The 115,343-nt window shown below is 62.4% G+C and carries 101 protein-coding genes, 1 tRNA gene, 4 pseudogenes and 1 riboswitch (1 of these 107 running past the window's edge); of the genes and pseudogenes, 56 read left to right on the top strand and 50 right to left on the bottom strand.

What is annotated here, in order from left to right:
* A protein-coding gene (locus tag AB5Y93_RS06190; RefSeq protein ID WP_048207442.1) for a DUF4357 domain-containing protein crosses the window boundary here: on the bottom strand, positions 1-412 show its 5' portion. The gene continues 62 nt to the left of window position 1, outside the view; the window shows 412 of its 474 coding nt (coding positions 1-412); its start codon is at positions 410-412; its stop codon lies beyond the left edge, outside the window.
* 152 nt (positions 413-564) lie between these two features.
* Here AB5Y93_RS06190 and AB5Y93_RS06185 point away from each other — a divergent pair, with 152 nt between their 5' ends.
* The 3 genes from AB5Y93_RS06185 (at position 565) to AB5Y93_RS06175 (ending at position 4,907) form a co-directional block, all read left to right on the top strand.
* Positions 565-1,245, top strand: a complete 681-nt coding sequence (locus AB5Y93_RS06185) for an ABC transporter ATP-binding protein (protein ID WP_368228986.1) — start codon at positions 565-567, stop codon at positions 1,243-1,245.
* Positions 1,246-1,266: 21 nt separating this feature from the next.
* A complete protein-coding gene (locus AB5Y93_RS06180) occupies positions 1,267-3,693 on the top strand; it encodes an FtsX-like permease family protein (RefSeq protein ID WP_368228985.1) in 2,427 nt (808 codons plus the stop codon).
* 173 nt (positions 3,694-3,866) lie between these two features.
* Entirely contained in the window at positions 3,867-4,907 is a 1,041-nt protein-coding gene (locus AB5Y93_RS06175; RefSeq protein WP_368228984.1) for a lipocalin-like domain-containing protein, read from the top strand.
* 102 nt (positions 4,908-5,009) lie between these two features.
* Here the strand turns inward: AB5Y93_RS06175 and AB5Y93_RS06170 are convergent, their stop codons facing one another.
* Entirely contained in the window at positions 5,010-5,150 is a 141-nt protein-coding gene (locus tag AB5Y93_RS06170) for a hypothetical protein (RefSeq protein WP_368228982.1), read from the bottom strand.
* Between the two features lie 551 nt (positions 5,151-5,701).
* Between AB5Y93_RS06170 and bla the strand changes: the two genes are divergently transcribed.
* On the top strand, positions 5,702-6,565 hold the full coding sequence (gene bla, locus AB5Y93_RS06165; protein ID WP_368228980.1) for a class A beta-lactamase: 864 nt from the start codon (positions 5,702-5,704) through the stop codon (positions 6,563-6,565).
* Between the two features lie 129 nt (positions 6,566-6,694).
* Here the strand turns inward: bla and AB5Y93_RS06160 are convergent, their stop codons facing one another.
* Genes AB5Y93_RS06160 through AB5Y93_RS06140 form a run of 5 tightly spaced genes read right to left on the bottom strand, consistent with a single transcriptional unit; the run spans position 6,695 to position 14,093 of the window.
* Positions 6,695-9,487: an FAD-binding and (Fe-S)-binding domain-containing protein gene (locus AB5Y93_RS06160; protein WP_368228979.1), complete on the bottom strand. Its 2,793-nt coding sequence runs from the start codon at positions 9,485-9,487 to the stop codon at positions 6,695-6,697.
* Positions 9,487-10,131, bottom strand: coding sequence for an LUD domain-containing protein (locus AB5Y93_RS06155; protein ID WP_322131698.1), 645 nt, complete (start codon positions 10,129-10,131; stop codon positions 9,487-9,489). The genes AB5Y93_RS06160 and AB5Y93_RS06155 overlap by 1 nt, the downstream gene beginning before the upstream one ends.
* A 1-nt stretch (position 10,132) precedes the next feature.
* Positions 10,133-11,569, bottom strand: coding sequence for a LutB/LldF family L-lactate oxidation iron-sulfur protein (locus tag AB5Y93_RS06150; RefSeq protein ID WP_368228977.1), 1,437 nt, complete (start codon positions 11,567-11,569; stop codon positions 10,133-10,135).
* Positions 11,562-12,383: a (Fe-S)-binding protein gene (locus tag AB5Y93_RS06145; protein WP_080989992.1), complete on the bottom strand. Its 822-nt coding sequence runs from the start codon at positions 12,381-12,383 to the stop codon at positions 11,562-11,564. The genes AB5Y93_RS06150 and AB5Y93_RS06145 overlap by 8 nt, the downstream gene beginning before the upstream one ends.
* Positions 12,384-12,395: 12 nt before the next feature.
* Entirely contained in the window at positions 12,396-14,093 is a 1,698-nt protein-coding gene (locus tag AB5Y93_RS06140) for an L-lactate permease (protein ID WP_368228976.1), read from the bottom strand.
* A gap of 61 nt (positions 14,094-14,154) precedes the next feature.
* On the opposite strand from AB5Y93_RS06140, the gene AB5Y93_RS06135 reads away from it, so the two are divergent.
* Complete coding sequence (locus tag AB5Y93_RS06135) at positions 14,155-15,132, top strand: LysR family transcriptional regulator (protein ID WP_080988704.1); 978 nt, start codon at positions 14,155-14,157, stop codon at positions 15,130-15,132.
* Positions 15,133-15,147: 15 nt separating this feature from the next.
* On the opposite strand, the gene AB5Y93_RS06130 is transcribed toward AB5Y93_RS06135, so the two are convergent.
* Positions 15,148-15,942 carry an alpha/beta fold hydrolase gene (locus AB5Y93_RS06130; protein ID WP_104452773.1) on the bottom strand — a complete coding sequence of 265 codons (795 nt, stop codon included), beginning with the start codon at positions 15,940-15,942 and terminating at the stop codon, positions 15,148-15,150.
* A gap of 106 nt (positions 15,943-16,048) precedes the next feature.
* On the opposite strand from AB5Y93_RS06130, the gene AB5Y93_RS06125 reads away from it, so the two are divergent.
* Genes AB5Y93_RS06125 through AB5Y93_RS06115 form a run of 3 tightly spaced genes read left to right on the top strand, consistent with a single transcriptional unit; the run spans position 16,049 to position 17,299 of the window.
* A complete protein-coding gene (locus tag AB5Y93_RS06125; protein WP_039038958.1) occupies positions 16,049-16,420 on the top strand; it encodes an MmcQ/YjbR family DNA-binding protein in 372 nt (123 codons plus the stop codon).
* Positions 16,421-16,423: 3 nt separating this feature from the next.
* Complete coding sequence (locus AB5Y93_RS06120) at positions 16,424-16,903, top strand: GNAT family N-acetyltransferase (RefSeq protein ID WP_227263574.1); 480 nt, start codon at positions 16,424-16,426, stop codon at positions 16,901-16,903.
* Between the two features lie 60 nt (positions 16,904-16,963).
* A complete protein-coding gene (locus AB5Y93_RS06115) occupies positions 16,964-17,299 on the top strand; it encodes a DUF3802 family protein (RefSeq protein WP_041215402.1) in 336 nt (111 codons plus the stop codon).
* Positions 17,300-17,602: 303 nt separating this feature from the next.
* On the opposite strand, the gene msrA is transcribed toward AB5Y93_RS06115, so the two are convergent.
* A complete protein-coding gene (msrA, locus tag AB5Y93_RS06110) occupies positions 17,603-18,235 on the bottom strand; it encodes a peptide-methionine (S)-S-oxide reductase MsrA (RefSeq protein ID WP_202014483.1) in 633 nt (210 codons plus the stop codon).
* A gap of 252 nt (positions 18,236-18,487) precedes the next feature.
* Between msrA and argA the strand changes: the two genes are divergently transcribed.
* Together argA and lysC are read left to right on the top strand one after the other, a co-directional pair.
* Positions 18,488-19,816, top strand: coding sequence for an amino-acid N-acetyltransferase (gene argA / locus AB5Y93_RS06105; protein ID WP_202014481.1), 1,329 nt, complete (start codon positions 18,488-18,490; stop codon positions 19,814-19,816).
* A gap of 109 nt (positions 19,817-19,925) precedes the next feature.
* A riboswitch (Lysine riboswitch) is annotated at positions 19,926-20,150 on the top strand.
* Positions 20,151-20,237: 87 nt separating this feature from the next.
* Complete coding sequence (lysC, locus tag AB5Y93_RS06100; protein WP_041215403.1) at positions 20,238-21,590, top strand: lysine-sensitive aspartokinase 3; 1,353 nt, start codon at positions 20,238-20,240, stop codon at positions 21,588-21,590.
* Between the two features lie 116 nt (positions 21,591-21,706).
* Here the strand turns inward: lysC and AB5Y93_RS06095 are convergent, their stop codons facing one another.
* Positions 21,707-22,801, bottom strand: a complete 1,095-nt coding sequence (locus AB5Y93_RS06095; RefSeq protein ID WP_010674362.1) for a hypothetical protein — start codon at positions 22,799-22,801, stop codon at positions 21,707-21,709.
* 251 nt (positions 22,802-23,052) lie between these two features.
* Between AB5Y93_RS06095 and AB5Y93_RS06090 the strand changes: the two genes are divergently transcribed.
* A complete protein-coding gene (locus tag AB5Y93_RS06090; protein ID WP_069652649.1) occupies positions 23,053-25,323 on the top strand; it encodes an LTA synthase family protein in 2,271 nt (756 codons plus the stop codon).
* Between the two features lie 89 nt (positions 25,324-25,412).
* Here the strand turns inward: AB5Y93_RS06090 and AB5Y93_RS06085 are convergent, their stop codons facing one another.
* From AB5Y93_RS06085 to AB5Y93_RS06055, 7 genes are all read right to left on the bottom strand, one after another.
* Positions 25,413-26,426 carry a S66 peptidase family protein gene (locus AB5Y93_RS06085; RefSeq protein ID WP_202014476.1) on the bottom strand — a complete coding sequence of 338 codons (1,014 nt, stop codon included), beginning with the start codon at positions 26,424-26,426 and terminating at the stop codon, positions 25,413-25,415.
* A gap of 347 nt (positions 26,427-26,773) precedes the next feature.
* Positions 26,774-27,091 carry a heavy metal-binding domain-containing protein gene (locus tag AB5Y93_RS06080; protein WP_124244354.1) on the bottom strand — a complete coding sequence of 106 codons (318 nt, stop codon included), beginning with the start codon at positions 27,089-27,091 and terminating at the stop codon, positions 26,774-26,776.
* A gap of 378 nt (positions 27,092-27,469) precedes the next feature.
* Positions 27,470-28,762 (bottom strand): NAD(P)/FAD-dependent oxidoreductase, encoded by a 1,293-nt coding sequence (locus AB5Y93_RS06075; RefSeq protein ID WP_041212859.1) that lies wholly within the window; start codon positions 28,760-28,762, stop codon positions 27,470-27,472.
* Positions 28,763-28,836: 74 nt separating this feature from the next.
* Positions 28,837-29,376: an alpha/beta hydrolase YcfP gene (ycfP, locus tag AB5Y93_RS06070; protein ID WP_005331594.1), complete on the bottom strand. Its 540-nt coding sequence runs from the start codon at positions 29,374-29,376 to the stop codon at positions 28,837-28,839.
* Positions 29,377-29,560: 184 nt separating this feature from the next.
* Positions 29,561-31,369 (bottom strand): M3 family oligoendopeptidase, encoded by a 1,809-nt coding sequence (locus AB5Y93_RS06065; RefSeq protein WP_368228973.1) that lies wholly within the window; start codon positions 31,367-31,369, stop codon positions 29,561-29,563.
* Positions 31,370-31,447: 78 nt separating this feature from the next.
* Entirely contained in the window at positions 31,448-33,238 is a 1,791-nt protein-coding gene (locus tag AB5Y93_RS06060; protein WP_048207425.1) for a M3 family oligoendopeptidase, read from the bottom strand.
* A gap of 169 nt (positions 33,239-33,407) precedes the next feature.
* Entirely contained in the window at positions 33,408-34,319 is a 912-nt protein-coding gene (locus AB5Y93_RS06055; protein ID WP_039038966.1) for a DUF808 domain-containing protein, read from the bottom strand.
* 206 nt (positions 34,320-34,525) lie between these two features.
* On the opposite strand from AB5Y93_RS06055, the gene AB5Y93_RS06050 reads away from it, so the two are divergent.
* On the top strand, positions 34,526-35,128 hold the full coding sequence (locus AB5Y93_RS06050) for a DUF924 family protein (protein ID WP_161648249.1): 603 nt from the start codon (positions 34,526-34,528) through the stop codon (positions 35,126-35,128).
* Between the two features lie 54 nt (positions 35,129-35,182).
* On the opposite strand, the gene AB5Y93_RS06045 is transcribed toward AB5Y93_RS06050, so the two are convergent.
* The 10 genes from AB5Y93_RS06045 to hinT form a co-directional block, all read right to left on the bottom strand.
* On the bottom strand, positions 35,183-36,802 hold the full coding sequence (locus AB5Y93_RS06045) for a methyl-accepting chemotaxis protein (protein ID WP_368228972.1): 1,620 nt from the start codon (positions 36,800-36,802) through the stop codon (positions 35,183-35,185).
* A 250-nt stretch (positions 36,803-37,052) separates the two neighbouring features.
* Positions 37,053-37,967: a protein translocase subunit SecF gene (secF, locus tag AB5Y93_RS06040; RefSeq protein ID WP_029314368.1), complete on the bottom strand. Its 915-nt coding sequence runs from the start codon at positions 37,965-37,967 to the stop codon at positions 37,053-37,055.
* Positions 37,968-38,076: 109 nt separating this feature from the next.
* Positions 38,077-39,879, bottom strand: coding sequence for a protein translocase subunit SecD (gene secD / locus AB5Y93_RS06035; protein WP_368228971.1), 1,803 nt, complete (start codon positions 39,877-39,879; stop codon positions 38,077-38,079).
* A 148-nt stretch (positions 39,880-40,027) separates the two neighbouring features.
* Positions 40,028-40,495, bottom strand: coding sequence for a hypothetical protein (locus AB5Y93_RS06030; RefSeq protein WP_045525161.1), 468 nt, complete (start codon positions 40,493-40,495; stop codon positions 40,028-40,030).
* 106 nt (positions 40,496-40,601) lie between these two features.
* Positions 40,602-41,462, bottom strand: a complete 861-nt coding sequence (locus tag AB5Y93_RS06025) for a DUF6279 family lipoprotein (protein ID WP_042017226.1) — start codon at positions 41,460-41,462, stop codon at positions 40,602-40,604.
* Between the two features lie 51 nt (positions 41,463-41,513).
* Positions 41,514-42,377, bottom strand: coding sequence for a phosphotransferase (locus tag AB5Y93_RS06020; RefSeq protein WP_368228970.1), 864 nt, complete (start codon positions 42,375-42,377; stop codon positions 41,514-41,516).
* Positions 42,367-42,963 (bottom strand): penicillin-binding protein activator LpoB, encoded by a 597-nt coding sequence (gene lpoB, locus AB5Y93_RS06015; protein WP_010674346.1) that lies wholly within the window; start codon positions 42,961-42,963, stop codon positions 42,367-42,369. The genes AB5Y93_RS06020 and lpoB overlap by 11 nt, the downstream gene beginning before the upstream one ends.
* Positions 42,963-43,361: a YcfL family protein gene (locus tag AB5Y93_RS06010; RefSeq protein ID WP_010674345.1), complete on the bottom strand. Its 399-nt coding sequence runs from the start codon at positions 43,359-43,361 to the stop codon at positions 42,963-42,965. The genes lpoB and AB5Y93_RS06010 overlap by 1 nt, the downstream gene beginning before the upstream one ends.
* Positions 43,362-43,429: 68 nt before the next feature.
* The gene (locus AB5Y93_RS06005) at positions 43,430-44,851 is read right to left on the bottom strand and encodes a COG3014 family protein (protein WP_368228968.1); all 1,422 of its coding nucleotides are present in this window, start codon (positions 44,849-44,851) and stop codon (positions 43,430-43,432) included.
* Positions 44,851-45,201, bottom strand: a complete 351-nt coding sequence (gene hinT / locus AB5Y93_RS06000) for a purine nucleoside phosphoramidase (protein ID WP_010674343.1) — start codon at positions 45,199-45,201, stop codon at positions 44,851-44,853. Before hinT ends, AB5Y93_RS06005 begins: the two co-directional genes overlap by 1 nt.
* 256 nt (positions 45,202-45,457) lie before the next feature.
* Between hinT and AB5Y93_RS05995 the strand changes: the two genes are divergently transcribed.
* Positions 45,458-47,470 (top strand): methyl-accepting chemotaxis protein, encoded by a 2,013-nt coding sequence (locus AB5Y93_RS05995; protein WP_368228967.1) that lies wholly within the window; start codon positions 45,458-45,460, stop codon positions 47,468-47,470.
* 70 nt (positions 47,471-47,540) lie between these two features.
* Here the strand turns inward: AB5Y93_RS05995 and AB5Y93_RS05990 are convergent, their stop codons facing one another.
* Positions 47,541-48,425, bottom strand: coding sequence for a 6-carboxytetrahydropterin synthase (locus AB5Y93_RS05990; protein ID WP_368228966.1), 885 nt, complete (start codon positions 48,423-48,425; stop codon positions 47,541-47,543).
* 79 nt (positions 48,426-48,504) lie between these two features.
* On the opposite strand from AB5Y93_RS05990, the gene AB5Y93_RS05985 reads away from it, so the two are divergent.
* Positions 48,505-49,848 carry a dihydroorotase gene (locus tag AB5Y93_RS05985; protein ID WP_039038976.1) on the top strand — a complete coding sequence of 448 codons (1,344 nt, stop codon included), beginning with the start codon at positions 48,505-48,507 and terminating at the stop codon, positions 49,846-49,848.
* Here AB5Y93_RS05985 and AB5Y93_RS05980 read toward each other — a convergent pair.
* Complete coding sequence (locus tag AB5Y93_RS05980; protein WP_368228965.1) at positions 49,838-50,152, bottom strand: hypothetical protein; 315 nt, start codon at positions 50,150-50,152, stop codon at positions 49,838-49,840. The two genes, AB5Y93_RS05985 and AB5Y93_RS05980, sit on opposite strands and share 11 nt — an antisense overlap.
* A gap of 33 nt (positions 50,153-50,185) precedes the next feature.
* On the opposite strand from AB5Y93_RS05980, the gene AB5Y93_RS05975 reads away from it, so the two are divergent.
* The 3 genes from AB5Y93_RS05975 to AB5Y93_RS05965 all read left to right on the top strand — a co-directional run bounded on the left by AB5Y93_RS05975 (position 50,186) and on the right by AB5Y93_RS05965 (position 52,322).
* A tRNA-Pro gene (locus AB5Y93_RS05975) sits at positions 50,186-50,262 on the top strand.
* A 120-nt stretch (positions 50,263-50,382) separates the two neighbouring features.
* Positions 50,383-50,859: a hypothetical protein gene (locus AB5Y93_RS05970; RefSeq protein WP_233462593.1), complete on the top strand. Its 477-nt coding sequence runs from the start codon at positions 50,383-50,385 to the stop codon at positions 50,857-50,859.
* Between the two features lie 203 nt (positions 50,860-51,062).
* Entirely contained in the window at positions 51,063-52,322 is a 1,260-nt protein-coding gene (locus AB5Y93_RS05965; protein ID WP_368228964.1) for a dicarboxylate/amino acid:cation symporter, read from the top strand.
* A gap of 73 nt (positions 52,323-52,395) precedes the next feature.
* Here AB5Y93_RS05965 and AB5Y93_RS05960 read toward each other — a convergent pair whose 3' ends face one another.
* A complete protein-coding gene (locus AB5Y93_RS05960) occupies positions 52,396-52,842 on the bottom strand; it encodes an isoprenylcysteine carboxylmethyltransferase family protein (protein ID WP_368228963.1) in 447 nt (148 codons plus the stop codon).
* A gap of 179 nt (positions 52,843-53,021) precedes the next feature.
* On the opposite strand from AB5Y93_RS05960, the gene alr reads away from it, so the two are divergent.
* A complete protein-coding gene (alr, locus tag AB5Y93_RS05955; RefSeq protein WP_039038980.1) occupies positions 53,022-54,248 on the top strand; it encodes an alanine racemase in 1,227 nt (408 codons plus the stop codon).
* Positions 54,249-54,302: 54 nt separating this feature from the next.
* Here alr and AB5Y93_RS05950 read toward each other — a convergent pair whose 3' ends face one another.
* From AB5Y93_RS05950 to AB5Y93_RS05920, 7 genes are all read right to left on the bottom strand, one after another.
* Positions 54,303-55,247, bottom strand: coding sequence for a TerC family protein (locus AB5Y93_RS05950; RefSeq protein ID WP_368228962.1), 945 nt, complete (start codon positions 55,245-55,247; stop codon positions 54,303-54,305).
* A gap of 391 nt (positions 55,248-55,638) precedes the next feature.
* Positions 55,639-56,634 (bottom strand): murein tripeptide/oligopeptide ABC transporter ATP binding protein OppF, encoded by a 996-nt coding sequence (oppF, locus tag AB5Y93_RS05945; protein WP_045525464.1) that lies wholly within the window; start codon positions 56,632-56,634, stop codon positions 55,639-55,641.
* Positions 56,635-57,615, bottom strand: a complete 981-nt coding sequence (locus AB5Y93_RS05940; RefSeq protein ID WP_039038983.1) for an ABC transporter ATP-binding protein — start codon at positions 57,613-57,615, stop codon at positions 56,635-56,637.
* A gap of 108 nt (positions 57,616-57,723) precedes the next feature.
* The gene (oppC, locus tag AB5Y93_RS05935; RefSeq protein ID WP_010674331.1) at positions 57,724-58,635 is read right to left on the bottom strand and encodes an oligopeptide ABC transporter permease OppC; all 912 of its coding nucleotides are present in this window, start codon (positions 58,633-58,635) and stop codon (positions 57,724-57,726) included.
* A 14-nt stretch (positions 58,636-58,649) separates the two neighbouring features.
* A complete protein-coding gene (oppB, locus tag AB5Y93_RS05930) occupies positions 58,650-59,570 on the bottom strand; it encodes an oligopeptide ABC transporter permease OppB (RefSeq protein ID WP_010674330.1) in 921 nt (306 codons plus the stop codon).
* A gap of 97 nt (positions 59,571-59,667) precedes the next feature.
* Positions 59,668-61,287 (bottom strand): ABC transporter substrate-binding protein, encoded by a 1,620-nt coding sequence (locus AB5Y93_RS05925; protein ID WP_368228960.1) that lies wholly within the window; start codon positions 61,285-61,287, stop codon positions 59,668-59,670.
* Between the two features lie 280 nt (positions 61,288-61,567).
* Positions 61,568-62,203 (bottom strand): YchE family NAAT transporter, encoded by a 636-nt coding sequence (locus AB5Y93_RS05920; protein ID WP_010674328.1) that lies wholly within the window; start codon positions 62,201-62,203, stop codon positions 61,568-61,570.
* Between the two features lie 833 nt (positions 62,204-63,036).
* Here AB5Y93_RS05920 and adhE point away from each other — a divergent pair.
* From adhE to AB5Y93_RS05895, 5 genes are all read left to right on the top strand, one after another.
* Positions 63,037-65,712, top strand: a complete 2,676-nt coding sequence (adhE, locus tag AB5Y93_RS05915; RefSeq protein WP_069652659.1) for a bifunctional acetaldehyde-CoA/alcohol dehydrogenase — start codon at positions 63,037-63,039, stop codon at positions 65,710-65,712.
* 110 nt (positions 65,713-65,822) lie between these two features.
* Positions 65,823-67,058, top strand: coding sequence for an HD-GYP domain-containing protein (locus AB5Y93_RS05910; protein ID WP_368228959.1), 1,236 nt, complete (start codon positions 65,823-65,825; stop codon positions 67,056-67,058).
* Positions 67,059-67,410: 352 nt separating this feature from the next.
* The gene (locus AB5Y93_RS05905) at positions 67,411-69,102 is read left to right on the top strand and encodes a sensor histidine kinase (protein WP_045525458.1); all 1,692 of its coding nucleotides are present in this window, start codon (positions 67,411-67,413) and stop codon (positions 69,100-69,102) included.
* The gene (gene btsR, locus AB5Y93_RS05900; RefSeq protein ID WP_010674324.1) at positions 69,099-69,803 is read left to right on the top strand and encodes a two-component system response regulator BtsR; all 705 of its coding nucleotides are present in this window, start codon (positions 69,099-69,101) and stop codon (positions 69,801-69,803) included. The genes AB5Y93_RS05905 and btsR overlap by 4 nt, the downstream gene beginning before the upstream one ends.
* Positions 69,804-69,946: 143 nt before the next feature.
* Positions 69,947-71,368: a carbon starvation protein A gene (locus tag AB5Y93_RS05895; RefSeq protein WP_039038989.1), complete on the top strand. Its 1,422-nt coding sequence runs from the start codon at positions 69,947-69,949 to the stop codon at positions 71,366-71,368.
* Positions 71,369-71,430: 62 nt separating this feature from the next.
* On the opposite strand, the gene AB5Y93_RS05890 is transcribed toward AB5Y93_RS05895, so the two are convergent.
* Complete coding sequence (locus tag AB5Y93_RS05890; protein ID WP_368228958.1) at positions 71,431-73,077, bottom strand: mechanosensitive ion channel family protein; 1,647 nt, start codon at positions 73,075-73,077, stop codon at positions 71,431-71,433.
* A 216-nt stretch (positions 73,078-73,293) separates the two neighbouring features.
* On the opposite strand from AB5Y93_RS05890, the gene AB5Y93_RS05885 reads away from it, so the two are divergent.
* From AB5Y93_RS05885 to AB5Y93_RS05865, 5 genes are all read left to right on the top strand, one after another.
* Entirely contained in the window at positions 73,294-73,626 is a 333-nt protein-coding gene (locus AB5Y93_RS05885; RefSeq protein ID WP_039038991.1) for a DUF3302 domain-containing protein, read from the top strand.
* Between the two features lie 10 nt (positions 73,627-73,636).
* The gene (locus AB5Y93_RS05880; protein WP_039038992.1) at positions 73,637-74,674 is read left to right on the top strand and encodes an HlyD family secretion protein; all 1,038 of its coding nucleotides are present in this window, start codon (positions 73,637-73,639) and stop codon (positions 74,672-74,674) included.
* A gap of 119 nt (positions 74,675-74,793) precedes the next feature.
* A complete protein-coding gene (locus AB5Y93_RS05875; RefSeq protein ID WP_368228957.1) occupies positions 74,794-76,554 on the top strand; it encodes a DEAD/DEAH box helicase in 1,761 nt (586 codons plus the stop codon).
* An 87-nt stretch (positions 76,555-76,641) separates the two neighbouring features.
* A complete protein-coding gene (gene dacB / locus AB5Y93_RS05870; RefSeq protein WP_042017206.1) occupies positions 76,642-78,075 on the top strand; it encodes a D-alanyl-D-alanine carboxypeptidase/D-alanyl-D-alanine-endopeptidase in 1,434 nt (477 codons plus the stop codon).
* Positions 78,076-78,286: 211 nt separating this feature from the next.
* Entirely contained in the window at positions 78,287-78,544 is a 258-nt protein-coding gene (locus AB5Y93_RS05865; RefSeq protein ID WP_010674029.1) for a GrxA family glutaredoxin, read from the top strand.
* Positions 78,545-78,603: 59 nt separating this feature from the next.
* Here the strand turns inward: AB5Y93_RS05865 and AB5Y93_RS05860 are convergent, their stop codons facing one another.
* A complete protein-coding gene (locus tag AB5Y93_RS05860; protein WP_010674028.1) occupies positions 78,604-78,813 on the bottom strand; it encodes a DUF1653 domain-containing protein in 210 nt (69 codons plus the stop codon).
* 356 nt (positions 78,814-79,169) lie between these two features.
* Between AB5Y93_RS05860 and AB5Y93_RS05855 the strand changes: the two genes are divergently transcribed.
* Positions 79,170-80,384 carry a pyridoxal phosphate-dependent aminotransferase gene (locus tag AB5Y93_RS05855; RefSeq protein ID WP_005302243.1) on the top strand — a complete coding sequence of 405 codons (1,215 nt, stop codon included), beginning with the start codon at positions 79,170-79,172 and terminating at the stop codon, positions 80,382-80,384.
* A gap of 70 nt (positions 80,385-80,454) precedes the next feature.
* Here AB5Y93_RS05855 and AB5Y93_RS05850 read toward each other — a convergent pair whose 3' ends face one another.
* Both AB5Y93_RS05850 and fabV read right to left on the bottom strand, forming a co-directional pair.
* Entirely contained in the window at positions 80,455-81,930 is a 1,476-nt protein-coding gene (locus AB5Y93_RS05850) for a YfcC family protein (RefSeq protein WP_368228956.1), read from the bottom strand.
* Positions 81,931-82,092: 162 nt separating this feature from the next.
* The gene (gene fabV / locus AB5Y93_RS05845; protein WP_010674026.1) at positions 82,093-83,286 is read right to left on the bottom strand and encodes an enoyl-ACP reductase FabV; all 1,194 of its coding nucleotides are present in this window, start codon (positions 83,284-83,286) and stop codon (positions 82,093-82,095) included.
* 270 nt (positions 83,287-83,556) lie between these two features.
* On the opposite strand from fabV, the gene AB5Y93_RS05840 reads away from it, so the two are divergent.
* The 3 genes and pseudogenes from AB5Y93_RS05840 to AB5Y93_RS05830 all read left to right on the top strand — a co-directional run bounded on the left by AB5Y93_RS05840 (position 83,557) and on the right by AB5Y93_RS05830 (position 85,761).
* A complete protein-coding gene (locus tag AB5Y93_RS05840) occupies positions 83,557-83,982 on the top strand; it encodes a DUF4124 domain-containing protein (RefSeq protein ID WP_104455716.1) in 426 nt (141 codons plus the stop codon).
* Positions 83,983-84,462: 480 nt separating this feature from the next.
* Positions 84,463-85,221, top strand: a pseudogene (locus tag AB5Y93_RS05835) (PAS domain-containing protein); the annotation flags it as partial.
* Positions 85,222-85,227: 6 nt separating this feature from the next.
* Positions 85,228-85,761, top strand: coding sequence for a methyl-accepting chemotaxis protein (locus AB5Y93_RS05830; protein ID WP_257978395.1), 534 nt, complete (start codon positions 85,228-85,230; stop codon positions 85,759-85,761).
* Between the two features lie 72 nt (positions 85,762-85,833).
* Here AB5Y93_RS05830 and AB5Y93_RS05825 read toward each other — a convergent pair whose 3' ends face one another.
* Both AB5Y93_RS05825 and AB5Y93_RS05820 read right to left on the bottom strand, forming a co-directional pair.
* On the bottom strand, positions 85,834-86,031 hold the full coding sequence (locus AB5Y93_RS05825) for a hypothetical protein (RefSeq protein WP_039038678.1): 198 nt from the start codon (positions 86,029-86,031) through the stop codon (positions 85,834-85,836).
* Between the two features lie 61 nt (positions 86,032-86,092).
* Positions 86,093-86,989, bottom strand: a pseudogene (locus AB5Y93_RS05820) (DMT family transporter).
* Between the two features lie 111 nt (positions 86,990-87,100).
* Between AB5Y93_RS05820 and rsxA the strand changes: the two are divergent.
* From rsxA to gloA, 8 genes are all read left to right on the top strand, one after another.
* Positions 87,101-87,682: an electron transport complex subunit RsxA gene (rsxA, locus tag AB5Y93_RS05815; RefSeq protein ID WP_039038677.1), complete on the top strand. Its 582-nt coding sequence runs from the start codon at positions 87,101-87,103 to the stop codon at positions 87,680-87,682.
* A 4-nt stretch (positions 87,683-87,686) separates the two neighbouring features.
* On the top strand, positions 87,687-88,253 hold the full coding sequence (gene rsxB / locus AB5Y93_RS05810; RefSeq protein WP_042017194.1) for an electron transport complex subunit RsxB: 567 nt from the start codon (positions 87,687-87,689) through the stop codon (positions 88,251-88,253).
* Between the two features lie 14 nt (positions 88,254-88,267).
* Positions 88,268-91,063, top strand: coding sequence for an electron transport complex subunit RsxC (gene rsxC, locus AB5Y93_RS05805; protein ID WP_368228955.1), 2,796 nt, complete (start codon positions 88,268-88,270; stop codon positions 91,061-91,063).
* Positions 91,064-91,066: 3 nt separating this feature from the next.
* Positions 91,067-92,119 carry an electron transport complex subunit RsxD gene (gene rsxD / locus AB5Y93_RS05800; RefSeq protein WP_010674314.1) on the top strand — a complete coding sequence of 351 codons (1,053 nt, stop codon included), beginning with the start codon at positions 91,067-91,069 and terminating at the stop codon, positions 92,117-92,119.
* Positions 92,120-92,162: 43 nt separating this feature from the next.
* Positions 92,163-92,795 carry an electron transport complex subunit RsxG gene (rsxG, locus tag AB5Y93_RS05795; RefSeq protein ID WP_201887692.1) on the top strand — a complete coding sequence of 211 codons (633 nt, stop codon included), beginning with the start codon at positions 92,163-92,165 and terminating at the stop codon, positions 92,793-92,795.
* 16 nt (positions 92,796-92,811) lie between these two features.
* Positions 92,812-93,570 carry an electron transport complex subunit E gene (locus AB5Y93_RS05790; RefSeq protein WP_010674312.1) on the top strand — a complete coding sequence of 253 codons (759 nt, stop codon included), beginning with the start codon at positions 92,812-92,814 and terminating at the stop codon, positions 93,568-93,570.
* Between the two features lie 14 nt (positions 93,571-93,584).
* A complete protein-coding gene (nth, locus tag AB5Y93_RS05785; protein ID WP_005302279.1) occupies positions 93,585-94,226 on the top strand; it encodes an endonuclease III in 642 nt (213 codons plus the stop codon).
* 77 nt (positions 94,227-94,303) lie between these two features.
* Positions 94,304-94,711, top strand: coding sequence for a lactoylglutathione lyase (gene gloA, locus AB5Y93_RS05780; RefSeq protein ID WP_010674310.1), 408 nt, complete (start codon positions 94,304-94,306; stop codon positions 94,709-94,711).
* A 69-nt stretch (positions 94,712-94,780) separates the two neighbouring features.
* Here gloA and AB5Y93_RS05775 read toward each other — a convergent pair whose 3' ends face one another.
* A complete protein-coding gene (locus tag AB5Y93_RS05775) occupies positions 94,781-96,412 on the bottom strand; it encodes a methyl-accepting chemotaxis protein (protein ID WP_010674309.1) in 1,632 nt (543 codons plus the stop codon).
* 295 nt (positions 96,413-96,707) lie between these two features.
* Between AB5Y93_RS05775 and AB5Y93_RS05770 the strand changes: the two genes are divergently transcribed.
* The 16 genes and pseudogenes from AB5Y93_RS05770 to AB5Y93_RS05695 all read left to right on the top strand — a co-directional run bounded on the left by AB5Y93_RS05770 (position 96,708) and on the right by AB5Y93_RS05695 (position 109,731).
* Positions 96,708-97,637 carry a ZIP family metal transporter gene (locus AB5Y93_RS05770; RefSeq protein ID WP_319862799.1) on the top strand — a complete coding sequence of 310 codons (930 nt, stop codon included), beginning with the start codon at positions 96,708-96,710 and terminating at the stop codon, positions 97,635-97,637.
* Between the two features lie 23 nt (positions 97,638-97,660).
* Positions 97,661-97,777 (top strand): annotated as a pseudogene (locus AB5Y93_RS05765) (ZIP family metal transporter); the annotation flags it as partial.
* 23 nt (positions 97,778-97,800) lie between these two features.
* Positions 97,801-97,917: pseudogene (locus AB5Y93_RS05760) on the top strand (ZIP family metal transporter); the annotation flags it as partial.
* Positions 97,918-98,060: 143 nt separating this feature from the next.
* Positions 98,061-98,819 (top strand): ABC transporter substrate-binding protein, encoded by a 759-nt coding sequence (locus AB5Y93_RS05755; RefSeq protein WP_010674307.1) that lies wholly within the window; start codon positions 98,061-98,063, stop codon positions 98,817-98,819.
* A 100-nt stretch (positions 98,820-98,919) separates the two neighbouring features.
* Positions 98,920-99,612, top strand: coding sequence for a 5'-methylthioadenosine/S-adenosylhomocysteine nucleosidase (mtnN, locus tag AB5Y93_RS05750; protein WP_010674306.1), 693 nt, complete (start codon positions 98,920-98,922; stop codon positions 99,610-99,612).
* Between the two features lie 26 nt (positions 99,613-99,638).
* Positions 99,639-100,571, top strand: a complete 933-nt coding sequence (locus AB5Y93_RS05745; RefSeq protein ID WP_368228954.1) for a cobalamin biosynthesis protein — start codon at positions 99,639-99,641, stop codon at positions 100,569-100,571.
* A gap of 61 nt (positions 100,572-100,632) precedes the next feature.
* A complete protein-coding gene (locus AB5Y93_RS05740) occupies positions 100,633-101,403 on the top strand; it encodes a cobalamin-binding protein (RefSeq protein ID WP_368228999.1) in 771 nt (256 codons plus the stop codon).
* Between the two features lie 101 nt (positions 101,404-101,504).
* Entirely contained in the window at positions 101,505-102,509 is a 1,005-nt protein-coding gene (pseB, locus tag AB5Y93_RS05735) for a UDP-N-acetylglucosamine 4,6-dehydratase (inverting) (RefSeq protein WP_010674303.1), read from the top strand.
* Positions 102,506-103,648 carry a UDP-4-amino-4,6-dideoxy-N-acetyl-beta-L-altrosamine transaminase gene (gene pseC / locus AB5Y93_RS05730; RefSeq protein ID WP_368228953.1) on the top strand — a complete coding sequence of 381 codons (1,143 nt, stop codon included), beginning with the start codon at positions 102,506-102,508 and terminating at the stop codon, positions 103,646-103,648. Before pseB ends, pseC begins: the two co-directional genes overlap by 4 nt.
* On the top strand, positions 103,639-104,484 hold the full coding sequence (locus tag AB5Y93_RS05725) for an aldo/keto reductase (protein WP_368228952.1): 846 nt from the start codon (positions 103,639-103,641) through the stop codon (positions 104,482-104,484). The genes pseC and AB5Y93_RS05725 overlap by 10 nt, the downstream gene beginning before the upstream one ends.
* Complete coding sequence (locus AB5Y93_RS05720; RefSeq protein WP_151027613.1) at positions 104,481-105,236, top strand: NTP transferase domain-containing protein; 756 nt, start codon at positions 104,481-104,483, stop codon at positions 105,234-105,236. Before AB5Y93_RS05725 ends, AB5Y93_RS05720 begins: the two co-directional genes overlap by 4 nt.
* On the top strand, positions 105,233-106,522 hold the full coding sequence (locus tag AB5Y93_RS05715) for an aminotransferase class III-fold pyridoxal phosphate-dependent enzyme (RefSeq protein WP_368228951.1): 1,290 nt from the start codon (positions 105,233-105,235) through the stop codon (positions 106,520-106,522). Before AB5Y93_RS05720 ends, AB5Y93_RS05715 begins: the two co-directional genes overlap by 4 nt.
* Positions 106,523-107,467: a hypothetical protein gene (locus AB5Y93_RS05710; RefSeq protein ID WP_368228950.1), complete on the top strand. Its 945-nt coding sequence runs from the start codon at positions 106,523-106,525 to the stop codon at positions 107,465-107,467.
* Complete coding sequence (gene pseH, locus AB5Y93_RS05705; protein WP_368228949.1) at positions 107,449-108,012, top strand: UDP-4-amino-4,6-dideoxy-N-acetyl-beta-L-altrosamine N-acetyltransferase; 564 nt, start codon at positions 107,449-107,451, stop codon at positions 108,010-108,012. Before AB5Y93_RS05710 ends, pseH begins: the two co-directional genes overlap by 19 nt.
* Positions 108,009-109,049 (top strand): pseudaminic acid synthase, encoded by a 1,041-nt coding sequence (pseI, locus tag AB5Y93_RS05700; RefSeq protein WP_227656141.1) that lies wholly within the window; start codon positions 108,009-108,011, stop codon positions 109,047-109,049. Before pseH ends, pseI begins: the two co-directional genes overlap by 4 nt.
* A 16-nt stretch (positions 109,050-109,065) precedes the next feature.
* Positions 109,066-109,731: a trans-aconitate 2-methyltransferase gene (locus AB5Y93_RS05695; protein WP_151027610.1), complete on the top strand. Its 666-nt coding sequence runs from the start codon at positions 109,066-109,068 to the stop codon at positions 109,729-109,731.
* Positions 109,732-109,805: 74 nt separating this feature from the next.
* Here AB5Y93_RS05695 and AB5Y93_RS05690 read toward each other — a convergent pair whose 3' ends face one another.
* The 6 genes from AB5Y93_RS05690 to AB5Y93_RS05665 form a co-directional block, all read right to left on the bottom strand.
* Positions 109,806-111,911: a 6-hydroxymethylpterin diphosphokinase MptE-like protein gene (locus AB5Y93_RS05690; protein WP_368228948.1), complete on the bottom strand. Its 2,106-nt coding sequence runs from the start codon at positions 111,909-111,911 to the stop codon at positions 109,806-109,808.
* Entirely contained in the window at positions 111,911-112,183 is a 273-nt protein-coding gene (locus AB5Y93_RS05685; protein WP_151027608.1) for a hypothetical protein, read from the bottom strand. The genes AB5Y93_RS05690 and AB5Y93_RS05685 overlap by 1 nt, the downstream gene beginning before the upstream one ends.
* 50 nt (positions 112,184-112,233) lie before the next feature.
* Positions 112,234-112,656 carry a flagellar export chaperone FliS gene (fliS, locus tag AB5Y93_RS05680; RefSeq protein WP_042015966.1) on the bottom strand — a complete coding sequence of 141 codons (423 nt, stop codon included), beginning with the start codon at positions 112,654-112,656 and terminating at the stop codon, positions 112,234-112,236.
* Between the two features lie 20 nt (positions 112,657-112,676).
* Entirely contained in the window at positions 112,677-114,074 is a 1,398-nt protein-coding gene (gene fliD, locus AB5Y93_RS05675; RefSeq protein ID WP_191967237.1) for a flagellar filament capping protein FliD, read from the bottom strand.
* Between the two features lie 31 nt (positions 114,075-114,105).
* The gene (locus tag AB5Y93_RS05670) at positions 114,106-114,564 is read right to left on the bottom strand and encodes a flagellar protein FlaG (RefSeq protein ID WP_225315744.1); all 459 of its coding nucleotides are present in this window, start codon (positions 114,562-114,564) and stop codon (positions 114,106-114,108) included.
* Positions 114,565-114,605: 41 nt separating this feature from the next.
* A partial coding sequence (locus AB5Y93_RS05665) for a flagellin (RefSeq protein ID WP_368228947.1) occupies positions 114,606-115,343 on the bottom strand: 738 nt, incomplete at its 5' end.

Raw genomic sequence — 115,343 nt, 5'->3', positions numbered from 1 at the left:
CATCCAGCCCGCTTCGGTTGTTGCCCGCCACCAGGCTCGCGGCCAGGCTCGGGCTGTTGAAGAGCTGATCGGCGGTAAAGATGAAGCCCCCTTCGGGGTGGGGAGTGAGCACCCCCTTGCCCAGCAGCTCCTGGCGCAGCTCGATCACCGCCTCGCGCAGGGAGGCCGCATCCTCGCCGTTGGCGGTGGAGCCCGCCTGGACCATGAAACCGGGGTTTTGCCGCTTGCCCACCGGATAACCATGGGCCTCTGCCCCCTTGCCGTTGAAGTGGTAGAGCTCGCGCTCCCCCGGCTTGTTGTCGGAGAGGGCCTTTTGCAGGGTCATCAGCTCGTTGTAGATATCGATGGGGACCACGGCAGCCTGCTTGACGCCCTTGCTGTCGACGATAAAACTGACTTGCTTGTGTAACATCCTTGCTCATCCTGTGACCCATGGAGGCCCCTATTCTAACCACCTCAGGCGAGCGGGATCCAGCGAGGATCCCCATCCCTTTTGCAGGCGCGATCACTAACTGGCATAGTGACGGACATTGTGAAAGCCATTGACCATCAAACGGTTATCCCATGCTTAGCCTGCGCAACCTCAGTAAACGCTTCGCCAACGGCGGCGAGACGCTCCCCCTGTTCGAGGGGCTAGATCTCGCCCTCACCCCGGGGGAAACCTGCCTGCTGCTGGGGCAAAGCGGCTGTGGCAAGTCCACCCTGCTCAACCTCATCGCCGGTCTCATCGCCCCGGACGAGGGGGAGATCTGGCTGGAAGAGACCCGCCTCGACACCCTGCCGACAGATGAGCGGGCCCGCCTGCGTGGCCGCCATTTCGGCATCGTCTATCAGGATTTCAACCTGCTGCCGACCCTGACCGTGGCCGAGAACCTCGCCCTGCCCCTTCAGATAAACCACCTGCCCCAGGACGATGGGCGCCTCGATGCCCTGCTCGCGCGCCTTGGCATGAGCCACAAGCGCCACGCCTGGCCGGAGCAGCTCTCCGGCGGCCAGCGCCAGCGGGTGGCGCTGGCCCGTGCCCTCATTCATCAGCCCCGTTGGCTGCTCGCCGACGAACCCACCGGGAGCCTTGATGAACACAACGCCGAGCAGGTGATGGCCCTGATGATGGCGGCGGTGCGCGATACCGGCGCAGGCCTCTTGCTGGTGAGCCACAACCCGGGCTATGGCGACCTGGCGGATCGGGTGCTGCGCCTTGAAGGGGGGCAACTGGTCGAGCTCAAGGGGCGCCGCCATGGCTGACGTCTGCCGGGGGGCCTGCTGATGTTGCCCCTCAAGGCACTGCTGCGCCTCTATCGCGCTCACCCCTGGTTGCTCTTGATGAGCCTGGCCGGGCTCACCCTCGGGGTCACCCTGGTGGTGGCCATCGAGCTCTTGAACCACAGCGCCCGCACCAACTTCGTCGCTGCCCGCAGCCAGCTCGCCGGGGAGGCCAACTACCGCCTGGCCCCCCAGGGTGGCCTGGATGAGCAAGTCTACGTGAGGCTGGTGCGAAGCCAGCCGAACCTTGACGCCATGCCAGAGCTTCACGCCTGGCTCAAGGACGAGCAGGGGCGCAGCTTCCAGTTGCTGGGGATGGATCTCTTCAACCCCGGCCCCCTGCGCCGCCTCTTTGGCGATGCGCCAGACAGCCAACCCGATGTCTCGTTGAATCGCGCCGACAGCGTCTGGCTGGCCGCCCCCGAGGCGAGGCGCCTTGACTGGCAACCGGGTCAGTCGCGAACCTTTGTGCTGGGGGATGAGGGGCAACGCCCCCTGACCCTGACCCTGGCGGGCACCTTCGAGCCCGGCGCCGTACCCATGGAGCGGCTGCTGGTGACCGACATCGGCCTCGCCCAGCCCCTGCTTGGCAAGGCTGGCAGACTGGATCGCATCGTCTTCAAGCTCAGCGATGCGCAGGCCAATACCTTGCAAAGAGCCTTGCAGGCGGCCCTGCAATCCTATGCCCCCCATCAGCCCCTCTGGCTTGAGCCCATCAGTCCGGCGCTCGATGCCAGCCAGCTCGGTGATGCGCTGGCTCTGAACCTCACGGCGCTCTCCCTGCTCGCCATGGCGGTGGGATTGTTTTTGGTGTTCAACGCCCAGCGCTTCGTGCAGAGCGTGCGCCGCCCCCAGCTGGCCCAGCTCATCATCCTCGGCATGCCGCCGCGCCGGCTGCTGCGCTGGCTGACCCTGGAGCTCCTGATCCTCGCCAGCATCGGCACCCTGCTCGGGCTGCTGCTGGGGAGCCTCCTGGCCCTCACCCTGATGGGGCAGCTCACCCAGGCGCTGGCCGATCTCTATGGCCCCAACCCCATCGATCTGCTGCGCCTCTCCCCCGCGAGCCTTGGCAAGGCGCTGGTCATTGGCCTGCTGGGCACGCTCGCCGCCAACCTGCCCGGCTGGTGGCAACTGCTGCGCCAATCCCCCCTTGCGCTGCGAGAGGGCAACAGCCGCCCGCCGGCTCATCCCTGGCAACGTCGGGGGCTCGCCATCGCCATCCTGCTGCTCTGCGCCCTGTGTCTGTGGCGGCCAGAAACCGGCCTTGGCGGCGCCCTCTTCGTGGCCGGAGGCTGGCTGCTCGCCATGGCGCTCGCCCTGCCCGATGTGCTGCGCGCCGTGCTGGGCCGGCTGCGTGCACGCGGCCCCCTCACCGCCCGGCTCGGGGTGGCAGAAACCCTCTATCACCTGGATCGCACCGCCATCGCGGTGATGGCGCTGCAACTGGCCATCGCCGCAGCCATCGGCATCGGGGTCATGGTGTCGAGCTTTCGCTCGAGCGTGGAGATCTGGCTCGGCCAGCGTCTGGCCGCCGATCTCTACGTCACCGCCCCCAAGGGGGTGGCCGGCAGCAGGGGCGCCCTCGGCGAGCAGACCCTCAACACCATTCTTGCCGCGCCGGACGTGCGCGCCGCCTCCCGCCGCGCCGTGCTCCCCGCCCGCTGGCAGGGGCAGCCCATCGAGTGGGCGCAGATGGACTTTATCCCCGAGCTCAAAGCCGCCTACCCGCTGCTGGCCGGGCGCTGGCCCGCCGCTCCCGACGAGGTGCTGGCGAGCGAACCGCTGACGGTACGCCTCGGGGTCAGGGTGGGCCAGCGCCTCGAGGTAACCAGCGAAGGGGGGCCGAGGGCTTTCACCGTCACCGGCGTCTATCAGGATTACGGCAGCGACAAGGGGCAGATACTGCACGCCTTCGAAGGGAGCAAGGTGCAATCCCTTGCCCTCTTCAGCCCGGATCCCGAGCACCTTGGCGACAGGCTCAGGAGCCAGTTTGGCGAGCAGGTGAACCTGTTGCCCGCCCCCGCCATCCACGCCGCCGCCCTCAGGGTGTTCGATCAGACCTTCGTGGTGACCGAACTATTGAAGTTGCTCATTCTGGGGATCGCCTTCGTCGGCATCGGCTCGGCCTTTATGGTGCTGGGACTGGCTCGGCGCGGCGAGTTGCAGACCCTGCAAAGCCTTGGCCTGAGCCCGCGCCACTGCCGCCGGCTGCTGGTGTGGCAAGGGGCGGGCCTCGGGCTGCTCACGGCGATCCTGGCATTGCCGGTGGGCTATGGCCTTGCCTGGGTGCTGATTGAGGTGGTCAACCCCCGCGCCTTTGGCTGGCGGCTGGCCTTCGAGGCCGCCCCCCTGCACGCCGTCACGGCGCTTCTGCTGGCGCCGGTGTGCGGGGCACTGGCCTCCTGGTACGCCGCAAGGAGAGTGGTATGACATATTGGTTGACGCACTGGCTCAGCCATGGCTTGACGTTCCCATTGACCAGATCTCTGTCACCGCCCCTGATTCAGCGCAGAGAAGCGCACAGAGCTGCCGCGAATCATCCCCTCTCCCTTCGGGAGAGGTCCAGGGTGAGGGGAATCTTGTCCTCTTGGCTTGCAGCCCTCTTGGTCCCGCTTGTTGCCATAAGCGGCCACGCGCAGGCCAGCAATCTGGGGAGCATCCTGGGTGGCGGCAACGATCACTTCAAAAAGGCCCTGCCGGGTCAGTCCATCAACCTGCCCGCGGATCACGCTGCCCACCCCGACTACCGCTCCGAGTGGTGGTATCTCACTGGCAACCTCAAAGACGAGCAAGGGCGCGGCTACGGCATGCAGTGGACCCTGTTTCGCCAAGGCATTGAACAGGAGCTCACCTCGGAGAACCCCTGGCTCACCCCCCAGCTCTGGCTTGCCCAGTTCGCCATCACGGATGTGAGCAAAGGCAGCCACCAGCAGGACGAGCGCACCAGCCGCCAGGGGCCAGGGCTCGCCGGTGCCAGCGGCGGTGAGTATTGGCTGAAAGAGTGGGTGCTTACCTCTCAAGGGGAATCGCTCTTTCCCGCCACCCTCAAGGTGCAGAGCAAGGCGGGGGATCTTGATGTGAAGGTGAGTGCCGCCAAGCCCGCGGTGCTGCAAGGCAAAGCGGGTTACAGCGAGAAGAGCCCGGGCAACGCCTCCTTCTACTACTCCTACCCCCGCCTGACCATCAGCGGCACCCTGACCCTGGATGGCGAGACCCGCACCGTCAGCGGTGAGGGGTGGTTTGATCACGAGTGGAGCAGCTCGGTATTGGCCGAGTGGCAATCGGGCTGGGACTGGTTCTCCCTGCAACTTGATGACGGGCGCGAGCTGATGCTGTTTCGCCTGCGCACCAAGGCAGGACGCTCTGAACCGGAGAACCGCTACGGCATCCTGATTGAGCGGGACGGCAGCAGCCGGGTGCTGAGCCCAGATCACATCCACCTCACCCCCGGCAAGACCTGGCGTGGCCCCAAGGGGCAGCCCTACCCCGTCGAGTGGCAACTGGAAGCCGCCGATATGAAGCTCGTTATCAAGGCGCGCCAACCCAATCAGGCCATGACGGGGCGCTTCGACTACTGGGAGGGAGCGGTATCCGTCTCGGGGGATGCCAAGGGCGTCGGTTATCTGGAGATGACGGGGTATTGAGCATTGCCCCTGCTTACCCCCTGGTGACAGCCCACGCGCTATCAAAAACCCCGGCCAGGCAGGGGTAACAACGCAGTGCTGGGGCGGGATATCAAGACGGGATCAGGGCTGCTTGTCGCCCACCATCATCAGGCCATGCTGTTCGGAGAAACCCACCACCAGGGTCGTCTTGCGGGTATCCGGCATCTCGAATGCGGTGACGTAGGCCAGCGCCTCTTCCTTGGCCGTTGCCCGGCCAGGCATTACCCTTGACCGCCGGCCCTTGGGTACTCAATATCCGGCAAGAATCTTGCGCACCCACCTTTCTGTTGCCCACCTTTCTGAGCAAGCTGTCGTCAGGGTGGGAATTGCCAAAAAAGTGGGCATCCCACAATTACACCAGCGACTTCACCTGGACTTCACATAACTTCATTTCCCTCTCACAAACCCACCGTATCTTATGTCTGGTGATGGAGGTGTATGGCCTGTTACAGGAGGACACGGATTTATCCTGACTTTATTAGAAGAGAAGGGGTACAGGCAATAAGCTGGAGGGTCGATAATTATCGGATGACCGGGATCACCCTCAACAAGTGGCCGACCTATCTATTTGGCAAAGAGGAAACATGGGTCAAGTGATATCAAAAAACGTTCTTACCATATGCCATGGGCAATCAGATTTTTCAAATAAAAACATGCCAACCTATAATAAATATATATGACCGAATACGACTCATCAGTAAACTTGAAAAACATACCAAGATTATATCTCCATTTTATAGCTTAAAATTTGCAGAAGGTTAAAAGAACTCCTAATGAAAATCACTATATCAAGCCTCATAACCACGTTGTTGGCATCGAGTATTATCCTTCTATCTCCGAGTGCATTCGCATCCGCGCTGGAAGAAAAAGTTAATTTTTTTGAAAAGCAAGGGTGGCGTGTTGGTGTCACTGTGTTAGATACAAAATCAGGTAAGCACGAATCCATAAACGGCGACCAACGCTTCCACTTTAATAGCACAATCAAAGCATTGGCTTGTGCCAATGTACTTGAAAAAGTGGATAAAGGACAACTTACTCTCAATGACTCTTTCATATTAAAAGAGTCTGACATTGTCACGCATTCTCCGGTAGCGGAAAAGCTCGTAGGTAAACGGTTTACGCTTGGAGATGCTTGTGAATCTACCTTGACATACAGTGACAACACTGGCGCAAACTATGCCATATCTTCCGTTGGTGGCCCTACGGCTTTAACTTCATTTATGCGTTCAATGGGAGATAACGTTTTACGTTCTGACCGTTATGAGCCGGAATTAACAAAGAACATTGAATATGATATCAGAGATACAACGACTACAGATGCAATGGCTCTCAGCCTAAACAAACTGCTTTTACAAGATGTATTGTCAACAGAATCCAGGGCCCAACTGAAGCAATGGATGATGGGAAACAGAGTCGCTGATGACTTGCTCAGGGCATCTTTACCAAAAGGTTGGTCAATAGCGGACCGTTCCGGGGCCAGTGACTATGGTGTGCGCGGGATCATATCCATGGTTTGGTCAGAAACCCAGCATCCCATTGTCATTACAATGTATGTAAGAAAAGAAGGCTCTTCAATTCACGAGCGTGATAAAGTCATTGCCGATATTGGCTCGGTGATTTTCGGTGCTTATCAATAAGTGTGGTCTTGGAAAGGTATCATCAAAACGCGCTGCACAAATAAGTGATGCTGTGCGTGTAAAAATCTAGAACACCCACCTATTAGCCAACCAACAAGACCCGGCAGAATTCATTCTGCCGGGTCTTGTTCATTTCGCCGCCTGATCCACCAGATAGAGGATGCTGTGATAGGGAATGCCGGCGTGCTGGCTGAGCCCCATTTCACAGGTGCGGCTGTTGCTGAATCCCTGACGGCAATCCCTGGGCACCTGGGCGGGCAGGCTGGCGAGTGCGGCAGCGTTGAGCTCCGGGGTCATCAGCCCCTTGTCGCCGGCAAAGCCGCAGCACTGGATATGCTCAGGGACTATCACCTCCCGGGCACAGGCGCGGGCCAGCGCCTGCATCTTCTCCCCCAGCCCCATGCGCCGGCTGCTGCAGGTGATATGGAGCATCACTGTCTCATCGATGGGGGTCAGCTCAAGGTGGGGCAGCAGGTGTTCCAGCACAAAGGCGGAGGGTTCGAACACCCGAAGGCCCTTGCCGAGCGCCCCCGAGAGCAGTCGCTGCACGCAGGGGCTGGTGTCGAGCAGCACGGGCCAGCGCCCCTGCTCGCTTGCCTGCCACAGGGCCTCGGCCAGCTCACTGCGCTTAGCCTGTGCCACCTCGCTCATCCCCTTGCTGTCATAGGGCATGCCGCAGCAGAGCCCCTCAATGCCTTGCGGCACGATGACCCGGCAACCCGCTTTATTGAGCAAGGATTGCACCACGTCCGGCAGTGACGGGGCCTCCTCCTGCTGGCCAAATACCCGGCTGGCACAGGAAGGTAGATAGACCACAGCGCGCTCGCTGGATCCATCATTGCTCCCCTCCCCTGATAGCCACCGGTAGCGGCTCGGCCCCGGCAGGGTGGGCAGCCAGGCGGGGGTGCGCTGGCCGCTCAGATGGCGAACCCCGTTCACCAGCCCTGCCAACGCTTTCTCTCCCAATAGCTTGCCGGCAATCCCTTTGAGCCCGAGGGCCCCACGGGCCGTGCGGGTAACGCCAGCGAAGTGATCGGCGCTCCAGCGGGCGATGGGCACGAAGCGCTGGTATTTGTCTGTGCGCAGCTTCTTGATCAGGCTGCCGGTGTTGATGCCCACCGGGCAGCGATCGGCGCACAGCCCCGTCGCGGCGCAGGTCTCAATCCCTTGATAGTCAAATAGCTGGGCCAGCTGGTTGGAGGGCTCATCGGCACGAGTGCGGCGGGCCAGTTCGCGGTAAAGCACGATGCGCTGGCGCGGCGAGAGCGACAGGGTGCGCGAGGGACAGACCGCCTCGCAAAAGCCGCATTCGATGCACGGATCCACGATGGCATCGCTCGCCGGCATGGGCTTGAGGTGGGCCAGGTGGGCCTTGGGGTCGTCGTTGATGATGACGCCGGGATTGAGCAGGCCATCGGGGTCCAGCAGCGCCTTGATGCGGCGCATCAGCGCCATCCCCTCCGGCCCCCATTCCAGCTCCACATAGGGGGCCATGTTGCGGCCGGTGCCGTGCTCGGCCTTGAGGGACCCGCCAAAGCGCACGGCGACGAGTTCGGCCACCGCATCCATAAAGGCGCCATAGCGGGCCACCTGGGCCGGATCGTCGAACCCCTGGGTAAAGACGAAGTGCAGGTTCCCCTCCAGCGCGTGGCCGAAGATGATGGCTTCACCGTATTCGAAGCGATCGAACAGGGCTTGCAGCCCCGCCACCCCTGCCGCCAGGCGCTCGATGGGAAAGGCGACATCCTCGATGATGACGGTGGTGCCGGTGGTGCGCACCGCCCCCACCGCCGGGAAGAGCCCCTTGCGAATGGCCCAGAGCCCGGCGCTGTCGCTGGTAAAAGGCACAGAGGCGACCTGGGCGAACTCGGCGGCCATGGCCGTCACCTGCTCGCAGCGATCCATCAGCTCTTCCTTCGATTCCCCATGCACCTCGACAAGCAGGGCGCAGGCAGCCAGGTCCAGGGTCTTGATAAAATCCGGCAGGCCGGGCTTGCCCGCCACCGAGCGAAGGGAGCGCCCATCCATCAGCTCCACCGCCGCCACCGCCGCACTTTTCAGGCGCGAGGTGGCCAGACAGGCCTGCTCGGCGTCCCGAAACACCAGCAGGGCTGAGGCCTTGTGGGGGTATTCGGGCACGGTGTCGAGCACCACCTCGGCGATAAAGCCGAGGGTCCCCTCCGAGCCAATCATCAGGTGGGTGAGGATATCGACGGGGTCCTCATGGTCGAGCAGGGCATTGATGGCGTAGCCGGTGGTGTTCTTGAGCCGGTACTTGTGGCGAATTTTGGCGGCAAGCTCGGCATTCGCCAGCAACTCGGCGCGCAGGGCGGCGAGCCCGGCCAGCAGCTCCGGGCGCCTGGCCGCAAAGGCGGCGCGGCTCTGGGGGTCGCCGCTCTCCAGCACGGTGCCATCGGCCAGCAGCAACGTCATGGCGTGCAGGGTGTGATAGCTGTTGTGGGCGGTGCCGCAGCACATGCCGCTCGCGTTGTTGGCGGCGATGCCGCCAAGCTTGCAGGCGTTGATGGAGGCGGGATCCGGCCCAATCTTGCGCCCCAGAGGCGCCAGATAGCGGTTGGCATCGGCGCCGATCACCCCGGGTTGCAGGGCGATGCGGGCCCCCTCGTCCAGAATGCGGTGGCCGCGCCAGCTATCGGTCAGGGTGATGAGCACCGAATCGCTCAGGGCCTGGCCCGAGAGGCTGGTGCCGGCGGCGCGAAAGGTACACGGCAGGCCCAATTCGCGGCACACCGACAGCACGAAGCGCACTTCATCCAAAGAGTCGAGGCGCACGATGCGCTCGGGCACCAGGCGGTAGAAGCTGGCGTCCGTGCCGTGGGCCAATCGCAAGTCCGGGTCGCTCACCAGCCGCTCCGGCGGGATGCGCGAGAGCACGGCGGCGTCAAATTCATTCCAGCGCATCAGCAATCCTCCACCAGCACGACCAAGAGACGGCTCGGGCCATGGGCGCCGTAGGCCAGGGTCTGCTGGATGTCGGCGGTCTTGGAGGGGCCGGAGACCAGCAGCAGATTGGTGGGCATGGCCTGCTGCCAGCGCCCGGCCGCCACCAGCCCCGCCAGGTTGTCGGCGATGGTGGAAGCCGCCAGCAGGGCGATATGGCAGGGGGGCACCAGGGACAAGGTGCGCGGCTCGCTGCCATCGGGCAGCAATACGAGCGTGCCGGTATCGGCGATGGCCCCCGCGCAGTGGGTGATGCCCGCCTGACAGACGTCGAACAGATCGTCCTTCCAGCTCGCGAACTCGCCAGAGGGGGTCAACACAGATCGCCCGGCGCAGGCGGCCGCAACCACCGCCTGCCAGCGGCCACCCTGGCCACAGGCCAGATGCGTCATGCCTTCTTCATCCAGCCAGGCGGTCAGCTCCTGGGCCAGGGTTGCCTGTTGGACTGTGAGGATCTCGGCGTGGCTGGCGCTGATCCCGGCAACAAAGCGCTCACGCCGCGCCTGTTCATCCTCCCCGCGCCAGGGCTGCCAGCCATGGGGGGCGTGGGCCATGGGGGTGGCGGCGCCGCGCAGGCGACTTAATATGGCCTCTTTGCTCGACATTTCAGGACTCCTTCTTTTTCTGGCGCAGCAGGGCGTGCAGGCTCTGGGGGGCGGGTTGGGGGGCCTCGCGGCACTGGGTCCAGGGGCCCAGATGTTTGGGCATCAAGCCCCGCAGGCGACCGGCCACCCCGGTTGCGGCGTGGTAGAGGCGCGGGTGGGTGGCGGCAAAGGCAAAGCCCTGCATGGCAAGGGTCTCGAGTCGGCTCCTGGCCGCCCCCTGCCCCGCCAGCGGTTCGTGACCGGGCTGTGCGTCGTGCTTGGCCTCCCGGCGCAGGCGCTGCAACATGTCGGGAATGGGGATGCGCACCGGGCACACCTCGCCGCAGGCACCGCACAGGCTGGAGGCCGTCACCAGATCCTGGGTACTTTCCAGCCCCAGCAGGTGGGGGGAGATGATTTTGCCGATGGGCCCCGGGTAGATGGTGCCGTAGGCGTGGCCGCCAATGCGGGTGTAGACCGGGCAGTGGTTCATGCAGGCGCCGCAGCGGATGCACTGCAATGTCTTGCGCAGCTCCTCATCCCGGTAAGCCTGGCTGCGGCCGTTGTCGAGCAGCACCAGGTGCACCTCGTCCGGGCCGTCCAGCTCCCCTGCCCGGCGCGGGCCGCTGATGACGTTGAAGTAAGTCGTGATGGCCTGACCGGTGGCCGAGCGGGTCAGGGCGCTGTAAAGGGGCGGCACGTCGGATAGGCACTCCACCACCTTCTCGATGCCGGTGATGGCCACGTGGACTTTCGGCACAGTGGTGCACATGCGCCCGTTGCCCTCGTTCTCGACGAGGCACAGACTGCCGGTCTCGGCCACCGCGAAGTTGACGCCGGAGAGCCCCATGCCGGCGCGGCGAAACTCTTCGCGCAGGGCCCGCCGCCCGGTCTGGATCAGAGCGTCCACGTCCGTGGTGGGGGTGAAGCCTTCCAGGTTGCCGGCGAAGGTGTCGCTCACCTCCTGCTTGTTCTTGTGGATGGCGGGCATGATGATGTGGGACGGGGTGTCGCCGTCGAGCTGGACGATAAACTCCCCCATGTCGCTCTCAAGGCAGCGGATGCCGTGGCGCGCCATCTCGTGGTTGAACCCCACCTCCTCGCTCACCATGGACTTGCCCTTGACGATGCTGCTCACCCCGTTTTTTTGGGCGATGCGAAGGATGATGGCGTTGGCCTCGGCCGGCGTCTGGGCCCAGTGCACCCGGATGCCGTTGCGCTCACAGTTGGCTTCGAGCTGCTCCAAAAGGTCCGGCAGGCGCGAGAGACAGCGCTGGCGAATTTGCTCCGCCGCATCGCGCACCGCCGCTTCTTCGGCGGGGTCGGCGAAGGCATCCCGGCGCTTGGCGCGCAGGTAATCCATGGCGCCGCGAAAATTCTGGCGCAGCACGGGGTCGGCCAGGGCCGCCTCGGCCTGAGGATGGAAGCGGCGCGGCGAATACTTGGCGTGATCAGACATGGGGCTGGGCCTCTTTGGTATGAGCCAAATCGCTAACAGCGGCGCCGTTATGAGCTATTTCGTCACTGTCGGGGCGGCTGTGGGCGAGCAGGAAGCTCGCCAGGTGGGTGGCAGGCAAGATCCTGCCCTGATAGGCCAGGGATCCCTTGATGTTCAAGAGGCACCCCCAGTCGGCGCTCACCAGGGTGTCGGCGCCGGTGGCCAGCAGGTGGCGGGTCTTGTCTTCGACCATGGCCTGGCTGATGTGGGGGTGGCGCACCGAGAAGGTGCCGCCAAAGCCGCAGCACTCGCTCTCGTAGGCCTGTTCATGCAAGGTGACGCCATCGAGCTGCCCCAGCAGGCTGCGGGCCGTGGTGTGTACCTGCATCTCGCGTCGGGCCGAGCAGGAGGTGTGCATGACGATGCTCGCCTCCCCCACCCCGTGCCAGCGCACCCGGCAGACCCGGGCCAGAAACTCGGTGAGCTCGAACACCCGATCGCAAAAATCGGCCACCTCGGGGCTCTCGGGGAAGAGGCGGCGGTAGTGGTGGTGCATCATGCCCCCGCAGGAGCCCGACAGCACCACCACCGGCCAGGGCTCGGGGAAGAGCGCCATCTGGCTTTGCGCCACCTTGCGCGCCTCCTCCTCGTGACCCGAGGTGTAGGCCGGCTGCCCGCAGCAGGTCTGTTTCTCGACAAAGTGCACCCTTATCCCTTCCCGCTCGATCAGGGCGATGGCATCGAGCCCCGCCACCGGGTCGAACAGGTCCACCAGACAGGTGGCGTAGAGATAGACATCGGCCGGCTTGGCCGGGTAGACCCGCATTACCTTCATCACTTGCTCTCCTTACTTGAGCTGCAGCAGTGCGTCCGAGATGTGGAAGCTGTACATGAGCGCCAGCCCGATAAGGCCGGTGACCAGCAGGTAGTAGAGGGTCGGCAGCGCCGTCTTGCGCAGCGTCGCCCCCTCACGGCCGAGCAGCCCCACGGTGGCCGACGCCGCCACCACGTTGTGAATGGCGATCATGTTGCCCGCGGCGGCGCCGACTGCCTGCAGGGCCAGCATGGCGGCGGTGGAGACCCCCAGGGTCTGGGCCACTTCAAACTGGAACTGGCTGAACATCATGTTCGATACCGTGTTGGAGCCGGCGATAAAGGCCCCCAGCGCGCCGATGGTGGCGCTGAGCGCCGGGAAGAACTCCCCCACCAGCCCGGCGGCAAAGTTGGCGGTGGTCACCGGCATGCTGGCGAGATCCGCCCCGTTGACGCCGGAGTTGATGAAGATGCGCACCATGGGCACGGTGAAAATCAGCACGAAGCCGGCGCCGATCAGGGTGCGGCTGGACTCCCCCAGCGCCCGACCGAAGGGGACGAGGGAGCGCGACTGCAGCCAGGTGGCGAGCAGGGCGCAAAGCACCAGCAGCCCCCCCGGCAGGTAGAGCGGCTCAATCGACGCGCTGACCCCCTTCTCCCCCAGCAGATCCGTGAAGGCGAGGCTCACCGACAGGAGGCTTGCCTTGAACTCCGGGCTCACCCGGCTCGCCACCAGCAGGAGCGCCAGCGCCACATAGGGGAGCCAGGCCAGCATGAGCGACATGGGGCGGCCGGCGGCCTCTTTGAGATCGAGCTTCAAGGAGCCCAGCCACTCGGCGGGCCACTCGTTCTCGGGGGCGAAATCCCAGGAGTTCTTGGGCACCAGAAAACCGGCTCGCGCCGCCGTCACCACCAGGGCCAGCCCCACCAGGCCGCCGATGAGGGACGGGAACTCGGGGCCGAGCAGCATGCCGGTGAGGGCATAGGGGACGGTGAAGGCGAGCCCGGCGAAAATCGCAAACGGCAGGATGGAGAGCCCTTCGGTCCAGCTGCGGTTGCGGCCGAAGAAGCGGGTCAGCATCATCACCATCAGCACCGGCATCAGGGTGCCGACGGTGGCGTGAATGAGGGCCACGTTGGTGGTCACCTGTTGCAGGTAGATGTCCCAGCTGCTGCCACCGGCGCTCAAGGTCTGGCCGATTGCCTGGTTATCCAGCCCCTTGTTGATGCCCACCAGGATGGGGGTGCCCACCGCACCGAACGACACCGGGGTGGACTGGATCATCATGCCGAGCAGCACGGCGGCGAGCGCCGGAAAACCGATGGCCACCAGCAGGGGGGCGGCGATGGCGGCCGGGGTGCCAAACCCCGAGGCCCCCTCGATAAAGGCACCGAAGCACCAGGCGATGATGATGGCCTGGATGCGCCGGTCCGGCGAGATATTGGTGAAACCGCCGCGGATCGCGGTGATGGCGCCGGTGTGCTTGAGGGTGTTGAGCATCAGGATGGCGCCGAACACGATCCAGAGCACGGTCACCGTGATGATGAGCCCCTGCAGGCTGGAGGCGAGCACCCGGGTCGGGCTCATCTGCCAGCCCCAGAGGGCGATGAATACGGTCAGGATAAAGGCGATGGGCATGGCGCGCTTGGCGGGCCAGTTGAGGCCGAGCAGCAGCACGGCGGCCACCACGATCGGCGAGAAGGCCACCAGGGCCAACAGGGTGTCTGTCATCATTGCGTCCTTGTCCAGAGGGGTGCAGAGGCGCACCTTGTTGTTGTTTTGTTAAGCGGACGTGACCTTACCCTGTTCCTTTTTCGCGATATATGGAAATAATGAACAACATTCGTTCCAAAAGTTGATCAATATGGCCAGTACCGACGACCTCATCCTCTTCGCCCAGGTGGTGGAGGCCGGCTCCTTCAGCAAGGTGGCCGAACAAAATTCCCTGACAAATTCAGTGGTTAGCAAGCGGATCGGGCGTCTTGAGGAGGAGCTCGGGGTCCAGCTCCTCTATCGCACCACCCGCCGGCTCACCCTGAGCGAGGCGGGCAAGGCGCTCTATCAAGGTGCCAAAAATGTGAAGGCCGCCGCACTGGACGCCTTCGACGCGGTGGCGGGATTTGGTGAAAAGGTGAGCGGTCATGTGCGGATGTCGGTGCCCACCATCTCCGGCGAGCTCTTGCTCGCCGATGCGGTAGCCGATTTTTGCCAGCAGCACCCGGGGCTCACGGTGGAGATGTCGCTGGACAACCGCTTCGTCAACCTGGTGGAAGAGGGGTTCGATCTGGTCATTCGCACCGGCTATCTGGATGACTCGAGCCTGATTGCCCGCCACATTCTCGACTCCCAGTGGGTCATCTGCGCCGCCCCCGCCTATGTGCGCCGCTTCGGGGCACCGCGGGAGCCGTCGGATTTGCTCACCCACAACTGCCTGCGCTACGCCTACCAGAGCACGGGGGCCTCGGAGTGGGCCTTCAAGGGGGAAGAGGGCAACTATCTGGTGTCGGTGTCGGGGAGCTTTTCAACCGACAACGCCGGCGCCCTGCGCAAGGCGGCGCTGGGGGGGCGCGGCATCGTCTATGTGCCGCGCTGTCTGGTCTATCACGACCTGATGCAGGGGGATCTGGTGGACTTGTTTCCCGACCGGGTGGGCAAGAAGCTCGGCATCTACGCCGTCTACCCCTTCACCCGCCAGCCGCCGCGCAAGATAAGGCTGCTCATCGAGCACATCCGCCAGCGCTATCTGGAAATTGGCCACTACTTCATCTGAGGCCCTTGCCGGGCCTCAAAGGGCGGATGACGCCGCCTGACGGGAGAGAAACGCCAGGGACTGGCGGTTGAAGTGATCCGGCTGCTCCACGTTGCAGACGTGGCCGCACTTTTCGATGATTTCGAGGCAACTGTAAGGGTCGCGGGCTACCTGCTCGCGCACCGGTGCGAGGAACATGTGATCCTCCTCCCCCATCACGTAGAGGGTGGGAATGGGCAGGGCCCGCTCGCGAAAGTAGCGCATCAGGGGGTTCACCTCGGTGGCGAGACGGAACCAGCGCTTGAACTCCTTCTGGCAGAGCTTGCGAGCCTCGCGCACGAAGAGGTTGCGGGACTCCTGATGGTGCTGGCGCGGCATGATGATGAAGGCGAACAGGCGGTAGAGCCACATGTAGGGCAGGAAGTGCTGGCCGAGGCGACCAAGCTGCACCAGCACCCGGGAGCGGATGTCGAGACGCAGGATGGCGCCGCCGAGCACCATGCTCTTGACCCGCTCGGGGCGAAGCTCCGCCAAATGGCGAATGAGGATGGTGCCAAGGGAGATGCCGACAAAATGGGCGTGGGGGATGCGCAGGTGATCCAGCAGGCGCAGGATGTCCTCGGTCACGGCCCGAAAGCTGTAGTGCCCCTTTACCACCTGCTGCAGCTGGTTGGACTGGCCGTGACCGCGAAGGTCCAGCAGCAGCACGTTGAAGTGCTCCCGGTAGGCCCGCAACTGCTTGAACCAGATGGAGGAGCTGCCGCCCGCACCGTGCACGAACACCACCCAATCCCGATCGGGACCCAGTTCAAAGGTCTTGTGGTACAACATCTCATGGGCTCCCGGGGTGATGGGGGGTATACTCGGCGCGCATATTAACAGAAGGCTCACCCCGGTGAACATGCTTCCACCATGATCGGACCAGCCTGGAGTCCCCATGACCCTCGTTCAATTGCGTGAATTTTTGCTCAGCCAGCCCGGCGCCACCGAGGACACCCCCTTCGGCCCGGAGATCCTGGTCTACCGCATCGCCGGCAAGATGTTTGCCCTGGTGGACTGGCAGGCGGAGCCCCTCTCCATCAACCTGAAGTGCGAACCCGAGCTCGCCCTGCTGCTGCGGGAGATCCACCCCGAGGTGAAACCGGGCTGGCACATGAACAAGCAGCACTGGAACACGGTGACACTGAGTGAAGGCCTGTCTGACGATCTCTGGCAGGGCTGGATAGTCCACTCCTATGAGCGGGTGGTGGCGGGTCTGCCCAGGGCGAAGCGGCCCCAGGCTCCCCGCGCGACCATCAGGGAGGGTTGACCCATGCCGTCTCTTTCTTCTCCTCGTATCGTCCCCCTCGAGGAGGCGCACATACCAAGGCTTTTGGATCTGTTCGAGCAGTCGGTACGCCGCCTGGGGCCTGCACACTACAGCCCGGAGCAGGTGGAGCAGTGGGCCAGGGGCGCCCATCACCCGGGGCTTGCCAGCCAGTTGCGCGAGCACCATGGCTGGGTCATCGAGCAAGACGATGTGCCCCTTGGCTTTGCCACCCTGAGCGATGACGGTCATCTCAGCCTGCTCTACGTGAGCCCGGATCATCCGCGCCAGGGGCTCGGCACCCTGCTGCTGGAGCGGGTGCTGGCAGCCGCCAGCCAGATGGGACTCGGCAGCCTCACCACGGAGGCGAGCGCCTTCAGCCTCGCCCTCTTCCTGCGTCACGGCTTCCTGCTGACCGGATTGGAGACGGTGGAGCGCGGCGGTGTCCAATTTATCCGCCATCGGCTCCACTGCCGCTTGCCATGACGGGTTCAGCCACTAAAATACGCACCATTTCCCCAAGGCAATGAAGAAAGGGCAGCCATCATGGTGGTAGAGAGCGACGGTTACATTGCGCTGATCGAGTATCTGGTAGAGAGTCTGGGTCTGTTCGAGAGCCAGCAACAAGGCGGCGGTGCCCAGACCATCGAGGATCTGGTGAGCAGCCGGGTGGCCGACAACCTGATGGCCATCTGCGAGCAGAACCCCCAGCTCGACCCCAAGGTGCGCTTCCTGATCATGCAGGAGGCCGATGCCGTGGTCGCCGACCTGGAAGAGGTGCTCTCCGCCGTCTGGTTGTCCGCCCCCAGCGAAGCCCAGCAAGCCTTCCTCATCGAGTTCATCGACCTCATCAAGAACCTGTTCGACAGCACCATCGGCTGATCCCATCCCTGCCGTGACGGCAAGGGGACGAGATGCAATGAGGCGAGGAGTGAGGCGGGACGCCCAATGAAAAGGGCCGCCTCATCGGGCAGCCCTGCTTGCTAGCATTGTCAATTCATCGCGCTTGTCAGAGTAATGAATTTCGGGGCAAAAAAATGTGTCTGGTCTTGGCAACCATCCGTGGTCGCTACCCTGTTGGTCAGCCAGGGTTCAGTTTAGTTCCCCACCTGACGCATTTTTTTCAATTATTTTTCATCACAATGACACGGGGGCCTGATGGCCCCCGTGGTATGCGATGACGCCTCAGCGACTCAGGCTGGGAGGCAGGCAGACGCCAATGCCCCCCAAGCCGCAATACCCCTCGGGATTCTTCTCCAGATATTGCTGGTGATAATCCTCGGCATAGTAGAAGGGGGCCAGCGGCAGGATGCGGGTGGTGATGGTGCGCCCATCACCGCTCGCCGTCATGGCCTGCTGGTAGGCGGCCAGGCTCTGCTGGGCAATCGCCTCCTGGGTGTCGTCCCCGACGAAGATGACGGAGCGATACTGGGTGCCGATGTCGCCACCCTGGCGCATCCCCTGGGCCGGATCATGGTGTTCCCAAAACAGCTTGACGAGATCCCCATAGCTGATGACCTTGGGATCGAACACCACCTGCACCGTCTCGGCGTGGCCGGTCAGGCCGCTGCACACCTCCTTGTAGGTGGGATTGGGGGTCAGTCCCCCCTGATACCCGGCGGCGGTGGAATAGACTCCGGGCTGCTGCCAGAACAGACGCTCCACCCCCCAGAAACAGCCCATGCCGAACCAGGCAAGCTCCATTCCCTCGGGCCAGGGCCCCTGGGTCGGGTGGCCGTTTACTGCATGCACCTGGCCAATCTCCAGCGCTTCCCGCCGTCCCGGCAGCGCCTCTGCCGGTGAAATAATCTGCTCCATATGCCCTGTCCTTGTATAAAACCCCGCGCAATGCGGCTGACGAAAAGGAACACCGAAGATATCAGGTTATTAGCCCGGATCAACCAGGGAGCGGCCCCCGGGGCGACCCTCCCGCCCTCGCCTGCGTCTTCCCCTCCCCACCCGCACTGGTCAAAATGGCGACAAAAAAACATCGAGTCGATATTTAGTCTTGATTTGTGAATTTATTTTCATATATTGGGCGAATTGCTGCTTTTTTATGGAATGAAACACGTGCGTGAACGCGAACCCAGCCTGGTCCATGCCTTTCGGCAATCCACCCCTTATGTCAATGTGCACCGGGGTGCCACCTTCGTCCTGATGATCGGCGGGGAAGCCATTTGTCACTCCAATTTCGCCAACATCGTCAGCGACATCGCCCTGCTGCAGACCTTGGGGATCCGCCTGGTGCTGGTGTTTGGTTCGCGCCCGCAAAATGACGAGGCCCTGGCCCGCGCCGGCATCCAGGCCCAGTATCACAAGCGGATCCGGGTCACCGACGATGCCAGTTTCGCCATCATCAAGCAGGTGTGCGGCGGTCTGCAATACGACATCACCGCCCAGCTCTCCATGGGCCTCGCCAACACCCCCATGCAGGGGGCCCGCATCAGCGTGGTGAGCGGCAACTTCGTCACCGCCCAGCCGCTGGGTGTGGATGACGGCATCGACTTCTGTCACAGCGGCCGGGTGCGTCGCATCGATGTGGAGGGGATCACCCGCCAGCTGGATCAGCACGGCCTGGTGCTCATCTCCCCCATCGGCTGCTCGGTCACCGGCGAGAGCTTCAACCTGAGCTCGGAAGAGGTAGCCCGCCGGGTGGCGGTGGATCTCAAAGCCGACAAGCTCATCTGCTTCAGCAGCACCCAGGGGGTAATGGACAGGCACGGGGAGGCCATCTCCGAGCTCTTCCCCGAGCAGGCCGAAGAGCTGCTAGTGGCGCTGGAGCAGGCGGGGGAAGAGATGTCAGGCACCGCCCGCTACCTGCGCGCGGCCATCGCCTCCTGCCGGGGTGGCGTGCCCCGCTCCCACCTGGTGAGCTATCAGGACGACGGCGCCATGCTGCAGGAGCTGTTCAGCCGCGAGGGGCTGGGTACCCAGATCGTGCGCGAAAGCGCCGAGCGGGCCCGGGCCGCCACCATTGAGGACATCGGCGGCATCCTGGATCTCATCCGTCCGCTGGAGGAGGAAGGGATCCTGGTGCGCCGCTCCCGGGAGCAGCTGGAGATGGAGATAGACAAGTTCACCATCATCGAGCGGGACGGCCTCATCATCGGCTGCGCAGCGCTCTATTGCTTCATGGAAGAAGCCATGGCCGAGATGGCCTGCGTCGCCATCCACCCGGAGTATCGCAACTCCAACCGGGGAGACACCCTGATCGCCAAGGTGGCCGAGCGGGCCAAGCGGCTCGGCATCCGTCGCCTGTTCGTGCTCACCACCCGCTCCATCCACTGGTTCCGGGAGCGGGGCTTCGATCCCCTGGAAGTCGAAGATCTGCCGGTGGAGCGCCAGCGCTTCTACAACTGGCAGCGTCGCTCCAAGGTTTTGTCCAAGACCATTTCGTAACTGATTGATCTTGTGCCTGGTTACCGTCAATTTTGTCCTTTTTTACGAACTCGATTGACAGTGCAATCCAGACCAAGGTATTTGTACATGCACGCCACCTGTCACAGGTGGCACCAGAAGAGGAGCGCTGCCCAGGCAGCCCAAGGGAGGACACCAGTGTCCAGTGAACTTGGGTCAGGGGGAGCAGCGCCGAGACGAGGCGAGTGACTGGACACCGCCACGTCGGCTGCGGGGGCTGAATCCCCCGGGTTGTCATCGGTAGTGGTCATCCCACACCGCGCCCCACTTGGGGCGGGTACGGGATGGGCTCTGCAGGTGGAGTGCTTCTGGCCGGGATCCTCGCGTTTTCCTGCCATTTTTTGCCTCCTCCTCTCTATTTGCCCGATGAAACCGGATTTTCACCTTGAGACAGGAGTATGCAATGAACCCGATCAATGTCGCCAAGTTTGGCGGAACCAGCGTCGCCAATGCCGCGGCCATGAACCACTGCGCCGACGTGGTGCTGGCCAATCCGGCGACCCGGGTGGTGGTGCTGAGCGCCAGCGCCGGCGTCACCAACCTGCTGGTGAGCCTGGCTCAGGGTGAACTGGACGAAGCCGGACAGGATGCCCAGCTTGCCAGGCTTGCCGACATCCAGCTGGCCATTCTGGCCGCCCTTGGCAACCCGAGCGACGTGAGCGCCCTCATCCATGCCCAGCTCGGCGACATTCGCACCATGGCCCGTCAGGCCAGTCAGCACACCGACGCCGAACTCGCCGATCGCCTCATCGCCTGCGGCGAGCTGATGTCCACCCGTCTCTTTACCGAACTCCTGCACCAGCGCGGGGTCAAGGCCCAGTGGCAGGATGCGCGCCAACTGCTGCGCACCGACAGCCGCTTTGGCAAGGCCACCGTGGATCTCGCGGCGACCCGCGCCCTCTGCCAGCAGGCGGTGGGCCCGTTGCTGGGTGACAGCCTGGTCATCACCCAGGGCTTCATCGGTGCCGACGGCGATGGTCGCACCACCACCCTCGGCCGTGGCGGCTCCGACTACAGCGCGGCCCTCCTGGCCGAGGCACTGGACGCAGGCAGCATCGAGATCTGGACCGACGTGCCCGGCATCTACACCACGGATCCCCGCCTGGTTACCCGCGCCCGCCCCATCCCCGAAATCAGCTTCGTGGAGGCGGCGGAGATGGCCACCTTCGGCGCCAAGGTGCTGCACCCGGCTACCCTGCAACCCGCGCTGCGCCAGGACATCCCGGTGTTCGTGGGCTCCGCCAGGGACCCCGCCGCCGGTGGTACCTGGATCCGCGCCACCACCCGCAGCAACCCGCTGTTCCGGGCCGTGGCCCTGCGCCGCCAGCAGGTGCTGGTGACCCTGCACAGCCTCAACATGTTCCACGCCTACGGCTTCCTGGCCGAGGTGTTCGGCATCCTGGCCCGTCACCGCATCTCGGTGGATCTCATCACCACCTCCGAGGTGAGCGTCTCCCTGACCCTGGATCACACCGGCAGCCAGAGCAACGGCGAACCCATCCTGAACGACAAGGTGCTGGCGGAGCTCGGCCAGCTGTGCAAGGTGGAAGTGGAGACCGGTTTCGCCCTGGTGGCGCTCATCGGCAACCGCATGAGCGAAGCGGCCGGGGTGGGCAGCCAGGTGTTCGACGCCATCCGCGAGCACAACATCCGGATGATCTGCTACGGCGCCAGCGCCCACAACCTCTGCTTCCTCGTCAAAGAGGACGAGGCAGGCCACATCGTCAACTGCCTGCACCGGGAACTGCTCGACTGAGTCGCCCCGGCGCTGGCACACAACGAGCCTCCTCCGCCCCATCACACCCGGGGCGGCCTTCCCCACTCAGCAAAGAGGGGCGCCGCGGCGCCCCTCTTGTCACTCTTCTTCCACCATCAGCTGGTGACCAGGGTGGCCCGGGTGGGCAGCAGATTGGCCCGGATCTGCTCGCGCAGCCCTCCCAGCCGTTGCAGCAACCCGGCCTGACCGAGCCCCGCTTCGTCAGGGGCCAGATTGTCCACCAGGGCCGGGAAGTGCTCCCGTACCGCCTGCTCCAGCCAGTCGAGGCGGCGCAGGGTGAGCGGGCCGCAGCTCTTGCCGCTGAGATCGTCCAGGATGTCGAGCCGATGGCTGCGGTACATGTCGCGCCACCAGTTGGCCGCCAGCGCCTCGTCGCTTGCCAGCGCCGCACTCCACTCCCCCACCAGTCCCTGCATCCGCGCCAGCACGGGGGCGCTCGCCCCCTCCCGCGACAGGTATTGCAGCTCTCCCCTGGCCCAGGCGAGGCAGAGCTCGCGCCAGCGGCGAAACAGCGGCAAGGGATCCGCCTCGTCCAGCCAGAGCCCGGAGAGGGTGCGGGTTTCCAGCCGCTCAGGCACATGGAAGTCGGGATCGGTGAGGCCGTTGGAATTGAACTCGTGCAGGGGATCGAAGGGCCACATGTAGCCAAAATCGAACACCGAGATATGCTGGCCGTCATCCAGCAGGTTGCCCGGGCTCGGATCCCAGTCAAACCAGCCCCAGCGGGCCAGCTCCGCCTCCACCGCCAGCATCTGCGCCAGGTTGCGCTCGCAGAGCGTGCGCACCGGCTCCCCCCGCAGCCAGGGGGAGACCAGCACCCCGGCCCGGGCGGAGCCGAAACTGGTGCAGACCACGTTGGAGAGGATGGTGGGGTGCAGCTCCCGCAGGCTCTCTATCTCCCGGCGCCGCTCCAGCTCGGTGAGAAAGGCGGTCTTGCCGTCCACATTGGCCACCAGAGAGTCCTGGCGGCAGCGTTTCAGGCACCAGTGGTGCCCCTCCACCTTGAGATGGAACACCTCGGCGGTGAGCCCGTGACCGTAGACCTTGACGACGTCCGGGTGATCCTCGGTCAGCCGGACGAGCTGGGGCAGCGGCAGGGGGCAGTCCCGCTCCCGCCCGATCCGGATCTCTTCTTTGCTCTCCAGCATCTGGAGCAATCTGGCCTGACGCGCCGCAACTTTGGGATTCATACATGTACCTCCAACCGTTACTGAGAGACTAAACAGCGCCCCCCTCCCAGACCAGCAGCAAAGGCTCATGATGACGCTTTCATCACAGAATGAGTGCCCCTGGCGGATCGGGATCACAAATTGCTTCACTGTGCTCATCACGGAATATTCATCTTGTTGTCATTAAATTGACATCAAGGAACAAGCCACGCACCATCGGGTCAAAATAGAGGCAGTCGTCGCTGCCATGACCGCTCCAAGGATGAGCCCTTATGAATGCCCCCGTCACCGGCCACCGCCCCGCCTCCCAGCCCCTGGCCGGGCTGTTGCTGGGTCTGCTGACCGCCCTGCTGCTGCTGACCCTCGCCCTGCCGCTGCTCAACCCCGTCAGCTGGCTCGGGCGTGCCGCCCCCCTCATTCTGGGCCCGGCGGATCAGCCCATCGCGACCCTCAATCGCTACAGCCTGCTCTACAAAAGTGACAACCGGGGCTTCTATCTGGTGGTGCGCAGCCAGTGGCAACTGCTCAAACCCCTGCAGGAGGGGGACAAGGTGCGGGTGGAGCTGCTCAACGACAAAGGGGTGCGCATCGATCAGCTGAGCCAGGCGGTGGACAAGCGCCAGAAGTGCCGCAAGGAGCGCTGCACCCTGAGCCTCAACAGCGCCCTGCGCGCCCCCGACGACGCCCTGGACAGCCGCTACCAGCTGCGCATCGGGCTGCTGCTGGCAGACAGGCCGGAGAGCGCCGAATACAGCCAGATCCTCCAGACCCTGCCGGAGCGCGGTTTCAACCTCCTCTACCTGATGACCAGCCTGCTGCTGGTGCTGCTGGTGAGCGCCGCCGTGCTCAAGGCCCTGCTGCCGCGGCTGCGCCGAAGCTACCGCGCCCGGGTGGCAGGCAGCCTGCTGCTCGGCAACCTCACCTTCGTGCTGCTTCACGGCTTCGTGGTGTTCAAGCTGGGGGAATTCCTGTTCTGGTCGGGCTTTCGGCCAGAGCACTACTACCTCGCCTGGGGCAGCATGGTGCTGGGCTGGAGCCTCTGTGCCCTCGCGGGCTTCAGCCTCTATATGGGGCTGCTCTTCACCGCCCTCTCGGGCATCGGGCTGCTCGCCAACTTCATGAAGATCGCCATCTACGGGGTGCCGCTGGGGGGGGACGATCTGGGCAACCTGCTGGCCCTGCTGCACATCCTGCTCGATCAGCATCCTGTGGTGCCGGTGCTCGTCGTGCTGGGGCTCCTCTTTCTGGTGTGGCGTTTCGCCCTCTCCCGCTGGATCCTGCGGGGCTTGCTGCGCACCGCCGCCGCCACCGCCGCCTTCTTCGCCCTCTGCGTGTTCGCCACCCAGACCGGCAACAAGCTGCTCGGGGCCAACATCCGCTACGTGGACAGGGCGGTGAACTACCACAGGGACATCATCCGCGCCGGCCCCGGCCTCTACCTGTTCAACCTGGTGGACGAGATGCTGCAAAGCGGCAACGTGTTTCGCTACCCCTTGCAGATCAACGAGCGCACCCCGGAGCTGAGCCTGCCCGCCCAGCCCAGGGCTCCCCGCTTCGATCTGGTGATCGTGCTGCAATACGAGTCACTCTGGCTTGGCTGGCAGGGCCGTCTCTGCGCCCCCGCCCCCACCTTGAACCTGCCCGCCAGCGTGGCCCAATGGCGCAAGACCATCCACTCCCCCACCACGGGGGGCATGACGGTACTGGCGGAGTTCGAGATGAACACCGGCCTGCCGGTGGGCCTGCTCAAACAGGGGGTGGTGCCCTACTACTACCTCTCGGACAAGGTGCCCGGCCTTGCGCGCAGCGCAGCCCAAAGCGGCTACCAGACCCTGTTCGCCCACCCCTATGTGGAGAAGTTCTGGGGCCGTGCCAAGGCGATCCCGGCCCTCGGCTACCAGGAGCGCTGGTTCGATACCCGCTTCACCGCCCTCGAGCACAAGGGGCTCTACATCTCCGACGATGCCCTCATCGATCACCTGCTCAAACGCAGCAACCAGGACGATCAGCCCCTGTTCGCCTACGCGGTCACCATGCAGGGGCACGGCCCCTTCGACGGGGATCGCTACCGGGCCCAGCAGCGCAGCGGCGCCTGCCCGGATCAGAGCCCGGCGGATACCCAGTTGCTCAACACCTACTACACCGGGGTGGTGGATGCCATGGCCTCCCTGGAGCGGCTGCTCAAGACCCTGGACAGCTCCGGCAAGCGCTACCTGGTGGTAGCCTTCGGGGACCACCAGCCCTTCCTGATGTCGGCGGGCAAGGGTATCCACGGCGCCAAACCGCCACGGGATGCCAGCTACCAGATCCCCATGATGGCCTTCACCCGGGCCGGGGACGGGCTGGATCTCGCCCGCCAGTTCGACCCGGTGCGCCAGCTCTACCAGATGGGCCAGGCCACAAGGCAACTGCTGGCGGGGGACCTCACCCCCATCCGGGACCAACCCCTGCTCCACCCGGTGCTCGGGGAGGAGAAAGGCTTCGACCCCTCCCCCCTGGTGCCGCAGATCCGCGCCAGCTTCCGGCCCGATGCCCTGCCCTGATCCGCAGCGAACTAGCAGACGACAAAGAGGTCGCCCGGGCGGCCTCTTTGTCTATGTGCCGATGCAACTATGGCAGGCAGTGCAGTGACTCACTCCCCAAGCCAGGACTCGCACAGGGTGAGGCTCTGGGCATCGAGATCCAGTTCGGCCTCGATGCCAAGGGGCAGGGTCAGCATGGGGTGGGTGTGGGCACAGTCATACTCCGCCAGAATGGGGAAGGTCGGCTCCCCCACGACCTCCAGCAGGATGTCGAGGGGCCGCCTGCCGCTGCCCTGGCTGTCGAACAGCTCGTGCTTGCCGAGCACCAGGGCACCGATGCGATCAAACACCCCGCACAGCTTGAGGTGGGTGAAGGCGCGCTCCACCGTTTCGGCGGTTTTGAGGCTGTCTTCCAGCAGCAGAATGTCTCCCCGCTCGATGGACGGCATATAGGGGGAACCCCAGATCCCCGCCAGGGTATTGAGGTTGCCGCCAATGAGCCGACCCCGCACCCGGCCAGTGCCCACCGAGATCAGCCGGTTTGGCCAGCACTGCTTGGCCCGGGTCTGATGCTCCCAGTCGAGCCGCTCCTCGGTCCATTGCGTCGGAGTCGGCAACCGGTGGGGCAGGCTGGCACCACCGGCCATGCAAACGGACAGGAAGCCGACCAGGGTCTCGTCCACCAGCGGCGAGAGCTCGCCAAAGGAAGCCACCAGCGCCGGGCCATAGAAGGTCACGAGGCCGGTCTGGGCATAAATGCCGAGCAGCAGGGCCGTTACGTCGGAGTAGCCGATGACTATCTTGGGATCCCGCTTCAGCGCATCAAAATCGAGGTAGGGCAGCAGGGAGTTGGAGTTGCTGCCGCCAATCACCGACATGATTGCTCGCACTTGCGGATCGCGAATGAGGGCATTGAGTTCGTCAGCCCGCGCCGCGATGGAGCCGGAGCGCCAGTGATCCTGTTCGCCGGTCAGGCTGCCCGCCTTGAGTTCGAAGCCCTGCGCCGCCAGATAAGCCTTGGCGCGAGCAAAGCGGTTCGGCGCCCAGGCGGTGGCCGCGCTGGAGGGAGAGAAGAAACCTATGGTGTCGCCGGGGTTGAGCCCCGGCGGTTTGAGTAAGGTCATGGATGCAGCCCTGCCATATGAGTTGAACGCCGCCGGGAGATGCGATCCCGGCGCCAGACTGCATCCTACTGCGGCCTTTGAACGCCCGACAAGGGCGAAGAATCGCACTCACAGTGCTCGTTTTTGTTTAGAAAAATTAAATGACTCTCGCTACATGCACATAAAGACTGAACAATGACAACACAGATCGCGCCCTTTTCCCGGCTTTAAGGTGCCTATCACGCGCTGATACATGGCCGCGAGGTCAGTTCCCGCCTCTCCCGACGACATCCCGCCGCCGTTCCCCAATAAAAAAGCCGATCTCGCGATCGGCTTGGGCATTGGCTTCTAACGGCGTGAGCGCAAGCTCACACCACCACGGCGGTACCGCTGATGCTGACCATCAGCATGCTGCCGTTCTGGCCCACCACCTCGTAGTCGATGTCGATGCCCACCACGGCGTTGGCCCCCAGCGCCTGGGCACGCTCCTTGAGCTCCTCGAAGGCGATCTCCCGGGCCCGGGCCAGCTCTTTTTCGTAGGCGCCGGAGCGACCGCCGATGATGTCGCGGATGCCGGCGAACAGATCCTTGAAGATGTTGGCGCCGAGGATGGCTTCGCCCACGACGATGCCGCGGTACTCGCGAATGGTCTTGCCTTCCAGGGTGGGGGTGGTTGAGAGGATCATGAGGTCTCCTGTGAGTTGGGCTGGGTGCGCGAAGCACCGTTGCCGTCATGGTAGCAAGGCGTTGACCAAAGCATAAGCCCGGCGTGGCCAGGGGCTTCAAGCACAGCGCCCGCCAGGTTCATCAAGGTGCCATCCATACGGCCTGTGTCGTGCCACTTTCCCCCGCAAAGCGACCTTGGGCACCGGTGCTGGGGAGAGGGCTTCCGGCCACGATGAAAGCGGGGCCTTGATGATGCAGACACGACGGCAGCTGCACCGGCCCTCTGCGTCTTCGCCCTGAACGGCGGCAGGCGCTGCCAGGAGCGCCCCGCGTCGGCCATAAAAAAAGGAGAGGCAAGCCTCTCCTTTCTGATGTTCGCAGCGGCAGCCGCCATGCACTCAGTGCAGCTTCATGCTCGGGCGCAGCACCCGGTTGATGCGGCCCACCAGCATGATGAGGCCGGTCTTGATGTAGCCGTGCAGGGCCACCTGGTGCATCCGGTAGAGGGAGATGTAGACGATGCGGGCGATGTAGCCCTCCACCATCATGGAGCCCCGCATCAGGTTGCCCATCAGGCTGCCCACGGTGGAGAAGCGGCTCAAGGAGACCAGGGAGCCGTGATCGTGATAGCGGTAGGGCTTCATCTCGCCGCCATTCATCTTGGCCAGGATGTTCTTGAACGCCTGGGTCGCCATCTGGTGGGCGGACTGGGCGCGGGGCGGCACGAACTTGCCGTCCGGCTGCGGGCAGGCGGCGCAGTCGCCGATGACGAAGATGTTCTCGTCCCGGGTGGTCTGCAGGGTCTCGTGGACCACCAGCTGGTTGATGCGGTTGGTTTCCAGGCCCGCGATCTCCTTCATGAAGTCCGGCGCCTTGATGCCCGCGGCCCACACCATGAGGTCTGCTTCAATCAGCTCCCCATCCTTGGTGTGCAGGCCCTCGGCGGTCGCTTCGGTGATCATGGTGGCGGTGCGCACGTCCACGCCCAGCTTCACCAGCTCCTGATGGGCGGAGCCGCTGATGCGCTCCGGCAGGGCCGGCAGGATGCGGGGGCCCGCTTCCACCAGGGTCACCTTGAGACTGTCGGTGGTGAGGTTCTTGAAGCCGTAGGCGTAGAGCTGCTCCACCGCGTTGTAGAGCTCGGCGGAGAGCTCGACGCCGGTGGCGCCGCCGCCGACGATGGCGATCTTCACCTTGTCACCGGGCTGGTATTCGGTGGCGAACTGCAGGAAGCGGTTCATCATGCTGTTGTAGAAGCGGTGCGCCTGAGAGGGGCTGTCCAGGAAGATGCAGTGATCCTTGATGCCCTTGGTGTTGAAGTCGTTGGAGACCGAGCCGATGGCCATCACCAGGATGTCGTAAGCCACTTCCCGCTCGTTGACCACCAGGGCGCCGCTCTCGTCGTGGATGGGGGCCAGCACGATGCGTTTCTCGTCGCGCTTGATGTCGGTCAGGCTGCCGAGCTGGAATTCGAAGCCGTGGTTCTTGGCGTGGGACTGGTAGCTCAGGGCATCGATGCCCGCATCCATGGAGCCGGTGGCCACTTCGTGCAGCAGGGGCTTCCACAGGTGGGTGCGATTGCGATCCACCAGGGTGATCCTGGCCTTGTTCTTCTTGCCCAGCTTGCGACCCAGGCTGGTCGCAAGCTCGAGACCACCGGCGCCACCGCCTACAACGACAATATTCATCATGATGATTTTCCTTGGTTCCTCAAAACGAAAGGGAGCCATTGGCTCCCTAAAACGAAATCGGTTGACGTGATGGCTCAGGCTTCTTTGAAGGCCTTCATCCGTTGCAGATGGTGCGAGATGTTCTTGAACTTATGGGTCTCGCGCTCATCCCATACGATGTCGTAATAGTTCTTCAATTCACGTTCAGTGTCCCGATTATCGCGGATTTCATCCTGAACGGAAAGGATGCACAGGCAGTTTCCTGAATTTTTATTACGAAATTCGGTTACACACTTGGTGCCGATGTCCTCGTACTCTTCCGGCCTGTCGATCTTGCCCTGCATGTTCTCTTCCGGGTGCAGGTTGGGGTTGAAGACCACCTGCTTGATGCCGCACAGAAACCCGATCCGCTCGCTCCAGTAGCCACCCAGGCCCACGCCGCAGATGAGAGGTTTGGGATCCGTGCTCATGTCGAGCTGCTTCTTCACTTCCTTGAGCAGGTGGCTCATGTCGTGGCGGGGGTGAACCGTGCTGTAGTGCACGAAACGCACATCATCATCGATAAACTGCAACTGCAGCACTTTTTCATGATTGCCGGGGCTGGTGGCATCAAAGCCATGCAGATAGATGATCATGGACAAGACCTCAAAAACTGTGTCGGTTCTATCGAAACTACCCCAGCGACAGGGCCTTGCGCCACCAAAACATCCCACTTTCTTGCTTTGGATCACGCCCCTTCGGGCCACCAAACCGCGCGTCGGGGCCGCTGTGGCAGCGCCATGCCCCGGCGGGACATGGCGCAAACCGGGTCTGGCGAGGTTAACCGCCGCACTGGGCGAAGCGCGCCACCGCCGCTTCCACCAGGGCCAGGCTCCCCTGCCAGAAGGCGGGTTTTCGAATGTCCTGCCCCAAATGCCGTTCGACCAGCTCTTCGGCGCTCATGCGACCTGTGTCTCGCAGCAGGGCGCGGTAGGCCTTCGCTACCCCCTCCTCCCCTGCGGCCTGGCGGCCCATCAGCTGCTGATAGACCCCGAGGCTGAACAGATAGCCAAAGAGGTAGGGGTAGTTGTAAAAACCGAAGCCCGCGATGGAGAAGTGCGCCTTCGCGGCCCAGAACAGGGGGTGATAGCGGTCGAGGCTCTGCTCGTACCAGCGCCCCCAGGCCTCGTCGGTGAGCCCCTTGAGCCGGGCCGACGACACATAGCCCTGCTCGCGCTCGGCCACCAGGGCCCGCTCGAAGTCGAAGCGGGCCGGGATGTTGACCAGGAAGGTGGCGGCGCCATCGGCATCCGCCCAGGCGATGGCCAGACGCTCCTCGGCGCTTCGGGCCTGCTCGTAGAGGGCGCTGCGCACCAGGGTCTCGGCGAAGATGGAGGCGGTCTCCGCGAGCGTCATGGGGTAGCTGCGCTGGCTCATGGGCAAGTCGCGGATGAGCCAGTTGTGCCAGGCGTGACCGAGCTCGTGGGCCAGCGTGATGACGTTGTCCATGGTGCCCGCATAGGTGATGAAGACCCGCGGCTCCACCGGCTCGGCAAACTTGGTGCAATAGGCCCCGGTGCGCCGATTGGGGGTGGGGGCGGCATCAATCCAGCCGCGCTCGGCCATCATGCGGGCAAAATCCCCCATCTCGGGGTCAAAGCGCGCGAAGGCCAGGGCGATGATGTCGACCGCCTCCTCGAAGGGGATCTCCCGGCGGCTGGCGGCAGGGGGCGGCGCAAAGAGATCCTCCGGCCCCAGCACCTCGAGGCCGAGGTGACCGGCCATCAGCCCCAGGGCCCGCTGGCCCAGATGACGGGCCTGCCAGGTCTCCGTCATCAGGGTATCCAGAGTCGCCCGCTCGATGTGGCTCTGGTGGCAGGAGAGATCCAGGGCATCGAGGCGCCGGTGTTTGCCGCGCTGGCGCGAGAGCTCCAGGCGCCAGCCGTTGAGGGCGTTGAGGATGGCAGCCACCGTCTCCTGTTCCCCTTCCCAGCCGGCACTGATGGCATCGAAGGCCTCTTTGCGCAGGGCACGATCCGGGCTGGAGAGCAGGTTGCTCGCCTCTGCCAGCCCCATCTCGCGACCCGCGATCACCAGCCTTATCTTGCCCACCAGATCGTTGTAGAGGTTGCCCCAGGCGTGCAGGCCGTCGGTGCCAAGGCCTATGACCAGCTGCTCCGCCTCCACCGGCAGCCGCTGATCCTGCAAGCGACGCTCGTGGCGCAGCCGGTACCCCTCCTCCCCGAGCAGGGGGTCGGCCATCAGTTGCTCAAACTCGGGCGCAGGCAGCCCCAGCATCAGATCTTCGATGGGGGCAAGCGTCTTGAACAGATCCGCATTGAGGGCACGGGCCCGGGAGGCAACCTGCTTGGCGAGGGGATCCCGGGCGTCCTGGCTCCCCTTGCAGGCCGCCAGCACGGCGATGTTCCAGCCGATGTCGCGAATGCGCCGGGCCCGCAGGCGTACCTCCCTGAGGAAGTCCTGCAAGGCGCCTGGGGTGCGCGGAACCTGGGCCAGTCCCTCGATAAAACCGCTCAGCTCGGCCAGGCTGGCGCGGGCCAGGCTCATGTCCGCCTCGAGGACACAGCTGTCGAGGGAGGGGTAGATGTGATCATTTTGCCACTGCTGTGGATAGACTCGTTGTTGCATCGAACGCTCATCGTCAGGGACGGGCCTGGCCCGTCGTGAAATCCAGGTGGCCAGAGCCACCACCTTCGCGGGCAGGCATCACACCAGCCGCTCGAGGCGCACCACCGCCTCTTCCACATAGCGCAGGCTCTCCTGCCAGAACCCGGGTTCGCGGATGTCGACCCCCAGGTGCTTCTCCACCAGCGCCTCGGCGCTCATGCGGCCGGTATCTCGCAGCAGGGCGCGATAGGCGGGCACAAACTCGCCCCCGGCCCGCGCATGCTGGGCATAGAGCCCCAGGCTGAAGAGATAGCCAAACAGATAGGGGTAGTTGTAAAACCCGGACTCGGCGATGGAGAAGTGACCCTTGCTGGCCCAGAACAGCTCGTCATACTGGCTGAGGGCGTCACCATAGCACTGCTGCTGCGCCGATTTCATCATCTCCCGCATCTGGCTCGCCCCCACGTAACCCGCCTCTCGCGCCGTCACCAGAGCGCGCTCGAAGGCAAAGCGGGCGGGGATGTCGAGAAGCAGGCTCGCGGCCCGCTCCCCGTCCAACCAGGCGATGGCCCGGCGCTGCTCCACCTTGTCGGTGGCGGCCAGCAGGGCATCGCGCACCAGGATCTCGGCAAAGAGGGAGGCAGTCTCCGCCAGCGTCTTGGGGTAGCCCCGCTGCTCGAAGGGAAGATCCCGCAGCAACCAGCTGTGCCAGGCGTGGCCGAGCTCATGGGCCAGGGTGATGACGTTGTCCATGGTCCCCTCGAAGGTGAGGAAGACCCTTGGCTCGGGCGGATCGGCATACTCGGTGCAATAGGCGCCGCTTCGCCTGTGCTCGCTCGGGGCGGCATCAATCCACCCCTTGTCGGCCATCATGCGGACAAACGCCCCCATCTCGGGGTCGAAGGCGGCAAAGGCCTCCATCACCAGATTCAGCGCCTGCTCGAAGCCGAACTTGCCGTGCACGGCCTGGGGCGCCGGTGCAAAGAGATCCCAGGGGGCGAAGTCGGTGATCTGCTGGGCACAGGCCATGGCCCGCAAGGCGCGGCGCCCGAGCTCCCTGTGCTCCCCGGCCGCCGCCATCAGGGTCTCCAGGGTCGCGCCCGTGATGTGCTCCTGATGGCAGGTGACCTCGAGGGCATCCAGCCTGCGCCCCTTGCCACGCTGGCGGCCGAGCTCGTTGCGCCAGCCGTTGATGGCGTTGAGAATGGCGGCCACCGTCTCCTGCTCCGCCTCCCAGGCGCCCTGGATGGCGTGCCAGGCACTGGCGCGCCGTGCCCTGTCCGGGTGGGCGAGCAGGTTGTCCGCCTGGGCAAGCCCCATGGGCACCCCCTCCACCACCGGCAGCAGCCGCCCCACCAGGTTGTCGTAGAGATCCCCCCACCCCTGCAGGCCGTCCACCGCCAACCCCTCGATGAGCTGCTCGCTCTCGAGCGAAAGCCACTGATCCTGCAGCGCTCTGTCGTGATGGATGTGGTAGGCCAGCTCGAAGAGTTCGGGGTCTTGCAGCAGGGTGCGCACCAGTGACTCGGGGGCGCGAACCCAGAACAGGTCCACCGGCTTGCTGCGCTGGGCCAGGGTCGCCTCCAGCTGCTGGCCCCGGGAGAGCAGTACCCGGGCCTCCTCGTCGCGCCCGTTCTGGCTCAGCCGGTTGTAACCATAGACCTGGCTGTTCCAGGCCAGGGTCTTCACCCCGTTGGCCTCGCGGCGGATGGCCCGCAGCAGGTGGCGCAGGGCATTGGCATCCGCAACGGGATGGGCGGGATCCGGCAGGTCCGCCAGGAGGGCGTCAAGCCGGGTGAGAGCGCGGGCAGCCTCCTGGAAGGCGGCCTCGATGGCAGGATCGTCGGGGGCGGCATAGATGTGATCATCTCGCCAAACGGGTGGTTTCATGGTTGTCCTTGTCTGTTTGCGTCCATATCGGGTCACCCCGCCTCTGCGGGCGGGTGAAACCGGATAGTACGAAGGGGGCCAGGCACTTGCCTAGCCCCCATTCGAGGCAACCAGCAGAAGAGCGCCCCCGGGTGCGACGGCCCCTGTCGGCCGTCCCCCGACAAGCGACCTATTTGGCGGGCTGAAGCTTGCTCACCAGGGTCATGGCCACCACCAGCACCAGCCCTGCCACCACGCCTGCCAGGGCGCTCAGCAGGGTGGGCGTCACCACGGCCAGTACCCCGCCGACCCCGGGCAGGGCAGCCACCGTACCTGCCGTCCCTTCGATGAGGTGATGGAGGAAGGGCCAGCCATGGACCAGAATACCGCCGCCGACCATGAACATCGCGATGGTGCCCACCAGGGCAAGCAGGTGCATCAGGCGGGGCGCCGTCACCAGCAGCCCCTGCCCCACCGCCCGGCGCACGGCGCCGCCATCGGGCTTTTGCAGCAGGTGCAGACCGATGTCGTCGAGCTTGACGATGAGCCCCACCAGGCCATAGACCCCGACGGTCATCAGCAGGGCGATGCCCGCTACCACGGCGATCTGCAGGCCCAGGCTCGACCCCTGCACGGTACCGAGGGCGATGACGATGATCTCCGCCGAGAGGATGAAATCGGTGCGAATGGCCCCCTTCACCTTCTGGCGCTCATAGGCCGCCAGATCCTCGGGCACCGGCGCCGCCTGATGCGCCTCCTCCTCGTGGGGCAGGAACTTGTGGACCAGCTTCTCCGCCCCCTCGAAACAGAGGTAGGCCCCCCCCAGCATCAGGAGCGGGGTGATGAGCCAGGGGATGAGGGCACTGATGGCGATGGCGGCAGGCACCAGAATGAGCTTGTTGCGAAACGACCCCTTGGCCACCGCCCACACCACCGGCAGCTCACGCTCGGCACGCACCCCCGACACCTGCTCTGCATTGAGGGCGAGATCGTCCCCCAGCACCCCGGCCGTCTTCTTCGCCGCCACCTTGGTCATCAGGGCGACATCATCGAGCACGCTGGCAATATCATCGAGCAGGGTCAACAAACTGGCTCCGGCCATATCTGGCATTCCTTCTATTGAGTGGGACACATCCGGGCTGCCCCGGTCAGGGTGATGAGGGGGTCAGGGGATCACGGGCCCATCCGGGGATCACCCTTTGGGGCAAAAGATGGCACAGTGTAACGGGAAGCCGCCACGGCGGCAGCCCCCCATGGCAGATCCCCTGCTCCGTTTTCACCTCACGGCCACTGGCCCAAGGAGTTCCCATGCAACCCTGGCAACCTCTGCTCGATTTCTGGTTTGGCGATGACGCAGACGACGCCCCCCGTGCCGCCCGTCAGGCCCCCCTCTGGTGGGGCAAGAGCAGCGAGACCGATGCCCTGCTGGCCTCACGCTTCGGCGAACTGGCGGCCCGTGCCGCAGCAGGCGAGCTCGCCCGTTGGGAGGACGATCCCGCAGGGCGCCTGGCCCTCATCCTGCTGCTGGACCAGCTGCCGCGAAACCTTCACCGCCACACCCCCGCCGCCTTCGCCCAGGACGACAAGGCCAGGGCGCTGTGCCTCAAGGGGCTCACCCTCGGGGTCGACAAGGGGCTCTCGCCGCTGGCCCGGGTCTTCTTCTATCTGCCCCTCGAGCACGCGGAGTCCAAAGAGCAGCAGGCCAGAAGCGTCGCCCTGTTCGAGGCCCTGGCCGACGAGCAGGCCACAGGCCCGGCCCGGGCCACCTTCGAAGGCTTTGCCGACTTTGCCCGGCGCCACCAGGTGATCGTCGAGCGCTTTGGCCGCTTCCCCCACCGCAACGCCATCCTGGGCAGGGCGAGCACGGAGGAAGAGGCCGCCTTCCTGCAACAGCCCGGGTCGGGGTTCTGACATAAAAAAATCCCCGCCATGGGCATGGCGGGGAGAGAACAACCGATCCGCGCATCACTGGATGCGATAGCGGGAGATCTGCTGGTGGATATTCTCCGTGGTCACGTTCAGCTCCTCTGCGGCGGCGGAGGTCTCCTCCGCCGTGCTGCTGGTCTGCTGCACCACCTGGGCTATCTGCTCGACCTGGAGGGCGATGGACTCCGCCGCCGAGGTCTGCTCGCGGATGGCCAGGGTGATCTCGCCGACCTGATCCATGACGCGATGGGAGGCCTGGCGGATCTGGGTGATGATGGCACCGCTTTCCGTCGCCATGGCCACCCCTTGCGCCACCTTCTCCTCCACCAGGACCATTCTGGCCACCGTGGCCTCGGACCCTTGCTGGATAGCCTCCACCGTCCTTGAGATCTCCTGGGTCGACTGGGCCGTCCGCTCCGCCAGCTTGCGCACCTCGTCGGCGACCACCGCAAAGCCGCGTCCCTGCTCACCGGCCCGCGCCGCCTCGATGGCGGCGTTGAGCGCCAGCAGGTTGGTCTGCCCCGCCACATCGTTGATGACGTTCACCACCCCACCGATGCGGGAGATCCCCTCCCCCAGCGCCGTCACATCGCGAGAGGCCTGACGAATGGCGTCGGCGATGTCGTTGATGGCGAGCACAGTGCGCTCTATGGTGGCCCCGCCGTCACTGGCGAGCTTGCCGGATTCATTGGTGATGCGGCTGGTCTCCTGGGTGCGCTGGGAGATGTCCGTGATGCTCACGCTCATCTCCTCTACCCCGGCGGCGATAAGGCTGGTGGCGTCATTGGCCTGACTCGCCGACTCCGCCATGTGCTGGGCCGCCTGGGAGAGGGACTCTGCCGTGCTCTTGATCTGCAGGCTGCCCACCGAGAACTCGGTGAAGGTCTGCTGCAAGGTGTCCAGCAGGCGGTTGACCGCCGTCAGCGTCTGGCCGATCTCGTCCTGCTGGCTCACATTGGCCCGCAGGGTGAAGTTCAGGTCGCGCTGGATCTCGGACAGGGTCGCCATGGCCAGACGGAGGGGATTGGCGACCTGCCTGAACAGCCAGAGAAAGAGCACCAGCGTGAGGGCTCCCGTGCCCACCGAGATGAACAACAGGGCCTGCATGCTGCTATCGGCATTCTGCTCGCCTCGCAGCTTGACGGCGTCACCTTGCTGGATGTTGAAGTAGACGTGCTTGTCGATGGCCTGGGAAAGCTGCTCAAACAAGGGGGCAAGCTCCTTGTCGATCGCCTCTCTGGCCTCCACATTCTTGTTCTCGCGGGACAGGCGCAGGACGTCTTCAGAGGCCTTGCCGTACTGGGCAACCAGGCGCCGATCATCGGCGACGAGCTGCCTGTCCTCCTCATTGGAGATCATCCCGCTTTCATACTGGCTCAGCAGGGCGTCCATCTTGGTGTGAAGGGATGCAATGCTCTGCTCTATCTGACTCATCTTGCCGTCGTCGGTATTGAGCACGTGCGCCTGGATAAATGAATGCAGGGCGTAGAAGTCTGTCTGTATCTCCTTGATCGTGGAAATGCTGGGGACTGTGTTGTCTGTTACATAGCTGAGATCCGCATTGGCGGAGGAGAGTCTGCTGATGCTGAACCAGCTGAGACACCCCAGGGCCAGCATGACCAGCAGGGCAATGAGTTGAAGCCGACGAGCGATATTCATGAGTGCTTACTCCATCCATAGACTCCCTGCCAGTGTAGCCGAAGCGGGCCCCGAAAATAGCGCCTAAAACATGCATTTCATTACACTTTTCAACTTCTGCTCAGCCGCGTCACACACGCCGCCCCAGCCCGGCCTTCGGGACCGCCGCGCCCCCTCTGGCAGAATGGAAAAAGGAAGGCATTCGCCTTCCTTTTTTGCCCGGGGCGGCCGCACTGGCCGCCCATGTGCCCCGTGACGGGGCGTTCGGCGGTCACGCCGCCTCGGCCAGCTCCTCCTCTTTTTTCTGGTAGGCCTGGGGGGAGAGCCCCAGCAGCTCCTGCACGGTGGAGGCCACCGTGATGGAGGAGAGCGTCCCCACCAGGATGCCGGCGAACAGGGTGAAGGAGAAGCCGTAGAGGGCGTCGCCGCCGAACAGGAGCAGGGCCCCCACGGTGAAGAGGGTGGTGCCCGAGGTGATCATGGTGCGGCTGAAGGTGGCCTTGATGGCCACGTCCGAGCACTCGTGGATCCCCATGCGGGTACGCGACCCCAGCAAGTCCCGCAGCCGGTCCGAGATGACGATGCTGTCGTTGAGGGAGTAGCCTATCACCGCCATCAGGCCCGCGATGACGTTGAGGTCGAACTCGATGTCAAAGAGCGCGAGCAGCCCGATGGCCACCAGACCGTCGTGCAGCACCGACACCAGGATGCCGATGGCCTGACGCCACTCGAAGCGCACCGCCAGGTAGGCGGAGATGGCGAGCGAGGCCACCAGCACCGCCAGCATCCCCTGCTGGAACAGCTCCGCGCCCACCTGGGGCCCGACGATGGTGGTGCGCAAGAGCTCCACCGGCAGGGCGAGTTGCTGCCCCAGCATGGTCGCCAGATCCTCCGCCGCCCAGGGCAGCGCGTGGGGGGGCAGCTTGATGAGCCACTCGCCGGGCACACCGGCGCCGTGCAGCTCCACCACCCCCGCCAGGGGCGCCGTCAGCAGAGCGTTGAGCTCATGGGCCTCCTTCAGGGTCTGGATGCGAAACTCCAGCAGGATCCCGCCGGTGAAATCGAGCCCGAGGGCGAGCCCTTTTGTCGCAAGGACGGCCACGCAGGCCAGGGTCAGCAGCACGGAGGCCCACAGCCCGATATAGCGCCAGCGGGTCAGCCCCATGGCCAGGATCATTCTCAGCATTGTTCTTCCCTCGACGTCAGGTGGTTCAGGCTTCCCGGCAGGAAGCGGTCGGTGCGCAGGTCATGCAGACTCACGGGCGCGGCGTCATGGTGATGAAGTCGGTTCATGGTCATACCCTCAGCAGCTTGGCGCGGCTGTTGCCCCACAGGGGATTGATGATGGCGCGGGTGCCCCAGATACCGGTCACCATGCTGGAGATGAGCCCCAGGATCAGGGTGATGGAGAAGCCCTGCAGCGGCCCGGAGCCGATGGCATAGAGCACCACGGCGCAGATGAGGGTGGTGATGTTGGCATCGAAGATGGTGCGAAACGCCGAGCGATAGCCAAAGTCGATGGCGTTGGCCAAAGACCCCCCTTCCCGCAGCCGGTCCTTGATCCGCTCAAAAATCAGCACATGGGTGTCCACCGCCATGCCTACGGTGAGCACCAGACCGGCGATCCCCGGCAGGGTCAGCACGGCCCCCGGCAATACCGCCAGCATGCCCACCTGCATCAGCAGGTTGGCGACCAGCGCCGTGATGGCGACCCAGCCGAACTTGCGATACCAGGCCATCATGAACAGCATCATGCCCGCCATGCCGAACGCCAGGGCGGTGAAGCCCGCCTCGATGTTCTGCAGACCCAGGGTCGGGCCAATGCTGCGCTCCTCCAGGATCTTCAGCGGCGCGGTGAGGGCCCCGGCCCGCAGCAGCATGGCAAGCTCCTGGGCCTCGGGCAGGCTGCCAATCCCGGTGATGCGGAACTGGTTGCCAAGGGCGGTCTGGATGGTGGCGACGTTGATCACCTCGCTTCGGGCGCGCAGCTTGCCTTCGGCGTTGGTCTTGTACTCGGTGAAGACGGTGGCCATGGGCTTGCCCACGTGCTGGCGGCTGAACTGGTTCATCTTGCTCCCCCCCAGGGTGTCGAGCACGATGTTGACCTGGGGCTGCCCCATCTCCCCCATGTTGGCGCGGGCATCGACGATGTGCTCGCCGCTCAGCACCGGCTGGCGGGCCAGCCCCACTGCCTGGCCGCTGCGATCCGCCATGAAGAAGCGGCTGTCGGCCTTGGCTTCATAGAAGGCCAGGGACGCGGTGGCGCCGATCACCTCTTTCGCCTGCTTGGGGTTGTGCACCCCCGGCAGCTCGATGCGGATGCCGTCCTGCCCCTGACGCACCACCGAGGCCTCGACGATGCCGAGCTCGTTGATCCGCTTTTTCAGGATCGACAGGTTCTGGGTCACGGCGTTGTTCACCAGCAGGGTGCGCTCGGCGTCGCTCAGCACCAGGGTCAGTGCATTGCCGGAGCGGCTCAGTGTCCACTGATCCTGGCGGGTACCGGCACTCTCCTTGATGATGGAGAGCCAGGCCTCCTGCCCCGCCACGTCGGGCAGGGTGACGGCCACGCTCCCCTGGGCGGTGCGCATCACGCTGGCACCGCGCAGGTTGGCCTCGCGAAAACGGGTGCGCAGCGTATCCACCAGGTTCTTGGTCTGGTTGTCGATGACGAAATCCACGTCCACCCCGATCAGCAGCTGGGAGCCGCCGCGCAGGTCCAGCCCGAGCTTGATGGGGTCGGCGCCGAGCCAGCTGATCCAGGCCGGGGCGTTGGAGTAGAACTCCAGGGTCAGGGCGGCGCTGTCCAGCCCCTGCTGCTCCAGCAACTGCTTGGCCAGTTGCTGCTCCCCCTGGCTGGCGAACACCAGCGCCATCCGGCCACCCTGGGCGATCTGCTTGAGGGGGTCGATGTGGTTCTCGGCCAGCAGGGTGCGCTGCGCGTCGCTCAGGCGCGACTGGCCGTGCAGACCGAGGGAGGGCTGCTCACCGAAGAAGGTGGGCAGGGAATAGAACGCGAACGTGACCAGCATCAGCAGCAACAGGGCGTACTGCCACAGGCTCATGCGGTTCAACACGGTATGACTCTTTTTTCTCATGAAATCGGCCTCTGTCAGGCGATGGCAAGGGGCGACACCGGGGTCGCGCCGTGCAAAAAAATGAAACAAGGCAGCCTAGCCGTTCACTAAAAGTGAACAGCAACAGAGAGAAGATGAGGCAACAGGTGGCAAGCTGACCCCATCGGGGTCAGGCGAGGAAGCTCTGGGCGAAGCGGTACTGCAGATGCCGGCGCTGCAGGCGGCGCCTGTGAATGCCGGCGAAGTGATCGCGAAAGCTCGTCCCCGGGTAGAAGAGGGCGGCATAGAACAGCAGGCCGCACAGCAGCAGCAGGATGGCCTGCTGGGACCAGCTCATCACCAGCTCGTAGACCACGCTGCCGGGCTGATGATCGCGGCTCAGGGAGTGCTCGAGGCGCAGCAGGTGATTCTGGTGGGAGCCGACGAACTTGACGATGCCATCGTCACTGCCGCTGACGCCGTGGGCCGCCGGGCTTGCGTCGGCAGGCGCCGCCCCCTCCGCCAGCGAGTGGGCCTGCTGGGCCGAGGGCTGGAACGCGGGTACCCTGACCCCCTCCACCGAGAGGGTAGAGAACAACAGTGCGAGGGTGATGAGCAGGGTCATCGCCGCCAGTTTCACGTTGTCGGTCAGGTTCAAAAGTTAATTCCCACACAATAGAAAGGGCAAGCTACCACAGCCTGCCCCACAAGAACAAGGGCGGCAGGCCCGGGGCCCGCCGCCCTTGTGTTGTCTCACCGCGTCCTCAGCGGCTGCGGGTCATGCCCTCGAAGTCCTCGGCATAGTCCTTGAGCAGGGTGTAGAGGTGGGCCCGCTGGGAGAGATCCATGGAGTGGCTGAGATCGCTCAGCCACTGGATGGTACGCTGGCGGGACTGGTCCGTGTAGCCGGTGAAGCGGCCATCCATCAGGCCGTCCCCCTGCTGGAGCAAGCGAGTCAGCTCCTGGCCGAAATCCGGACTCTGGCGCTGTTTCATCAGCCGATCCAGCTCCTTGGTCCAGGCTTCCTGAAAGTCGAGCCAGGGGGCCATCATCTCGTATTGCCACTCGGCCCACTGCGTGATGAGAGGCTCCTGAGCCGGCTTCACCTTGCCAATCCAGAACACCAGGCGCTCGTTCATCTTCTCCCGAAAGCCCTTGATCATCTCGGCCTTCGACTGGGTGGCAAAATCGTGCTGGCGCTCCTGCTGGCGCTTCACCCGATCGGCCATGAAGCGAGCCACCTGATCGTCGGTCAGGGTCTTGGCGAGGCGCACCGTGCGGGGAATGGCATTCTCTAAGGTACGGGTCAGGCTCGCCTGGGTTCTGTCCAGATGCAGGGTCACCTGGGCCGGACTCATGGGGCTGGCCACCGCCTTGGCCAGGGCGTCGAGATCCCGGGCATAGATGGGCAGCTCATGCTGCCGGTGCCAGGCCATCAGCCCCTTTACCTCCTGGTCCAGCAGCTTCTTCTGGCTGCGGTCCAGAGAGAAGTAGTCGTCCAGTTGCCAGACGATGGCCGAGTCGAGCCAGTAGTAGATCACCCGGGTGGCGCAACCCGTCAGCAGCAGGCAGAGCAGCAGCAGGCTCCAGCTACGCGGTTGACGCCATGAGAATGTGGTCACCATGCATGCCTCCCATTCATTGAATACACGCGTCGCGCGGGCCGTTGCCGGGCATCACTCCAGGCGCTGGCGGTTGATGTCGATCAGGGCCTGATACTCGGGCCCGGGTTGCTGTTCGGCCATCAGCAGCGCCCACAGCAGGCCGATGTAATCGACCCAGGGCAGGAAGGCGTCGGCCTGGAATCCCCGGTGCCCCAGCCCCGTCGGTGCCCCGCCCATGGCTTCAAGATAGCAGCTCTCCAACTGGCACCGCTGCTCTTCGCTCCAGCCGTGGGTGCGCTGGATGCTGGCGACCTCGAACCCAGGATGACCGGCGGCGCCGTATTCCCAGTCGATGACCCAGGGCCGCGACCCCAACAAGTTAGCCGGATTGAGATCGTGATGGCAAGGGAGCCAGCAGTCGTCCGGCTCCCGGCTCGCGAGCAGGGCCCGCTCCAGGGCGGGCAGCCAGGGAGGGATATGGGCCAGACGCTGCCGATAACCGCCGCTGTGGGCCCGCACCGCCATCACCACGGTCGGCACCGGCAGGCGGTGCAGCCGCACCAGCACATCCGCCATCAGGCGGGGCTGCACGGCGAGAGGCGGCGCCTGCTCGGCCCAGTTGGGTTCGTCGCACCACGCCAGCAGCATCAGACCGGTGGCGGGATCGCCGTGATGACAGGGCAACGCCAGCCCCTGCCCCACCGCCCCCTGGTAGAGCTGCCACTCGGTGGCCCGGTCGATGCCAAGGCGCACCGGATCAGGATGACCGCGGCGCAGGAAGGCCTGCTCGCCAGTGGGGAGGCAGAGCCGGTAGTTGCCGTTGGTCAGGCCCTGACCAAGCGGCTCAAGGCGCCCCTGATCCCAGGGCACCGGCAGGCTGGCGAGGAGCGCCAGCTCCGCCAGATCCCCCTGTCCCCGCGGGTCCTCACCAGCCAAAGGTGGACTTCTTGGCCTGTTTGCGGATCTCTTTCTGATCGGCCCACAGCAGTTCGCCGTTCTCCACATCCATCAGGTTCATGGTCATCTGGTAGTAGACGTCCTTCACCTTGCCGTTGTCCTTGACGATGCTGGCGAGGTTGCCATAGACCATGTAGCGGGCACCGGTCTGCTTGCCGAGCCGCACCATGGTGGCGGGATCCACCATGCCGCTGCCCTGCTGGTATTCGAGCTGCTGCTTGACCGCCGCCACCTTGCTCATGTCCACGAAGCGGAACTTGCCCGAGCGCAGCAGCTTGGTGCGGATAGTGTCGGTGATGGCCTCGGTGTCGATGTGCTCCGAGGTCTTGTTGCGGATGGAGTCCATGAACATCACCGGGCGGCCCCCGGCGGTGATCTCGCTGGTGGCCGGGGACGCCAGCATGGAATCCGCCATCTTGTCGGCGATGGCCTGCAAGTCGGAGGAGCCGTAATCGACGGTCACCGTCTCGGTCTCGGTGGGATCGCCATAGCTGACGGTGGTGCTGGAACAGCCGCCCAGCAGCAGAGCGCCGGTCAGGATCAGCAGGGCATGATTCATTTTCATCAGTAGGATTCCTCCATCACTTCGCGAACGTAAATCCGGTAACCCCGTGCAGCCGGGCTCGGCGCCAGGGCGGACAGGGTGCGGGTCTGGTAGCCATGCAGCTTGAGGGGGGTCCAGCCGCGGCCATCGCTGGCCACCTCCTGCCCCGCGTCGTCATACCAGTAGAAGAGATATTGCAGCGTGTTGTCACCACGCTGGGTGCTGGCCGCCGCCACGTTGACCTGCAACAGGCCGTTCTGCTGGCGCCGGCTGAGTTCGGTCAGGGTGACGTTGACGTTTTGATGCTGCTCGGCCACCGCCGCCGCACCGGCCGCGCCATAGAGCGCCACGCCGGAAGTATTGGTGGCACAGCCCGTCAGCAGCAGAACCAGGCCCAGGGCCAACCCTTGTGCTTTCATCTTGTTCTCCTTGCCGGTGGCCGTCGGCCTGACCGGTCATTCATCTGAGTTGCCATATCCGGTTCCCCCTAGAGGGGCATCACCCGGGTCGTGAGCCCGCTCCCCAGGCGCTGTACCCACACCAGGGTGGTGCGCCCGGCGTGGACGCTGAGTGGCAGGGTACGCATGGCGCTGCCCGCCCCCAGGGTCAGGGTGACGTTCCCGGCCGGGACCATCCCCTGCCAGCTCGAGGCCTTGGCGGGCAGCGTCAGCCAGCTGCGGGTATCCGCCCGCTCCGAGAGGGTGTTGAAGATCCCCACCAGGATGTTGCCCACATCCCCCCCCTCCTTGGCGGCGGTGCGCCGTACCTGCTCCTTGGCCACCAGCCGCAGGGCCTGCCGGGTCAGCATGCCGGGCAGCCGCTCCTGCAGATCCTTGGCCGCCAGCGCCTCCAGCCTCACCAGCTCGCTGGTCTGTGCCACCCCCTTGCCCACCGACAGGGTAAGCGGGGCGCCGTCGCTGGCCCGATTGTCGTAATAGGGCACCGCCACGGTAAAGGTACGAAAATCGCCGCTGGAGGTGGAGATGGGCAGCGGCAGGAAGAGCTCCCGGCGCGCCGGGATCAGGCCATCTTCAAACAGCACCACCAGCTGGCCCTGATCCTTGGCCAAGGGCGGCGCCTTGCGGCCCATCCGTTGCTCGGTCTCCTTGAGCTCCTCGGGAGAGCCGCGAAGCCGGGTCAGGCGCAGCAGGGCATCCTGCAGGCTCTGGTTGTCCGGCGCTATCTGGTAGCCGCGCTGGTAATCGACCCAGGCGTCGTTGAGATCCCCGGCCGCCTCATAGAGCACGCCGGAGAAATAGAAGGTGTAGGCGTTCTGGAAACCGTTTTTCACCTGGCCTATCAGGCGATCGAGCTCGGGGGCGCCGCGCGACATCAGCTGGCGCATCTCCCCGGCTTCGTCCTCCTGCTCCCCCTCCTGCGCGACCTTGCGCACCTCGTCAGCCCGCCGTTTAAGGGCCTGCTCCTGCACCTGGTTGGCACGGCGCACCTCTACCAGGGCGCCGTCGGCATCCCCGCGCTGCAAGTAGTTGAGCGCCAGATAGTGGTGCAGCATGGTGCGCTCGTAATCGGGCGCCTGGTAAGCCAGGGTCTGATCGTTGGTGAGCAGGCTGCCCGCTTGAGCCAGTCCCTGGCTCAGGCGGTACTCGGCCTGATTGTCTTCCCACGCAAGCCGGCTGTCGGCGGCGGCAAAGGCCTGCTTGCTGGGGCCGTCCTGACCCGCCAGCCAGGCGATGCGCCCCTTCTCCAGCTGGTCGAGCACGAAGGTGTCGTCCCCCGGGGTCGATTCGCGCACCTCGGGCAGGGCTTCGGCGGCATGGCCCAGCAGCAGCTGGTTGCGCAGGGGCACCATCTGATCCGAGTAGGAGACGAACATGTCTTTCCACTGGGAGGCACAGCCCCCCAGCAGCAGACCGGCCAACAGCAGGCCGGTCGACGTGACGAGGCGCATCACAGGCTCAGCAGGGGTCCCAGGGGCTCGCCACCGACCAGGTGCAGGTGGATGTGATAGACCTCCTGCCCGCCGTGGCGGTTGCAGTTCATGATGAGGCGGTAGCCGTCCTCGGCGATGCCCGCGTCGCTGGCGAGCTTGCGGGCCACGGTGAACATCCGGCCCAACGCCAGCTCGTGATCCGGCTCCACGTCATTGACGGTGGGGATGAGCACGTTGGGAATAATCAGGATATGGGTCTTGGCCTTGGGCTGGATGTCGCGAAACGCGGTCACCAGATCGTCTTGATAAAGGATGTCGGCGGGGATCTCCTTGCGGATGATTTTGCTGAAAATGGTTTCTTGCGCCATGGGTAACTCCTTTATAGGAAAAAGAAAATTCAATACAAAGCTCAAGCGGCTCCCAAACAGGCCGCCGCAACGCGCCAAGTGTGACACAAGCCGACATTTGGCACAGCCGTTGTCCCAATCGCTTCAGTTATTGTGAAGAATACCGATAGCGAGGAGACGTCCCGCGAACCACAACGGCATCCCCTTCGGGGCATGCAGGGTATCAAAGGGACGGGGTACTCAGGCAAGGGACTTTTGCACAGACAGCGGGACAATAATGAAACAAACAATGTCAGACCTCTCGATCCTACAGAGAGTCTATCTGGGCTTTGCCATCCTGGTCGCCGTCATGGTCGCCAGTGCGGTACTGACCTTTCGCGGCCAGAGCGAACTCAGCGGCGCCCTGGATCAGGTGACCCAGGAGTCCATGCCGCTGGTACTCGCCAGCAGCCAGACCCAGATAAGCCTGCTCAGCGCCAACAAATGGCTCACCGATGTGCTGACCGAGCAGGATCTCAAGCAACTGCCGGCGGAAGTGGCCGAGTTGCAACAGGCCAAGGGCCAGGTCGACAAGATGGTCGCCAGCCTCAAACAGCAGGTGGCGGTTCATCCCCAGTTGCAGGCGGACATGACTGCCCTCGTCAAGCTGGTGGATGACTACCTGCAACTGACCCAGACCCTGCCCGGCGAACACGAGGCCCTGCTCACCCGGCTGCACAAGGTCAATCAGGCCAAGGGCCAGTTCCAGGTCAGCCTGCCCCAGTTCAAGAAGAACCTGGGGGACATGATGGTCACCATCGACGACAGCTTCATCAAGATGCTCTCCGAGACCCTGACCACCAAGCTCTCCGCCATCGAGCTCTCCACCATGGATGCCCTCAACCAGAGCATCCCCGCCCCCATCGAGGCAGCGCTCAAGCGCAACAAGATGCAGATCGAGGGCTTCAACAGCACCATCAAGGATCTCCAGGGGGAGCTCAAGGACTTCGACAACAACATGGGCCACTACGTCCATGGCTTCGTGCGCGACACCACGGGCAATGACGGCGTGCTCTCCCAATACCTGGCCCTGATGAAGCAGCAGCAGGCCATGCGCGAGCAGAGCAAGCAGGCGAGCCAGCTCATCCTCAGCATCCAGAACAAGCTGGAGGGGATCACCGCCCAGAGCCAGCAGCTGATGAACGCCAGCATCCAGGCCTCCGATCGGGTGCAGACCCAGAGTACCCTGACACAGGGGATCAGCATCGCCATCGCCATCTTCGTCGCCATCCTGGTGGCCTTCACCCTGGGCAAAGCCATCCGCCGCCCCCTGAAAGAGCTGCTGCGGGTGCTGACCGAGGTGACCCAGGGCGACATGACCCAGCAGGTCGGCTTCAAGAGCCAGAACGAATTCGGCCAGCTCGCCAGCCAGATCAACCTGTTGATCCACCAGATGGGGGATGTGCTAAAGCAGCTCTCCCAGGCTTCGACCCAGCTCAACAGCGCCGCCCACGACAACCGCCACACCACCGAATCGGTGCGGGCGGATCTGGAGAAACAGCGTCAGGAGACCGCCTCGGTCGCCGCCGCCATGACCCAGATGGAGGCCTCGGTGCGGGAGGTGGCCCAGGCCGCCAACCAGACCCTGGAGCGGGTGCAGGATGTGGAGAAAGCCTCCGAGATGGGGCGCAAGGTGATGGCAGGCAACATCACCACCACCCATCAGCTCGCGGGCAAGCTGCAGCAGACCGGCAAGGTGATTGGCGACGTGAGCGCCATGAGCGGCCAGATTGGCAACATCCTCGACGTCATCCGCGGTATCGCCGAGCAGACCAACCTGCTGGCCCTCAACGCCGCCATCGAGGCGGCCCGTGCCGGCGAGCAGGGACGCGGGTTTGCGGTGGTGGCCGACGAGGTGCGCAACCTGGCTGGCCGCACCGCCCAGTCCACCAGCGAAATCCAGACCATGATCGAGAACCTGCAGCAAGGCGTCGCCCGGGCGGTCAACGTGATGCAGGAGTGCTCCCGCGAGATGGACAGCTGCGTGGATCAGAGCTCCCAGGCCAACAACGCCATGGAAGAGGTGCAGGGCATCGTGGTGCTCATCAGCGACATGTCGAGCCAGATAGCCTCCGCCGCCGAGCAGCAGCAGGCCACCAGCGCCGACATCGCCACCAACCTCAACCGCATCTCCGACATCTCGGATCTCAATTATCAGGGCATAGAGCGGGTCGCCGAGACCAGCCAGCAGCTCGACTCCCTTGCCGAGCAGCAGGAGGGGCTGGTCCAGCGCTTCCGCCTCAGTGCCTGATGGCCACGACCCGATACGACAAGGCCCCGCATTGGCGGGGCCTTGTTTTTTACTGGCATGCGGCGCGGGATCAGGCGTAGGCGATGGCGCCCTTGCCGACCCCTTCATAGGCGACAATCTTGACGAACTTGTCCCCTACCTGCTTCTTCACCTCGCGGGCGATGTAGTGGGCCAGCAGCTCGATGGTGGTGTCGGTGTCGATCATCTCCACCTCCGCCGCTGGCATGGCGAGCTGGAACAGCCCCTGGGGCGCCACGTACTTGAAGCCGATGTAGTGCGCGTCCCCTTCTTTCAGTGACGCCTCGGCCCGCTCGCTCAGGGCGAGTTCGCCAAGGGCCACCCTGTCCTCTTCGGTGCCCAGGTAGATGTCGGCCCAGCGCTCGGCCCAGTTGAACTCCAGCTCCTCGTCACGCTCCCCGTCCACCAGGATCTCGACGGGAGAGCGGTGGCCGTGGGCGATGCGTTGGCAGTTGCCGTCGTGCTTCTTGAGGCCGTGGCTGTAGTGGTAGAAGGCGCCCTCGATGCGCTCCTGGCGCAACGTCAGGGAGAGATCCTTGATGTTGCCGGGCAGGCGCTTGGCCAGTACCCCCAGCAGATAGCGGGTCACCGACTCTTTATCCACCTGGGGGGCCGGAATGAAGGCAAAGCCCTGGGCCGGGCAACGCAGGTGGATGGCGCGACCCGGACGCAGCAGATCCACGGTGCTCTCGTCGTTGTCCAGCGCGTTGACATGGACCAGGGGACATTCCGTCGGCACCAGCAGCTTGTGATCCACCTCTTCATCGATGATCGACTTGATGAGCTTCTTCACCCGACCGAAGTCCAGCAGCATGCTCATCTCGTTGAGCTCGCCGCTCATCTCGATGTCCACCAGCCAGCTCTCGCCCACCATGCCGCGGCGCTCGCATAAATAGCTGGAATCGATCACAGTCAAATCTCTAACAAATAACTTCATTACTCAGGCCTTGCTACAGAGAAAGTGCAGTTTGCGATATTATGACCCCGGATTATCGGCAAAGGAACTGGAACCCCCCATGAACAAATTGCTTATCAAGAATGCCACCCTGGTCAACGAAGGCCGCATCTATGCCTCCGACGTCCTGATCGAGGGTGAGCGGATCGCCCGCGTCGCCCCGGACATCAGTGCCCCCGATGCCGTGGTGATCGATGCAACGGGCCGTCATCTCATCCCCGGGATGATCGATGATCAGGTCCACTTCCGGGAGCCCGGCCTGACCCACAAGGGAACCATCGCCAGTGAATCCCGGGCCGCCGTGGCCGGTGGCACCACCAGCTTCATGGAAATGCCCAACGTCAATCCCCAGACCACCACCATCGACGCCCTCGAAGCCAAATACCAGATCGCCGCCAACTCCGCCGCCGCCAACTACAGCTTCTACCTGGGTGCCACCAACGACAACCTGGAAGAGATCAAGAAGCTCGATCCCAAGCAGTCCTGCGGCATCAAGATCTTCATGGGGGCCTCCACCGGCAACATGCTGGTGGACAACCAGGAGACCCTGGCAGCCATCTTCCGCGAAAGCCCGGTGATGATCGTCACCCACTGCGAGGACACCCCGTCCATCAAGGTGCTGGAAGACGAAGCTCGCGCCAAGTGGGGCGAAGACGTGCCCATGCGCGAGCACGGCCGCATCCGCAGCGCGGACGCCTGCTACAAATCCTCCAGCATGGCGGTCTCCCTGGCCAAGCAGTACGGCGCCAAGCTGCACGTGCTGCACCTGACCACGGCGAAAGAGCTCTCGCTCTTTACCGCCACCCCGGATCTGAAGGATCTCAAGGACAAGAACATCACCGCCGAAGTGTGCGTCCACCATCTGTTCTTCAACGAGGCGGACTACGACACCCTGGGCAGCCAGATCAAGTGCAACCCGGCGGTGAAGAGCGCTGCCGACCAGCACGCCCTGCTGGATGCGGTACGCAACGATGTGCTCGACATCATCGCCACCGACCACGCCCCCCACACCTGGGAAGAGAAGCAGAACAGCTACTTCAAGGCGCCGTCCGGCGTGCCCCTGGTGCAGCACTCCCTGCAGGCGCTGCTGGAGCTCTACCACAACGGGGTCTTCAGCCTGGAAACCATCGTCAAGAAGACCTCCCACGCGGTGGCCGAACGCTTCCAGGTGCAGGATCGCGGCTACATCCGGGAAGGCTACTTCGCCGACCTGGTGCTGCTGGATCTCGGCAAGCCCTACGTGGTCACCGACAGCAACCTGCTCTACCTGTGCGGCTGGTCCCCGTTCAACGGCTACCGCTTCCAGAGCACCATCGAGATGACCCTGGTGAACGGCCAGATTGCCTGGCAGAACGGCCAAGTCACCGACAAGGTATTGGGCAAGCGTCTCACCTTCAACCGCTGATCTGGATGATGACCGCTTCCAGCGCGCCCTGCTTGAGATGACCCTGGTCAACGGGCAAATAGCCTGGCAGAACGGTCAGGTCACCGACAAGGTATTGGGCAAGCGCTTGACCTTCAACCGCTGATCTCGGCTTGAGAGCATCACGCCAAACGGCCGCCTCCGGGCGGCCGTTTTTCATGCAAGACAGCGGTGAGGTGCTGATAAAATGCACCACTGGTCGCACTTTGATCCGAAGTTGCTCGCAAAGCAGGCAAACGATCTCGAACCTGAATTTCCCCTGTTGACAGGGTCGGGGCATCTCCATAAACTCCCTCCCCGTCAGCCGAGCTGACTCCGTCGGTGTGTAGCGCAGCCAGGTAGCGCATCTGCATGGGGTGTAGAGGGTCGGAGGTTCGAATCCTCTCACACCGACCAAATTCCCCGAGAAAGGCCTTGTCAGACGACAAGGCCTTTTCTTTTATGGTCTTCCGCCGCGATTGTCTCTCCGATCCCTTTGTGCTGTAGTAAAACCCCCTTTGCCAAGCGGCCCGCATCATGTTGCCTTCCCTTCGTACTTTCTGCACCCTTGCCCTCAGCGCCCTGCTGGTCGGCCAGCTCGCGGGCTGCGCCACCGCCTATGACAGTGAAAAATCGTTCTGGAATGGCCAGACCGGTTTTTCACAGACCCAGCTTGGCCCGGCCCGCTGGCAACTGGAGTTTGTGGGCAACGATCTGGTGGACAGGGAAACGGCGCGCAAATACGTGCTCAAGCGGGCCGGTGAGGTGGCACTGGCAAAGGGATACCCCTGGATTCAGGTCGAGACGCTGACCCTGTCGCGGGATGCCGTCAGGGTCACCCCGACCCGCCCCCAATTCGGGTTCGACGAGTACGAGCCAGACACCTTCATGGACGACATGCAGGTGGAACATCGCACCTCGGCCCTGCTCGTCTTCACCCTGGAGGCCAACCCCCGGGACGCGCAGAGCATGGAAGCCGTTTATCTCGCAAAAATTAAAATAAACAGCGATTAATACAAATAAATCACAAGATGCATATCAAATGCAGCTAATAACAGCACAAAACTCCGAAACAAGTCACTGGATTTCCCCTTCGCGATTAGGCATTCTCCAGCACACCGGCTGTCTGGATTCCACCGCCCGGATCACAAAAAAGGACTGAGGCGGCCCCTCGCCGCCTGCACAGGCATTGCACCTATCGAAACCGGAACTCCCCCATGAAAATGAACAAGTTGACCGTTGCCATCCTCATTGCGATGTTGCTTGGCATCGTGACCGGGCAGGGTTATCGCCTGCTCGCGCCCGCACAGGCCGCAGGCTTTGCCGATGACATCACCCTGCTGACCGACATCTTCCTGCGCCTCATCAAGATGATCATCGCCCCCCTGGTGTTCACCACGCTCGTGGTCGGTATCGCCAAGATGGGTGACACCCGCACCGTGGGCCGCATCGGCGTCAAGACCCTAGGCTGGTTCATGCTCGCCTCCCTGATGTCCCTGACCCTGGGGCTGGTCATGGTCCACCTGATGCAACCTGGGGTGGGGCTCTCCCTCTCCCTGCCCGATGACGGCACCAGCTCAGGCGTGGTTGCCACCGCCATCTCCCTCAAGGATTTCGTGACCCACGCCATCCCGAAAAGCGTGGTCGAGGCGATGGCCACCAACGAGATCCTGCAGATCGTGGTCTTCTCCCTCTTCTTCGGGCTGGCCGCCGCCGCCCTGGGGGACGACGCCAAGCCCGTGGTCAAGCTGATGGCCAGCGGCGCCGAGATCATGCTCAAGGTGACCGGCTACGTGATGAACTTCGCCCCGTTCGCGGTGTTTGGCGCCATCGCCGCCATGGTCGCCAAGGAGGGGCTCGGCATCCTCGCTACCTATGGCACCTTCATGGCCCAGTTCTATCTGGCGCTCGGCTGCCTATGGCTGCTGCTCATCGCCATGGGCAGCCTCTTCATCCGCCGCCGCATCCTGACCCTGCTCGCCCTCATCCGCGAGCCCATCCTGCTGGCCTTCTCCACCGCCAGCTCCGAGGCGGCCTACCCCAAGACCCTGGACAGGCTGGAGAAATTTGGCTGTGACAAGCGCATCGCCAGCTTCGTGCTACCCATGGGCTACTCCTTCAACCTGGACGGCTCCATGATGTACTGCACCTTCGCGGTGATGTTCATCGCCCAGGCCTATGGCATCGAGCTCTCCACGGCCCAGCAGATCACCATGCTGCTGCTGCTGATGGTTACTTCCAAGGGAATGGCCGGGGTGCCCCGCGCCTCCCTGGTGGTGATTGCCGCCACCCTCAACCAGTTCCACATCCCGGAAGCGGGCATCCTGCTGCTGCTCGGTATCGACCACTTCCTCGACATGGGGCGCTCCGCCACCAACGTGCTGGGCAACGCCATCGCCGCGAGCGTGGTGGCCAAGAGCGAAGACAGCCTGGGTGAGACCGCCCCCCTCGGCGAGGTGGGCACCGCCAAGGCGTGATCCCCCCTGACCCCCATGACAACGGCCCGCCTTTGCGGGCCGTTGTCATATGCCTGATGGGGCACGCCGCGCCTCAGCACCAGCGCCTGACCTGTCGGCAATAGTCGTCATAGGCATCGCCGAATTGTCGCCGCAGCGCCTGCTCCTCCGCCAGGATCTGGAAGCGGGTAAGCCAGCCCCAGAGCAGCAGCGGCCCGATCCACACTGCCATGCCTCCTAGATAGCACGCCAGCGCCAGGGTCCAGCAGAGCAGCCCCAGGTACATGGGATTGCGGCTGATGCGATAGACGCCCCGGGTCACCAGCACCCGGCTGCTCTCCAGCCGCTGGGGGTGCACGGTGGTGCGCTGCTGCCAGAAATGCAGAAGCGCACCGCCCCCCAGCAGGGCTCCCGCCAGCCACAGCGTGGCGACCAGCACCAGCCACAGGGGCGCCGCCCTCCCCTCGCCCCGCTCCAGCCACATGGCGAGCACGATGACGACGAACAGCAGCAGCGGTGGAATCCGCAACGTCAGCTTCATATTTTCTTCCTGCAACACGTGCCACGATTGACGCCGTTGAGATACACTCCCAGAGTCGGCATCTGGATAAAAAGTGAAATATATCATTAGCATAGCAACATGCTATGACCAGCCCTGCCGCAGCTCGCCTCAGCGATGAGCCCAGCCTCAACTCAAGACAATAAGAAAGGACTTGCCCCATGCACAAGAAAACACTGCTCGCGACCCTGATCTTTGGCCTGCTGGCCGGCCAAGCGGTCGCCGCCCCCTATCTGCCGCTCGCCGACGACCACCGCAACGGTCAGGAACAGACCGCCGCCAACGCCTGGCTGGAAGTGGATCTCGGCGCCTTCGAGCACAACATCCAGACCCTGAAGAATCGCCTGGGTGACAAGGGCCCGCAGATCTGCGCCATCATGAAGGCGGACGCCTACGGTCACGGCATCGACCTGCTGGTCCCTTCCGTGGTCAAGGCAGGCATCCCCTGCATCGGCATCGCCAGCAACGAAGAAGCACGTGTTGCCCGCGAGAAGGGCTTCGAAGGTCGCCTGATGCGGGTGCGTGCCGCCACCCCGGATGAAGTGGAGCAGGCCCTGCCCTACAAGCTGGAAGAGCTCATCGGCAGCCTGGAGAGCGCCAAGGGGATCGCCGACATCGCCCAGCGCCATCACACCAACATCCCGGTGCACATCGGCCTGAACTCCGCCGGCATGAGCCGCAACGGCATCGATCTGCGCCAGGACGATGCCAAGGCCGATGCCCTGGCCATGCTCAAGCTCAAGGGGATCACCCCGGTCGGCATCATGACCCACTTCCCGGTGGAGGAGAAAGAGGACGTCAAGCTGGGGCTGGCCCAGTTCAAGCTGGACTACCAGTGGCTCATCGACGCCGGCAAGCTGGATCGCAGCAAGCTCACCATCCACGCCGCCAACTCCTTCGCCACCCTGGAAGTGCCGGAAGCCTACTTTGACATGGTGCGCCCGGGCGGCATCATCTATGGCGACACCATTCCCTCCTACACCGAGTACAAGAAGGTGATGGCGTTCAAGACCCAGGTCGCCTCCGTCAACCACTACCCGGCGGGCAACACCGTCGGCTATGACCGCACCTTCACCCTCAAGCGCGACTCCCTGCTGGCCAACCTGCCGATGGGCTACTCCGACGGCTACCGCCGCGCCATGAGCAACAAGGCCTATGTGCTGATCCATGGCCAGAAGGCCCCCGTCGTGGGCAAGACCTCCATGAACACCACCATGGTGGACGTCACCGACATCAAGGGGATCAAACCCGGTGACGAGGTGGTCCTGTTCGGACGCCAGGGTGATGCCGAAGTGAAGCAGTCTGATCTGGAGGAGTACAACGGTGCCCTCTTGGCGGACATGTACACCGTCTGGGGCTACACCAACCCCAAGAAAATCAAGCGCTAAGCAAATTGCTGACATGAAAAAGGGCTCCCGAGGGAGCCCTTTTTACTGCACCGTTCACGCCGCCTTTTTGCGGGTCATCAGCAGACTCAGCCCCATGGAAGCCAGCAGGATCAGCGCCACCACGCCAAGGGCGATACCGGTCGGTATCTTGAAGATATCGAGCAGCAACATCTTGATCCCGATGAACATCAGGATCAGCGCCAGGCCGTATTTGAGCAGGGCGAAGCGATCGGCCACCCCGGCCAGCAGGAAGTACATGGCGCGCAGCCCCATGATGGCGAAGATGTTGGAGGTAAGCACGATGAAGGGATCCGTGGTCACCGCGAAGATGGCCGGGATACTGTCCACCGCGAAGATGAGGTCGCTCACCTCCACCAGCACCAGGATGAGCAGCAGCGGGGTCGCGTAGCGCACACCGTCACGCCAGACGAAGAACTTCTCTCCCTCCAGCGTCTCGGTCACCTTGAAGCGACGACGCATCCAGCCGAGCAGGGCATTGTTCTCGAGATCCGGCTCCTTGTCGGCCGCCCACAGCATCTTGGCACCGGTCAGCAGCAGGAAGGCCCCGAACAGGTAGAGGATCCAGTGGAACTGCTCGATGAGCCAGCTGCCCGCGAACACCATGCCGGCGCGCATCACGATGGCCCCCAGCACCCCGTAGAGCAGGACCCGGCGCTGCAGCTCCGCCGGGATGGCGAAGTAGCCGAACAGCATCAGCCAGACGAAGACGTTGTCCACCGCCAGTGCCTTTTCGATGAGGTAGCCGGTGAGAAACTCCAGCCCCTTCTGGTTCGCGATTTCGCGCCCGGCACTGTGATCCAGCCAGAGCCAGATGGCCAGGTTGAACAGGAGCGCCACGCTGACCCAGATGAGAGACCAGATGCCCGCCTCTTTCAGCGACACCTTGTGCGCCTTGCCGCCACCGACAAAGCGGATATCAATCCACAACAGGACCAGCACTATGCTGAAGAAACCGGTCCACATCCACCATTCACCCATTTTCACTTCTCCCAAAACGACAAAACCCACGGCCGGGAGGCAGTGGGTTTGCGTTTGGAGCAGATACACCTTGCCTCTCGGCAAGGTCTCACTTACAGCCGATTGACATCGACTGCCCGGCTGCCGGGTGCACTGCAGGATATGGGTGCACCGTAATGACGACAAACCGGCGAGAAGTTACTCCCCTTGTGCGGCGGATAGTAACAGTCCGGGAAGATGGCGCCAAGAGGCATCTTATCCCCCATGCAATAAAAAGGGCGCCAGCACGCGCCCTTCTCGATACGGTTCTCCTTAGAACCTGTTTACGAGCTGTCGCGAGAGGTCATCAACAAGGTAAAGAGCAGCGCATGAGCCTTGATCACGGCCTCGCAGCAAGATCGTTAACAGGTTCTCAGAGCGGGTCCACCTTGAGGCAGGAGACCGCGTGGTCGAAGTTGCCCTCGAGCTGGGGCCGGGTCTTGGCGCACTCCGGACCTGCCACCGGGCAGCGGGTACGGAACACGCAACCGGAGGGCGGATTCATGGGGGATGGCAAGTCCCCTTCCAGGATCTGGATGACCTTGCTGCGCTCCAGATCCGGATCCGGGATGGGGACCGCCGACATCAGCGCCTTGGTATAGGGGTGCAGGGGATTGGCGAAGATCTCCTTGCCGGTCCCCAGCTCCACCGCGTTGCCCAGGTACATCACCAGCACCCGATCGGAGATGTGTTTGACCACGGAGAGGTCGTGGGCGATGAAGATGAGGGAGAGCCCCATCTCCTTTTGCAGGGATTTGAGCAGGTTCACCACCTGAGCCTGGATGGAGACATCCAGCGCCGAGACCGGCTCGTCACAGATGATCATCTTGGGCTCGAGGATGAGCGCCCGGGCGATGCCAATGCGCTGGCACTGGCCGCCGGAGAACTCATGGGGGTAACGGTTCACCAGGTTGGGCAGCAGGCCCACCTTGGTCATCATGGCGCGCACCTTCTCCTTCACCTCTTCCCTTGGCAGGGTCGGGTAGAAGGTGATGAGGGGCTCGGCGATGATGTCGCCTATGGTCATGCGGGGGTTCAGGGAGGCCAGCGGGTCCTGGAAGATCATCTGGATCTCCTTGCGCTTCTCCCGCAGGGCGTTCTGCTCGAGCTTGGTCAAGTCCTGCCCAAGCCACACCACCTTGCCGTCGGTGGCCGGTACCAGGCCGATGAGGGCACGGGCGAAGGTGGATTTGCCGCAACCGGACTCCCCCACGACGCCCAGGGTCTCCCCTTCGTAGAGGCGCAGGGTCACCCCGTCCACCGCCTTCAGGGCGGAGGGCTTGGCCCAGGGCCAGGCCTTGTCACTCTTGATGCTGAAGTGAACCTTGAGGTCGGACACTTCCAGCAGCAGTTTCTTGTCAGTACCCATTTAGTTCACTCCCTTGATCATGGCATCCGATACCCAGTGGCACGCCCGCTCCCGGCCGTCGTTGAACGGTGTCAGGATCGGCGATTGCTGGCCACAAATCTCGCTCACCCGGTGGCAACGCTCCTGGAAGGGGCAGCCGGTGGGCAAACGCAGCAGGTTGGGCGGATTGCCCGGAATGGTGGGCAGCTCTTCCCCTTCGGTGTCGAGGCGGGGAATGGCGCGCAGCAAGCCTTCGGTATAGGGGTGGCTCGGGCGATAGAAGATATCGTTGACCCGGCCGTACTCCATGGTCCGGCCTGCATACATCACCAGCACCTTGTCGCAGATGCCGGCCACGACGCCAAGATCGTGGGTGATCATGATGATGGCGGTGTTGAACTCGCGCTTGAGCTCGTTCATCAGGGTCATGATCTGGGCCTGTACCGTCACGTCCAGCGCCGTGGTCGGCTCGTCAGCGATGAGCAGCTGCGGCCGGCACAGGAGCGCCATGGCGATCATCACCCGCTGGCGCATGCCGCCGGAGAACTCGTGGGGATACATGTTCATCCGCTTGCGCGACTCGGGGATCTTCACCGCATCCAGCATGCGCACCGACTCCTCGAAGGCGGCAGCCTTGGTCATCCCCTTGTGCAGCATCAGCACTTCCATCAGCTGATCCTTGACCTTCATGTAGGGGTTGAGCGACGTCATGGGGTCCTGGAAGATCATGGCGATCTTCTCGGAGCGGATCTTGTTGAGCTTGTGCTCCGGCAGATTGAGGATCTCGTCGCCCTGAAATTTGGCCGAGCCGGTGATGACACCGTTCTTGGCGAGCAGCCCCATGATGGCAAAGGCCGTCTGGGACTTGCCTGAGCCTGACTCCCCGACGATTCCCAGGGTTTCGCCAGCAGAAAGAGAAAAGTTGAGGTCGTTGACGGCCACCACATTGCCGTCCGGGGTCTTGAACTCGACCCGCAGATCTTTCACATCCAGTAATTTCATCTCAGTACTCCTTATCGCGCTGTCGTGATGGGGGCCTGCCCGTGGTGAACGCGGTGCGTTCCCTAAACGGGTCTGATGGCCCCTTGGCGTCTTGCCGGTCCCTGGGTATCAGCGATCCTTGGGATCCAGGGCATCACGCAGACCATCCCCGAGGAAGTTGAAGCAGAACAGGGTCACCACCATGAAACCGGCGGGGAACAGGAGTTGCCAGATGGCCACTTCCATCGACTTGGAGCCTTCATCCAGCAGGGCGCCCCAGCTGGTCATGGGCTCTTGCACGCCCAGACCCAGGAAGCTCAGGAAGGATTCGAACATGATCATCCCCGGCACCAGCAGGGTGGCGTAAACCGCCACTATGCCGAGCACGTTGGGCACGATATGACGGGTGATGATCTTCCACTTGGAGACGCCGCAGACGTGAGCCGCCTCGATGAACTCCTTGCTCTTGAGACTCAGGGTCTGGCCGCGCACGATCCGCGCCATGTCGAGCCAGCTCACCGCGCCGATGGCGAGGAAGATGAGGGCCAGATTGCGACCAAAGAAGGTCACCAGCATGATCACGAAGAACATGAAGGGGAAGGCGTTGAGGATCTCAAGCACGCGCATCATCAGGCTGTCGACGCGACCACCGATAAAGCCGGACGCGGCCCCGTAGAGGGTGCCGATGATGACGGCCACCAGGGCCCCCATGATGCCGACCATCAGGGAGATGCGTCCGCCGAGCAGGGTACGCACGAACAGGTCGCGCCCCAGGCTGTCGGTGCCGAACCAGTGGCCGGTCTCCATGTCCGGGGCACTCTGCATGGCCCCCCAGTCCGGGTCATCGAACGTGTACTGGGACAGGTGGGGCCCCACGATCACCGCCAGACCGATGATGGTCAGGATGATGAGGCTGGTCAGGGCCGCCTTGTTGCGCAGGAAACGGCGACGGGCATCCTTCCACAGGGAGCGTCCTTCCACCACTTCCACTTTCTGGGCGAACGCCTCGACGGCTTCGCGCTTTTCAGTTGTGACTACCATGATGTACTCCCGGCTTAGTAACGGATCTTGGGATCGATGACGGCATAGAGAATATCGACCACGGCGTTAAAGGTGATGGTGAGGGCGCCGACCAGAATGGTCAGACCGAGCACCATGGAGTAATCACGGTTGAGGGCACCGTTGACGAACAGCTGGCCGATCCCCGGCAGGCCGAAGATGGTCTCGATGACCACGGAGCCGGTGATGATGCCCACGAAGGCCGGTCCCAGGTAGGAGACCACCGGCAGCATGGCCGGGCGCAGCGCGTGCTTGAGGATGATGTGGCGCAGGGGCAGCCCCTTGGCGCGGGCGGTACGGATGAAGTTGGAGTTCATGGTCTCGATCATGCTGCCGCGCATGATGCGGGAGATGGCCGAGATGTAGTACATCATCATGCCGAACACCGGCAGTACCATGAACTGGGCGCCGCCCCCCTGCCAGCCCCCCGCCGGGAACCAGCCCAGATAGATACTGAAGAAGAGCACCAGCAGCGGTGCCAGCACGAAGCCGGGTATCACCACCCCGGCCATGGCCGACGACATCAACAGGTAGTCGATGAGGGTGTTCTGTTTCAGGGCCGCAATGGTGCCGAAGGTGACCCCCAGGGTCACTGCCAGCAGGAAGGCGACCGAGCCTATCTTGGCGGAGACAGGCAGGGCCTGGCTCACCAGATCATTGACGGTGAAGTCCTTGTATTTGAAGGAGGGCCCCAGATCCCCCTGGACCAGGTTGCCGAGGTAAGTGAGGTATTGCATGCCGATGGGCTTGTCCAGGCCATATTTGGCTTCGATGTTGGCCAGGACTTCCGGCGGCAGGGCGCGTTCGCTGGTGAAGGGGTTACCCGGGGCGAAGCGCATCATGAAGAAGGAGACGGTGATCAAGACCAGCAGAGTCGGGATCGCTTCCAGTAGACGTTTAAGGATGAATTTCAACATAGACATTTCCTGTCCTGTACTGCTTCCAAAGGGTCGCGGTTGTAATAAAGGCCCGCCGTCTGGCGGGCCCTGCTTGTTATGCGACTTGTGTCTTTACTCAGTGAGCAACGATGTACATGTCTTTGCTGTAGATGTTGTCCAGCGGGTTGGCCGGGTAGCCACCCACGTAGGGCTTGACCATGCGGGAGGTCACGTACTGATAGATGGGGGCGATCGGCATGTCCTTGGCCAGGATCTCTTCGGCCTGGACATAGAGCTTGTTGCGCGCCTCGGCATCCACCTGGTTGCGGGACTCGCTCATCAGCTTGTCGAACGTCGGGTTGGAGTATTTGCCGTCGTTGTTGCCGTGGGTGGTCTGCATCAGATCCAGCATGGAGGAGGCTTCGTTGTAGTCCGCAATCCAGCCGGCGCGGCCCACGTCGAAGTTACCCTGCTTCTTGGTCTCCAGGTAGGTCTTCCACTCCTGGTTCACCAGGCTCACCTGCACGCCGAGCTTCTTCCACATGGAGGCGACGGCCACGGCCACCTTTTTGTGGTTGTCGTCGGTGTTGTAGAGCAGCTCGAACTTGAGCGGCTTGCCCGGGCCGTAACCGGCTTCGGTCAGCAGCTCTTTCGCCTTGGTATCGCGCTCTGCCTGGGTCAGCTTGGACCAGGCCGGCGCCACCGGCTTGAAGCCATCTACAAAATCAGGCACGAGCGTGTAGCCCGGGGTTTCGCCCTTGCCCATCACCTTGTCGGCGATCACGTTGCGATCGATGGCATAGGAGAGGGCGGTACGCACCCGCACGTCGTCAAACGGCTTGTGCTTGAAGTTGTACTGGTAGTAGTAGGTGCCCACATAGCCGCTGACCTTTACTTCGTCCGGCAGCTCTTTCTTCATCTGCTTGAAGCGTTCGATGGGCATGTTGTAGGTCAGATCCACTTCGCCAGCCAGATAGCGGTTCAGCTCGGCGTTGGTGGACTGGATGGGCAGGTAGGTCACCTTGTTGATGACGGTCTTGCCGTTGTTCCAGTAGTTGGGGTTGCGCTCGACGTCGACGCGCTCGTTGACCACCCAGTCCTTCAGCACGTAGGCGCCGTTGGATACCATGTTGCCGGGCTGGGTCCACTTGTCACCGAACTTCTCGATCACCTTCCTCGGGACCGGATAGGTGGTGGTGTGGGAGAGCATGCTGACGAAGTAAGGCACCGCCTTCTCCAGCTGAACCTCGAAGGTGTGATCGTCCACCGCCTTCACGCCCAGGGTGTCGGCCGGCTTCTTGCCCGCGATGATGTCGGAGGCATTGATGATGGTCGGGATCTCCATGTACCAGGAGTAGGGAGAGGCCGTCTTGGGATCCACCGCGCGCTGGAAGGCAAAGACGAAGTCATGCGCGGTGACGGGATCCCCGTTGGACCACTTGGCATCCTTGCGCAGGTGGAACACGTAGTGTTTGTTGTCCTTGGTTTCCCAGGACTCGGCGACGCCGGGCAGGGTCTCACCCTTGGGGCCAGAGGTGACCAGCCCCTCGAACAGGTCGCGCAGGATATTGGATTCTACCGTTCCCTCGGTCTTGTGCGGATCCAGGGTGGCGGGTTCGGAACCATTGCCCTTCACCAGGGTTTGCTCGGGAGCAAGCTTGGTACCGGCGGGGACATCGGCGGCGTGAGCCAGGGTGGCGCCACCGAAAAGTGCAGTCAATAAAAGGGTATTAATAATTGTTTTTCTATGAGTCATTTCCATACTCCAACAAGAACATTCCATGCATTTGTTATCCACGAGACAAACACCTCGCTGCCCGCATAATTCCCTGACAATTCTGATAATGCAATAGATATCATCAGGAACAGGCCGCTTTCATGGTCAAAAAAACAACTTAAAACCATTTATTCAGCATTTAAATATCCCGGGGCGGTCGTTTTTCGTACAAGGCCGCTCGATTCTAGGAAATGACCAACAAAAAAGAAACAATAAAAAGCCGGTCACAAGGACCGGCTCCGACAAAAACGGACCTGGCTCACACCAGACCGGGGAAGACTCCCTTGATGCCCGCCACGATGATCTCGATGCCAAGGGACATCATGATGAGACCCATGATACGGGTCACCACGTTGATGCCGGTGTTGCCCATCAGCTTGAACAGCAGGGGAGCGGCGCGGAAGATGAGCCAGGAGCAGCAGGCAAACGCCACCACCACCACGAACATGCCGGCCATCTGGGGCAGGGTCTTCTGGCTGGCATAGACGATGGAAGAGGAGATGGCACCGGGTCCGGCCATCAGCGGCAGTGCCAGGGGCACCACGGCAATGGATTCACGCGCAGCCAGTTCACCCTTCTCCTGCTTGTTGTGCTTCACCTCCCCCAGCTTGCCCTGCAGCATGGACCAGGCGATCAAGGTGATCAGCGAGCCACCGGCAATGCGAAACGACGCCAGGGAGATGCCGAAACTGTCGAGGATGAGCTGTCCCATGCACATGGAGACCATCAGGATGATCATCACGGCAATGTGGGCGGTGGTGTTGGTCTTGCGTCGCTCCTCCGGCGACATGTGGCCCGTCAGGCTCACAAAGACCGGCAACAGACCCAGCGGGTTGATGATCGCGAACAGGCCGACGAAAAATTTCAGGTATAAAGAGAAGTCTATTGCTGCCATAGGCGCCATCCAGAACCAATACGAGCCACAAGGGGCCAGCCCCCAAACTGCGCGTAAATTTACACCATGGCTTTTCCCTTCTCCAATCAAATAATCTCACCCTTACCGGGGCTTTTTAGTTAGTTCCGCTAATGTATCGACAAAATTCAACATATCGGGTTGTTAAGGGAGAGAGGCCACCATTAACATCGCCTGGTGCCATCGCAGCGCGTTATATCAACCCTCAGCCAAGAAACGATATTTTCGGTAAATGGCACCCTTACTTCTTACCACGCCTGCTTGCCGCCCCCACCCGCTCCTGTGACCCCGATTTTTGGCCTTTCTCACCCTGGTGCGACGCCAGTGGGGCCGGCTGTGCAGAGGTGACAAGCTCCCTGCCACCGCCAGATGTGCTGTTTCGCCAGGGCGACTGGATGAAAACAACAACCCCTTTCTCAACATAAATGAAACGTCAGGGGAGTGGACGTTCTGCCACCATCACGGCGATACCGCCTCCCCCCATCCCGGCCAAGGCGAGAATTCATCGGATCCCCTTCCCTGAGCAGATATTCCAAGGGCGCATGACAGCAGCTCGTGGTGCCAAGAAAGGATGACACACTCCCGTAACATAGTGGTGCGACAAGGGGTGAAACAAAATTTCTTTTGTTCTTTTGTTACATATGATCCAGATCAATCTTTTCTGACACATCCCGACCCTATAATCGAGCCAGAAAACAGTTTACTAAGGCATGTAAATACCCCGTTATGGTGATTCTCGCCTTGACAAGGTGGCTATAATTGCCGGGCATTGCCAAGGTCTTACTAAACAGTTTTCAAATCATCAGGAGATAAACATGGCAGTAACCAATTTGGCTGAACTGGATGCACTGGTTGCCCGCGTCAAAGAAGCACAGCGTCAATTCGCCAGCTTCTCGCAAGAGCAGGTAGACAAGGTCTTCCGTGCCGCCGCCCTGGCCGCCAGCAACGCCCGTATCCCCCTGGCCCAGATGGCCGTGGCTGAATCCGGTATGGGTATCATCGAAGACAAGGTTATCAAGAACCACTTCGCCTCCGAATACATCTACAACGCCTATAAAGATGAAAAGACCTGCGGCATCCTGAGCCAGGACGACGAGATGGGCACCATCACCATCGCCGAGCCGGTAGGCATCATCTGCGGTATCGTACCGACCACCAACCCGACTTCCACTGCGATCTTCAAGGCCCTCATCTCCCTGAAGACCCGCAACGCCATCATCTTCTCCCCGCACCCCCGCGCCAAGAACTCCACCAATACCGCTGCCAAGCTGGTACTGGATGCTGCCGTGGCTGCCGGTGCGCCGAAAGACATCATCGGCTGGATTGATCAACCCTCCGTCGAACTCTCCAATGCCCTGATGCGTCACGACGACATCAACCTGATCCTGGCCACCGGTGGCCCGGGCATGGTGAAGGCCGCCTACTCCTCCGGCAAACCCGCCATCGGCGTGGGTGCGGGCAACGTGCCCATCGTCATCGACGAAACCGCCGACGTGAAGCGTGCCGTCGCCTCCATCCTGATGTCCAAGACCTTCGACAACGGCGTGGTCTGTGCCTCCGAGCAGGCTGTCATCGTGGTCGACTCCATCTACAACCAGGTCAAGGAGCGTTTCGCGACCCACGCCGGCTACATCCTCTCCAAGGACGAAGCGGACAAGGTGCGTAAAGTGCTGCTGATCAACGGCGCCCTGAACGCCGACATCGTGGGCCAGCCTGCCACCAAGATCGCCGCCATGGCCGGTGTGACCGTGCCTGCCACCACCAAGATCCTCATCGGTGAAGGTCTGGAACTCTGCGCGGAAGACGAGTTCGCTCACGAGAAACTCTCCCCGACCCTGGGTATGTTCCGTGCCAAGAACTTCGAAGAAGCCGTCGAAATGGCCTGCGACATGGTCAACATCGGTGGTATCGGCCACACCTCCGGTCTCTATACCGACCAGGATCGCAATGCCGACCGCATCAAGTACTTCGGCGACAAGATGAAGACCGCCCGTATCCTCATCAACACCCCCTCCACCCAGGGTGGTATCGGTGACCTGTACAACTTCGCGCTGGCCCCGTCCCTGACCCTGGGTTGCGGCTCCTGGAGTGGTAACTCCATCTCCGAGAACGTCGGTCCCAAGCACTTGATCAACAAGAAGACAGTCGCAAAACGGGCAGAAAATATGCTGTGGCACAAACTTCCGAAATCCATCTACTTCCGTCGTGGTTCCCTGCCGATCGCCCTGGGCGACCTGGAAGGCAAGAAGCGCGCCATGGTGGTGACCGACCGCTTCCTGTTCAACAACGGCTATGCCGATGAAGTGGTTCGCCTGCTCAAGAAGCTGAACATGGAAGTGGAGATCTTCTACGAAGTGGAAGCCGACCCCACCCTGTCCGTGGTCCGCAAGGGCGCCGAGATGGCCAACTCCTTCAAGCCGGACGTGATCGTCGCCCTGGGTGGTGGTTCACCCATGGATGCCGCCAAGATCATGTGGGTCATGTACGAGCACCCGGACACCGCGTTCGAAGACCTGGCCATGCGCTTCATGGACATTCGCAAGCGTATCTACAAGTTCCCGAAAATGGGCGTGAAGGCCGAACTGGTCTGTATCACCACCACGTCCGGTACCGGCTCTGAAGTGACCCCGTTTGCGGTCGTGACCGACGACGCCACCGGCATGAAGTACCCGCTGGCCGACTACGAGCTGACCCCGAACATGGCCATCGTGGATGCCAACCTGGTGATGGGCATGCCCAAATCCCTGTGTGCCTTCGGTGGTATCGACGCCGTGACCCACGCCATGGAAGCCTATGTCTCCGTGCTGGCCAACGAATACTCCGACGGTCAGGCGCTGCAAGCCCTGAAACTGCTGAAGGACTACCTGCCCTCCAGCTACATCAACGGCGCCAACGACCCGGTTGCCCGCGAGAAGGTGCACAACGCCGCCACCATCGCCGGTATCGCGTTTGCCAACGCCTTCCTGGGTGTGTGCCACTCCATGGCCCACAAACTGGGTGCGGAGTTCCACATCCCCCACGGTCTGGCCAACGCCCTGCTGATCAGCAACGTCATCCGCTACAACGCGAACGACAACCCGACCAAGCAGACCGCGTTCTCCCAGTACGACCGTCCGCAGGCTCGCCGTCGCTACGCCGAAGTGGCTGACCACCTGGGCCTGACCGCTGCCGGTGACCGTACCGCCGCCAAGATCGAGAAGCTGCTGACCTGGCTGGACGAGCTGAAGGCCACCCTGGGGATCCCGGCCTCCATCCGCGAAGCCGGCGTGAACGAAGCGGACTTCCTGGCCAAGGTAGACCAGCTGGCGCTGGAAGCCTTCGATGACCAGTGCACCGGCGCCAACCCGCGCTACCCGCTGATCACCGAGCTGAAAGCCATCCTGATGGACACCTACTACGGCCGTCCCTTCATCGAGGAAGCCCCTGCTGCCGCCCCGGTTGCAGCCAAGGTCGACGCCAAGGTGGACAACAAGAAAAAATCCAAGGCCTGATAAACGCCACGGATGACAAGAGCCCGCGCACATGCGCGGGCTTTTTTGTTTGTCTATCTGTTTAATTTTGCTAGCTTGTTGATAGGCAAATTCGACAGAAGAGCTAGTCCATGGCGCTGATACAGGCCTCCATCGAGCAGTTGAGAGTCGGCCACTACATCCATCTTCCCACGGGATGGACGAGCCACCCTTTCATGTTCAACGCCTTCAAAATCAAGGACCAGCAGCAGCTCGACATCATCCGCCACCTCGACCTGACCCTGCTGATGGTGGATCCCGACAAGAGCGATCTGCCGGTCGAGCCCCTGCTGCGGGCCGAACCCGTTCCCTCTCTTGAGATGAGCGACACCGGGGATACCACCTCCTCTTCTGAGGGCCCCACCTTCGACGAAAAGGCGTTCAGGCGCTCCCTTCGCATCGCGGACAAGGCGTTCGGTCAATCCCTGTCAGATCTTCGCGACGCCCTTGGCGCCCTCAACCTCAAACCGGACGAAGGCCTGGCCAATACCGCACAGATAGTGCGCAGCACCGCCGCCCGTCTGGCAGAACACCAGGGGCCGCTCGGTCTGCACCTCGTCCGCAGCCAGAACACGGATACCTTGCTGCAACACAGCCTGAGCGTGGCCTTCATCGCCATGCTGATGGCACGGGAGCTTGGCATGAATCCCGTCGAGATCGAGGAGACCGGTCTGGCGGGCCTGCTCCACGACATCGGCGAGCTCAGGATCCCGAGCCAGATCATCCAGAAGCGGGGGGAGCTCAGCAAGGCGGAGCAGAATTTCCTCAACATGCACCCCCAGTACGGACTGGAGATGCTCAACCAGTTGCAGGCTTTCGAACCCAGGATCCGCGAGGTGGCCTACCTGCATCACGAGCGCCTCGATGGCAGCGGTTTTCCCCTCGGGATCAAGGGCGACAAGATCCCCCCCCTCGCCCGCCTCATCGGGCTGGTGGATCACTATGACGAGCTGCTTCATCCGCGCAGCGGCCTCAACCCGCCGGGACCCAGCCAGGTGATCGGCCAGCTCTACAAGCTCTCCCAGAAGAAGTTCGAGCAAACCCAGGTCAGGTTGCTGATAAAGGTGCTGGGGGTCTATCCACCGGGTTCCCTGGTGCGCCTGGATGACGATGCCCTGGCCCTCGTGCTCTCCACCGAGCCCAGCATGCCCCTCAGACCTAAGGTGCTGCCCTACCTCAAGGGGCAGCGGTCGGAAGGGGTGGCCATGATCGATCTGCGGGAAGATGCGCGAAGCATCGTCGCTACCCTCAGACAGGAAGAGCTGGACGACGCGCAACGCGCCTTTTTCGGTCTGGGTCGGCGGGTCTGTTACTATTTCGCCTTCTGAGTTATCCCCAGAAGCTGGGGATAACTCATTGGACAAACCTGAATAATTGCTCAGGTCCCCTCGAAATCGTCCACCATTGGAGCTGGATAAAAAACGCCCAGCCGATGGCCGGGCGGAGCATGCCACCTCCGTGTGGCGTATCCGGTGGATACCTTCATGCTCGCATCAGCAATATCAAGCGGGCATCGATTACACAAATATCAATTTAACGTGCTGATTTTATATGGTTTTATTTTTCCATTCTGGCAAACTGCCGCAGCGTTCAGCCCGTAGCCCGCATCAAGACGGGCTCAGGCTCACCCTGCGTCATGACAACGCCCGGCTCCGGCGTGGTGTTTGAGGAAGCTTTTTTATGCAACTAGTCCTCTCTCTGCTCCAACAGATGAGCGTCAGCCTGGTCATCGCCTACCTTTTTTCCAAAAGCCCCCTGTTGCGTCCCCTGGCCAACTACTCCGTCAGGCTGCCCCACAAGGTGCTCATCTATGTCATCTTCTCCTGCTTTTGCATCCTGGGAACCTATGTGGGCCTCGACATCGATGACGCCATCGCCAACACCCGCGCCGTTGGTGCCGTACTGGGGGGACTGCTGGGCGGCCCCCTGGTGGGATGCCTGGTGGGGCTGACCGGCGGCCTGCACCGCTATACCCTGGGGGGGTTCACCGATCTCGCCTGCGCCATCTCCACCACCTGCGAGGGGCTGTTGGGGGGGCTGGTGCACTGGCGGCTGATGCGGGCAGGCAGGGTCAATGACCTCTTTGCACCCAGGGTCGCCTTCTTTACCACCTTCGTGGCCGAGATCATGCAGATGGTGATCATCCTGCTGGTCGCCACCCCCTTCGACAAGTCCCTGCTGCTGGTGCGCACCATCGCCACCCCCATGATCCTCGCCAACTCCTGCGGGGCGGCGCTCTTCATCAGCATGATCCGCGACCAGCAGCGGATGTACGAAAAGTTCTCCCGGGTCTTCTCCGCCAAGGCGCTCACCATCGCCAACCGCACCGTCGGCATCATGAGCCAGGGGTTCACTCCGGAGGCCAGCGGCAAGATAGCCCATATCGTTCAGGAAGAGACCGGCGTCGGCGCCGTCGCCATCACGGATACCGACAAAATCCTCGCCTTCATCGGCACCGGGGAAGATCACCACAAGCCGGGCACCCCCATCACCTCGGCGATCACCCTGCAAGCCATCGCCCAGAACAAGGTGCTGTTCGCCGATGGCAACAGCCAGCCCTATCGTTGCAGCATCTCCCCCCAGTGCCAGCTCGGCTCCGTGCTGGTGATCCCCCTGCAGGGTGACGAGGGGGTGATCGGCACCATCAAACTCTATGAGCCCAAGAAGCGGCTCTTCCTCAAGATCAATCACACCCTGGGAGAAGGGATCGCCAACCTGTTGTCCCAGCAGCTGCTGGCAGGCCGCCTGGAGCAGCAGCAGCGCCTGCTGGTGCAATCCGAGCTCAAGCTGGTGCAGGCACAGATAAACCCCCACTTCCTGTTCAACACCCTCAACACCATCAGCGCCATTACCCGCCGCGATCCGGGACGGGCACGGGAGCTGCTGCTGCACCTCTCCCGCTTCTTTCGCAACAACCTCAAGCGCCAGAGCGGCCTGACCACGCTGCGTGAGGAGCAGGAGCACTGCCTCTCCTACCTGGAGATAGAGCAGGCCCGCTTTGGCGAGCGGCTCACCGTCATCAACGAGATCCCGCCCCACCTTGCCGAGGTGCAACTGCCGAGCTTCACCCTGCAGCCCCTCATCGAGAATGCCATCAAGCACGGCATCTGCTCCCTGCTGGGAGAGGGGCGACTTCGCCTCTTCGCGAGGGAAACCCCCGAGGCGATCACCCTTTGCGTCGAAGACAACGCCGGGGCCTGGCAGCCATCCGGCCAGGGGGATGGTCTGGGGATGAGCCTGGTGGACAAGCGCCTCAAGAGCGCCTTTGGCGAGCGCTATGGCATTGACGTCCAGTGGGAGCCGGAGCAATGGACCCGGGTCTCCCTGACACTCCCACGACAACCCCGCACCACCGCCAAGGAGATGACATGATCCGCACCCTGATCGTCGATGACGAGCCCTATGCCCGCGAGGAGCTGGCAGAGCTGCTGGCCAGCGATCCCGACATCGAGATCCTGGGCATGGCGGGCAACGCCATCGAGGCGCTCGGCCTCATCCAGCAACTCAAGCCGGATGTGGTGTTTCTCGATATCCAGATGCCCAAGCTCAGCGGCATGGAGCTGGTGGCCATGCTCGATCCCCTGCCCCGCATCGTCTTTGTCACCGCGTTCGACGACTACGCCATCCAGGCCTTCGAGGAGAACGCCTTCGACTACCTGCTCAAGCCGGTGGAGCCGGCGCGCCTCGCCAAGACCCTGGCGCGGCTCAGGCAGGACATCACCCCGCAACCGGTCGGGACCCTGGCCCCGACCATCCACCATATCCCCGGATACCTGCACAACCGGGTGCGGCTGCTCCCAACCTCCCAGGTGGAGTACGCCTTCTCCGATCTCGGCGGCGTCCATGTCGCCTGCCAGGGCGAGCTGTTTCACACCCAGCTCACCCTCAAGTCCCTCGAGGAGAAGACCCCGCTGCTGCGCTGTCACCGCCAGTATCTGGTGGCCCCGGCCGCCATCTTCGAAATCCGTTTGCTGGAGAATCAACTGGCGGAGATCGTGACCCCGAGCGGGGCCCGGGTACCGGTCAGCCGCCGCTACCTCAAGGAGCTAAAAGACGAGCTGGGACTGGAATAAAGCGGGGCGCGATGTGCGCCGGATCACAGCGGGCAACCACTCGGGTCGCCATGTCGCCGCTCACCCCCTTTCACCTGCCGTTAACAGAAGTCCCCCCTACACTGGCTGCGCACACCAAAAAATAACAAAGCAGGAGCGTAGCAATGATCTGGTTCTTCCTCTGTGTCGGCTTGTTGATAGCCGGCTACTTCGTATACGGCAAATTCATCGAACGGATATTCGGGCCCAAACCCGAGTTGAAGACCCCCGCCATCACCATGGCGGACGGGGTGGACTATGTCCCCATGTCGGACAAGAAGGTCTACCTGGTTCAACTGCTCAACATCGCCGGCGTCGGCCCCATCTTCGGCCCCATCCTGGGTGCCCTCTATGGTCCGGTCGCCATGCTCTGGATCGTCTTTGGCTGCATCTTCGCCGGTGCGGTCCACGACTATTTCTCAGGCATGCTGTCGGTACGCGCCAGGGGCGCCTCGGTGCCGACCGTGGTCGGTGAGCACCTGGGCACCGCCGCCAAGCACTTCATGAACCTCTTTGCCGTGGTGCTCCTGATGCTGGTGGGCGTGGTCTTCGTCCTGAGCCCGGCGGGCCTGCTCGCCAACCTCACCTCCACCGATCTGGTCTACTGGATTGCGGCCATCTTCGCCTACTACATCCTCGCGACCATCGTCCCCATCGACAAGATCATCGGCCGCTTCTACCCCATCTTCGGTGCGCTGCTGGTCTTCATGTCGGTCGGCCTCATCATCGGCCTCATCGTCTCCGGCAAGGGCTTCTACAACACCGGGATGGACTTCTCCAACCTGCACCCGACGGATCTGCCGCTCTGGCCGCTGCTGTTCATCACCATCGCCTGTGGTGCCGTCTCCGGTTTCCACGCCACCCAGTCCCCGCTGATGGCGCGCTGCATGCAGAACGAGAGCTCCGGTCGCTTCATCTTCTACGGAGCCATGATAGGGGAAGGCATCATCGCCCTCATCTGGTGCACCCTGGGTCTCTCCTTCTACGACAGCACCGAGGCACTCAACGCCACCCTGGCCAGCGGCGGCCCCTCTGCCGTGGTGCACGAAGTCTCCACCAGCCTGCTCGGTACCGTGGGCGGCATCCTGGCCATCCTCGGCGTGGTGATCCTGCCCATCACCTCCGGTGACACCGCGTTTCGCAGCGCCCGCCTCATCGTGGCGGACTTCCTTAACCTGACCCAGAAGCCCATGGCCAAGCGTCTGCTCATCGCCATCCCCATGTTCATCCTTGGCTTCATCATCTCCAAGGCCGAGTTCGGGGTGATCTGGCGCTACTTCGGCTGGGCCAACCAGACCACCGCCGTCATCATGCTGTGGGCTGCGGCCGCCTACCTCATCAAGGAAGGCAAGCTGCACTGGGTATGCACCATTCCCGCCATCTTCATGACCGCAGTGGTCATCACCTACCTGGCCAACGCCCCCATCGGTTTCGGCCTCGAGATGAATGTTTCCACCATCATCGGTCTGGTGAGCACCGCCCTCATCACCCTCGCCTTCCTGGTGAAATTCAGACCCTCCCAACTGAGAGAGGCCAAGGAGAGCTGAAGCATCAGCTTCTCTTCATGACAAGAGGCCCGGCATTGCTGCCGGGCTTCTTCTTTTTATGGTCACTTATCCCTGGCGGGGGGCTCGTCGGGATCGGGCGCCCGGGCCGGCGCCTGATACCACTGCTCCCTGGCCACCAGCACAGCCTGTTCCGGCTGGGCAATGAAGTTGGGGGACATGATCTGCACCCCGAACTCGTTGAAGACATCCTGAATATGGCCATGGAGCTCCGTCTTGACCACTGCAGGGAGTTCGCTTGCCTTCATCCTCACCTGCAACTCGTACTCCACATACCAATCCTGCAGATTCAACTGCCGCACCAGGGGAGCTTCATCCTCATTGAGCCGGGTGCAGCGCCGCGCGGCCAACTCCAGCATGGCATGTACCTGACGCCAGGGGGTGTCATAACCGATGGTCACCTTGGTCAACAGGGCCACCCCCTTCTCGCCCGCCAGCCGTGTCAGGTTCACCACCTTGCCCCCCACCACCACTGCATTGGGCAGTGTGACCTCGTGATCCTGGCGCGTCACCAGCTTGGTCGAGAGGGCGTTGAGCTCGCTCACCATCCCCTCCACCTCGCCGATCTGCACCAGATCCCCTGGCCGCAGTGCGCGGGAGTAAATGAGCACCAGGCCGCTCATGGCATGGTTCATGATACCGGCCGATCCCAGTGTCACCATCAGACCGAAGAAGACGCTGATCCCCTTGAAGGCATCGGAATCCGCACCCGGCAGATAGGGGTAGGCCACGGTCAGGGCAAACAGCCAGATCACCACTGACAGCAGTCGCCGGGTGGCGCCTATGGTCTCGGCGTGCAAACCCTGCACCCGAAACTGGCCACGCTCGATGCGGTCGAAGAGGATGGCCAGCATCTTGATGAAGAAACGGGTGATGACCACGATAAGCAGCACGGTTACCAGACCGGGCATGGCGGCAATCATGCCTTCCAGCATATCGCCACACAGGGCAAACAGGGATTCCCCAAGCTGATAGCTCCAGGCCCGGGTCTGGGGGAACAGGCCGAGCACATAGGTCAGCCAGCCATAGGTGAGCATGAAGATGAGCAGCAGAGTAATGAGGCCGAGCAAGCGGACCTCGACATTCCCGGTGACCTGGCGCCAGGAGTGGGGGACCAGCCCCTTCTGCAGCAACAGGCGGTTGGCCAGCCACTTTCTGACTCGCCGATGCCCCCGCTGCAACAGCCAGATGAGACCGAAGAAGATCAGGCTGACCACCACCGCCAAGCCGACGGCTCTGAGCAAATAGGGGGTCGAGTGCAGCTCGAGATACTTGATGCGCACGCCGTCGAGCCGATGCAGGACACGTTCAGCCGCCTGATCCAGGGTCAGCTCGTCGAATTCATCAAGGTCCCCTTCCAGCAGCACCAAAATGCGCTTGCCATTGACCAGAAACTCCCGGCTCTCCTGGCCGTGCCGGCTGCCTTTCGTCACGGTAACAGGCGTCATGAGGTCGCTTGGCTCCATCCGCTGAACTCGCTCATGGGCCAGCCGTACCCTGGCCGCCCCATCCAGGTTGCCATATTTAGCCGTCAGCATGACGATGGGTTCATGAAGCAGGACCAGGGTCTGTGCCCGCTCCTGCTCATTGGGCTCCATTCTGGGTTCGGCGGTCCAGCCGAGGCGGGACCACAACAGGCAGATCAGCAACAGGCCAAGCCGCCATCCTTTGCCACTGCACCATTCGTTCATCAGGTTCACCTCTCACCTTGCCCGGGCATCCATTGCTGTTTGATTTTATCTAACCAAATCAATTTTGTGTGTTAAATGAGCAACCGATGAACCATGCCTGTACCGCCACACCAACTCTCCGATTGCAGACTTGCACCGACGGCATATGCTGTCATTATTGCCGAAGCCTCGACTCGACAATCGAAGCATTGTTAGCGACTCAGACGGGAGAAATCGATGGTACTTGACTACATTGCCCTGGGGATCCTGGTGTTTGTCGTCTTGGTCATGTTCTATGGCATTATCGTCATTCACGATATTCCATATGAAATTGCCAAGCACCGTAATCACCCCCACCAGGACGCCATTCACGTGGCAGGCTGGGTCAGCCTGTTCACCCTGCACGTGCTCTGGCCCTTCCTCTGGATCTGGGCCACGATTTATCGCCCCGATCGCGGCTGGGGCTTCTCGCAACGCCTACAACATGACGAAACAGAGATCAGCGCACTCAAAGAGGAGCTGGCAGCACTGCAGGCTCGCATGACCACGCTCGAACAGACCGACAAATAGGTAACGCCCCATGGACCTGCTACTTATTCTCACCTATACAGCCCTCTGCATAGGTATTTTCAAGATCTTCAAGATCCCGCTCAACAAGTGGACCGTGCCGACCGCCGTGCTGGGTGGCGTCATCATCATCGGCACACTCATCATGCTGATGAACTACAACCACCCCTATTCCGAGCTGGCTCGCAACTATTATGTCTCCACCCCGGTCGTGCCCCTGGTCAAGGGACGAGTCACCGACGTCCCGGTCAAGCCCAACCAGCCAGTCAAGAAAGGGGATGTGCTGTTTCGCATCGACGCTGAGCCCTTCCAGGAGAAGGTCGCCAGCCTGACGGCGCGCCTCGCCTCCAACACCGATTTTCTGAAGGCTCTGGACGCCCGCCTGCGATCCGCCAGCCTGGACAGGGATCGCGCCCAGGAGCTGATGCGACGGGGCATCGGCAAACAGCGCGACCTCGACGTCACCCAGGCCAACGTGGATGACATCGTCGCCCAGATAGATCAGCAGAAAGCGACCCTCAATGACCTGAGTGCCCAGCTCAACATCGCCAAGTACGATCTGGAGCAGACCGTGGTCTACGCCCCGAGTGACGGTCATGTCGTGCAACTGGCATTGCGCCCGGGCATGATTGCCGCCCCCTTCATGTTCCGCCCCGTGATGACCTTCATTCATGAAGATGCCAATGCCTATGTCGGCTGGTTCTGGCAGAACAGCATGCAGCGGCTCAAGGCGGGTGACGAGGCCGAAGTCGTGCTCGACGGCATTCCGGGTCGCATCTTCAAGGCCAAGGTGCAGTCCGTTATCCCGGCCATGGCACCGGGCAATATCCAGGCACAGGCGGGTCTTATCGATCAGACCTCGGCACAGGTACCGGGTCGCCTGCCCATCGTGCTCGAGATCACCGATCCCGAGTGGGCAAACTACCAGGTGATCGCGGGTTCCAGCGGTCAGGCCGCCATCTATACCGAGCACTTCCACCACGTGGCCATCATGCGCAAGATCCTGATGCGCATGGGTAGCTGGCTCAACTACCTGTTCCCCTTCCACTGAGGTCCCTGACCTGCACGGGCCGGCATCCTGCCGGCCCGTGCAGGTCAGCACGCCCCCCTCGCTGCATTTTCCCCGCAAGATCCCTATAATGGCGCCATCTTGCACCACAGCCGTTCCCCATGTTCGTTCTCAGACCCTATCAAACCGACGCGGTCAACGCCGTCATCAGCCACTTTCGCAAACACCCGGATCCCGCCGTGGTGGTGCTGCCCACCGGGGCCGGCAAAAGCCTGGTGATCGCCGAACTGGCCCGCAAGGCCCGTGGCCGGGTGCTGGTGCTGGCTCACGTCAAGGAGCTGGTGGAGCAGAACCACGCCAAGTACGAGACCTGGGGACTCCGGGCCGACATCTTTGCCGCGGGGCTCGCACGCAAGGAGGCGAGCGCCCAGGTGGTGTTTGGCTCGGTACAGTCGGTGGCGCGCAATCTGGATGCCTTCGACGGGGCTTTTTCGCTGCTCATCATCGACGAGTGCCACCGGGTCTCGCTCGATGACGACAGCCAATACCATCAGGTGATCGAGCATCTCAAGGCCGCCAATCCGGCCCTCAAGATCCTCGGGCTCACCGCCACCCCCTATCGGCTGGGGCTGGGCTGGATCTACCGGCGCCACTACCACGGCATGGTCAAGAGCCACGGCGAGCGGCTCTTTGGTGACTGCGTGTTCGAACTGCCCCTGCGCTTCATGGTGAAAAACGGCTACCTGACCCCGCCGCGCCTGGTGGACGCCCCCATCGTCCACTACGACTTCAGCAAGCTGGTGCCGCGGGAGAACGGCCTGTTCAGCGAGGCGCAGCTCAACGGCGAGATCAAGCGCCAGGAGCGGGTCACCCCCCATATCCTGAGCCAGGTGCTGGAGTATGCGGCCGACCGGCAGGGGGTGATGATCTTCGCCGCCACCGTCGAGCATGCCCGGGAAATTCATGGCCTGCTCGGTGCCAGAGGCCAGCAGGCAGCCCTCGTCACCGGCGAGACGCCGGGACCGGAGCGCGACGCTCTAATCAGTGCCTTCAAGGCGCGCGAGCTCAAGTTTCTGGTCAACGTGGCGGTGCTCACCACCGGTTTTGATGCCCCCCACGTCGACCTCATCGTGATGCTGCGTCCCACCGAATCGGTGTCGCTCTATCAGCAGATTGTGGGACGGGGCCTGCGCCTCTCACCCGGCAAGAGCGATTGCCTGGTGCTCGACTACGCAGGCAACAACTTCAACCTGTTTGCCCCCGAAGTGGGGGAGCCCAGGCCCCACGCCGGCACCGAGCCGGTTCAGGTGCCCTGCCCCGCCTGCGGCTTTGCCAACACCTTCTGGGGCAAGACCGACGAGGATGGCAAGGTGATCGAGCACTATGGCCGCCGCTGTCAGGGACTGTTTGAAGATGACGAGGGCAACCGCGAGGAGTGCGACTACCGCTTTCGCGCCAAGATCTGCCCCGGTTGCGGCGCTGAAAACGACATCGCCGCCCGTCGCTGCCAAAGCTGTGACCAGCTGCTGGTGGACCCTGACGACAAGCTCAAGGAGGCCCTCAATCTCAAGGACTGCATGGTGATCCGCTGCGCCGGTTTGACCCTGAGCCCTGGGCGCGGCAAGCAGGGGGAGCGGCTGGAGGTGACCTACCACGACGAGGATGGCCTGACCCTGACGGAGTACTTCCCCTTTCACTCCCGGGGCGCACAGCGCTTGTTTCAACAACGCTTTGTGCGTCATCATTGGCCCGCCCCGGGCCTGGAGCCCGAATTCACTACCCTGGCGAGCGTGATGCTCGCGGCAGACCAGTTCCGTCACCCGGATTTCGTCATCGCCCGCAAGTCGGGACGCTTCTGGCAGGTGAAGGAAAAAATATTCGATTACGAGGGGCGTTACCGGACTGCCAACGCCCCGGCCTGACCCCATGGCAGGCGATACCCGGCAGTCACCCGGTTTGATTATCGGGGCGGTTTCTGATGCCGCCCTTTCGTTCAGTTAGAGGATCCTATGCAGCGGCTGTTGATTGGTTTTTGTGCTCTCTTTTCTCTGGCGGTCCACGCCGCCCCGCTGACCCCGCCCAAGGGGGGCCAGTACGCCGTCATCGTACAGGGCAACAACGGGGTGGAATTTGCCCGTCACGCCGATGACATGATAGCCCCCGCCTCCACCATGAAGGTGCTCACCGCGCTCGCCGCACGCCTCGAACTCGGTGCCGACTTCCGCTTCGCCACCGACATCCAGGCCCAGCCCGGCGCCAAACAGGGCACTACCATCAACGGCGACATCTGGATCAACTTCGTCGGCGACCCGACCCTGTCGCGCATGGATCTGGTTGCCCTGTTCAAACAGTTGGGCGTCACCCGCATTCAGGGCAACGTCTATGTCAACACCGGTGCCTACAACGGCTATGAGCGTGGCAACGGCTGGTCCTGGGGGGATCAGACCCTCTGTTTCGCCGCTCCCGTCTCCTCGGTCATCATCGACAAGAACTGCGCCTACGGCACCATCACCGCCACCCAGATTGGCAAGCCTGCGGTGGGCAACGTGGCCACCGGCGTGCCCATCGGCATCGGCGCCGACAACGTGGAGGTGATGAGCTATGGCGACATGGCGCGTCAGTTCTGCGCTCTGGAAGTAGACATGGCCAAGGGCAACTTCTACGAGCTCAAGGGCTGCATCACCCCGAACAAGGAGCCACAAGGGCTGCGCTTTGCCATCCATGACGTGGAGGCCTGGGGCTGGGACAACATCCGCTGGGCCATGAACCGCGCCGGGATCAGCCACGACGGCCTGCTGCGGGTCACCCATCAGGCCCCTGTCGGTGCCCAGACCCTGGCGACCCACTACTCTGTCTCCCTGCCGGTGATGCTCGCCAAGATGTTGAAAAAGTCCGACAACCTCTACGCCGATACCTTCCTCAAAACCGTGGGGCGTCACTACTACAACAAGCCGGGCAGCTATCGCAGCGGCACCATGGCGGTGCGCGCCATCCTGACCAAGCACGGCATTGACCTTGGCAACGCCACCCTGGCCGACGGCTCCGGCCTCTCCGCCCACAATCTCATCAGCGCGCGCCAGATGTTGTCGGTGCTTAACTTCATCCAGAAGAACGATGCCGAGCTCGACTTCATCAAGCTGTTGCCAAGCTCCCAGGTGGACGGCACCCTGGCCTGGCGACGCAGCGTCACCGCTCCCATGATGAAGAACAAGGTACACGCCAAGACCGGTACCATCACAGGTACGTCGAACCTCGCCGGCTTCATCGACACCGCCGGTGGCCAGCGCAAGGCCTTCGTGATGTTCCAGCGTGGTCTCTCCCAGGATCCGGCAACCCACGAGCGCTACCGCGCCAGCAAGGCGCCCTGGCCCTGGACCGTCTTCGAAAAAGGCGTGCTGGAGAGCATCTACCAGCAACAACCCATCCAGATCGTCGAGCAGTGATAGACGGGCTGCCTTGCCGGCAAGGCGGCCCGATTCCCCGGCCTTGGGGCGAAACAGGGACGCTGGCGCCATCATCAGCAGTGGGCGCAATCGGAGATGGCGAACGTAAGCATCGCTATTTTCAGCTTTGACTGACAGGGCGCCAGGGCTATGCTGTGCCCAGCCTCATCTCAATGGCCTTCTTCAACGGCTTGTTTAATGGAGAGAAAAGATGTTTGTAGAGATTTTTGGTCGTCCCGGTTGCCCCTATTGCGTGCGTGCCAAGCAGATTGCCGAGCAACTGACCGAGGAGCGCGATGACTTCGAGTTCCGCTACGTGGATATCAACGTGGCCGGGCTGACCAAGGACGATCTCGCAGCCAAGGCGGGCAAGCCGGTCACCACTGTGCCGCAGATCTTCCTGGATGAGCAGCACATCGGCGGCTGCACCGATTTTGAGGCCTATGCCAGAGCCAATCTGGGTCTGTAAGCCCCCACACCATGAAAAAAGGCGCCTCTGGCGCCTTTTTTCATGTCGCCAAGTCTGCCTCAGGCCACCGGCGTGAAGCGGCTCACCACCTGTCCCTGATGTTCAATCCACTCCATGAACATGGCGACGGGGCGGGCATAGACCTGACCATCCTGTTCGGATTGATAGATCACCAGCTGCTCCTGGGTTTCGGTGTGCAAGGCCAGGGCCAGAACCTGGTAATAGCCCCCCTTGAAATGGCGGTAGCGACCGGTGGCGGGTGCCTGCATGAGTGAACCTCGAGAGCGGGAAGATGAGCCCCCGTGCCTGCGTGCTCCCCTGGCAGACCGATGGGTCGGGGCCTTTTTTACCCCAGCCAATCGTGCCAGATGGGGGAGATATTTCAATACACTCATGTTGCTTTATGAAGCTACCCCTCATCTTTCACTGATCTATCAAAGAGAGGCAAACGATCATGCTAAATTTAACATTTCAACAACCCTGTTTCAGGGGTAAATATCAGGGATTTATTCCATAAATTAGATTGTTCTAGCATTCAATTCTGTGAAGAATAGGGGCAGAGAAATTTGATACTAAAAACAGCTTTTCTGCCAACGCGCCCCACGGGGAAGGAATCACGCTCACCATGTTCACTATCGACAAGTCGCACAAGCTCGACGATGTCTGCTATGACATCCGCGGCCCGGTGCACAAAGAAGCTCGCCGTCTCGAAGACGAAGGTCACCGCATCATCAAGCTCAACATCGGCAATCCGGCCCCGTTTGGCTTCGAAGCACCGGAGGAGATCATCAAGGATGTGATCCTCAATATGCCCCAGAGCCAGGGCTACTGCGACTCCAAGGGGCTGTTCTCGGCCCGCAAGGCGGTGATGCAATACTACCAGCAAAAAGGGATGCGCAAGGTCGACATCGACGACATCTACATCGGCAACGGCGCCAGCGAGCTCATCGTGATGGCGATGCAGGCGCTGCTCAACAACGGCGACGAGATGCTGGTGCCCTCCCCCGACTACCCGCTCTGGACCGCGGCCGTCACCCTCTCCGGCGGCCATGCGGTGCACTACCGCTGTGACGAAGGGGCTGACTGGTATCCGGATCTCGACGACATCCGCGCCCGCATCACCCCGCGCACCCGCGGCCTGGTGCTGATCAACCCCAACAACCCGACCGGCGCCGTCTACGGCAGCGAATTTTTGCTTGAAGTGATCGAGATCGCCCGTCAGCACAACCTCATCATCTTCGCCGACGAAATTTACGACAAGATCCTCTACGACGACATCTCCCACACCAGCGTCTGCACCCTGTGCGACGACGTCATGGTGGTGACCTTCAACGGCCTCTCCAAGGCCTACCGCGCCTGTGGCTTCCGCCAGGGCTGGATGGTCATCACCGGTCCCAAGGGTCGTGCAAAGGGCTATATCGAGGGGCTGGAGATGCTGGCCTCCATGCGGCTGTGTGCCAACGTGCCCATGCAGCACGCCATCCAGACCGCCCTTGGGGGCTACCAGAGCATCAACGAGCTTATCCTGCCGGGGGGCCGCCTGCGTCGCCAGCGGGACAAGGCCTGGGAGCTTTTGAACGAGATCCCCGGGGTCTCCTGCGTCAAGCCCAAGGGAGCGCTCTACATGTTCCCGCGCCTCGACCCCAAGGTGTATGACATCCGCGATGACCAGAAGATGGTGTTCGACCTGCTGCAGCAGGAGAAGCTCTTGCTGGTGCAGGGCACCGGCTTCAACTGGCCGGCGCCGGATCACTTCCGGCTGGTGTTCCTGCCCCGGGAAGAGGAGCTGGAAGAGGCTATCGGTCGCCTCGCCCGCTTCCTCAAGGGCTACAAGCAGTAAGCAAGGCTCATGAAAAAGGCTCCCGCGGGAGCCTTTTTGTTGTCTGTCGTATGACGTCCTTGACGTCCTATCAGCCGTGCAGCAGGGCCCCGGCCACCAGCACCGCCATGGTGATGAGGGCCACCCCGATGATGAAGGGCAGCACCCAGCGCACGAAGCGATCGTAGGGGATCCTGGCGAGCGCCAGCCCCGCCACCAGGTGAGCGGCGGTGGGGGCGAACAGGTTGATCCAGCCGGAGGCGGACTGATAGGCGGTGATCACCAGATCCCGCGAGATGCCGGAGAAGTCCGCCAGCGGCCCCATCAACGGCATGGAGACGGTCGCGAGCCCCGAGGTGGAGGGAATGAAGAAGCTCAGGATGATGTGCACCAGATAGGCCATCAGGATGAAGACCGACGACGACAGCCCGCTCACCAGTCCCTCGGCCCAGTGCAGTATGGTGTCGATGATGACGCCGTGCTCCATCACCACATAGATGCCGCGCGCCACCGCTACCACCAGGGCCACCCCGATGAGATCCCGCGCCCCGTTCAGGAAGGTCGCCACGTAGTTGGACTCCGGCATCCAGTTGATGAGGGCAATCAGGATGGAGGCGCTGAAGAAGAGGGTGGAGAGCTCGTCGAACCACCAGCCCAGGGTGGGCAGCAGATCGATGCCCAGATCGGACCAGGGCACCACCGCATAGATCATCAGCAGGAAGGTGCCGAAGAAGACCAGCATGGTGAGCTTCTGCTTGCCGCTGAAGGCGAGGTTGCCGCTCTTCATCTGGGAGAACTCGTCGTCATAGACAATATCGGCCAGCACGGAGCGGGACTTGTCCTGCTGCACCTGCCTGGCATAGCGCATCACGAACCAGGAGGCGAAGATCACCAGCAGCAGCCACTGGATGACCCGCAGCCCTATCCCCTCACCGATGGGGATACCCGCAAAGCCGGAGGCGATGCCGGTGGCAAACGGATTGACGGTGGAGGCGAGCACCCCGACCCCGGAGCCGAGCAGGATGATCCCCGCTGCCACCATGCGATCGAAGCCCGCCGCCATCATCACCGGCACGATGAGTGCCCAGAAGGCCACCGTCTCCTCCGCCATGCCGAAGGTGGAGCCACCCAGGGCAAACAGGGCGATCAACACCGGGATGAGCAGCCGCTCACGCCCGGCGAAGGTGCGCACTATGGCCCCGACCCCGGCATCCAGCGCCCCGCTTTGCATGGTCACCGCCAGAAAGCCGCCGATGATGAGCACGAACAGTGCCACGTCCGCCGCCTTGTGAAAGCCCTGGATGGGCGCCTTGAGCACATCGAATACCCCCTGGGGTTGGGAGGGGAGCTCGGTGTAACTGCCGGGTACCGGCAGCAATCGCTCGTCACCGCTGTAGTCGGCCACGGCCGCCGCGGCCACCGGCTGCTGGGTCTTGGCCGTCACATAGTTGTATTTGCCCGCCGGCAACACCCAGGTGAGGGCCGCCATCAGGGCGATGATGATGAAAAGCAGGGTATAAACAGTGGGGAGCTGGCGCTTCTTGGGCGCCTCATGGGATGTGGTCATGACTTTCGTACCTCGGCGGTGCCGTCTGTGATCCGGACAGCGCAAGCCTAGCGGGTTTGTTCGGGGAAAAAGGTGATCGCGGATAATAAACCTGAGGCAACAGGTTGAGTCTGCTGCAAAAAAACAGGGCCCCGCAGGGCCCTGTCTGTGCTGACGACCGACTTACAGCTCGATCACGTCGAATTGCACGTCCGGATTCACGTCCGCATCGTAGTCCACCTCGTCCAGGCCGAAACCGAACAGGCGCAGGAACTCCTGCTTGTAGCCGGTGTAGTCGGTCAGTTCACTGAGGTTCTCGGTGGTGATGGAGGGCCAGAGATCACGGCAGGTCTGCTGCACGTCTTCACGCAGTTCCCAGTCATCCATGCGGATGCGGGCCTGCTCGTCCAGCGCCATGTCGGCGCCGTACAGGCGGGTGCGCATCATGCGGTCCACCTGCTCCATGCAACCCTCGTGGATGCCCTTCTCCTTCATGATCTTGAAGGCCATGGAGATGTAGAGCGGCATCACGGGAATGGCAGAGGAGGCCTGGGTCACCACGGATTTGAGCACGGCCACGTGGGCGGTCCCCCCCTTGGCGGCCAGATCGCCACGGATCGCGGTGGCGGCACGGTCCAGATCTTCCTTGGCGCGCCCCAGGGTGCCATGCCAGTAGATGGGCCAAGTCAGGTCGGTACCGATGTAGGAGTAGGCCACGGACTTGGCGCCGTCAGCCAGCACACCCGCATCGCGCAGAGCCGCCATCCACAGTTCCCAGTCCTGGCCGCCCATGACGGTGATGGTGCTCTGGATCTCTTCTTCATTCGCCGGCTCGACGGTGGCGGTGATGATCTGATCCTTGTTGGTGTCGATGGCGGTGGAGGTGTAGACCTCGCCGATGGGTTTGAGGGCGGAGCGCACCACTTCGCCGGTGTCCGGCAGCTTGCGCACCGGAGAGGCCAGGGAGTAGACCACCAGATCGATTTGACCCAGATCCTGCTTGATGAGCTCGATCACCTTGGCACGGCACTCGTGGGAGAAGGCATCGCCATTGATGCTCTTGGCGTAGAGGCCGGCCTCTTTGGCGGCCTTGTCGAAGGCGGCGGAGTTGTACCAGCCGGCGGAGCCCGTCTTGGTCTCGGAGCTCGGCTTTTCGAAGAAGACACCGATGGTGGCAGCTCCGCTGCCGAAGGCTGCGGCAATGCGAGAGGCCAGACCATAGCCGGTGGAAGCGCCGATCACCAGCACCTTCTTGGGGCCATTCTCGATGGCGCCCTTGGCTTGGGTGTAAGCGATCTGGCGACGAACATTGGCTTCACAACCGACCGGGTGGGTGGTGGTGCAGATAAAGCCGCGAACCTTGGGTTTGATGATCATGTGTTGTCTCTTATCCGTTTGATGGATGAAATCGGGGCATAAGATACCTCATTGCGGCCCGTTATGGTGCTCTGATGTGTTGAACTGCGGGGAAACAGGCAGGGATCCGACGCTTTATGCCGCCATGGCACACCCATTGCGCAGGAGATCTCCCCGCCATGGACCAGAGAGAGGCGACGTGAGGACCGGAATGTCACACCCTGAACGAGGCCGTTGTCTGACCTTGCGCCATGTACTAGTGTGCAAGGAAGAGTATTCAAGGAGGAGTCTATGTCACGCATGCTGGTCATCTCTCTCACCTGCCTGGGGCTTGCCACCGTCCCCGTTGTCCAGGCGGCAGTCTATCAATGCGCCCGCGATGGGCAGATCACCTTCAGTGACATCCCCTGCAGCAGCGACGCCAAACCTATGGCACTCAATGTCTATACCCCCTCCCCCGAGGCGGTGGAGCAGGCGGCCAACCAGACCCGGGAGATAGAGCAGAGCCTGGCGAACGGGCAGAAACAACGCCAGGCCGAGGCGCTGCGCACCGAGATCGAGGCCAAAAAGCAGAAGATGAACAACGAGATGACCCAGATCACGGAGAACAAGGCAAGATCCCGCAATGTCTCGGCAGAGATGCAATCGGTCACTACCCGATATCAGAAAGAGATTGAGTCCCTGAACCAGAAACTCTCCACCTTGCAGGCAAAATAAACACTCCCTGTTTCGGGACAGAAAATATACCGAAGTGGCAATGTCGTCACGGGTTCACACATGCCGCACATCCAGAACATCACACCCTTGGCCGTTTATTTCTCACACCAGAGGATCAGATAGCGGCTTTTTCCCGATCCCCGTAGCCACCTAATTTCACCGCGTTCCAGAAGACTCACGTTATCCCCACCGAGATCCCTGACGTGTCACAGGGTTCATATGAGGGCGATATATAGGGGCATCGTGACAATTGTCAGTGCCAAAAGAGGCGCCTTCATGCCAATATTCCCTGGGGCCCAAAGCGGTCCACGAGATAAATGACCTTGGCACGAGACCCTACAATTAAGAAGCTATTTATCAACATTGAAAAATAAAAAGTTAATTTGAGTACGATGACGACTCATCAGGACGCAATGCTATTGTTAATTTACTCATATTTGGTCGTTATCCCATTCAAGGGTCTCATGGAGGAGCGCTGTCATGTTCTGGAATCAAAAAGCAAGCAAGGAAGCCAGTGAGCAAGCGGCAAGGGTGGTGGAACTGGGGGCATTTGAACAGGCTATCCAGTTGCAGGTCCCCTTCGTCCAGTTCACCCCGGCGGGAGTGGTCACCTTCGCCAACGCGCTGTTTCTCAAGATCGTGGGATTTGAACGTGACGAGGTGATTGGCAAGCATCACAGCACCCTCTGCTTCCCCGACGACGTCAATACCCGGGATTACGAGACCTTGTGGCAGGATCTGCGCCACGGCGTCTCCCGCAGCGGTCGCTTCATTCGCCAGTCGAAATCCGGCAAGGCCGTGTGGCTGGAGGCGACCTATTTCCCCATCGTGATCGACGGCAAGGTGGTGCGGATCGCCAAGGTCGCCTCTGACGTGACCCAGCAGCAATCCACCCTGGAGCGCACCCAGGCCCTGCTGGCAGCCCTGGACAAGTCCCTGGCGGTCATCGATTTCCAACCCGATGGCACCGTCATCACCGCCAACCAGAATTTCCTCAACTGCTTTGGCTACCGGCTGGAAGAGGTGGTCGGCAAGCATCATCGCCTCTTCTGTGACACCGAGTTCTACCAGAACAACCCCCATTTCTGGCAGGATCTCGGCTCGGGTGACATCAAATCTGGGCTCTTCATGCGTCTGGGTCACCGGGGGGAGAAGATCTGGCTGGAGGCCACCTACAACCCCATCTTCAACCACGAGGGCAAGGTGGTCAAAATCATCAAGCTGGCGAGCGACATCACCGAGCGGGTGGAGAAATCCATCTCCACCCGAGAAGCGGCCCAGAAGGCGTGTGCCATCGCCAGCGAAACCGTCGCGAGCGCCGCCAGGGGGCGGGAGGTCATCGACAGGGTGCTCGACACCTCCTCTCACATCAACACCTCGGTCAATGCGGTCAGCAAGCAGATAGAGCAGCTCAACCAGCAATCCAGGAGCATCGAATCCATCATCTCCACCATCAGCGGCATCGCGGATCAGACCAACCTGCTGGCCCTCAACGCGGCCATCGAGGCGGCCCGCGCCGGGGAACAGGGACGGGGATTCGCGGTCGTGGCCGACGAGGTGAGGCAACTGGCGGCGCGCACTTCCAGCTCCACCAGCGAGATCGTCACCGTCATCAAGCACAACTCGGAGATCACCTCCCAGATCACCCAGACCGTCTCCGTCGTCTCCGACAAGGCGGTGGCAGGTCAGGAGCAGGCCACCATCATCGCCGACGTCATCAAGGAGATCATCGAGGACGCCAACTCGGTGTCGGACACCGTCAAGAGCCTCTCCATCTGAGCGACAGCTGCCAATGACAACGGGGGGCCCAGGCCCCCCGTTGTCATTGCTGTCCGCCCACCCGAAACCCGCTCAGCCATCCCCCAGGAGATAGTGTCTGGCTTCCTCGTCCGCCAGCGCGAGGGCGATGTCCCATAGCGCGGCGATGCAGAGCCCCTCCTCCCCCACAGCTTCCTCTTCCAGCGCCTCCAGGGCTCTGGCATCGGCCAGGGTAAAGGGGGGATGGCTCAACAGGCTTTTGGCCGCGGCCAGCAAGTGCATGTCGCTCATCGGTCGGCTCCTTCTTAGACAGCGTGTTTCCCTGCCCAGACTGTAGCCCAATGGCGGCGACTCATCCCCCGGTGGCGACTGCCTGCGCACGCTTCCTGCCGGACGGCAGCTGGCCCACCCCGATGCCGACCAGCACGGCGGCGCAGGCCACCCATTGCAGGGCCGTGAGCGTCTCTCCCAGCAGCAGATAGGCGAGCAGCAGAGTAAAGACCGGTATGAGGTTCACATAGGCCGCCGCCAGGGTCACCTTCACCTGGGTCACCGACCAGTTGTAGAGCAGGTAGGCACCCAGGGTCACGAAGGCACCGAGGAAGAGGATGACCCCCATGTCCTGCCAGGCCCAGCTCGCGGGCCAGGGCGCACTGAAGGCAAAGGGCGCGAAGAAGAGCGTGCCGACGAAGGCCTGCAACGCCGTCAGTGTCATCACGCCGTAGCGGCTGGAGAGCTTCTTGAATACCACGGAATAGGTGGCGGCGCAGAGCATGGCGCCCATCTCCAGGCTGTTGCCGAGCAGGGCGTTGGGGGCGAACTCGTCGGCGCCCTCCCCCAACCCCAGCAGGGCGATGCCAACGATGGCGATGGCAAAGCCCAGCAGTTGGCGGCGACTCACCCGCTCTCCAAGCAGTACGAAGGCCACCAGGGCCACCATCAGGGGAAGCAGGGCACAGACCATGCCGGCCTGGCCGGCACTGGTGTAACGCAGGGCGTTGACTTACAGAAGGAAGTAGAGGCAGGGCTCAAGCGCCCCCATCAGGGCCAACCAGCGCCAATCCCCCTTCTGGTAAGTGACGCGACCAAGCTGGCGGTAGCAGAGCAGCCAGCAACAGGACGCCACCCCCATCCGCATGAAGAGCACCTGACCGAAGGACCAGATTTCCAGCACATGTTTGAGGGCGATGAAGGAGCTGGACCAGAGCAGCATGGCCAGGGTCAGCGTCAGGACGGGTAAAGGGCGCACAATGCCTCCATGAATTGGGCATTCGAATAATAACCATACGGCCTTGCGGTTGTCTAAAGGCACCTAACATCAGATAATACGGCCGCCTTCATACCGGATAACCCATCTTCAATGACTGAGTACCTGCTTTTACTGGTCGGCACCGTGCTGATCAACAACTTCGTGCTGGTGAAGTTCCTCGGCCTTTGCCCCTTCATGGGTGTCTCCGGCAAGCTGGAAACCGCCATCGGCATGGGTCTGGCCACCACCTTCGTCATGACGCTGGCCAGCGCCTGCTCCTATCTGATGGAGCACTATATCCTGATCCCGCTGGAGATCGCCTACCTGCGCACCCTGGGCTTCATTCTGGTGATCGCCGTGGTGGTCCAGTTCACCGAGATGGTGATCCGCAAGAGCAGCCCGACCCTCTATCGCCTGCTCGGCATCTTCCTGCCGCTCATCACCACCAACTGTGCCGTGCTCGGCGTGGCGCTGCTCAGCATCAACGAGCGCCACAACTTCATCCAGAGCATCATCTACGGCTTCGGGGCCGCCGTCGGCTTCTCCCTGGTGCTGATCCTTTTTGCCGCCATGCGTGAGCGGCTGGTGGCCGCCGACGTGCCGGCACCGTTTCGTGGCGTCTCCATCGCCATGGTCACCGCTGGCCTGATGTCGCTGGCCTTCATGGGCTTTACCGGCCTCATCAAGATATAACGCTATGATTCACATACTCTTTGCCATTTTGGTGCTGGCCCTGCTTGCCCTGGCCTTCGGCATCATTCTCGGCTTTGCCGCCGTCAAGTTTCATGTGCAGGCCGATCCCATCGTCGATCAGCTCGATGCTCTGTTGCCCCAGACCCAGTGCGGCCAGTGCGGTTACCCGGGCTGCAAACCCTACGCCGAAGCCCTGGCCAATGGCGACAAGATCAACAAGTGCGTGCCCGGTGGCGACGCCACCATGCGCAAGATTGCCGACCTGATGGGGGTCGAGCCCCAGTCTCTGGACGGCGGTGAAGACGCGGCAATCCCCGTCAAGAAGGTGGCCTTCATTCACGAAGACATGTGCATCGGTTGCACCAAGTGCATCCAGGCCTGTCCGGTCGACGCCATCCTGGGTGCCACCAAGGCGATGCATACCGTCATCGCGGCCGAGTGCACCGGGTGCGACCTCTGCGTCGACCCCTGCCCGACCGACTGTATTGAAATGATCCCGGTGCCGACCACGGTCGACAACTGGAAATGGGATCTGGCCAAGGTCGCCATTCCGGTCAAGATAGTGGAATAAACAGCGGAGTAACCATGCAGCATCTGCTCGAACGCATCAAAGCCGGCACTCTGTGGGATTTTCACGGCGGCATCCATCCCCCCGAGAACAAGCACCAGTCCAGCCTGATCCCCGTCGTTGACGCGGGCCTTCCCCCACAGCTCATCATTCCGGTGCGCCAGCACGCGGGTCCGGCCGGCGAACTGCTGGTGCGGGTGGGGGACAAGGTCAAGAAAGGGCAACCCCTCACCCGTTTTGACAAGGGACGCATCGTGCCGGTGCACGCTTCCACCTCGGGCACCATCACCGCCATCGAGCAGCACACGGTGGCGCACCCCTCCGGTCTTGACGATCTCTGCATCCTCCTCACCCCGGACGGAGACGATGCCTGGGGCGAGCGCACACCCCAGCCTGACTACTGGAACCTGGAGCGGGGGGCGTTGCTCGAGCGCATCCAGCAGGCCGGCATCGCCGGGCTCGGCGGCGCCGTCTTCCCGACCCACAGCAAGCTCGACGGCCGTGGCCAGCTCACCGAGATCCTCATCGTCAACGGGCTGGAGTGCGAACCCTACATCACCACAGATGACCGTCTGATGCAGGAATACGCCGACGAGATCATGGGCGGCATCCGGGTACTCAAGCACCTGCTCAAGCCCAAGCTCACCCTGATCGGGGTGGAAGACAACAAACCGGCGGCCATCGAGGCCCTGACCCGCCATGCCAGCGACGCCGACGTGCTGGTCAAGTCGGTACCGACCAAGTACCCCTCCGGCGGCGCCAAACAGACCATAGAGCTGCTCACCGGACGCCAGGTGCCCAAGGGAGGCCGGGCGGTCGACATGGGCATCATGGTGCTCAACGTCGCCACCGTCTTTGCCATCAAGCGCGCCATCATCGATGGGGAGCCGCTCATCGAGCGCATCGTCACCCTCACCGGCGACGCCTTCAAGAAACCCGGCAATGCCTGGGTGCGTCTGGGCACGCCGGTACGCTGGCTGCTCCAGCGTTTCGAGCTGCAACCGGAGGCGGATCAGCGGGTCATCATGGGGGGCCCCATGATGGGCTTCACCCTGCCCCACGCCATGGTCCCCGTGGTCAAGGCCACCAACTGCCTGCTCTCCCCCACCCGCGCCGAGCTGCCGCCCCCCGGCCCGGAACAGGCCTGCATCCGTTGCAGTGCATGCGCCGATGCCTGCCCCGCCACCCTGCTGCCCCAGGAGCTTTACTGGTACAGCCGGGTCAAGGAGTACGACAAGGCCGAGAAGCTCAACCTCTTTGACTGTATCGAGTGCGGCGCCTGTGCCTGGGTCTGCCCGAGCGAAATCCCCCTGGTGCAGTACTACAAGATCGCCAAGGATGACATCCGCGAGGCCCGTGCCGAGGCCGAGAAGGCCGAACGTGCCAAGCAGCGCTTCGAGGCCAAGCAGGCTCGCTTCGAGCGTGAGAAGGCGGCCCGCGAAGCCCGCCACGCCGAGGCCGCAGCCCAGCGTCGCCAGGCCATGACGACGGCCGGGGGCGAAGATCCGGTCGCCGCCGCCCTGGCCCGCATCAAGGCCAAACAGGAGACGGCCCAGGTGGCCGTGAGTGAACCCGCACCGGACAACGAGGCCATGATTGCCGCCCGTGAGGCACGCAAGCAGGAGGCCATCGCCCGTCGTGCCGCCAAGGCCGCCAATGGCGAGGGCAATGGGCTGGCTGACACCCCGGCACCTGGGGAGCAACATCCCAAGGCAGAGCTGGATCCCAAGAAGGCCGCCATCGCCGCCGCCCTGGCACGTGCCAAGGCCAAGAAGGTCGCACAGGCGCAAGGTGACAGGCCGGTGGTCGCAGGTGAGACATCTGTGAACACAACCGAACACGCCGTTGAGGCCCCGGCCGCCGCATCCGAACCCGCCGCAGAGGTGGACCCCAAGAAGGCGGCCATTGCCGCCGCCATCGCCCGGGCCAAGGCCAAGAAGGCTGCTCAGGCGCAAGGTGACGGGCCGGTGGTCGCAGGTGAGACATCCGTGAACACAAGCGAACACGCCGTTGAGGCCCCGGCCGCCGTATCCGAGCCCGCCGCCGAGGTGGATCCCAAGAAGGCGGCCATTGCCGCCGCCATCGCCCGGGCCAAGGCCAAGAAAGCCGCACAGGCGCAAGGTGACGCACCGCTGGATGCGGATAAGACATCTGTGAACACAACCGAACACGCCGTTGAGGCCCCGGCCGCCGCATCCGAACCCGCCGCAGAGGTGGACCTCAAGAAGGCGGCCATTGCCGCCGCCATCGCCCGGGCCAAGGCCAAGAAGGCCGCCCAGGCGCAAGGTGACAGGCCGGTGGTCGCAGGTGAGACATCCGTGAACACAACCGATAACGCCATTGAGGCCCCGGCTGCCGCATCCGAGCCCGCCGCCGAGGTGGACCCCAAGAAGGCGGCCATTGCCGCCGCCATCGCCCGGGCCAAGGCCAAGAAGGCTGCTCAGGCGCAAGGTGATGGGCCGGTGGTCGCGGGTGAGACATCCGTGAACACAACCGATAACGCCGTTGAGGCCCCAGCCGCCGCATCCGAGCCCGCCGCCGAGGTGGATCCCAAGAAGGCGGCCATTGCCGCCGCCATCGCCCGGGCCAAGGCCAAGAAAGCCGCCCAGGCGCAAGGTGATGGGTCGGTGGTCGCGGGCGAGACATCCGTGAACACAAGCGAACACGCCGTTGAGGCCCCTGCCGCCGCATCCGAGCCCGCCGCAGAGGTGGATCCCAAGAAGGCGGCCATTGCCGCCGCCATCGCCCGGGCCAAAGCCAAGAAGCTGGCGGCCGAGGCTGCCTCCTCCCCTTCGACCGACAAGAGCCACTGATCCATGTTCAATATCGCGAGTGCGCCCTTTGCCCACAACCGCAAACAGACCCAGACCCTGATGGTGCTGGTGATCCTGGCCTGCCTGCCCGGCTTCCTGGCGCAGACCTGGTTCTTCGGCTGGGGGACCCTGATCCAGATCCTGCTGGCGCTGGTCACGGCCCTGGGTTCGGAGGCCCTGGTCCTTCGCCTGCGCGGCCGCCCCGTCAAACCGGCCCTGCTGGATGGCAGCGCGGCGCTCACCGCCGTGCTCATCGGTCTCTCCCTGCCCCCCCTGCTGCCCTGGTGGATGCTGGTGCTGGGCACGGCGTTCGCCATCATCATCGCCAAGCATCTCTATGGCGGGCTCGGTCAGAACCTGTTCAATCCTGCCATGGTGGCTTATGTGCTGCTGCTGGTCTCCTTCCCGGTCCAGATGACCAGCTGGCTGCCCCCTTCCAGCATCGCCGCCTACGACATCGGCTTCGCCGATGCGGCCTCGGTGATCTTCACCGGCTTCAGCCTCGACGGCTACAGCATGCTGCAACTCAAGCAGGGGGTGGATGGCCTGACCATGGCCACGCCGCTGGATACCTTAAAGACCGGGCTGACCCAGGGGCTGACCGCCACCGAAGTGATGACACACAAGGTCTTCGAGGGCTGGGGTGGCATCGGCTGGAGCTGGGTCAACCTCGGCTACCTGCTGGGAGGCCTCTTCCTGCTCCAGCAGAAAGTGATCAACTGGCGCATTCCGACTGCCGTGCTGGGCGCATTGCTGCTCGCTGCCACCCTGGGCTATCTGGCCACCCCGGATGCCACCGCCACCCCCATGCTGCACCTGTTCAGCGGTGCCACCATGCTCGGGGCCTTCTTCATCGCCACCGATCCGGTGAGTGCCAGCACCACCGCAAAGGGGCGCCTCGTCTACGGTGTGCTCATCGGCGTGCTGGTCTATGTCATCCGCCGTTTTGGCGGCTATCCGGATGCCTTCGCCTTCGCCGTGTTGCTGGCCAACCTGTGCGTTCCCCTGATTGACAGTCTGACCCGCCCCAAGGTCTATGGAGCCCGTCGCAAATGAACCCACATTTGAATTGCCGCAGACGCGAGACAGGGAGCCTCCCATGTTGAAAAGCATGCGCAAGAATGGCCTGACCCTGGCACTCTTTGCCCTCGGCTGCACCGCCATGGTGGTGCTGACCAACGAACTGACCCGGGATCGCATCGCCCACCAGCAAGAGCTGGAGAAGCTGCGCACCCTGCAGGCCCTGCTGCCCGAGGGGAGTTATGACAACGATCTGGTGGCCAGTTGCAAGCTGGTCAGCAGCCGGGAATACCTGGGCAGCGATGAGCCCATGCCCCTCTATACCGCCACCCTCAAGGGGGTGCATACCGGCTACGCGCTGGAAACCGTGGCCCCCGATGGTTACAGTGGAGCCATTCGCATGGTGGTCGGCACCGATGCCAAGGGGGCTGTCAGCGCGGTCAGGGTGCTGGCCCACAAGGAAACCCCGGGGCTTGGTGACAAGATAGAGCTGAAGAAATCCAGCTGGATCGAAAGCTTCACCGGCAAATCCCTCACGGCCGACAACGACACCACCTGGGCGGTGAAGAAGGATGGCGGCGAATTCGACGCCTTCACCGGGGCAACCATCACCCCGCGGGCCGTGGTCAAGGCGGTGAAAAATTTGCTGAGGCTGCAACAGGAGCACCCCGAACTGCTGCACGATGCCCCCTCCTGCCATACCAACCCCTAACGCCGGAGCACACGCAATGGAACAAGTCGACGTGATTGACACGGCCAGCCAACCCGCCGGGGAAAGTGGCCGCCGCGAAGAGCTCAAGGAGCTGATGCTGCAGGGACTGTGGAAGAACAACCCCTCCCTGGTGCAGGTGCTGGGGCTCTGCCCCACCCTGGCGGTCTCCTCCACCTTTACCAATGCGTTGGGGCTCGGCCTTGCCACCATGGTGGTACTGGTCTGCTCCAACCTCGCCGTCTCCCTGGTGCGCAACTGGGTGCCCAAGGATATCCGCATCCCGGTCTACGTGATGATCATCGCGGCCCTGGTGACCAGCGTGCAGTTGTTGATGAACGCCTACACCTACGGCCTCTATCAGGCGCTCGGCATCTTCATCGCCCTCATCGTCACCAACTGCGTCATCATCGGCCGCGCCGAAGCCTATGCCTCCAAGAACCCGCCCCTGCTTGCCGCCCTCGACGGCTTCATGATGGGGCTGGGCTTTACCCTGGTGCTGCTGGTACTGGGGGGCCTTCGCGAGATCATCGGCATGGGCACCCTGTTTGACGGTGCCGAGCTGCTGCTGGGTGACTGGGCCAAGTCATTGCGCGTCGAGCTGTTCCACGCCGACGCCAGCCTGCTGCTGGCGATCCTGCCCCCCGGCGGCTTCATCGGCCTCGGTTTGATGATCGCCGGCAAAAACGCCATCAACGACTGGATGGGCCGCAAGCAGAGTGCCGAGAAGGCCCACTGCACCGTGCCGGCGGCGGGCGCCCGCACGACCCAGCTCTGAGACAAGAGAGATCCATGAACAACCAGAAACGCAGGCTGATCCTGGAGCGGTTGCGGGACGACAACCCCCATCCCACCACAGAGCTCAACTTCACCACGCCCTTCGAGCTGCTCATCGCCGTGCTGCTCTCGGCCCAGGCCACCGATGTCAGCGTCAACAAGGCCACCGACAAGCTCTATCCGGTGGCCAACACCCCCCAGGCCATGCTGGATCTGGGGGTGGACGGGGTCAAGGAGTACATCAAGACCATTGGCCTCTTCAACACCAAGGCCGAGAACGTCATCAAGACCTGCGCCATTTTGCTGGAGCGCCACGGTGGCGAGGTGCCGGAGAATCGCGAGGCCCTCGAGGCCCTGCCCGGCGTCGGCCGCAAGACGGCCAACGTGGTGCTCAACACCGCCTTCGGCTGGCCCACCATCGCCGTCGACACCCATATCTTCCGGGTCTCCAACCGCACCGGCTTTGCCGTGGGCAAGAACGTCGATCAGGTGGAGGAGAAGCTGCTCAAGGTGGTCCCCGCCGAGTTCAAGCTGGACGTGCACCACTGGCTCATCCTGCACGGGCGTTACACCTGTCTCGCCCGCAAGCCCCGCTGCGGCTCCTGTATCATCGAAGATTTGTGCGAATACAAAGAGAAGGTCTATCCCGAGAGTTGATCTGCAGGCCTCTGCGGATCCGGTCTCGGGCCATGGATTCAAGGCAGTACCAATCCACCAACCCGGAGAATTGAGCAATGAGAATTCTGCATACCATGTTGCGCGTCGGCGATCTGCAACGTTCCATCGACTTCTACACCCGAGTGCTGGGCATGACACTGCTGCGCAAGAGCGAGAACAGCGAATACAAGTACACCCTGGCCTTCGTCGGCTACGGCGACGAGAAGGATGAAGCCGTCATCGAGCTCACCTACAACTGGGGCGTGAGCGAGTACGAGCTCGGTTCCGCCTATGGTCACATCGCCCTGGAAGCGGACGACATCTATGCCACCTGCGAGGCGCTGCGCGCCGCCGGCGCCAAGATCACCCGCGAACCGGGCCCGGTGAAGGGCGGCACCACAGTCATCGCCTTCGTGGAAGACCCGGACGGCTACAAGATTGAGCTGATTGCCAAGAAAGACGCCGGTACCGGCCTGGGCGCCTGAGCCCACGCCGCCTGGCGGTGAGAAAAACAACGGGGCCCAGGGCCCCGTTTTCATTGGCTGCAACCACCGTCAGGCCAGACGGAAGCGCCCCATGCTCTGGCGCAGACCCGCCGCCAGCTGGCTCAGCTCCAGACAGGCTTTGGCGGTGTGATCCGCGCCGGTCGCGACCTCGTTGGAGGAGTCGTTGATGCGCGCCACGTTGCGGCCCAGCTCATCGGAGACCGCATCCTGCTCGCCACAGGCACTGGCAATCTGGATCGCCATGTCGGCTATCTGGGCCACCGCCTCTTCAATCTGACGAATGCCCGCACTGGTGCGTTCGCTCTGGCTCACGCACTGGCGGATCATCTCGCAGCTCTGGCCGGTCACCGACTTCGCCCGATTGGCACGGGCCTGCAGGGTCTCGATGATGGCGACGATTTCGCCGGTGGAGGCCTGGGTACGCCCCGCCAGGGTGCGCACCTCGTCGGCCACCACCGCAAAGCCGCGCCCCTGCTCACCGGCACGGGCCGCCTCGATGGCGGCATTGAGTGCCAGCAGGTTGGTCTGGTCGGCAATGCCGCGAATGACATCCACCACCAGGTTGATCTGGGCGGACTCTTTCTCCAGTTCACTCACCAGGTTGCCCGCCTGCTCCATCTCACCGGCCACCCGGGTGATGGCATCCAGGGCCCCCTGCACATCCTGACTACCGCGGCGAGCCAGGGCATTGGCGGAGCTTGCCGACTCCGAGGCCACCTCGGTGTTGCCCGCCACATCCGCTACCGTCGCCTTCATCTGGGCCATGGCGGTGGCGACCTGGGCTATCTCCTGCTGCTGGCTCTGGATCCCCTGGGATGATTGCTCCGAGACCGCGCTCACCTCCTCGATGGCGGCCCCCAGCTGGGTCACGGCGGCGGCCACCTCCTCGATGAGCCCACGCAGGTTGTCCTGCATCTTGAGGGAGGCGCTGGCCAGCATCCCCAGTTCGTCCTGCCCGATGTGCTGGCGATCCAGCCGATGGGTCAGATCCCCCAGGGCGATGGCATTGGCCTGGGCCACCACGGCTTGCAGGGGCAGGCAGATCTGGCGGGTGAGGAACCAGGTCATGACCCCCATGAAGATCAGCAGGGTCGCGATGCTCACCACGGCAAAGGTCATCACCATGGTGACGCTGCCAAGCAGGCTGCCACGGTTCTCTTCCACAAAGCCAAGATTCACCTTCACCAGGGCACGCACCGCCAGCTCCAGCTCGGTGTAGAGCCCGTTCGAGCGAAACAGCGCCTCCCTGGCCTCATCCCTGCTGCCCTGGAACAACAGGGCATCCACCTGGTTGACGGCCCCCAGATATTGCAGCCACTGCTGCTTGACGCGGTTGAAGGCCTGGCGTTCATGCTCGGCCCCCACGGTTGCCTCGTAGGCATCCATGACCTGCTGCACCTTGCCCAGGCTCTCCTGGATGCGGGCGCGGCGAACCTGCCTGTCGACGGCATCTTCCACCATCAGCAGGGCAAACTGGGCACGGCGCACATAGGAGACGTCATAGAGCAAGTTGTCCACCGAGAGCACGCTTGGCAGGGTGGAGTCGGTGAAGTTCAATACCCGATCCCGAATGTCCCGCAGTTCGGTGGCGAGAAACAGGCCGAAGACGGCGTTGATGACGGCAATGACCGCAAAGACGGCGGCAATCTTCTTGCCGATGGAGAGATGCTTGTAAGACATGTTGGCTGGTGATCCTCGACTGCAGATGTGCAGTGACACAATGATCACATCCGTGTAAGCGGTGACCCGAGACTCCTGACGGGAAATGACGATGGGAGCGAAGAGAGGGGATCCCTTGCTTCCCGCTCGCCCCACGCCGGGCCTTGTGCCCGCCACGAGGCTGCCAGCACAGGAGCGACCAGCTCGACGCAAAACTTGAGCCGATTGCCACAATCGGTCCGCCGTCATGGACAAAGCAGGGGCCAGGTTATGTAATGGCCGCTCGTCTCTCCCCATTCCTGTCTTCAGAGGCCCCATGGACAACGTATCGACCCTCTCCCCTTCCTGGTCTGGCCAACTGCGCGAGCAGATAGCGGATCGCCCCCTCATCGCCCTGGGGCTGCTGCTCGCCCTGGTCGCCGTGCTGCTGCTCCTGGTGCAGAGTCTCGTCATGCTGGCAGCAGGAGAAATCACGCCCGGGGTACGCTATGGCCTCATCGGCGGCGCTGCGGGGTTTGCCGCCACGGCGCTGGGCGCCCTGCCTGCCCTGTTCCTGCGCGCCGTCCCCCAACGGGTGGAAGATGCCATGCTGGGGTTCGCCGCCGGCATGATGCTGGCGGCGAGCGCCTTCTCCCTGCTGCTGCCGGGGCTCGAGGCCGCCGAGGGGATTACGGGTGACGGCTTCCTCGCCGCCGCCGTGGTGGTGGCCGGCATGACCCTCGGGGTGCTGCTGATGCTGGGACTGGATCAATTCACTCCTCACGAGCACGACAAGACCGGCCCCTGTGGTCCCGGCCATGAGAGCTGCTCACGGGTCTGGCTGTTCGTCTTCGCCATCGCCCTGCACAACCTGCCCGAAGGCATGGCCATCGGGGTCAGCTTCTCCCAGGGGGACATGACGGTGGGACTGCCGCTCACGACCGCCATTGCCCTGCAGGACATTCCCGAAGGACTGGCTGTAGCGCTGGCCATGTGCGCAGCCGGTTTTCGCCCGCCGGTGGCCGTGCTGGTCGCCATCGGCAGCGGCCTGCTGGAACCGCTCGGCGCCCTGCTCGGGGTAGGACTCGCCAGCGGCATGGCCATCGCCTACCCCATCGGCCTCGGGCTCGCGGCTGGTGCCATGCTGTTTGTGGTCTCCCATGAAGTGATCCCGGAAACCCATCGCAACGGCCACCAGACCCACGCCACCCTGGGCCTGATGGCAGGCTTCGCCCTGATGATGACACTGGATACAGCCCTGGGGTGAGACGCCGACGCCCCATGCAACCCGTGGTCTCCCACGAAGTGATCCCGGAAACCCATCGTAACGGCCACCAGACCCACGCCACCCTGGGCCTGATGGCAGGCTTCGCCCTGATGATGACGCTGGATACAGCCCTGGGGTGAGACGCCGATGCCCCATGCAACCCGTGGTCTCCCACGAGGTGATCCCGGAAACCCATCGCAACGGCCACCAGACCCACGCCACCCTGGGCCTGATGGCGGGTTTCGCCCTGATGATGACCCTCGACACCGCACTCGGCTGATCACCCCCCCTCAAGCCCCGTACGCCCGGTGACGACAGCGCGAACCCCTTGAAATAAGAGGGGGAAATCGCCTAATGTTGAGCCCCCGGCGCCCTTTGACTGGTTGATGTACGGCGCCTGAATCCCATCGGAAGCCTGCCCGGATGACCCTCAGGATAATCCTGCTGCTGTGTCTGCTTGTCCTCACCGCCAGGGCCATTGGCGCCACCGAGGTCTTTCATACGGCCGCGCAACAGGCGTCGTCCCCCAAGTACGTGACGCTCCCCGACGGGCATGTCGGCGGGATCTGCGTCGATCTCTTCCGGCTCATGGAAGCAAGGGAGCCTGCCCTTCGCATTGAGGGAGATCAGCGCTTCCTGCCGCTGCGACGGCTGGAAAAGAAGGTGCAGCACGGCCAGCTGGACTTCATCTGCGGCGTGGGGGAGAGCCCGGCCAGGCGGGATCACTTCATCGTCCTGACCCCCGCCATCTTCACGGTGCGCTACCACCTGGCGGTGCGCCGTGACGATCCCGTCGAGATACGCAGCTGGCAGGATGTCAGGGCCCTCGGCCAGGCGGGCATCATCCTCATCAACCATGGCAGCGGCGCCATCGCCCGGCTCCAGGACATCGGCGGCCTCATCATCGACAGCGGCGGGATCAGCAACCAGGCCAACTACGAGAAGTTGTTGATGAAGCGCGGCCGTTTCGTCTACTACCGCTCCCCGGGGTTTGAGTCCGACTTGCGCGAACAGGGGCTGGCCGACAAGATCCGCATCCTGCCCACCGTGATGGAAGAGACTCCCTTCTACATCCTGTTCCATCGCCACAGTGCCCCCGAGCGCCTGACCCTGTTCGCCAACACCCTGCAACGGCTCGCAGACAGTGGTGAACTGGCCGCCCTGGCCAGACGCTACCCCTGACCCCCCATCCGCGCCATCGCAATGCTCGGCGCCACCGCCAAGTTTTGCTATCATCCACGCCAACTTTTTCGGCCCAGCGGCCATCGAGACGAGGTAGATGATGAAAGTAGGTATTATCGGCGCCATGGAGCAGGAAGTAGCCCTCCTGCGCAGCCAGCTGAGCGAGCCCACCACCCTGCAACTGGGCGGCTGCGAGTTCTATCAGGGTAAGCTGGCCGGTAAAGAGGTGATCCTGACCCGCTCCGGCATCGGCAAGGTCGCCGCCAGCGTCGCCACCAGCCTGCTGCTGGAGAAGTTCGCTCCCGATTGCGTCATCAACACCGGTTCCGCCGGCGGCTTCGCCCAGGATCTGCACATCGGTGACGTGGTCATCGCGAGCGAGATGCGCTTCCACGACGTGGACGTGACCGCCTTCGGTTACGAAATGGGCCAGATGGCCCAGCAGCCCGCCGCCTTCCCCTGCGACGAAAAACTCATCGCCCTGGCACAGGCCTGCATTGCCGAGCAAGGCAAGCACCAGACCAAGGTCGGACTCATCTGCACCGGCGATCAGTTCATGTGCAAGCCGGACGCCATCGCGAAAGCCCGTGCCGACTTCCCGCAGATGCTGGCGGTGGAGATGGAAGGGGCCGCCATCGGCCAGGTGTGCCACATGTTCAAGGTGCCTTATCTGGTGGTACGGGCCATGTCGGACATCGCCGGCAAGGAGCAGGTGGAATCCTTCGATGCCTTCATTGAGGTGGCGGGTCAACACTCCGCCGAAGTGATCATCGCGCTGCTCGGCAAGCTGTGATCGACGCCCCCTCCTGGGATGCCCTGATGACCGCCCTCGCCTCCACGACGGCGGCCATCATGGTGGGGGCCGCCCTGCTGGAGGCCCTGCTGCCCTGGCCCGCACGCTTTCGACCCGGCGCAGCCGTGCCTCTGCTCACCTGCCTCGGCCAGAAGGTCTATCGCCCCGACGGCACACCGCGCCAGCAGAGCCAGGCCGGGCTCCTTGCCCTGCTGGTGGTCTGGGTGCCCTGCGCTGCCGGTCTCTGGGCGGTGCGCAATCTCTCCCTGTCCGAGCCCCTGTTCGACCTCCTGTTCCTGCTGCTGATGCTCGAATCCCGCCCCTTGCGGGAACTCGCCCGGGGGAGCCGCGCCCTGGCGACCCAGGAGACGCTGGTCGTGGCAAGGCTGCAGGTCGCCCCCTGGCTCAAGCGGGAAACCGGCAAGCTCTCGGTGATGGGGTTGAACAAGGCGGTGAGCGAGACCTGCGTACTGCGCCTCGTCGGTCAGTGGGCCGCCCCCCTGCTGGGCTTCGCCCTGGCCGGGGTACAGGGTGCCCTGCTGGTGCGGCTCGCCCAGTTGACCCATCTGGCGTGGAACCCCAAGCAAAGCGCGTTCGTCCACTTCGGCCGCCCGGCTGCGGCGCTCTATCAGGGTTTCTGCGCCCCCGCCATCCTGTTGCTGGCGCTCCCCCTGTGCCTGACCCAGGTGCGCGGGCTGGGCAACAGAGTGCGACCTGCGCTGCATTGGCCCCATCCCGCCATGGGGGTCCTGCTCGCGTTGCTGGCCCGGGCCACGGGCCGCCGACTCGGCGGCCCCCGCTACTATCAGGGCCAGCTGGTGCGCTTTCCGGTATTTGATGAGGGGAGCGAACCCGATGCCAACCTGCCCCTGCGCCTGCTGCAGCGTCTGCAACTGACCGGCTGGGGCTGGCTCGGGCTCTCGCTGCTCCTGACATGGATGGCGCTCAATCATGGCTGATCGCGTTTCCCTTCGTGCCCTGGGCCTGTTTGTCTGCCTGCTGGGCACCTCACTGTGCGCCATGGCCACCCCGCCGCAGCGCATCGTGAGCCTCACTCCCCATCTAACGGAACTGCTGTTCGATATCGGCGCCGGGGATCGCGTGGTCGCCACCGACGATGCCTCCGATTACCCCGCCGAGGTGGCCAACCTCCCCCGGGTGGCCAACTATCGCAGCATCAACCTTGAGGCGCTGCTGGCCCAGAAGCCGGATCTGGTAGTGGCCTGGCGCTCCGCCCAGGCCCGTATGCTGGGCCCGGTCGAGCGCCTCGGCATTCCCATCTTCTACTCGGAGCCCACCGACTTTGCCTCCCTGGCCACCGAGATGCGCAGCCTGGGGCACCTGCTCGGGCTCACGCCCAGAGCCGACGAGCAAGCCCGCGCCTATCTGACCCGGCTCGACGCCCTGGCGGCGCGCTACGGCGAGCCCAAGCCCCTGTCTGTCTTCTATCAGCTCTGGTACCCGCCGCTCACCAGCGTCAATAATTCGACCTGGCCGGGGCAGGCCATCACCCTCTGCGGCGGACGCAACATCATGGCGAAGACGGGAGCAGCCTACCCCCAGGTCGGGCTGGAGCAGGTGATCAAGGCCAATCCCGGGCTTATCCTGGCTGGCGGCCAGGATCCTTCCGTGCTGGATCACTGGCGGCAGTGGCCCATGCTGGACGCCGTCAAACACCAACGGCTCGCCCTCATCAACGCCGATGAACTGCACCGCTTCACCCCCCGCGCCCTCAACGCGGTGGAGCAGATATGCGAGGCGATCGCCGGGAGCAGCGCGTCAACCCCTTGATGGCGCCTGCGTCACGGCGATGCTGTCTCCCATATCGCGGGTTATGGCATAAAATATGCTTTTGAATCTAACAGACACTCACTTCATAACGGGACCATGACATGTTCAACGGCAAAACGATCCTGATCACCGGGGGAACCGGCTCCTTTGGCAAGAAGTTCATCGAGGCTGTCCTCTCCCTCTACACGCCGAGCCGATTGATCGTCTACTCCCGTGATGAACTCAAGCAGTTCGAGATGCAGCAGCGTTTCAATCACCCCTGCATGCGCTATTTCATCGGTGACGTACGGGATGCCGAGCGCCTGGACATGGCCATGCACGGCGTGGACTTCGTGGTGCATGCCGCCGCCCTCAAGCAGGTGCCTGCCGCCGAATACAACCCCATGGAGTGCATCAAGACCAACATCCATGGTGCGGAAAACGTCATCAAGGCGGCCCTCAACAACGGGGTCGAGAAGGTGATCGCCCTCTCCACCGACAAGGCGGCCAATCCGGTCAACCTGTATGGCGCCACCAAACTCTGCTCCGACAAGCTGTTCGTCGCCGCCAATAATATGGCGGGCAAGCACCCCACCATTTTCTCCGTGGTACGTTATGGCAACGTGGTCGGCTCCCGGGGCTCTGTGGTGCCCTTCTTCGATCGCCTGATCAAGGAAGGGGCCAGCAGCTTGCCCATTACCCATGCCGAGATGACCCGTTTCTGGCTCACCCTGCAACAGGGGGTCGAGTTCGTGCTGACCAACTTTGCCCGCATGAAAGGGGGGGAAGTGTTCGTTCCGAAGATCCCGTCGGTACGCATCACGGATCTCGCCAGCGCCATGGCGCCGGACTTGCCCCAGGAGATCATCGGCATCCGTCCGGGCGAGAAGTTGCACGAGGTGATGTGTCCGGCTGACGACTCCTACCACACCTATGAATTTGACGACTATTACGTCATCGCTCCCAGCATCACCTTCACCAGCCGAAACAATGACTTCGCCGTCAATGCCCTGGGTGACACCGCGGTGCGGGTCGAGCACGGCTTTGAATACAATTCCCTCAATAATCGCCACTTCCTGTCGATAGAGGAATTGAAAGTCATGAATCAGCAGGTGCTCGCCGAATGATCCCCTATGGACGCCAATCCATCACAGATGAAGATATCGAAGCCGTCGTCGCCGTGCTGAAGTCGGACTACCTCACCCAGGGTGAGGCGGTCCCCGCCTTCGAACAGGGATTGGCCGACTACTGCCAGGCTCCCCACGTGATCGCCTGCAGCAACGGCACCACGGCCCTGCACCTTGCCTGCGCCGCGCTGGCGCTGGGCGAACAGGATTGGGTCTGGGTATCCGCCATCAGTTTCGTCGCCTCCGCCAACTGTGCCCGCTATTGCGGCGCCCAGGTGGATTTCGTCGACGTGGACTCCGCAACCGGCAACCTCTGCGTGACGGCGCTGCGCGAGAAGCTGCAACAGGTTCAGGGCAGCACTCGTCAGCCGAAAGCCCTGGTCGCCGTGCATCTCGCGGGCCAGCCCTGCGATCTCGCCGAGATAGGCGCCCTGTGCCGAGAATATGGCGTGTCCCTCATCGAAGATGCCTGCCATGCCCTGGGAGCCCGTTATCAGGGAGAGCCCATCGGCAGTTGTGCCCACAGCGACATGACCGTCTTCAGCTTCCATCCGGTCAAGCCCATCACGACCGGGGAAGGGGGCGCCGTCACGACTCGCAGTGCCGAGCTGGCCGCGAGGCTTCGTCTCTATCGCAGCCATGGCATCACCCGGGATCCGGCGCAGTTGACCGTCGACACTCCGGGAGGCTGGTACTACGAGCAGCAGGTACTCGGCTTCAACTATCGCCTGACCGACATCCAGGCGGCGCTGGGAAGCAGCCAGCTCGCCCGCCTGCCGCAGTTCATTGACAGGCGCCGGTTGTTGGCTGCCCGCTACGACGAGCTGCTGACTCGACTGCCGGTCGAGCCCTTGCACCAGGGGCATGACAGACTCAGTGGCTACCACCTCTATGTGATCCGGGTGCAAGACCGGGATGAGGTGTTTGCCCGTCTGAGAGACGCCGGTATCGGCGTCAACGTGCACTACATGCCCATTCCAGCCCAGCCCTATTACCGTGATCTCGGCCATGATCCCGCCGATTACCCAGGCGCCCAGGCCTACTACCGGCAAGCCATCAGCCTCCCCCTGTTCCCTGCCCTCTCATCGGCCGAGCAGGACAAGGTCATCGAGGCCCTGGAGCGGATACTATGCGCCTAGCCCTGGGGACGGTGCAGTTTGGGCTCGATTACGGCATCAGCAACCGCGCAGGCGAAGTGCAGGATCAGGAGCTCGACGCCATTCTGGCCCTGGCCCGCAAGCTGGGGATGAATACCCTGGACACGGCCCAGGCCTACGGCAAGGCCGAGGCGAGGCTCGGGATGTGCAACACCGCCGACTTTCAGGTCATCACCAAGCTCTCACCCAATATCGATGCCGCAGATCTGACCCCCTCTTTGGAGGCCAGCCTGCAACGACTGGCTCGCCCCAGTGTCGAGGGCTTGCTGCTGCACCGCAGCCAGGACGCCAGTCCGGCCCTGTTCGAGCGGCTGGCAGACCTTCAGCATCAGGGCAAGGTGGGCAAGGTGGGCGTCTCTGTCTACACCCCCGAGGAGCTGACGCGTTGGCTCGAGCAGGGTTATCCCCTGGAGCTGGTACAGCTCCCCGCCAATCTGCTCGATCAGCGTTTTTTGCGCGCAGGCTGGTTCGACCGGTTGCAGGCCATGGGGTGTGAAATCCATGTGCGCTCCCTCTTCCTGCAAGGTCTGTTATTGATGCAGCCAACCCTTCGTCCCCCTTATTTTGACGCCTTCAGCGAACCGCTCTCGCGACTGGATGGGTGGCAGCCCCATCTCTCCCTCCTCCACAAGGTGCTTGCCCTGATCCCGGCCCTGCCCCAGGTGAGCCGCTTCGTGGTCGGCGTCTGCCACGCACACGAGCTGGCAGCGATTGCATCTGCCTATGACCATCTGCATCCTGCTCAGGACGCCGAACTGGCAACCCTCACCTGCGACGAGCCGGCCCTCATCAACCCTGCCATGTGGAGAACATCATGATCCTCGGGATCCTGCAGGCCAGAGCCAACTCCAGCCGACTGCCTGGCAAGGTGCTCAAGCCTCTGCTCGGCGAGCCCATGCTCGCCCGCCAGATAGAGCGGCTCAAACGTTCCGCCAGGCTGGATCAATTGGTGGTCGCCACCAGCGATCAGCGCGAGGATGAGGCCATCGCGGCGCTTTGCGCCGAGCTGGACGTGCCCTGTTTCCGTGGCCCGCTGGACGATGTGCTGCTGCGTTTTCATCTCGCGGCCCAGCCCTTTGGGCCCAGCCAGATTGTCAGGCTCACCGGGGATTGCCCCCTCGCGGATCCGGCCCTTATCGACGAGCTTATCGCGCTTCATCTGGACGGTGGCTACGACTACAGCAGCAACTGTTGGGAGCCCAGCTACCCGGATGGGCTGGATGCCGAGATCTTGAGTGCAGCCACCCTCGATTTGCTCGCCGAACGTGCGCACACCCTGACCGAGCGCGAGCATGTGACCTACTACATCCGCCAGCATGCGGATGCGTTCAAGATTGGCACATTGAGTCGCACCCCCAGCCTCGCCCACCTGCGCTGGACGGTGGACGAACCCGCCGACTTCGCCCTGATCGAGCAGATATATCAGCGTCTTTACCCGTCAAACCCAGCCTTTGCCACCGACGACATTCTCGTCCTGCTGGCTCGTGAGCCGCAGTTGGCAACCCTGAACACTCAACATCAACGCAATGAGGGGCTGGCAAGCTCGCTGGCCAAGGAGAACCACTCATGAGTTCACGTTACCAGCATTCACTGACCCTGTCGGCCCGGGCCGAGCAGAGCATTCCCTTAGGGTCCCAAACCTTCTCCAAGAGCCGGCTCTGCTTTCCCTATGGCGCAGCCCCGCTCTTTATCGAGCGCGGCCAGGGCGCCAGGGTGTGGGATGTGGATGGCAACGAGTACCTGGATTTTGCCAGCGGCCTGCTCGCCATCAGCCTGGGCTATTGTGATTTGGATGTGAACCAGGCAGTGATGGAGCAACTCAACCTGGGCTCCATCTTCTCCCTGCCCCACCGTCTTGAGACCGAGGTCGCCGAACAGCTGATCGAGCTCATCCCTTGCGCCGAGATGGTTCGCTTTGGCAAGAACGGCACCGACGCCACCTCCGCCTGCATTCGTCTCTCCCGCGCAGTGACAGGGCGAGAGCGCGTTGCCGTCTGCGGCTACCATGGCTGGCAGGACTGGTACATCGGCTCCACCACCCGTCATCTGGGAGTCCCGGAGTGCGTGCGCGAGCTCACCCACCGCTTCGACTACAACGATCTGGACTCCCTCAAGACCCAGCTGGAAGCCCACCCCGGTGAGTTTGCCGCCGTGATCCTGGAGCCCATGAACGTCGCCTGGCCCGCCCCGGACTTTCTGCCCGGTCTGCGCCAGCTGTGTGATGAACACGGCGCCCTGCTGGTCTTTGACGAGACTATCACCGGCTTTCGCTTCCACCTCGGGGGTGCGCAGACCCTGTTTGGCGTCACCCCGGATCTGGCCGCTTTCGGCAAGGGGATGGCCAACGGTTTTCCCATCTCCGCCGTGGTGGGTCGCCGCCAGTACATGCGCCGCATGGAGGACATCTTCTTCTCCGGTACCTTCGGCGGCGATGCCATCGCCCTGGCGGCGGCGAACGCCGTGATCGGCAAGATGCGTCGGCTCGACGTACCAGCCAGGCTGGCCGAGCGAGGCCAGCAACTGCTGGATGGGCTCAACGCACTGCTGGAACAAGTGAACGCCCCACGCTGGCTGCAAAGCGCGGGTCATCCGAGCTGGAGCTTCCTGCTCATCGGCGACTCCCCCAACCATTCCAGCTGGCTGCTCAAGAGCTACTTCATCCAGGAGCTGTGCAAACGGGGCATCCTCAGTCTCGGCAGCCACAACCTGAACCTTGCCCACAGCGAAGAGGACGTCCAAACCCTGCTGGCCGTCTATGCCGATATCCTGCCGGCGCTTATCCGGCTGGATGCGGACAAGGCCATTCATCAGGCCCTGGATGGCGAACCCATCCAGCCGGTGTTCAAGGTGCGTTGAGTGCTGCCACTCTGGATCTTCAGTGAAGGGGACAGGGTCCGGGGCCTGGGGCACCTCAGCCGTTGCAGCGCCTATGCGCAGGCCTGGCGACAACAGGGAGGCGTCGTCCACTGGGTGGTGGACGGCGATGCGCTTGCCAGCACCCTGCTCGAAGGGGAGTCCGTCAGCTGGGGTCGCTGGCAGCAGCAATCCATCCCCCCGCAACAGGCGGTCGCCATCGTCGACTCCTACTCGGCCAGTCTGGAGACGCTGCAGAGCATGGCAGCGGGATTTGTGCGAGTGATGTACCTCGATGACACCGAACGTCTGGACTATCCAGAGGGGATGGTGGTCCATGCCAGCCCCGGCCCCCATGGTGACAAGTCCGGCGCCGCCATCTGGCGGTGGGGGCCGGGCTGGCAACCTTTGCGCCCCCCATTCTGGTCGGTCCCCACCCGAACCAGGTTTGCCGACCGTGTCGAACGCATCTTGATCATCATGGGGGGAACCGACGTGCGCGATCTGACACCCGGGCTGGTGAGCCGGCTGCGCCAGTCCCACCCTGACATGGAGCTGAATGTTGTCAACCGGGAGCGGGACACCCGGTTGTCGGGATGCCGGCAACATCACCGTCTGGATGCCGAGCAGATGATCGCGCTCATGTCTCACTGCGATCTGGCCATCAGCGCCGCCGGACAGGTGACCTATGAACTGGCACGCTGCGGTCTGCCCGGCATTCTCGTCGGCGTGGCAGACAACCAGCGTCGTCAGCTGGCTGGCTGGTGCGGCCCGGACGCTTTCATGTCGGCTGGGTGGTGGCACGATACCGCCTTGCTCTCCCGGCTGGAGCAAGGATTGACAGCGCTGTCTGCACCGGACGAACGGTCAAGACGGTCACAGGGGCTGCAGCAACTCATGACAGGAAACGGCACTCTGGAGGCACTTTCATGGCTCAACCAGAGATGAACCTGCAGCGCCACCTAACGCTGTCCGGTGCCACACTCACCCCCTTCGCCATGCTGGACGAACAACAGAAAATTGCCGTCTGGCAGATGCGCACGCATCCCGACATTGCCCACTGGATGAACAGTGGCGGCGACATCAGCCTGGAGTCGCATCTCGCTTTCATGGCTCGCCAGCATCAGGACACCCGCAACATCAACTATCTCTGCCAGGACAACGCGGGCCCCATCGGAGTCATCTCCTTGCACAGGCTGGACTGGCACAATCGCCTCGCCTGGCTCGGGATCTATCGCAATCCCTTTCGCCTCGACAAGGGGCTGGGCGCACGCCTGCTGAGCGCCGTGAACCAGCTCGCCTTCGACATCGCCCGTCTGCATACCCTCAAGCTGGAAGTCGCGGCAGACAACGAAAGGGCCATCAAAGCCTATCTGAGATCCGGTTTTCGCCATGAAGGGGTCTGGCGGGAAGCCGTGTATCGCCCTCAGACATCAAACTATGTGGATCTCGTGCTCATGGGGATCACTGAACAGGAGTGGAATAATTCATGACCCAAACCATGACTCGTACCTTCAATCCGACGCGATGCTTCATCATTGCCGAACTCTCTGCCAACCACGGCCACTCACTGGAGACGGCGCTGGCGACGGTGCGCTCAGCCAAGGCGTGTGGTGCCGATGCCATCAAGATCCAGACCTATACGGCCGACACCATCACCCTTGATTGTGACAATGAATATTTCCAGATCAATCAGGGCACCATCTGGGATGGCACCACGCTCCACAAACTCTATCAGGAGGCCTATACCCCCTGGGAGTGGCATGCCGCCATCCAGGCCGAGGCCCGCAAAGAGGGGCTCGTCTTCTTCTCTACTCCCTTCGACACCAGTGCCGTCGATTTTCTGGAGACGCTCGACGTCCCTCTCTACAAGATCGCCTCGTTTGAAATCACCGACATTCCTCTGATCGAGTACACCGCCAGCAAGGGAAAGCCGATGATTATCTCGACCGGTATCGCGACCCTGGCCGATATTGATGCTGCCGTGCAGGCATGCCGCCGCGTGGGCAATCATGACATCACATTGCTCAAGTGCACTTCTTCCTATCCAGCGCCGGTGGACGAGGCCAACCTGCTCACCATGCCCAATATGAAGCAGACTTTCGGAGTCGAAGTGGGCTTGTCGGATCATACCCTGGGAGAGGCCGTGGCCATGGCCGCAACCGCCCTGGGTGCACGCGTGATAGAGAAACACTTCATTCTGGACCGCACCCTGGGCGGGCCGGATGCCTCCTTCTCCATGACACCGGATGAATTCGCTCATATGGTCGAGGGAGTACGGCAAGTCGAGGCTGCACTGGGGAATGTCAGCTATCACCTGAACGACAAGACACTGCGAAACCGGCGATTCGCTCGCTCTCTCTTCGTCTGTGAGGACATGAAAGCCGGGGATGCATTCACGTCACGCAATGTCCGCTCCATCCGCCCTGCCGATGGGTTGCCCCCGGTTCATCTTCCATCCCTGCTGGGTCGCCATGCCAGCCAGGATATTCAGGCCGGCACGCCGCTGGCATGGTCATTGATTGTCTGACTGCAAGGAACATCCCATGGATCAGAAAAATGTCTTCATGGCACGGGAAGGGAATGAATGGTATGAGCGCAACAAGAGCGCCATTCTCGGCAAGACACTGGACAACGACCCTATCTTCAAGGCGCTGGCGTATCTGGGCTGCAAACCTGCCAGGATTCTGGAGATAGGGTGCGCCAATGGCTGGCGGCTAGCGCAGCTGGCCGAGCACTACGGTGCCCGATGCTATGGGGTGGACCCTTCGGCCAGCGCCATTGAAGACGGGAGCACACGCTATCCCGGGTTGCACCTTGCAGTCGGAACGGCCGACAGTCTGCCCGATATAGAACCTGTCGATCTCATCATCTTCGGCTTCTGCCTCTATCTTTGCGATCCCCAAGACTTGTTCAAGATTGCCGCTGGCAGCGATGCGCTACTGGCCGATCGGGGCCTGATGACCATACTGGATTTCAACCCGCCGGCCGGACATTATCGCAACGACTATCAACATCATGCCCATTTATTCAGCTACAAGATGAACTATGGAGAGCTGTTTGGTTGGCATCCGGGTTACCACCGTCTGTTTGAACATGTACAGCATCACGACGGTAGCGCAGAAATGGAACCGGATGCCCTAATCTCCGTGCAAATCTTGCGAAAGGATGCAAGGTTGCTCGCAGCGCAGAACCCCTATCCAAAAAGATAAAAAATACCGACCTCTGGGTCGGTATTTTTCTTCGTGCAAGGCTCATGGCTTGTATAACCCCTTCCGGGGAAGATTCACACCTTGCTACCCGCTTTTTTTCTGAACAATGCCATCACTTCGTTATCTATCATGTCCACACTGTCGAGCGCTCTTGGATACATCGCCTTCACCTTCCCGAGAAACTCCAGCCACAACGCGATGGCGGGCTTCATCAGTTGCAGGGTTTTCTCTTCACCTTCGAACGAATAGAGAATGGAGCTCAACAGCGTAAACACATAGTTCATTGAGCCGACCATGGTCTGGGTAATATGCTGCTGCCGTGTGGCGGCAATCTGGGCGAGGTAACCAAAGTTGCGCAACATCAACTGGTTCACTTCGTTGCGCGACGTGAACGGCTGCTGCCATTCCTCCATCATCTTGTCGATAAAGATATTGAAGAACTCGACATCGAGCAGAGAAGAAAAGTCTTCTTTGGACAGTTGAATAGGGGCGCACAACGATGCGATTTCTCCCAGCAACGCCGTCTTGTCAACGCGCTGGGAGAAGCTGATTTCAACGCTGGGCAAGGCTCTGGCATGGGTTATTTTGGCGCCATCGCTACAGTTGAAACACTGTACATCGGGATTGGCCGCCAGTGCTTGCTCCATGACATGGCGGGAGGTATCAAACATGGCGTTGCTGATGACCATACCGCCAAAATTCCCTTCTCGCCGCCATTGGCTGTCGCCATACATCATCTCACCCAGGGTTCCGGCACTCTCTTCATTGTTGTAGTAAGAGCTGAGCCGGGAATGGTGATGCCCCTTATGCTTGTACCCATTGTCCAGACCGAAAAGATAAAGATGCTTGAAGCCAAGGTGGATGGGAGCACTGACACCGATGTTGCCGACCAGGGGGTTCACCCCCCCCAGGGCCGCACAAGGTTGTAAACCGGGGAAATAATTTCGATAAAGCACGACGCCAGGTTCACTGAGTTTGAATGCGAGTGCCGAGGTATTGAACAGCGTCGCGCAGTCAGGATGAATGACATCGGTACTCAGGAACAGCACATCGCGCAGATATTCAGGATCATCCAGGTTCACCAGGAAATCATAAACGACCTTGGTTCTTTCCGTCTCGACGTGAATATCCGGTTTGATGCCCACTTTGTGCAAGGCAGAAATGGCGCTGCCACACGAAATGATGATGGCTTTGTCTTTGTTCTGTTCTATGACAGCAATGGCATCATCCAGAGACGGGCCATTGGCGACGATGAAAACAGGGGTTCGCTGATACTGGGGCGAGACCCGTCGATCTTTTTGCAGGAACGGGACTCCGCGCTCGATGTTGTTGATGGTGTGAGACAGGGCGATCAGATTGTCGTCAAAGAACCCCCACCCCATCACCAGCAAGAAATATTCTTGCTGCACCTTTTCGATCAGCTTCTTGATCTTTTCATTCTGATAGCCCCACATGATGAATGCATTGGCAATCAGGAAGGAACCACGGCTGTGAATGGCAGAGGCGAAATCCTTGACGATGCTCTCTTCATCCTGTCCCAGCAGGATCTGCATCCCCAGGTTTTCCTGATGCAGGTAATCGAGCAAAGGTGCCCAGTCGAAGCAGTACAAGGAGGCGTAAAAGAGATCCAGATCCGGCTCGAAGAGGAACAGAGTGCCGATCTTGCACCTTTCATAGAGATAGCCAAGGTGGTACCCGAGGCCGACGCCAAACACCAGGGCACTGGGGACCTCATTGGGTACATGTTCGAGCTGTGTCTCCGTCTCAGAAATATCGTCAAGGTAAGCATTCAGCTTGTTGAGATACTCGACATGCATAAAGCCAAGGGGATTCGCCTCCTGGCTGAAGGAGAACTTGGACAGGCCCCCTTTCTCCATGAACTCGGTGACCAGGGTCTCACAGATGAGGTAGGGTTCGTTGCCGTAGACGGCAACGCCATCATCTAGCCACTCAAGATTGGGTTGACCATTCTCGTTGCAGAAAAACCTGAACGGGCGAGCGGGTTGGTAACGCTCATAGGTATCGGCGATATGGGGAATATATCGACGGAATGCCGCCATATTCTGTTCAAATCTCAGCGGCAACGCCACTGCCATGGCGGCTTCCTGTTCCGCCTGCTGCTGGAGTCGCAGTGCATCCTGCTCAGCTTGCATCAGGGCGGAATCGACATTGAGCGACATCAGAACTCCTTGCTGTTCACACGATAGGCCTGACCGGCCTTGCTGGCTCTTCCGAACAGGGTCAACTGTTCGAAAATGGCATGATGATGAGTGGCGGCCAGGTTTTTCATGGCCTCTTCCTGAACGGACAATCTGACGGCCAGAGCGGCTACCGCCTGTTGCTCTGCCGCATCGCCGCTGGCCAGCGTGACCAGCTTATCGATCAAGACAAGCCTGTCATCCATGCATTGCAAGGCATCATCATATTGCTGCTGCCGCAACAGCGTCTCCATGAGGCGGGCATTCTCGTCCAGTGCCTCTTCGAGCACGGCCAGCCTGGAGCTCACAGCTCACCCAACTGCTGTCTCATCTGATAACCCTGGTGTTTTTCGGATTCAGGCAGTTGATCCCAGCCTGACTTGATGGTCAGCATGAGAGTCATAACTTCATCAAGAGGCGCCGTATCCCGGTTCAGACTGGCATCCCAAACCCGTTCATCCATATAGGCGTAAAGCCCATACAGATCCTCCGCCATGCGCCCCTGGCTCATGTCCAGCGCATCCTGCAACCCGTGAAGCAATCCTTGTGCCTTGGAGACGGCAGTGGCTTTGGCCTCCATGTCATTGCGCTCAATGGCTCCCTTGGCTTGAGCCAGTCGCTCCAGGCAGCCCTGCATCATCAACTGGATGACACGGTGAGGGTCTGCAGTGGCCAGATCGGCCGCCAAATTACCCGCTGTATATGCTTTGATATTGCGCTTGTACATAATTCAACACTCTCGATCTATCAAGACTTCTGATAACTCGTCTGCAATGTTGCCAATGCAGAAGCAGAACTGTTCATCTTGACCAGCAAGGCATCCAGACTGCCGTACTGGGCGCGCAATGCCGCTTCATACTTCGTCAACTGGGCATTGGCCGTCGCCGTTTTTTGGGTCAGCGCACGCAAATCCGAATTCAGGACATCTTCTCGTTGCGCAAGCATGCCGCCGCTCTTGGTATATTCTTTCAGGCCGGAATTAAGGGTAGATGCCAGCCCCTTCTCTCCCCCAAACAGGGCCACCACCTGATCGAAGTTCTTGTCGACAGCTTCCCCGAACTTCGTCTTGTCGAGGGATAGTTTTCCCTTGTTGTCCATCTTGATGCCAATCTCAAAGACGGTGGAATAAGTACCGCTGTTCTGAGAAGGGCTGACCAGCAGGTTGCTCATGAAAGACTCGATCGCTCGGGTGGTGGAATCCCCGGCCAGAGCACCGCCATCGTCTTGCTTCACACCACCCACGAAGGTGTTGCGTTTGCCCAGGGAATTCATCTTGTCTTGCAGAGTGTTGTAACCATCCACGAACTGCTGGACAAGCTCCTGAATGGAGGTCTTATCGGTCGTGATATCGACCTTGTTTGCCTTGAGATCCCCCGCACTGTCTTTATCCGACACGCGAAGTACCGTCACCTTGAGATCCTGAATGGAATCATCAAAGGTGTTTGTATCACTCTTGAGGACGTTGCCATCCACGTTAATCTCGGCACTGCTGGCTGCCCGGGTCTGGCTCATCACACCGCCACCGGCTTCGAAAACCCCTAGCTCGGCGTTATCGCCGGTGATGGTCAAATCCTTGCCGTCTCCCGAGATACCGGAGTCGATCACCAGCTTGGCCTTGCCATCAGCCGTGTTTACGATGTTGACACTCAGACCGAAGTTATCGCCATTGCTGTTGATGCTTTTACGGATATCTTGCAGGGTGTCCCCAGCCTTCACATCAACCTTGAACGTCTTGTCACCCGCCTTGAAGGTCAGTTGCCCATCCTGAGTCGCCAGAGGGGTGGTCGAACTGTCGAAGATCCCCTCCTGGCGGCTCGTTTCCGCCAACTTATTGACGATGATGTTGTATTGACCGTTGGAAGCACCAGACTTGCTCTCCACCTTCAAAATGGGGTCATCTTTGCTCTGGGTGATGTTGATGGCACGTTTGTTGAACGCACCTGGCGCACTCAGTTTATCAAGAATGTCGGTAAAGGCAGAGATGGAGGATTTCAGCTGACCGATACCGGACAAGGAGATCTGGGTACTGTTTTGCTTGGTAATGATCGGCTGTTGCAATTGGGCTTTTTTCGCTGCCACACTCGCCGAGATCACACTTTCAAGATCGAGTCCAGACCCCGCCCCTGCTGAAGTAATTGCCATCAAATCCTCCTGTCTATCAACTTAAAATATCAGGTTACACCTGGCCATCGAACAACAGCCCGGAGAGACTTGGCAGGGTGTTCCCTGCCTGCTCCATGGCCTGCAACCTCTTGTTCATCAAGAGCATTTCTTCACTCGGGATCTGTCGGATAACCTGTTTGGTATCCACATCAATGACCTTGATGACCGGCTGCTCCAGCTCGGGAACCAGACTGAAGTTGATTGTCCATCCCTTCATCTTGCTCAAGTTGTCCAAGCGTTCTTGCAATTCTTGGGCCTGTTTTTCTATATAGGCCTTGTCAATGCTCGGCTTGACTGCCTTGATGTGTGTCGGTGGCTCCTGCGATGCCTTGGCTGCCGACTCGACGCCTTTCTGTTCGGCCACATCATGTCCACCCGCAACGGATGAAGAAGCAGGCATGGCGGCCTGAGGGCCGCCATGTTGAGTTAGCGTCGAAGAAACAGAAGGCATGGCTATCGATTCATTGCCCATCTGCTGCTCCTCATATCAATGATGTTGACGTTACGGCCCGCTTAACCCAGCAGTTGCAGTGCAGACTGCGGACGCTGGTTGGCCTGGGCCAGGATGCTGGAAGCCGCCTGTTGCAGAATGTTCTGCTTGGTCATGTTGGCGGTTTCTGTAGCAAAGTCTGCATCGCGGATACGGGAACGTGCTGCGCTCACGTTTTCCGAGATATTGGCCTGGTTACGAATGGTGGAGTCCAGACGGTTCTGCACCGCACCCAGCTCCGCACGCTTGCTGTCCACAACTCCCAACATGGCATCAGCAGCAGCCAGAACCTGTTGAGCACCACTCTGAGTGCTAATGCTGATAGAGCTACCGGCAGCAAAGATGGCGGTAACGTTGATGGCTGTACCAATGACAGTACCTACATCCACCGTCGTGTTGGCTGCAGCCGCAATGCCGGAGATGCTGAAACCGTCAGCCTGGGAGAGGCTGAAACCGATGGTTTGGTTGGCATCCGCACCGACCTGGAAGCTGCCGCTGTAGTTGCCATCCAGCAATTTGGTACCGGCAAAGGTGGTGTCTTTGGAGATACGGTTGATCTCCGCCCCCAGCTGATCCACTTCCTTCTGCAGAGCTTCACGATCTTTGGCGGAGTTGGAGCCGTTGGCAGATTGTTGCGCCAGGGTACGCATGCGTTGCAGCATACCTGTCACTTCGTCCATGGCCCCTTCAGCGGTCTGCGCCAGAGAGATGCCATCGTTGGCGTTGCGGTTGCCCTGGTCCAGGCCGTTTACCTGGGAGGT

This window comes from Aeromonas sp. R10-1 (assembly GCF_040908465.1).
Lineage (GTDB): Bacteria > Pseudomonadota > Gammaproteobacteria > Enterobacterales > Aeromonadaceae > Aeromonas > Aeromonas caviae.
Note: the sequence above shows the minus strand (reverse complement) of the source record. Positions and strands in the feature narration are given on the sequence as shown.

Coding starts and splice junctions, on each gene's coding strand:
- AB5Y93_RS05670 (WP_225315744.1), bottom strand. CDS start 114,564: ATGGGCAATGAATCGATAGCCATGCCTTCTGTTTCTTCGACGCTAACT.
- AB5Y93_RS06125 (WP_039038958.1), top strand. CDS start 16,049: ATGACCCTCGTTCAATTGCGTGAATTTTTGCTCAGCCAGCCCGGCGCC.
- AB5Y93_RS05925 (WP_368228960.1), bottom strand. CDS start 61,287: ATGACTCATAGAAAAACAATTATTAATACCCTTTTATTGACTGCACTT.
- AB5Y93_RS06185 (WP_368228986.1), top strand. CDS start 565: ATGCTTAGCCTGCGCAACCTCAGTAAACGCTTCGCCAACGGCGGCGAG.
- hinT (WP_010674343.1), bottom strand. CDS start 45,201: ATGGCGCAAGAAACCATTTTCAGCAAAATCATCCGCAAGGAGATCCCC.
- AB5Y93_RS06160 (WP_368228979.1), bottom strand. CDS start 9,487: ATGCGCTGGAATGAATTTGACGCCGCCGTGCTCTCGCGCATCCCGCCG.
- AB5Y93_RS05690 (WP_368228948.1), bottom strand. CDS start 111,911: ATGTCGCTCAATGTCGATTCCGCCCTGATGCAAGCTGAGCAGGATGCA.
- AB5Y93_RS06055 (WP_039038966.1), bottom strand. CDS start 34,319: ATGGCCGGAGCCAGTTTGTTGACCCTGCTCGATGATATTGCCAGCGTG.
- pseB (WP_010674303.1), top strand. CDS start 101,505: ATGTTCAACGGCAAAACGATCCTGATCACCGGGGGAACCGGCTCCTTT.
- alr (WP_039038980.1), top strand. CDS start 53,022: ATGCACAAGAAAACACTGCTCGCGACCCTGATCTTTGGCCTGCTGGCC.
- AB5Y93_RS05770 (WP_319862799.1), top strand. CDS start 96,708: ATGGACAACGTATCGACCCTCTCCCCTTCCTGGTCTGGCCAACTGCGC.
- pseH (WP_368228949.1), top strand. CDS start 107,449: ATGGCTCAACCAGAGATGAACCTGCAGCGCCACCTAACGCTGTCCGGT.
- AB5Y93_RS06155 (WP_322131698.1), bottom strand. CDS start 10,131: ATGTCGAGCAAAGAGGCCATATTAAGTCGCCTGCGCGGCGCCGCCACC.
- AB5Y93_RS05990 (WP_368228966.1), bottom strand. CDS start 48,425: ATGAAGTTATTTGTTAGAGATTTGACTGTGATCGATTCCAGCTATTTA.
- AB5Y93_RS05825 (WP_039038678.1), bottom strand. CDS start 86,031: ATGAGCGACATGCACTTGCTGGCCGCGGCCAAAAGCCTGTTGAGCCAT.
- AB5Y93_RS06060 (WP_048207425.1), bottom strand. CDS start 33,238: ATGAAACCACCCGTTTGGCGAGATGATCACATCTATGCCGCCCCCGAC.
- AB5Y93_RS05720 (WP_151027613.1), top strand. CDS start 104,481: ATGATCCTCGGGATCCTGCAGGCCAGAGCCAACTCCAGCCGACTGCCT.
- secD (WP_368228971.1), bottom strand. CDS start 39,879: ATGAGAAAAAAGAGTCATACCGTGTTGAACCGCATGAGCCTGTGGCAG.
- dacB (WP_042017206.1), top strand. CDS start 76,642: ATGCAGCGGCTGTTGATTGGTTTTTGTGCTCTCTTTTCTCTGGCGGTC.
- rsxC (WP_368228955.1), top strand. CDS start 88,268: ATGCAGCATCTGCTCGAACGCATCAAAGCCGGCACTCTGTGGGATTTT.
- AB5Y93_RS05745 (WP_368228954.1), top strand. CDS start 99,639: ATGACCGCCCTCGCCTCCACGACGGCGGCCATCATGGTGGGGGCCGCC.
- pseI (WP_227656141.1), top strand. CDS start 108,009: ATGACCCAAACCATGACTCGTACCTTCAATCCGACGCGATGCTTCATC.
- AB5Y93_RS06085 (WP_202014476.1), bottom strand. CDS start 26,426: ATGACCTTACTCAAACCGCCGGGGCTCAACCCCGGCGACACCATAGGT.
- AB5Y93_RS06010 (WP_010674345.1), bottom strand. CDS start 43,361: ATGAAAGCACAAGGGTTGGCCCTGGGCCTGGTTCTGCTGCTGACGGGC.
- AB5Y93_RS05910 (WP_368228959.1), top strand. CDS start 65,823: ATGGCGCTGATACAGGCCTCCATCGAGCAGTTGAGAGTCGGCCACTAC.
- AB5Y93_RS05685 (WP_151027608.1), bottom strand. CDS start 112,183: ATGGAGACGCTGTTGCGGCAGCAGCAATATGATGATGCCTTGCAATGC.
- AB5Y93_RS05755 (WP_010674307.1), top strand. CDS start 98,061: ATGACCCTCAGGATAATCCTGCTGCTGTGTCTGCTTGTCCTCACCGCC.
- AB5Y93_RS05890 (WP_368228958.1), bottom strand. CDS start 73,077: ATGAACGAATGGTGCAGTGGCAAAGGATGGCGGCTTGGCCTGTTGCTG.
- AB5Y93_RS06120 (WP_227263574.1), top strand. CDS start 16,424: ATGCCGTCTCTTTCTTCTCCTCGTATCGTCCCCCTCGAGGAGGCGCAC.
- AB5Y93_RS05715 (WP_368228951.1), top strand. CDS start 105,233: ATGAGTTCACGTTACCAGCATTCACTGACCCTGTCGGCCCGGGCCGAG.
- AB5Y93_RS05950 (WP_368228962.1), bottom strand. CDS start 55,247: ATGGGTGAATGGTGGATGTGGACCGGTTTCTTCAGCATAGTGCTGGTC.
- gloA (WP_010674310.1), top strand. CDS start 94,304: ATGAGAATTCTGCATACCATGTTGCGCGTCGGCGATCTGCAACGTTCC.
- AB5Y93_RS06050 (WP_161648249.1), top strand. CDS start 34,526: ATGCAACCCTGGCAACCTCTGCTCGATTTCTGGTTTGGCGATGACGCA.
- nth (WP_005302279.1), top strand. CDS start 93,585: ATGAACAACCAGAAACGCAGGCTGATCCTGGAGCGGTTGCGGGACGAC.
- fliS (WP_042015966.1), bottom strand. CDS start 112,656: ATGTACAAGCGCAATATCAAAGCATATACAGCGGGTAATTTGGCGGCC.
- AB5Y93_RS05725 (WP_368228952.1), top strand. CDS start 103,639: ATGCGCCTAGCCCTGGGGACGGTGCAGTTTGGGCTCGATTACGGCATC.
- AB5Y93_RS06170 (WP_368228982.1), bottom strand. CDS start 5,150: ATGCCTGGCCGGGCAACGGCCAAGGAAGAGGCGCTGGCCTACGTCACC.
- AB5Y93_RS06130 (WP_104452773.1), bottom strand. CDS start 15,942: ATGTTGTACCACAAGACCTTTGAACTGGGTCCCGATCGGGATTGGGTG.
- AB5Y93_RS05790 (WP_010674312.1), top strand. CDS start 92,812: ATGGAACAAGTCGACGTGATTGACACGGCCAGCCAACCCGCCGGGGAA.
- AB5Y93_RS06075 (WP_041212859.1), bottom strand. CDS start 28,762: ATGATGAATATTGTCGTTGTAGGCGGTGGCGCCGGTGGTCTCGAGCTT.
- rsxG (WP_201887692.1), top strand. CDS start 92,163: ATGTTGAAAAGCATGCGCAAGAATGGCCTGACCCTGGCACTCTTTGCC.
- AB5Y93_RS06045 (WP_368228972.1), bottom strand. CDS start 36,802: ATGAATATCGCTCGTCGGCTTCAACTCATTGCCCTGCTGGTCATGCTG.
- AB5Y93_RS05970 (WP_233462593.1), top strand. CDS start 50,383: ATGTTGCCTTCCCTTCGTACTTTCTGCACCCTTGCCCTCAGCGCCCTG.
- mtnN (WP_010674306.1), top strand. CDS start 98,920: ATGAAAGTAGGTATTATCGGCGCCATGGAGCAGGAAGTAGCCCTCCTG.
- AB5Y93_RS05860 (WP_010674028.1), bottom strand. CDS start 78,813: ATGCAGGCACCCGCCACCGGTCGCTACCGCCATTTCAAGGGGGGCTAT.
- AB5Y93_RS06115 (WP_041215402.1), top strand. CDS start 16,964: ATGGTGGTAGAGAGCGACGGTTACATTGCGCTGATCGAGTATCTGGTA.
- AB5Y93_RS06145 (WP_080989992.1), bottom strand. CDS start 12,383: ATGAAGGTAATGCGGGTCTACCCGGCCAAGCCGGCCGATGTCTATCTC.
- AB5Y93_RS06180 (WP_368228985.1), top strand. CDS start 1,267: ATGTTGCCCCTCAAGGCACTGCTGCGCCTCTATCGCGCTCACCCCTGG.
- AB5Y93_RS05965 (WP_368228964.1), top strand. CDS start 51,063: ATGAAAATGAACAAGTTGACCGTTGCCATCCTCATTGCGATGTTGCTT.
- AB5Y93_RS05865 (WP_010674029.1), top strand. CDS start 78,287: ATGTTTGTAGAGATTTTTGGTCGTCCCGGTTGCCCCTATTGCGTGCGT.
- rsxD (WP_010674314.1), top strand. CDS start 91,067: ATGTTCAATATCGCGAGTGCGCCCTTTGCCCACAACCGCAAACAGACC.
- AB5Y93_RS05850 (WP_368228956.1), bottom strand. CDS start 81,930: ATGACCACATCCCATGAGGCGCCCAAGAAGCGCCAGCTCCCCACTGTT.
- pseC (WP_368228953.1), top strand. CDS start 102,506: ATGATCCCCTATGGACGCCAATCCATCACAGATGAAGATATCGAAGCC.
- lpoB (WP_010674346.1), bottom strand. CDS start 42,963: ATGAAAATGAATCATGCCCTGCTGATCCTGACCGGCGCTCTGCTGCTG.
- fabV (WP_010674026.1), bottom strand. CDS start 83,286: ATGATCATCAAACCCAAGGTTCGCGGCTTTATCTGCACCACCACCCAC.
- btsR (WP_010674324.1), top strand. CDS start 69,099: ATGATCCGCACCCTGATCGTCGATGACGAGCCCTATGCCCGCGAGGAG.
- AB5Y93_RS05840 (WP_104455716.1), top strand. CDS start 83,557: ATGTCACGCATGCTGGTCATCTCTCTCACCTGCCTGGGGCTTGCCACC.
- AB5Y93_RS05960 (WP_368228963.1), bottom strand. CDS start 52,842: ATGAAGCTGACGTTGCGGATTCCACCGCTGCTGCTGTTCGTCGTCATC.
- AB5Y93_RS05740 (WP_368228999.1), top strand. CDS start 100,633: ATGGCCACCCCGCCGCAGCGCATCGTGAGCCTCACTCCCCATCTAACG.
- rsxB (WP_042017194.1), top strand. CDS start 87,687: ATGATTCACATACTCTTTGCCATTTTGGTGCTGGCCCTGCTTGCCCTG.
- AB5Y93_RS05885 (WP_039038991.1), top strand. CDS start 73,294: ATGGTACTTGACTACATTGCCCTGGGGATCCTGGTGTTTGTCGTCTTG.
- oppB (WP_010674330.1), bottom strand. CDS start 59,570: ATGTTGAAATTCATCCTTAAACGTCTACTGGAAGCGATCCCGACTCTG.
- AB5Y93_RS06090 (WP_069652649.1), top strand. CDS start 23,053: ATGAATGCCCCCGTCACCGGCCACCGCCCCGCCTCCCAGCCCCTGGCC.
- lysC (WP_041215403.1), top strand. CDS start 20,238: ATGAACCCGATCAATGTCGCCAAGTTTGGCGGAACCAGCGTCGCCAAT.
- AB5Y93_RS05880 (WP_039038992.1), top strand. CDS start 73,637: ATGGACCTGCTACTTATTCTCACCTATACAGCCCTCTGCATAGGTATT.
- AB5Y93_RS05985 (WP_039038976.1), top strand. CDS start 48,505: ATGAACAAATTGCTTATCAAGAATGCCACCCTGGTCAACGAAGGCCGC.
- AB5Y93_RS05995 (WP_368228967.1), top strand. CDS start 45,458: ATGAAACAAACAATGTCAGACCTCTCGATCCTACAGAGAGTCTATCTG.
- AB5Y93_RS05695 (WP_151027610.1), top strand. CDS start 109,066: ATGGATCAGAAAAATGTCTTCATGGCACGGGAAGGGAATGAATGGTAT.
- rsxA (WP_039038677.1), top strand. CDS start 87,101: ATGACTGAGTACCTGCTTTTACTGGTCGGCACCGTGCTGATCAACAAC.
- adhE (WP_069652659.1), top strand. CDS start 63,037: ATGGCAGTAACCAATTTGGCTGAACTGGATGCACTGGTTGCCCGCGTC.
- ycfP (WP_005331594.1), bottom strand. CDS start 29,376: ATGATCATCTATCTGCATGGCTTTGATGCCACCAGCCCCGGCAATCAT.
- msrA (WP_202014483.1), bottom strand. CDS start 18,235: ATGGAGCAGATTATTTCACCGGCAGAGGCGCTGCCGGGACGGCGGGAA.
- AB5Y93_RS05920 (WP_010674328.1), bottom strand. CDS start 62,203: ATGGCAGCAATAGACTTCTCTTTATACCTGAAATTTTTCGTCGGCCTG.
- secF (WP_029314368.1), bottom strand. CDS start 37,967: ATGCTGAGAATGATCCTGGCCATGGGGCTGACCCGCTGGCGCTATATC.
- AB5Y93_RS05980 (WP_368228965.1), bottom strand. CDS start 50,152: ATGGAGATGCCCCGACCCTGTCAACAGGGGAAATTCAGGTTCGAGATC.
- AB5Y93_RS05940 (WP_039038983.1), bottom strand. CDS start 57,615: ATGAAATTACTGGATGTGAAAGATCTGCGGGTCGAGTTCAAGACCCCG.
- AB5Y93_RS06065 (WP_368228973.1), bottom strand. CDS start 31,369: ATGCAACAACGAGTCTATCCACAGCAGTGGCAAAATGATCACATCTAC.
- AB5Y93_RS06140 (WP_368228976.1), bottom strand. CDS start 14,093: ATGACAGACACCCTGTTGGCCCTGGTGGCCTTCTCGCCGATCGTGGTG.
- AB5Y93_RS06095 (WP_010674362.1), bottom strand. CDS start 22,801: ATGAATCCCAAAGTTGCGGCGCGTCAGGCCAGATTGCTCCAGATGCTG.
- oppC (WP_010674331.1), bottom strand. CDS start 58,635: ATGGTAGTCACAACTGAAAAGCGCGAAGCCGTCGAGGCGTTCGCCCAG.
- AB5Y93_RS05895 (WP_039038989.1), top strand. CDS start 69,947: ATGATCTGGTTCTTCCTCTGTGTCGGCTTGTTGATAGCCGGCTACTTC.
- AB5Y93_RS06025 (WP_042017226.1), bottom strand. CDS start 41,462: ATGGTGACCACATTCTCATGGCGTCAACCGCGTAGCTGGAGCCTGCTG.
- oppF (WP_045525464.1), bottom strand. CDS start 56,634: ATGGGTACTGACAAGAAACTGCTGCTGGAAGTGTCCGACCTCAAGGTT.
- AB5Y93_RS05905 (WP_045525458.1), top strand. CDS start 67,411: ATGCAACTAGTCCTCTCTCTGCTCCAACAGATGAGCGTCAGCCTGGTC.
- AB5Y93_RS05875 (WP_368228957.1), top strand. CDS start 74,794: ATGTTCGTTCTCAGACCCTATCAAACCGACGCGGTCAACGCCGTCATC.
- bla (WP_368228980.1), top strand. CDS start 5,702: ATGAAAATCACTATATCAAGCCTCATAACCACGTTGTTGGCATCGAGT.
- AB5Y93_RS06080 (WP_124244354.1), bottom strand. CDS start 27,091: ATGATCCTCTCAACCACCCCCACCCTGGAAGGCAAGACCATTCGCGAG.
- AB5Y93_RS05855 (WP_005302243.1), top strand. CDS start 79,170: ATGTTCACTATCGACAAGTCGCACAAGCTCGACGATGTCTGCTATGAC.
- AB5Y93_RS05775 (WP_010674309.1), bottom strand. CDS start 96,412: ATGTCTTACAAGCATCTCTCCATCGGCAAGAAGATTGCCGCCGTCTTT.
- AB5Y93_RS06005 (WP_368228968.1), bottom strand. CDS start 44,851: ATGCGCCTCGTCACGTCGACCGGCCTGCTGTTGGCCGGTCTGCTGCTG.
- AB5Y93_RS06150 (WP_368228977.1), bottom strand. CDS start 11,569: ATGTCTGATCACGCCAAGTATTCGCCGCGCCGCTTCCATCCTCAGGCC.